The sequence below is a fragment of the Sphingopyxis sp. DBS4 genome (assembly GCF_024628865.1).
Classification (GTDB): domain Bacteria; phylum Pseudomonadota; class Alphaproteobacteria; order Sphingomonadales; family Sphingomonadaceae; genus Sphingopyxis.
The window spans coordinates 2619407-2734749 of record NZ_CP102384.1 but is presented as its reverse complement, the minus strand read 5'-3'; the positions used below and the strand labels follow the sequence as shown (position 1 = coordinate 2734749).

The window sequence follows — 115343 nt, the reverse complement described above, 5'->3', positions numbered from 1 at the left end:
CCGTTCGCGCCGGGCGGCGAGGTCGCGGGACTGGTCGCCGAGGTCGGCGAGGGCGTGACCGGGTTCAAGGCCGGCGACCGGGTGATCGCGGGCTGCGGCAACGGCGGCATGGCCGAGGCGGTCGCGGTCGGTGTCCACAATGTCTATCACCTGCCCGAGGGGCATGATTTCGCCGAGGGTGCCTCGCTGCTCATGACCTATGGCACCAGCATCCACGCGCTCGTCGATCGCGGGCATATCGCCGAGGGCGACACGTTGCTCGTGCTCGGCGCGTCGGGCGGGGTCGGGATCGCCGCGGTCGAGCTCGGCAAGGCGTTCGGCGCGCGCGTCGTGGCCGGGGTGTCGAGCGAGGAAAAGGCCGCGATCGCGCGCGAGGCCGGCGCCGACGAAGTCGTCGTCTATGGCCGCCAGCCGTTCGACAAGGACCAGTCGAAGGCGCTTGCGAACCGGTTCAAGGAAGCGGTTGGCCCGAACGGCGCCAACGTCATCTACGATGCGGTGGGCGGCGACTATGCCGAGCCGGCGCTGCGTTCGATCGCGTGGGAGGGGCGCTATCTGGTGGTCGGCTTCCCCGCGGGCATTCCGCGGCTGCCGCTCAACCTGACGCTGCTCAAGAGCTGTGACGTTGCGGGCGTGTTCTGGGGGGCGTTCGTGATGCGCGAGCCCGAGCGCAACCGCGCCAACATCGCGCGGCTGTTCCAGCTTTGGGAACAGGGCAAGATCAAGCCGCGCGTCACCGGCACCTATGCTCTCGCCAACGGCGGTCAGGCCATCGCCAAGCTCGGCGACCGCAGCGCCGTCGGCAAACTCGTCGTCACACCCTGATGTCGGGGAATGAAGGGACGGCGGCTGTCCAGGATATTCAGGACCTGGAGATCACGAGACTTGAGGCCTGGCTCGCTGACAATATCCCCGGTTTTGTGGGACCCCTGACCTATACGAAATTTGCGATTGGGCAGTCCAATCCGACATACAGGATCGCTGCCCGGAGTGGATGCTACGTCCTTCGCCGAAAGCCTTTTGGGAAATTGCTGCCGTCGGCGCATGCCATCGAACGGGAATATACGCTTTTGGCCGCGTTGCATCCCACGGGCTATCCCGTCGCCAAACCCTTTGCGCTTTGCGAAGATGAGTCGGTTGTGGGCTCGGTCTTCTATGTGATGGAGATGGTCGACGGAGCGACCTTCTGGGATGGGGCGTTGCCCGGCTGCGACATCGAACAGCGCACGGCGATTTATTTCGAGATCGTCGATCGCCTCGCCGAACTTCATGACATCGACTACGAGCGTTCGGGGCTGGCTGGTTTCGGCAAGGCCGGGAATTATCTGGAGCGACAGGTTCAGCTCTGGACAAGGCAGTATCGCCTTTCACAGACTGAGGATTTGCCGGATGTGGAAAAGCTGATCGACTGGCTGCCACGCACGATGCCGAGGCAGCAACGAACCACGATCGTGCATGGCGACTATCGCATCGACAATCTTATGTTTTCGCATGACGGCAGACGTATTGAGGCCGTTCTCGATTGGGAGTTGTCAACGATCGGCGACCCGCTGGCCGATCTGAGCTATTTCCTGATCAACTGGGTCACACCAGTTGACGGTCATGCGGGCCTAGCTGGCATCAGTGGTCCCGGAACGGGCATTCCGACCCTCGAACAGATGGTGGCCCGATACGGACAAATGGTCGGCGCGCAGCGCGATATGGCCGACCTCAACTGGTACTTCGCCTTCTGCCGTTTTCGCCAACTCGGAATTACCCAGGGCATCAGGCGGCGGTTCCTCGATGGGAACGCATCCGGCGCAACGGCCGACGTCACGGGATCACGTGTTCCGCTGATTGCCGAAAGCGCTTGGGCTTTCGCTCAAAAGACGGTCGTTCAAAGCTAGGTGGTTCAGAGACGTCGACTTCACCCGCAACCTCGTCATGCGGGCGGAGAGGGGGCGTGGCGCAAAAAAAACGGGAGGAGTATCGAAATGATTAGGACCGCCATTACCGATATGTTCGGAATCGAAGCCCCGATTGTCATGGGCGGCATGACGGGCGTGGGATACGCCCCGCTGGTGGCGGCCGTGGCGAACGCAGGCGGGCTTGGCTTCATTACCGCGCATCATTCGCGAACGGCCGATGATCTCGCCGACGAAATCGGACGATGCCGGGCGATTACTGACCGGCCGTTCGGCGTAAACCTGACGCTGTTGCCGTCGTTCGATCCAATCCCTTACGACGAATATTGCCGCGCTATCGTGGATTGCGATGTGAGGATTGTCGAGACCGCAGGCCGTAGTCCGGCAGATTACCTCCCCTTCCTCAAGGCCAATGGCGTCAAGGTCATCCACAAATGCACGAGCGTTCGTCACGCGGTCACAGCGGAAAAGCTGGGAGTGGACGTTGTCTCGATTGACGGTTTCGAATGTGCCGGACACCCCGGCGAGGATGACGTTGGCCTGATCGTCCTCCTTCCGGCGACGGTCGACGCTGTGCGCGTGCCGGTGATCGCGTCGGGGGGAATGGCGGATGGCCGCGGCCTGGCGGCTGCCCTCGCGTTGGGGGCTGAAGGGGTGAATATGGGGACCCGCTTCATGGCGACGAAAGAATCGGGAATCCACGAGAACATCAAGCGGCATATCGTGTCCAGCACTGAGAGGGATACGATGTTGATCAACCGGACCTTGCACAACACGTCACGTGTCGCGCGCAATGCGGTCTCGCAGAAGGTCGTCGAGATTCAGCGGAACCGTGACCTGGGCATCGATGCCGTTCGAGACCTTGTCTCCGGCGCCCGCGCCCGCGCGGAGGTCATTGCCGGGGGGAATGTCGATGGCGGCGCTTGGGCGGTTGGGCAGAGCCAGGGACTAATTCAGGATATCCCCGACTGTAACAGCCTCGTCGATACAATCGTGTCGCAAGCCAGCAAAATCATGACCTCCGCCGCCGACCGCATCATACGCACGGCGGCGTAGGGTCAGCATGACTATATGGGAACAGCAATTAAAGGAATGAGAAATGGCATCACTTCCATCCGAAAAGATGAAGGAACTGATTGGCGGTCGGATTGGTACCTCCGAATGGATTCTGATCGATCAGGCCATGATCGACAAGTTCGCCGATGCGACCGGCGATCACCAATTCATCCATGTCGATCCTGAAAGATCGAAATCGACTCCGTTCGGCGGCACCATCGCCCACGGTTTTCTGACCCTTTCGCTCTATCCCGACATGATCGAAAAATCGGATTGTCCGCGCCCCGAAGGTGTGAAGATGGGCGTCAACTATGGTTGTAACAAGCTTCGTTTCTTGACGCCCGTCCGTTCAGGTAAACGCGTGCGCGGCCATTTCAAGCTGCTCGAGCTCGAAGAAAAACGGCCGGGTCAGTGGCAACAGACTCTCGAATTTTCGGTTGAAATCGAGGGAGAGGCAAAACCCGCCCTGATGGCTGAATGGTTGAGCCAATATTTCTTGTAACGTAATCGAGGCATCGGTGACTTGAGTTGTTGCGGGGCCTCACTGGCTGGGCTTTCCCATGCATCATCGTGTCTGGACCATCTTTACGCGCCGTAGGCTCGCACGAAGAAAATGATCGTCGTGAAGCCGGTGAGCAGCAGCGTCCACACGCGCACGGCGCGATGTGAAAGTCGCTTGCCGATCAGCGCACCGAACCAGCCGCCGGCGATCGAGCCCAGCAGCATCGGCACGCACGCCCACCACCACACCATCGCAAAGCCGATGAATATAAACGCCGCGGCGAGGTTGGCGACCGCCAGCATCGTGGTACGGATCGCGAACAGTTCGCGCGGGCGGATATTCGCGAGCAGGCCGTAAAGCGCGGTGGTGATCAGGCCGACACCACCGCCAAAATAGCCCCCGTAAATGCCGAGCAGCACCTGCGCTGCCAGCAGCGTCGGCCGGCCGATGGTAACCCGCGCGTGCAGCCAGTCGGCGGCGCGCTTGCCGAACGCCATCACAGCGAAAGCAAAAAGCAGCAGCCAGGGGATGAGAATGTCGAACGTCTCGGTCGGCGTCAGGACGAGAAGCAGGCTTCCGACCAACCCGAAGACGAAGGTCAGCGCCGCGAGCGGGCGAACCGATATGCCGGCGACCGGCCCGAGTTCATTCCGATACGCCCAGGCGCTCGTTCCGGCACCGGGGAGCAGGGCGACATTCGATGTGGCATTGGCGATATTCGCCGGCAATCCAAGCGCGATCAGCGCGGGCAGCGTGGCGAACGTTCCGCCGCCGGCGAGCGCGTTCATCGCGCCGCCAAGCATCCCGGCGCCCGCGGCGACGAATATCGTCGATAGATCGATCATTGTGCGACTCCGGCCCTCGGGCCGCGACAGGCCGGTTGTTTGGCGCCTTTTGTCGCGATGCCCGTTTCAGTCAAGAGCCGACTGCGCTCATCCGCTGGTTAGGTTAGCGATTACACCGACGCACCCGCGAGCATCGGCATGATTTCGTCGCCATGCTCTCCCAAGGTCGGTGCCGGGCGTGATATGGACAGGCGGGGGCCATCGATGCGGATGACCGGCGCAGTACTCCAGTGGCTGCCGACGTAGCGGCGCTCGATCCGGGTCCAGGCTCCCGTTTGGCTGAGATGCCTTTCAACGGGAAGATTTTCGGCTCTGTTGACCGGCGCGGCCGGAACGCCCGAAGCCTGGAGCGCCTCGGCTGCCTCGGCCGCCGTCATCGATGCCACCGATGCATGGAGCGCGGACTCGATCGCGTCGCCGTGGAGATTGCGATCCGCGATGCTTGTCCACTCCGTGGCCCATTCCGGTTTGCCCAGCCAGCGGGTGAGAGCGGCCCATTGCGTGCTGTCCCGAACGACGGTCGCCACATAGCCGTCGCTCGCGGCGGCGACGCAGCGCGGCGCATGGTGCGTCGAACGACTGCCGAGCCGCTGCGGGGGGCCTTCGGTCTGCGCGCGAATGATGGCGTCGGCGCCGAGCTGGAACAAGCATTCGACCTGTCCGAGGTCGCACCATGTACCGCCAAGCGCTGCCCTTCCGTGAAGGCCGGCAAGCGCGGCGATGGCACCATAGATGCCGGCGACGGGATCTCCGAGCGCGGTATGCTGCAGGACAGGGGGCCAGGTGGCTTCGCCGTTGACATGGGGCATGCCAGAGGCGTGCTCGACGGTAGAACCGTAAGCGCGAAAGAAGCTCCAGGGGCCGGAGGCACCGAAGGCACCCATCGATACCATGACGAGACCCGGACGGAGTCCGAGCAGGTGGTCGGGGTCGAGACCGAGCTTTTTCATTACCCCGGGTGCATAATTTTCGATCACGATGTCCGACCGGCGCACCAGCGTCTCGGCAAGCGTACGTCCGCGTTCGTCAGTAAGATCGAGGCACACACCCCGCTTGTTGCGATTCATGATGAGAAAAGCGGGCATCACTTCATATTTTGGCGGGTCGGACACTCCCGGCGGTTCCCACCCACGCCACCAGTCATAATGGGTCTCGGACTCCACCTTGATGATATCCGCACCGAGATCGGCAAGCAGCCGCGTGCACATCGGTCCCGCCCAGCCCATCGAGAAATCGGCAACGCACACGCCGTCGAGCGACGCGGCGGGCGGGCTTTCCGGGGGCTGTTCGGCGAAAGCCTTCCCATCGTGGTGAATGCGGAACGGCAATAGCGGTGCGATGACGCCTTCGGCATCCGGCAGCGGAGCGAAGCTTTCGCGCTCGCGCCAGTGGGGCGTTGCCAGAAGCTCGCGATGGTTCGGCACCGGAGCGAGCGGGACGCGGCGGCGCTGGCCCTCCATCAACCAGTGATCGGTGGTTTCGCCGGACAGAATTGCGGCGAATGCGGCGTCGAGGGCTTCGGCGTTTTCGACGCGCGCGAGCGACGTCGCGAAGCGGGGATCGGTCGCCCAGTCGGGGTGGCCGACCATATCGGCCAGCGCCGCCCATTGAGCGGGCGTGAGCGCGGTGACCCCGATCCAGCCGTCGCGCGTCGGATAGACGGTGGTCGGATGGTTCGTCGCAAAGCGATTGATCCCGGTGCGGCCGGGCGAAGCGGACCCTGCTTCGGCAAGGGGCGGCGAGGGTTCGGTGAAGCACATGGCGGCTTCGAAAATATTGACGTCGACGCGCCTCGTAGCGCGACCTCGCTTGCGCGACCAGAGCGCGGCGAGCGACCCCACGACGAGCGTGGCGCCGGCGGTGATTTGCGGCGCAAAGCCCTGCGGAAGCATCGGCGGTCCGTCGGCGGCGCCAAAGGATGCGGCGATGCCGATCAGTGCCTGAATCAGGGCATCGTCGCCCTGCCAGTCGCGATAGGGTCCGTCGTGACCGAACCAGGTGATGCCGAGGCGGAGCGCGTCGAAACCCTGTTCGGCGAGGAACGTGTCGACCGCTTCGACAGCCGCCGGCGACTGGCCAACAAGAACCGCGCGATGTGAAGGCGGGGTCTCCGCCAGCCGGCCGAGCCCTTCGTCGAAGGTGTCGATGAACGACTTGTCCTGGTCGAGCCAGAGGTCGACGGCATCGGTATCGCGGGGGAACGAATTGCGGACGCGCCACACACGGGCGCCCAGGACGGACAGGATCCGGCCGCAGTAACGCGCGGCGACGTCGTCCGACATTTCGAGGACCGCAATTCCGTCAAGCGGCCGAGCTTCGGCGCGAGTGTGCAATTCCATCGAGTGGCCTCTCCGTCGATCGACTCCAAACCCGCGTCCGAAGACCAGAGGGGTGGGTCGCGATAAATGATAACTCGTTACCAATGAGAGGCAAGAGCCATATGCGTTGGTGGGTGCGATGCGCCGGTTGGGGCGACGAGAATCGCGCTGGGAGGGTGGGATCGGGAAAAAATAACACAGTATAACAATATCTTGTTTCTTTACGGCGCGCGCTACCGAAAGTCTGTTGACACTGGCTCCGGTTCGACGATAACCATTGGTATCGCGTTACCAAGGCAATTTGCGGACATCCAAGGCCGCTGGGTTCCTTGGGGCGCGAAAAAACATAATCAGTGGCGACCCGCGATCGTGGGCGCTGGGACAGGAAGAGGATAGGGCATGTTGAAGAGGCTCTTGTTGTCGTCCGCGGTGCTGCCGCTGACGCTGTTTCACGTCGCCCATGCTGCGGCCCAGGAAGCTGCTCCGCCTGAACCCGCCGATGAGGGGGCGAGCCATCCGGGCTTCACCGACATCATCGTCACCGCGCGGCGCGTGGAAGAGAATCTGCAGCGCGTCCCGACCTCGGTCACCGCGGTAAGCGGCGACATGTTGCGCACGGAAAGCGTGATCGCGGTCAAGGATCTGCCGAAGCTTGCGCCTTCGCTCAGCGTCGTTTCCTATTTCAACGACATGAACGCCCGCTTCTCGGTGCGCGGCCTGTCGGCCGGCGTCACCACCTATTTTGCCGAGGCTCCATGTTGTGGCGGCATTGCCAGCGCGCCCTTTCTCGATATCGCATCGGTTCAGGTGCTGAACGGCCCGCAGGGCACGTTGTTCGGGCGATCGAGCGCGGCCGGTGCCGTCCTGATCACCCCGCAAAAGCCTGAATTCAACAAGTGGGGCGGGTTGGTCGACATGACCGTGGGCACCTATGGCCGGGTTCAGTTCACGGGCGTGGTGAACATTCCTGTGATCGACGATCGTCTCGCGATCCGCCTGGCCGCAAACGCCAATCGCGTTGATGGCTACACCAAGCAGTTCGGCACGAGCAAGCGCCTCGATGATGTCAACAACCAGCAGTACCGCCTTGGCGTGGCGTTCAAGTCCGGGGCGTTTGAGAACACGCTTTTCGCTTCCTATGAAAACATCGACCAGTCGGCGACCGGTTCGGTGCTGGCAGGGTACAAGCCGACCCATGCCAATCTGACTCCCGCTTTTCTCGCCATACTCGAGGCGGAGACAGCGCGTTTGGAGCAGGGCGGGAAAAAGGCGGCACGCATCACCGCCCCCACCTATGACGGGCAGGCGCAGTTGACCCAGATGAAGCATGCCAGCGTCGTCAACAACACGCTGATCGAGGCGATCGATACCGGTTCGACACGCATCAACATCAAGAACATCTTCTCGTTCGACTCCTTCACCTCGAACAGCGCCGGTTCCTATGACGGCGTCGGGGGTATCCTGCAGGAAGGGGCTTTCGCTTCCGCGAACTACAGCAATTTCGGTTCAAACAACCAGGTGGGGACAAGGCTGACGGCCAAGCTGGGTCCCGCGCTTCACACCTACACCAATGAGCTTCAACTCCAGGCCGAGCTATGGGACGGTCTGTTGAAGGCCAATGTGGGGGGCTTTTACCAGCACCAGCGGGCGCCCGAGAACATGGAAGGCACCACGAACGTATACAAGCTCTACGGCAATCCGAATGGCTATTTGAATGCGGTAGGCTTCGTCAAGCGGTCGGTGGCGAAGGAAAAGGCAGTTTTCGGACAGGCCACCCTTGATCTGTCACATGCCGGTATCGAAGGCCTCAGCATCACCGGTGGTTATCGCTACAGCTGGTCCGATTCCGCGCTGACGACGGTCGCGCCGGTCCGCAATGCGGTCACGGGCAGTTTCGAGCCGGGGACGACCGAGACGAATTCGGCCACGAAGAGCAAGGGCTATAACTATACGCTGTCCATCCAGCAGCAGTTCACGCCCGACATCATGGCCTATGCCTCGGCAACGCGGGCCTATGTTCCGGGCGGCGTGAATGCGATCAGTCCGCCTCCCGGCGCCAATCTTCCGGGCTATAAGCCCGTCTATGATGCTGCGACGGTGAACACGCAGGAAATCGGCCTCAAGACCCAATTCTATCTTGGCGATGTGGCGGTGCGATTGAATACCGCCGCTTACAACACCGATTACAAGAATATCGCCCAGACATTGCTCGGCCTCGTCGATGGCGTATCCTATCGCTACCTCGCCAATATCGCCGCAATCCAGCTGCGCGGTGTCGAAGTGGCAGGCACAGTGGTGTTCGACCCGAGCTTCAGCGTCAACTTCGGCTATTCCTATAATCATGCGAAATACAAGACGTGGACGGGCGTCGACCCGTATAATACGGCACGCCCCGGCGACGCGGTTTGCGTCCCCGAATCGCCCGATGGCGTCTGTTTCCTCGATCTCAGCAACAACCCGTTGCCCTATATGCCGAAACATTCGGGCAATGTGACGTTCCAGTACACCGCGCCGCTCGGTGCGGACGTCGGCGAACTCGGGCTGTCGGCGTCGATCTTCGCGCAGAGCCGCGTATATTATGTCGCGGCGGCGGCGCGTGACCTTCAGCTCTACCCGGGTGGGCTCGATGCCATTTCGCAGGCCTCTTATGGCACGGTCAATCTGCGGGCAGAACTTCGCGACGTGGGCGGATCGGGTTGGAACAGCGCGGTCTTCGTGAACAACCTCACCGACAAGCTCTATGCCACGGGCAAGGTCGCGCAGCTTCACACGCTCGGCTTCGCCGCGGCAAACTATGCCCCGCCGCGCATGTTCGGACTCCAGGTCTGGAAGAAATTCTAGGACGCTAGCACTAGGAAGGCGCAAACATGGCAACGCAACAGATCCGTCCCGGCGTGGACAGTATCTCGCCGGAATTGAGCGCGCGGTTCGACGAACTCGACTTGTGGGACAATGCGCGCGATCTGGTGGAGGATGGCTACACGATCATCCAGGATCCCGCCGCTCACGCGATCACCGACGAGCTGCGCGAGGCGATCCTGCGGCTTTCGCAGACGTCGGATGCCGAAAACAAGGGGCGGCGCGCGGGGCTTTTGCTCGGCCGCGATCCGGTCTTTGCGAAGGCGGTCACGGTTCCGCGACTACTGGCGCTGGCGGAATTCCTTCTCGGGCGCGGGATGCTGCTGAGCCAGCTTCTGGGAACGATCCGGGGGCCGGGCGGCGGAAATCTGGGGCTGCACGCGGACAATAGCTGGTTTCCGGAGCCGTTTCCGTCGTGGGAAATCATGTGCACCGCCTGCTGGGTCACCGACGAGTTTACCGAAGAACATGGTGCGACGATGATCATTCCGGGGACGCACAAGCAAAAGCGCCATCCGCCGCGCGACGTCCGCAAGTCGCTGGAAGGCGCCCAGGCTATTGTGGCGCCGAAAGGATCGATCTGCCTGTGGGACGGGTCGGTGTGGCACGGCAATTATGCGCGCAAAACGCCCGGCGAACGGGTGGTGCTGCATACGACCTTCACGCGGCTGGGGATGCAGCCGATCGACGATTACAGCCATCTTGACGATGCATGGCTGGAACAGAATGCCTCCGAACTTCGCGGCCTCCTCGGCCGCGACCTTTTCTTCCATTCGACCACCGATACGAGCGGGCAGACGGATCAGGAAAAACTGCGCCATACCTACCGCTTGGTTCACGGCCCGCAGGGATATTGACCGGCTACGCCGTCAAGGAGACGAAATGAGCGATATCTGGAGTGGAAGCGCGGTGCCGTCGGCGGAGGCCTGCGTGACGGGACCGCTGCTGGAACGCCACGCGCGGGAAACGCCCGACAAGCCATTCGCGATCTTCGACGACGGCAGCAACTGGACTTATGCCGAAACGCTGACCATCGTCCGGAAATTGGCGGGCGGGCTTCGTGCGCTTGGCGTCGAGCAGGGCGATTACGTCAATGTCTGGCTGCCCAACGGGCGGGAAACGGTTGCGGTCTGGCTGGCGATCAACTGGCTGGGCGCAATCTATGTTCCGATCAACCTGGCGTATCGCGGCAATATCCTCGAACACGTAATCGCGAATGCGAATGCGCGGTTGATGATCGCGCAATCGGATCTTGTCGAACGGTTGCGCCCGATCGACCGAGCCCGCCTGGCCGATATTGTCGTGCTCGGAAATACGCCCGAGCCAATGGACGGCATACGCTTTCACGAATGGGAGAGTCTTGACGGGCCGCAGATCGCGGCGCCGGCACAGGTCATGCCGTGGGACGTACAGATGGTGATCTATACGTCGGGAACGACCGGCCCTTCGAAGGGCGTCCTCGTCACCTATTGTCACAGCTATACATCCGTCAACGCGGCGTTCGGCTATGTCGGGCCCGAGGATCGCTATCTCGTCGCGCTGCCGCTGTTCCATATTTCCGGCACCGGGGGCGTTCTGCTCGCGCTTTATGGAGGGGCGTCCTTTGCGCTGATCACGCAATTTTCGACCTCGAATTTCTGGCGTGTCGTACGCGAGACCGGGACCACCTGCCTTGTCCTTCTCGGCGTAATGGCTGCCTTTCTCGCCAAGGAGCCGCCGCGCGACGACGATCGCGATCATCCGCTGCGATCGGTCATGATGGTACCCTATACCGAGGATGCCGCCATCTTCGAAAGCCGCTTTGGGTGCGAAGTACGGACCTGCTTCAACATGACCGAGATATCGACCCCGCTGGTGGCCGAGCCGGGCGGCAATTTTCCGGTATCAAGCTGCGGCACGGTTCGCGCCGGGGTCGAGGCGCGGCTCGTCGATGCCCATGACATCGATGTGGTCGATGGCGAGATCGGCGAACTTATCCTGCGCTGCGACCGCCCCTGGTCGATGACGACCGGCTATCTCAACAATCCCGAGGCGACCGCAGCGGCCTGGCGCAATGGCTGGTTCCACACCGGTGACGCGTTCCGGCGGGACGAGGCGGGCAATTATTTCTTCGTCGACCGGATCAAGGATGCGATCCGGCGTCGCGGCGAGAATATCTCTTCCTTCGAGGTCGAGAGCGATGTCTGCTCGCACGCGTCGATCCGCGAGGCCGCCGCGATCGGCGTTCCAAGCCCCTTTGGCGAGGAAGACGTGATGGTCGTCGTGGCTCCCGCGCCGGGCGAAAAGGTCGATCCGCGAAAGCTCATCGAGTTTCTGGAGCCGCGCATGGCCGGCTTCATGCTGCCGCGCTATATCCGCACGATGGCCGATCTGCCGAAAACGCCGACGCAAAAGGTGCAGAAACACCTGCTGCGCGCGGAGGGAGTCACGACCGACACCTTCGACCGGCTCGCTTGATCGCCCGGTAATTATGAGGGGCCGCGGCGGCCCCTCTTTTCATCACCAACTGTCGATGAACGGGCGCTTTTTCTTGCCGGTTCGCACGGGGGCGGGAATGCTTTCGAGCCCCGCGACGATATGCGCCCGCGTTTCGGCGGGGTCGATCACTTCGTCGAAGTCGAAACCCATCGCGGTGCTGATCGCCTTGCCGTTTTCATAGGATGCGGCGACGCGCTGTTCGTACCAGCGCTGCCGCTCGTCAAGATCGGCGATCGCTTCCATCTCCTTGCGGTATCCCAGCTTCACTGCGCCCTCCAGTCCCATGCCGCCGAATTCGCCGGTGGGCCACGACAGGGTGAAAAAGGGCGCCTGGCTGTGACCGCCGACCATCGCCATCACGCCAAGGCCATAGCCTTTACGCAGGACGACGGAGAACAGCGGAACCGTCAGGTTCGGGCCGGTCACGAACATCCGGCAGCAATGCCGGATCAGCCCCGTCTTTTCGGCTTCCGGACCGACCATATTGCCCGGCGTGTCGGCAAGAACGACGATAGGAATGTCGAACGCGTCGCACAATTGCATGAATCGCGAGCATTTGTCCGCGGCATCGGCATCGACCGCGCCGCCCAGATATGCCGAGTTATTCGCGATGATGCCGACCGGGCGTCCCTCGATCCGCGCCAGCGCGGTGATCGCCGCGCGGCCGAATTTTTCACGAAGCTCGAGGACCGAACCGATGTCGGACAATGTCTCGATGATTTGGCGGACATCATAGGCCCGCAGACGATTTTCGGGGACCATGCCGCGTAGAAGCCGCTGGTCGGCAACCTCCCACGTGGGCAGGCGCCCCTGGAAATAGGACAGATATTTCTGCGCGATCCGCACGGCATCGGCTTCGTCTTCGGCCAGAATGTCGATGACCCCGCCCGCCGCCTGGACATCGGCCGGGCCGACCTCTTCCGGCGTGTAGATGCCGAGGCCGCCGCCTTCGATCAGCGCTGGGCCGCCGACGCCCATCGTCGTGTCCTTTGTCGCGATCACGACGTCGCAGCATCCCAGCAAAACGGCGGCGCCGGCGAAACAGCGACCGTTGGCGATCGCGATCTGCGGTACAAGCGCGCTCAGGCGACCTTGCAGCGCAAAGGCGCGCGTATTGAATATGCCGCCGCCGGCTGGCCGGTCGGTGTCGCCGGGGCGACCGCCGCCGCTTTCGGCAAACAGGATGACGGGAAGCTGCCAGCGCTCGGCCAATTCCAGCATTCGGTCCGTCTTTTCGTGATTCTTGAGGCCCTGTGTGCCGGCCTGGACCGTATAGTCGTATGACATCACGACGCAGCGCGACGCATCGGCGCCGAATATGTCGCCGTTGACCCGCCCGATCCCGGTGACCATGCCGTCGGCTGGCGTCGTGCGGACGAGGTGATCGACCGGATGGCGCAATCGTTGGCCCGCGATGACCAGCGAGCCATATTCGATGAAGCTGCCTTCATCGACGATGTCGGCGACGTTCTCCCGCGCCGTTCGATATCCGCGGGCCCGCCGCTTCGCGACGGCATCGGGGCGGGCGGCATCAAGCGTCAGCGCGCGGCGTGCCTGCAATTCGGCAAGGTCGGCGCGAATATGGTCGGGGTCGAAGTCCGCGCTGACCTCGATCGCCGACAGGCCGACATCGGCTTCCTCGAAGAACAGGATGGGATTGCCCTCCGATATAACGGCACCGACCGCGTGCGGCGATAGCCGGACATAGCCTGCGGTTGGCGCGGTGATGACATGTTCGAGTTTCATCGCTTCCATGATCGCGATCGGTTGGCCTGCGGCGACCGCCTCGTTCGCTTCCGTCAGCAGGGCGATGAGCGAGCCGGTCATCGGTGCCGCGATCGCGACCGTTCCGGCGGGTGCCTCCATCACGCGATCGGGCGACTGCGCTTCGTCGGCGGCGCTGAGCGACGGATCGGGTCTTAATTCGTCTGCACGTTCGAGAAGCAGACCCAGATTGCGCTCGATGAACAATGTGTCGAACGTCCCGCCCGCGACCTCGGGATGCTGCAATAGCGCCCGCAGAAAGGCGAGATTGGTGTCGATGCCGTCGATGGAAAACTCGCCGAGAGCGCGGTCGGTCAGCCGCGTCGCGCTCGCGAGACCTCCGGTCGGCGCGGTGGCGATCACCTTGGCGAGCAGGCTGTCGAAGCGGGGATTGGGCTGATATCCTTGGCTGCCGCAGTCGTCGACGCGCACGCCGGGCCCCGCCGGCACTTCGTAACGGCGGATGCGGCCTCCGGACGGCCGCGGCATTCCGTCCGCGCCTATCGTTTCCGCGTTCACGCGTGCCTGAATGGCAATGCCGCGCGGGGCTGGAATCCGATCCTGCAGCAGGTCGAGGTCGCGGAGCGACGCTCCATCTGCGAGCATCAACTGGATATTGACCAGGTCGAGCCCGGTAACGGCTTCGGTCACCGTATGCTCGACCTGCAGCCGGGCATTGGCTTCGATGAAGTAAAAGCTGCCGGTATCCAGATCGACGAGAAATTCCACCGTTCCGACGCCGCGATACTTCACGGCCCGGCCGATAGCGATGGCGGCATCGAACAGTCTGTGGCGCAGCGCCATGTCGAGACCGGGTGCGGGGGCCATTTCGACAATCTTTTGCCGCTGACGTTGCAAGCTGCATTCGCGGTCCCACAGATGGACGACGTCACCGGTGCCGTCGCCGACGATCTGGACCTCGACATGGCGCGCGCGGCCGACGAGCTTTTCGCAATAGACGGCGTCCGATCCAAAACCGGCGAGCGCTTCCGAACTGCAGCGCCGATGCGTGTCGGCGACCGCCTCGCGATCGTTGATCGGCCGCATGCCGCGCCCCCCGCCACCGGCCACAGCCTTGATCATCATCGGGCCGTGACGGTCGAAAAAGGCGAGCGCCTGTTCGACGTCGACCGGCCCGTCGCTTCCGGGCAGAACGGGAATCCCGGCCGCCAGTGCGATCGCGCGGGCCCTGGCCTTGTCGCCGAGCGACGCCAGCGTCGCGACCGTGGGGCCGACAAAGGCGAGGCCCGCCTCTTCACAATGCCGAGCAAGGTCAGCGGATTCGCTCAGGAAACCATAGCCGGGATGGACGGCGTCGCAGCCTGCTTCGCGCGCCGCGCCGACGACCGCCTCGACATCGAGATAGGCGGCGGGGCCAGTTCCGGGAAGCGCGACCGCCTCATCGGTCCTGCGGATGTGCAAGGCGTCGCCGTCGTCGGCGGAGTGGATGCCGACGGACAGGATGTCGCGAGCGGCTGCTGCGCGAGCGATACGAACGGCAATCTCGCCACGATTGGCTATGAACAGTTTCTGCATGATCTAGGCCGCCGTTTCGCGCGCGATCGTGTCGTGAAGCTGGCGCAAGACCGCCATCACCGGTTCCGACGCCTTGTGGTTTCCGACGCGGACCGTCATGCGCCCCTCGGCAATCATCGCGCGCCGGTGATCATTGGCCGCGTCCAGCATCTCCTTCGTGGCGCCGTCATAGATCAGCATCGCCCCAGGCAGCGCAGCCGCATGCTCGGCAACCAGCGCAAAATCGGCGTCAGGGTTGGGCGCATCGCTGAACCGAACCGCGCCGTCTTCGATCTGGGCGGCCCAGAAGCTGGTTCCTCCCTCGGGAGGAACGGAGGTAAAGGTTTCGGACAGCGAGAAATGATGGCCTGCCAGGCGGTCACTGCTGTCAGCGACCAGTTGTGCCAGCAGCTCCTTGATCCGTTCTATCCACCGTTGGTCAGCAAAATTCATCGTCATTCTTTCGATTCCAGTTCGTGCAGGATGCGGGCATGCTTGTCGCGGTCGAGGTCGTAGAACCACATGATCGACATCGCGATTGCGGTGAAAACGAGCATCATGGGGCCATAAAGAAGCGCCAGATGGACGGTGGCGTCGCGCGGCACGGCCTCGACCGCGACGCCTTGGGGGAAGCGGATCAGATCGAGCGCCACCCCGGCGAGCGCGCCGCCGAGCCCCAGCGCCGCCTTGCGCGTGAACGCGCTGACCCCGAACAGAAAGCCCTCGCTGCGGCTCTTGAACCGCAGCTCATACGCATCGGCGATGTCCGCGAGCATGGCGCCCGCGATCACCATCGCAGGGCCGCCGGCAAGCGATGCAAAGAATGCTGCAGCGGCGAGCAGGGCGGTCAAGGCTTCTGGGTTGTCGGGAGGGGTGAGGAGGCCTGTCTCTCGCAGACCTATCGGTGCCACGTTGAGCGCGACCGATAACACGACCGATGCCACATAGGCCGTGCGCTTGTCGAACCGGTCGGCCAGTGCGCGAGCAAACAGCGATCCCAGCATGAAGCCGAAGGCCGCGCCGAGGAACACCCACTGGATCCCCCATGTCGGCAGCTTCCAGTAGAAAGTGTTGACGTGCACCGCGAGGGCCGCCTGCACGCCGCCGAGGACATAGGAAATCAGGATCGCGATGAAGTAGATCGCGAAGGTGCGGAGCCGGAAAGCGTTGACGAGATTGCTCAGCATCGGTTCGTGAAACTGGCCGCGGCCTTGCGACCGCATCCGGGAATAATATTGCATTGCACGTTTTTGGGTTGTTGCGGCGGACACCAGAATCGCAATCAGCGCAATCACGCCGCAGGTCAGCGCGAGCGGGGGATAGGCCGCCTCGTTCAACTGCCCCTGCGGATATTCGGGGGTCGCGCGAAAGAATATGCTGAAAGCGACCGCAAGGACAATCAACCGCCCCGTAAACGCAAAGATATTTCTGTAGCCGGACACCGAAATCCGCTCGTCGAAATCGGTCGAAAGTTCGGCGCCGAGCGCCATGTGGGGGATGAAATAGAAGGATTGCATCAGCCGGCAGAAGGCGGTGAAGCCGAGCAACCAGAAAAACGTCCCCCATTGCCCGAGGCCTGCAGGCGGATCGAAGAGCATATAGAGGGCGAAAGCGAGCGGTATCGGCGCCAGATAGAGATAGGGATGCCGGCGGCCGAGCCGCGTAGCGGTCCGGTCGGACAATTGTCCGATCAGCGGGTCTGAAATGCCATCGAACAGCAAGGCGATCAGAAGCGCGAGGCCGACCAGCGAGCCCTGCAGCCCGATGACCTGGACATAATAGAAAAAGAGAAATGTCTCGAGCGTCGCGGTCTTCACGCCCTCGGCCATTTCGCCGAGGCCATATCCCAATTTCGTCCTGATCGAGAGCCGGTCGGCGCTCCTGTTATCGCGAGAATTCCCACCGATATAGGGCGAAGGCGCGGCATCGATGGCCGGGGGCAACCCCGGGACAGCTTCCTTCATCCTGCTCTCCACTTTTCACGCCCATCGATCGCGCGCGAATCTTATGGTAATACGTTACCAACGGCATGCCATCGCGCGATCGGCTAGTCAATGAGGTGGGTTGCAGGAGGTGAAACAGACGATATAGCGGCGGTGTTATGACGGATGTCGAAGACGGGGCGGGCCGGGGCGGCCATATGTTCGACAAGCGAGCTGCGACCTTGCTGGAAGCGGCGCAGGCTATTGTTCGCGAGACGGGAAACTTCGATCTGCCGATGCGGGCGCTGGCGGCGCGCGCGCAGGTCAGTCTGCGCACGCCCTATGAGGTGTTCGGGTCGAAGAACGGCATCATCCGCGCGCTGCTCAAATCGGAACAGGAAGAGTTCAGGGAGATCGTCAGAAATTACCGGTCCATCGACCGGCTCGAGATGTTCTTCGACCGGACGTTGCTCGGCATGGAGTTTTATGCGCGCGAGCAGCCCTTCTATCGGGCGCTGTTCCGGGCAACCCAGGCGTTTTCGGGCGGCGACGAAACCGAGCCCGCGCGCGAGATGCTGCCAATCTATGCCAATATGGTTCGCCGGGCGATCGAAGAGGGCTTCCTGCGCGATGATCTGGACATCACGAATATCGCCGAAATCCTTACTGACCTGTTTGCGGCGAACCTGCGCAACTGGGCGTCCAGCGATTTCGACATCTGGCTCGCCGGACAGAAAATCTGCTTTGGATTTTCGCTCGCGCTTGCCGGCGTCGCTATGCCGCAATGTGTCGAGCGGCTGCACATGAGCGCCCGGACTTACGACAAAGCGATTCAGGATTATCCCGGCGGAGCAGCGATCCCCGTCAGGTAATCCCGCGCTTCTGCCAGAATTCCGACCCGTGGACCTGGTCGTATGTCTTGCGCAGCAACTCGCGGTCGTTCTGTTTGAATGTCGGACTGCGTCCGAGGAAGATTTCCCGGCCCAGCAAGCGGGGGAGTTCGGGGTCCTTGCCGGCGAACCAATCCTCGCCCAGATGGTCGTAATTCTCGATCGGCTGCATGCCGATCCGCGTATACGTCATGTGCAGAACGACACGCTCGCCGGGGATCTGGCGTGGGTAATTGCCGTGCCATACCGATCCGTCCCACAGGCAGATCGCGCCCTTGGATGCGACGATGGGTTGCGCGCCTTCCGGCTCTGCGCGTTCTTCGGGCGATGGATGACGCTTCAGCTTGTGCGAACCTGGAACGACAAGCGTCGCGCCGGATTCCTCGGTGAACTCGTCGGTGACCAGGCAGGCCGTGCACATGATCTCCCATTCCGGGAAGGGTGCGGGAAACCAGCTATTGTCCGCGTGGAGACCGAGAGAGCCTTTTCCTGCGCGCCGGCGCGAGCCGGACAATTGCGAGAAAAGTGCGCCTTTGCCGAGCAGATACTCGACCAGTGTCAAAAGCTTTGGCGTCGATATGGCGTCGGCAAAGATGGGGTCCTCGCCCAATATCGTGAAACGCGTCGGGGCTTTTTCTTCATCTCCTGCCGCCACGGTGCGAATGATTGCCTCACGGACGTCATCGACAATCCGGTCGGTGCGCTCGTCGTGGAATATGGTGTATCCCCACCGGTCCAACTCGGCGACATTCTCCTCGAGCCCTTGTTCGATAATGCGGTCGTGCAGCTTTTGCATGGCATTTGATCTCCTCTGTCGGGAGATAGGTAACACGTTACCAATGCCGCGCAAGATGTTTTCTCTGTTGGCGCATGACGAAAGCGCGCTCCCACGCCGGCAAAATTCCGTGTGTGCGCAATGCCCGCAGTCTCAACACCCACTATTGACCCATCAGCTCATTGCTGTGCCGTCGATAGCGAGGTCCACTTCTCTCCGTTTCTGGACTGCGCGTTTCCCCTTGTGGATAGAAGACCGGATTTAGCGGCTTGCCGATTGCCCGCTGCCAACCTATATCTGCAATATGCCGATATCAGATCGGCATATTGTGGGATGTAAGATGACGGCGGTTGCACGAATTCAGGAGTTGCTTGGCGGCGAGGCGGTGACGGGACCGCTTCACAACGAACGGGATATCGTCCGCCTCGTGCGTCGCGGCGTGCCGACTCAGGCGGTAGAGCATTTTTTGGAAGCAACTGGGCTTCCGTTCAATCTGCTCGATCCCAAGGTCATCAACCTTCGAACCTTCAAACGGCGCAAGCAGGCTGCGCAGCCACTGGAACAGGACGAGTCCGATCGCTTGTTGCGCGTCGTCGGCATCGTTGCCGCGGCCGAGGAAGTATTCGGCAATCCCGACAAGGCACAGCACTGGCTGAACCGCAAGAACCGCGCTCTCGATGACGAGACGCCTCTCGCGATGGCCGATACCGACCGCGGCGCGCGTGCGGTTGAAGCCCTGTTGGGACGGATCGAGCACGGCATCGCTGCGTGATCGTCTATCGGCTCTGCAAGGCCGCCCATATCGCATTGGACGGGGAGGGCGCCCGTCTTTGGGGCGGGCGCTGGAACTCGGCGGGCCGGCCCATGATCTATACGGCAGCAACACCCTCTCTCGCGGTTCTGGAGATACTCGTGCATCTCGACCTGCCCGCCGAGTTGCTCCCCGATGATCTGCGTCTTCTGACTATCGAGGTTCCGGACGATGCGCCATCGTATCAGTTCGATGCCGATCCCGCCGACCATACCGCGTGCCTCACCCAGGGTGATGCCTTTCTCGTCAATGGAGAAGCATTATCTCTTCGGGTGCGAAGTGTCGTTGTGCCGCAGGAATGGAATATCCTGCTCAACGTCCGACACGCCGAGATGAGCCGGGTGACGATTATTGCGAACGAACCGTTCCAGTTGGACCCGCGTTTCATTCACTGAATCCCAGCTAGGCTCGGTTTCGGGGATCCTCCTATCAGCGAGGCACCGTCGCGCTTGGAGCGTGGACTGTGATAACAATTGTGGGCTGAACTCGATCCGGCAATGTGGGACGGCCAAGCCGACAATGTGCAGAGCGGTCGCTTATGTGCTGTCTCACTCCATCCCATTTGATGCTGAGCTGGTCGATAATGGGGCTATAAAGGGCCTCTGCAGCCCAAGAAGAGGTCGGTGATTTTGCTGGTAGATTGGCAATATTAAGAATATTCCTGTTTAAAAACAATTTGTTGATCTGGTATGCCGAATCCTGCTGCCCCTGCCAGGCCGGCGTCGCAAAGGGTCTCATGAGGACCCGGGACGTCCCACTCGTTGCAGCACAAAGTCTTCCGAAGAATGCGCCCGGAGGCGCCCAGGATTTTTGGGTTTCTTCTCCCAATCGCTAAACGCCGGGATTTCGAATCGCCAAGCGTTAGAAAATTTGGAGGCGGTTAGTGCCGGCGACGCTCGAATTAATGCCGCGGGTTCGAATCCTGAGGGCGAATTTCGACGTTCGAATGGCTGTTTTCGCCCGATCTGGTCCATGCAATCTGTCCGACCGCGACTGGAAAACTGCCGTTGTAAGGTCATGAAGCGGCCGCTGGTCGAGCGTGCTCGTTGCGATCGTCCAGATGCTTGCGGATCGTTTCGAACACTTCGTTTTCGGTCGGCTGGAGGATATGTGTTTCGACGAGCCGCCCGATCTCGGCTTCGCTCCTGCCCAGCCACTCGCGCACGATGTCGATGCTCTGCTCGCCCGCAAGCGGCGCCGGGCTCGAAGGGGAGCTGCTTTCGGACAGGAAGCGCGCCGTATGACGTTCGGAAATGACCGGCTCGGCCAGATACGGGTGCGCGTCGATGCGGAAGCTGTCGCGCTCGCGATAATAAGGAAAGCCGGACAAATCGGCGACGCGCAGCATGGGAGCCGCAGCGATTCCCTTCGCCTGAAGCCCCTTTGCCGCCGCCATTGCGTCCTGGTCTGCAACCGCCATGGCAATATCGGCAAGATCGCTTTCATCGCCATCGACCGTGACGACGCACCATGCATCGTCGCCGGCCGCGGGGAGAACGGCGGAGACCGGCTCGCTGCGGCCGCCGGGCGCGAGATAGGCGGCGAATTGTGCCAGCATCACCTCAGCCTGCGACACGCTCGCGCTGCCGCCGCGCCCCGTCCGTTCGCGCCGGATGAGCAGCGCCAGCGCTCCGAGGGCGCTGATGCGGCCGGCGACATGATCGGGATAGACCGTCACCGCGTCGCTGAAACTTTCAGGATCGCCCGGATAGCGCCACATATGGGTGAGGCCGGTGACGGCGCGCACAAGCGGTCCGTAACCGAGCCGCCTGGCCCAGGGGCCCGTCGGACCGAAGGCCGAGCTGTCGGTCATGACGAGACGCGGGTTGATCGCCGCAAGCGTCGCGGCATCGAGGCCGAGCGCGTCGAGCGTGCCCGGCTTGAAATTCGACAGCAGGACATCGGCTTCGCGCACCAGATCGAGAAAGAGCGCGCGACCCTCTGCCTGCCGCAGGTCCAGACCCAGGCTGCGCTTGTTGCGATGACCCGCCGCAAAGCTGACCGACAGACCATAGGGGAGATAGGATTGCCGCGATCCGTCGGGAAAGGCGGCGCTCTCGATCTTCACGACATCGGCGCCGCCGTCGGCGAACATCCGGCCGGCTTCGGCGCCGACGACGATGACGCCGAGGTCGAGAACCTTGAGACCCTCGAACGGACGTGCGATCTCGGCATTGCCCGGTGTCGGCGCTTCGCCCTCTACCCCTTCGCCGAACGGACCCATGCGAATGCCGTCGATCGTCAGCACGCCGTTCGCGACCAGCGCGCGTGTGCCATCGGGAAGGGCGACGTCGGTCATCGCCTGCCGCTCCGCGACCTGCTCGCTCGCGGCGAATTCCGCAAAACTCAACAGGCCCGCGATAGGAACGCCATGCGCCTGACCTTCGGCCTCCAGCTCGGCGCGGGTGCGTAACCGGAAGAAATCGGCAAGCGTGGCCTGCAATTCGGCCGATTGCTGCCGCGTGCTGATCTTCATGAATTCGGGGCCGGCAAACGGCTCCGGCTCTCCCATCCAGCGGAACATGCCCTGCCATTGTCGCGGGGCGAGGATGCAGATGCGGACCTGTCCATCGATGCAGGGAAAGATCGGATATTGGGTTCCCCTAGCGGGGCGGTCGCGCGAGAGAAGATGGACGGGGCGCCCCATCGTCGCGCTGCCGTTGACGCCGTATCCAGGGTCGAGCGCCTGCATCGCGCCGTCGAGCGCCGAAAAATCGATGCGGTCGCCGCGTCCCGAGCGCAACGCCTTGTACCAGGCGGCGAGGACGACATAGGCGCCCTGTGCCGCGGCGCACTGCCACGCGAGTTCGCCGGGCGGCAGCAGCGGCGGGCGGCCGCGAAGGCCCGATCGCGACAGGCTGCCCGATAGCGCGTGCAGCACGGCGTCGCTGGCTTTCCATTCGCTGAAGCTGTTGCCCGTTCCGAAATTGCTGACGTGCATCAGGACGAGCGCCGGATTGCCCGCCATCAGGGCGTCATGGTCGATCGCCGCCGAAGGGGGCGACACGATGATGTGCGCGCGGCGAAGTAGGCTTTCATCCGGGGCGCCGGAGTGGACGATCTTTCCGACATTGGCGGCAACGTCCGCAGCATCTCCCGTCGCGGCGACGAAGCGGTCGACGCGCGCGCCGAGTTCGGCCAGATAGCGCGTGATCGGCGCCAGCGGCCCCTCGACGAGATCGACGACGCGCAGCCCCGACAGCGGGCGATCGGCGCTCATGCCGGGTTGCGTGGAAATTGCGGCAGACCGGCGGGGATCTCGACCCACGGCAGCGCTGACGAGGTCCAGACGTGGATGGCGGGGACGAACCGGCCCGGATCGTCGGCGGTGCCCGCCTTGACGATCGCCACCTTGGGCGATGCCGCCGATAGCGAGCGGATCGGCGATCCGCACGTCGCGCAATATTGTCGCAGCACCGGCTGGCCGCTTTCGGTGTCGCGATCCTCCCACGTCGCGACGTCGCCCGTCATCTGCATCGCCTCGTCGCGGACGACAACATTGACCGAAAAGGCGCTGCCCGACTGGCGGCGACAATTGCTGCAATGGCATACGGCGATGGCGAGCGGATCGCCCGTCAGGCGGTATCGGACGGCGCCGCAATTGCAGCCGCCTTCGATTTCGGACATCGCTCGCTCTCCCATTTCGCTTTTCGTGCTTGCGCTTTTATCTAACGTCGTTAGTTTGTAAAGGCGCAGATGACAATGGAGCCGACAAGGATCGGCCGCACAAGAGGGCAGAGGCAGATGAGCGACGAATTTGCGATGACGATCGACGGCCGCGCGGTCGCCGCCAGGGCAGTGATCGATGTCCGCAACCCCGCGACGGGCGAGGTGTTCGCCTCCGCGCCCGATGCCGATGCCGCCGATCTCGACGCCGCGGTCGCTGCCGCGACGCGCGCCTTTCCCGCCTGGCGCGACACGCCGCTCGCCGAGCGCAAGGCCTGCCTCGTGAAAGCGGCCGAGGCGATCGAGGCGCATGCCGACGAACTCGCGACGCTGTTCGTGAAGGAACAGGGGCGGCCGTTTCCCGGCGCGAAGGCCGAAATCCTAGGTGCGGCGATGTGGATGAAGGCGACGACGATGCTCGACCTTCCCGTCGATGTCACCGAGGATTCGGATACGCGGCGGATCGAGGTCCATCATGTGCCGCTGGGGGTGGTGTGCGGCATCGTGCCGTGGAACTTCCCCGTACTGCTCGCCTCGTGGAAGATCGGCCCCGCGCTGATGGCGGGTAACACGCTGGTGCTGAAACCCTCGCCCTTCACGCCACTCTGTACCTTGCGTATCGGCGAACTCGTCCGCGACATCTTCCCCGCGGGCGTGATCAACATCATCAGCGGCGGCGACGCGCTCGGCCCGCTGATGACCGCGCATCCGGGCTTTGCGAAGATCAGCTTCACCGGCTCGACCGCGACCGGGCGCCGCGTGATGGAATCGGCGGCGAAGGATCTGAAGCGCATCACGCTCGAACTCGGCGGCAACGATGCCGCGATCGTGCTGCCCGACGTCGATGTCGACGCCGTCGCGGCGCAACTGTTCGAGGGCGCTTTCCACAACAGCGCGCAGGTCTGCGTCGCGACCAAGCGGCTCTATATTCATGCCGACATCTATGACCGTCTGCGCGACCGGCTGCACCAGCTTGCGAGAGACTTGCCCGTCGGCGACGGCGCGGAGCAGGGCAACCGCTACGGCCCGATCCAGAACGAGCCGCAATATCGCCGCGTCCTGGCCTTGCTCGACGATGCCCGTGCCAATGGGCTGACCTTGCTCGAAGGCGGTCGGGTTCCCGAGAAAGGCTATTTCGTGCCGCTGACCCTCGTCGACAATCCGCCCGAGGATAGCCGCGTCGTGGTTGAAGAGGCCTTCGGTCCCGTGCTGCCGCTGCTCAAGTTCACCGACATCGACGATGTCATCGCACGCGCGAACGACAGCGACTATGGCCTTGCGGGTGCGGTGTGGTCGGCCGACGTCGAGGCGGCGACGGCGATCGCGCATCGGCTCGACACCGGCACCGTCTGGATCAACCAGAATCTCCAATCGACACCCTTTACCCCGCTCGCAGGCGCGAAGCAGTCGGGTTTCGGGCAGGAAAATGGCGTTCCCGGCCTGCTAGAATTCACCCGGCCCAAGGCGATCTTCATTCCGAAAGCGGCCTGAGCCGATGCAACTCGGCGCGCAAGACGAAGCATTCCGCGAAGAGGTTCGCGCCTTCTTCGCGGCCGAACTCACGCCCGAGCTTCGCCGGGCCGGCAAGCTGATGACCAGCGTCTATGCGGACCATGAGTCGCAAATGGCATGGCAGGCGAAACTCCATGCGAAGGGCTGGGCGGCGCCTGCCTGGCCGACCCGATATGGCGGCTGCGACTGGAGTGTCGTCCAGCACCATATCTTCGCGAGCGAGCGCGTTCGCGCGGGCGCGCCGCCGGTGTCGCCGATGGGGATCAAGATGTGCGGCCCCGCGATCATCGGCTTTGGCACCGAAGAGCAGAAGGCCTTTTTCCTGCCGCGGATGCTGAGCGGCGAGCATGTCTGGTGCCAGGGCTATTCCGAACCCGGCGCCGGATCGGACCTTGCCGCGCTGCAGATGAGGGCGGTGCGCGACGGCGACGATCTCGTCTGCACCGGCACGAAGATCTGGACCACGCACGCCCATGTCGCGAACTGGATTTTCTGCCTCGTCCGCACGGCGAAGGGCGAACGCAAGCAGCAGGGGATCACTTTCCTGCTGATCGACATGACCTCGCCGGGGATCGAGGTGCGCCCGATCGTCATGGCGTCGGGCGAGCATATCCAGAACCAGATTTTCTTCGACGATGTCCGCGTTCCGGTCACCAACGTGCTCGGTGAAATCGACAAGGGCTGGACCGTCGCCAAATATCTGCTCGAATTCGAACGCGGCGGCAGCGCCTATGCGCCCGAGATCGATGTGGCGCTCGATGAACTGGCCGGGCAGGTCGCCGCGCAGCCCGCGGGGCATGCGCGCGCCTTGCTCGAAGTCCGCATGGCCGAGGTGCGTATCCGCTGCGATATTCTTGCGCGGCTCGAAAGCGACATTCTCTCACGGCTGTCGGCGGGCGCGCCGACCGGTGCCGATGCGTCGATGATGAAGATCCTCGGCACCGAATTGCAGCAGCGCGTCACCGAACTCACGCTCGACGCGGCGGGGCCGCTGGCACGGGCCTTTCAGCCCGGCGTCGCGATGCCCGGCGGGCCGATCCCCGGCCACGACCCCGACGATTATTGCAGCGGCGAGGTGTGGCAGGCGATTGCGCCGCTTCACTATCTCAACGAGCGCGCGAGCAGCATCTATGCCGGGACCAACGAGATTCAGCGGGGGATTTTGGCGAAGGCCGAACTGGGTCTCTGATCCGCGTGTCGCAACCCCGGTCTTCCGGCTTCCTTACGCCAGAGATATGCCACGCGAAGCCATGCTGGAATTTCCGACGTCAAAGCGCCTGTTGAAGGGATTTCCTTTGGGAGAAGGCGAAGATGAGGGTTTATTCTAATCGCCCAGCCAGTCGGTTGTGATCTTTCCCCTATGCCCCTCGGGCGCCAGCGCGGCGCGCAGCGCTTCCAGCAGAGGCGGCAGCGCCTGCGTGAAGGCGTAGGGCGGGTTGACGATAAAAAGGCCCGCGCCGTTATAGATGTCGGGCTGATCGCTATCGTACAACCAATGCTCCACCACCAGAAACTTCAGGATACCGAGCTTACGTAGCTGCGCCTTCCACCGCACATGCATTGCGCGGTCTTTCAGCGGATACCAGACCACCGTCACGCCATGCGCCCATTTGCGGCTGGCGGCTGCGAGGGTGGCGGTGATACGGGCGCGTTCATCAATCTGCTCGTACGGCGGGTCGACCACCACCACGCCGCGCGCGGTGCGAGGCGGCAGCATCGCCAGCCAAAACTCGTAGGCGTCGCGCTGATGCACGGCGGCGGAAGTGTCGCGCATCGCGCCGCGCAGGGCATGGGCGTCTTCGGGATGTTTCTCGTTCAGGATCAGAAAATCCTGCGGGCGCAGAAGCTGCGCCAGAAATCGCGGCGATCCGGGGTAGAGGCGCGGCTCTTCCTCTGCATTTACCGCCCGCACGGCGGCGCGATAGTCGTCCAGCAAGGGGTTTGGGTCGGCAAAGGCCCGCAGCACGCCCTGTGTAGCCTCGCCGGTGCGCTTCGCCTCCTCGCTGCCAAGGTCGTACAGCCCGCAACCGGCATGGGTGTCGATCAGGGTCAGCGCGCCCGGTTTTTGCTGCAGGGCCCGCACGAGGGCGATCAGCAGGCCGTGCTTTACGACATCGGCGCTATTGCCAGCATGGAAGCTATGGCGATAATTCATTGTAATTCAGAATCCCGGCGATCTGCCTTCATCGAACGGCCGGGCGCGGAACCTGCGCGCGAGGCGATGGAAGCAACCAATCCGGTGCCCGTATAGAGTCGGGCGGAAATCTTCAAAGCATTCTGCGCAAGGCCTCAAGCCCGCGTTAACGATCGTCACCAGCGGTGGAGTGGCCGCATGGGATATTCGATTGCGACGCTTCGACGTCCGCGTCTGTCAGTAGCGGACCTGCACCCGCCCAAACCCGATATCTTCGCCATTTCGACGCCTCGATCGTGGAATTAATGGGTCCTGACCCTAGATTATCTGAAACACTCCGGTCTTTGAAAACGCGGTATACGCCTCGGCACTTCGACGCATATTCTCCAGCATTGTTGGTAGTTCGTTCGCACTAAACCACTGTCCGTTATAAATTTCGAACGATGGTACGCAGACGCCTTAGCTAAGCGCCATATAGCGCGCGAGATGCGCGTCGCGCGTGCCATACTCGCTCTCGATCACCGTCAGCCGCTTGAACAGTGCCGATACCGGCAATTCCTCGGTCATTCCCATGCCGCCGTGCAACTGCACCGCATTCTGTCCGACGAAGCGGCCGGCGGCGGCGATGGTGACCTTGGCGGCGCTGACCGCCCTCGCGCGTTCCGCCCCGTCGAGGTCGAGCGCATCGGCGGCAAGGGCCGCAGCTGCCGCGGCGCGGCGCGCCTCGATATGCATATCGACCAACCGGTGCTGGACGACCTGAAAACGTGCGATGCTTTGCCCGAACTGTTCGCGCTGGACGCTATAGTCGCGCGTGTCGGCGATGAGGCGCGCCATGATCGCCGCGGCTTCGGCCGCAATGCCGGCCGCGCCGATGTCGCGGATTTGAGCGATGTCGTCGGGGTCGAGCGAGAGCCTGGCGCTGGGCGGCACGGTGACATCGTCGAGCAGCAGGTCGGCGGCGCGGCGTCCGTCGATCGTCGGATAGGCCTTCATCGCCAGCGCCTCGCGCGCGATCACGAAGGCCGCGGCGCCATCGTCCGTCGCGGCGGTGACGATCACCGCATCGGCTTCGGCCGCGCCGATGGCCAGCAGCTTGCCGCCCGACAAGCGCCAGCCCGCGGCGCCCGCTTCGGCGCGCGCGGGCTCGCGGTCGTCGATCCATGCGAAGGCGAGCTTCGCTTCGCCCGATGCGACGCGCGGCAGCCAATGCGCCGCATGGTCGCCGCCCGCACGGTCGAGCAAGGCGCCGGCGAGCAGCACGCATTCGAGATAGGGCAGAGCAATCCCGCGCGGACCGAGGATTTCGAGCACCGCAAAGCCGTCGCGCGGCGACAGGCCAAGTCCGCCATGGGTCTCGGCGAAGGGCAGGCCCAGCACGCCGGCATCGGCAAGCGCCTGCCAACCGTTCTCGCCGGATTTCAGCCGGTCGAATCGCGCATCGAGAGCGTCCCTATAGTCCATCTCAACCTGCTTTCGCTTGCGGCGCATCGCGCAGGATGATGTCGGCGGCGCGCCAGGCCATCGCCATCGTCGGCCCATTGGTATTGCCCGACGGAATCGCGGGCATCACCGAGGTGTCGATCACGCGCAGCCGCTCGACGCCGCGCACCCGGAGCGCCGGATCGACGACCGAATCCTTATCCTTGCCCATCCGGCAGCTGCCGACCGCATGATAGCCGCAGGTGCCGAAGCGATCATAGGCATCGAGGATTTCGGCGTCGGTACCGAACGCAGGCCCCGGCATCGTCTCTTCGGCGATCATGCCCGCGAGAGGCGCCTGTTTCGCATAGGCGCGCATCACGCGCACTGCGCCGATCATCGCGGCGCGATCCTCTTCGGTTGCGCGATAATTGGGCTTGAAGCTCGCCGCGACATCAGGGTCGCGCGTCGCGATATGGATGCTCCCGCGCGAAGTGGGGCGCAGCGGATAGATGACCGCGTTCATGCCCGGATGCTTCTCGAGCTGCGTGCGCTGCGTCGCCATGTCGAAACTGAAGGGCGCGATCAGCATCTGGGCGTCGGGACGGTTCAGTCCTGGCCGCGTCTTGAACCAGCCACCGATTTCATAGGCGGCGGCCGACATCGGCCCGTCGCCGGTGAGGTAATATTGCAGCGTCGCGAGCAGCAGGCGCCAGCCGCCGAAGACGCGGTTCTGCGACAGCGCCTCCTTCGTCAGCTTCCATTGCATGATGATGCCGCGATGCTCGATCAGCCCTTCGCCGACCTGGGGGTTGTGATGGACGAGCGGGATGTCGAGCGCGGCGAGGCGGTCCTGGTCGCCGATGCCCGAACGTTCGAGGATCGCCGGGCTGGCCATCGCGCCGCCGCAGACGATGATCTCGTGCGCCGCGTCGATCGTTTCGCGCACACCGCCATGGACGACCTCGACCCCAACCGCGCGCGAGCCGTCGAAGATCACGCGGTCGACGGTGCGGTCGGTCAGCACGGTCAGATTGGGCCGCTTTTCGGCCGGACGCAGAAAGGCCTGCGCGGCGCTCTGGCGCTTGCCCTTCCAGATCGTGCGCGGGGCATAGCCGATCGCGACCTGGTCGTCGGGCGCGTTGACGTCGGGCTTGTTGGTCCAGCCCATTGCCTCGCCCGCCGCGACCTGCGCATCCGAAATCGGCAGCCGCTGCGTCGGCATCGATATTCTCATCGGCCCCGCATCGCCGCGCGTCTCGGCGGCGCCGAGCTCATGGCTTTCGAAGGCGCGATAGGCCGCGCCGATATGCGTCCAGCTCCAGTCGTCGCTCGATTTCTCCGCGATCGCGTCGAAATCGGCGGGCTGGCCGCGCACATACATCATGCCGTTGACCGACGACGACCCGCCGAGCACGCGCCCGCGCACCCAGGCTTCGGACTGGCCCGCGGTCGACGCTTCGGGCTCGCTCATATGAACCCAGAGGTGCTTCGGATCCTGCATCACCTTTGCAAGTCCCTTTGGCATCGAAATGAAGGGATGGCGATCGCGCGGCCCCGCTTCGATCAGCGCGACTCTGATCGCCGGATTCTCCGACAATCGATAGGCGAGAACGCACCCCGCCGCGCCGGCCCCGCAGATGACATAGTCGAAATCCATCCTCATGATCCCTCGATTCCGGCCGCTTTTGCAGCGCTCTCGCAGTCCTCATAAAAAACTATTGTCATTAGGTAAAGGGTGGAATAGGCTATGCCCGACAATAAGGAGAGGAATCTGCAAATGAGCGATGTTGCAGACATTGCGCGGCCCGCCCGCAAGCTGACGACTTTGGCCAACCTGACGCCCAGCCAGATCGCGGCGATCCGCAAGATCCCGGCCGAGAAGGACGCGGTCGTGGTCCCCTTCGGTGCGACGCGCCCCAATGCGATCTTCACCGGGCGCGAGCGATTCGATCTCGAACAGGAAAAAATCTTCCGCCGCTATCCGGTTCCGGTCACCGTGTCGGCGCTGCTCGAACCCGGCAGCGTCGTCGCGAGCGACAGCTATGGCTTTCCGATGCTCGTTTCGCGCACTCGCGACGGCACGATCAAGGCCTTCGTCAACGCGTGCCAGCACAAGGGGTCGAAGATCATCGAGGATTGCGCGGTCCACAAGCAGGGACGCATGACCTGCCCCTATCACGCCTGGACCTATGGCATCGACGGCAAGCTGATCGGCGTGTCGCGTAGCGAGGCCTTTCAGGATCTCGACAAGAGCAAGCGCGGACTCGTCGAGCTCGAAGCACGCGAATGGGGTGGCATCGTCTATGTCCAGCTCAATCGGGATATCCCGGCCGACTGGTCCAACTTATCCGAACAGGTCGCCGAGGATTTTGTCGCGCTCGGCATAGCGTCGGCGCATGTCTACGGCCGCAAGACCTTCGACCTCAAGGCGAACTGGAAAGTGGTGCTCGAACCCTTTCTCGAAGGCTATCATGTCCAGCGACTGCATGCGGCGTCGATCGGCGACAAGTTTCAGGACGCCCCCAATATCGTCGACATGTTCGGGCCGAATATCCGGCAGGTGTCGGGGCGCATCGGCTATGTCCCCGAAATGCTCGACGAGGATCCGGCGGCGAACGTCCACAAGCTCATCACCCACGCCTATACGGCTTTCCCGAACTGCGTTCTGGTGACGAGCCAATATTATACCAGCGTCATGCTGTTGATGCCGCGCGCTCCCGACCGCACGACGGTCGAATATTTCATGCTGACACCCGAGGCCGCATCGACTCCCAAGGCCGAGGAGGTGTTCGCGCGCTCCTATGAGCTGATCCTCGGAGTCTTCGGCGGCGAGGATTTCCGGGCGGCCGAGATCAGCCAGCAGGGCCTGGGCGCCGGCGTGCCGGAGGAAACCGTCTATTGCGGGCTCGAGACGAACATCGTGCGCTATTATGAAGCGATCGAAGCACTTCTGTGATCGTTGAACCGGCGGCAGACCGGATGGAGAGGGACTAATGGCGCAGACATTGTCGAGCGCGATCGCCTGGTGGGCGCGGATGCGGCCCGAGCAGCCGGCCGTGGTGCTGGGTGGCGACCGGCTGAGCTATGCGGATTACAAGGCGTGGTCGGATCGCGTGGCCGCGATGCTGGAGGCCGATGGGCTGAAGCCCGGCGACCGCGTCGCGATCTGCTCGACGAACAGCCTCGCCTATTGCGCGCTGATCATGGGGATCATCCGTGCGGGCGGGATCGTCAATCCGGTCAATTTCCGCTTCACCCCGCGCGAAATTCGCGAACTTTGCGAGACGACCGAGCCGCGCTTCGCCTTCGCCGCGCCCGACTTTGCGGCCAATGTCGCCGCTGCGGGTCTGACGCCCCGGCCGATGGCCGAGGTCGAGGCCCTGCGTCACGGCGCCCCCGCTTCGCCCGCGCATGATCCGGCGCCCGATGCCCCGGTCGTCATCATCGCGACGAGCGGGTCGACGGCGAAGCCGAAGGGCGTCGTCTTCACCAACCGTTCGATGACTGCCTATGCCGCCTGCTGGTCGCTTGAGGAGCCGTCCTCTTCGGCGGGCGCGCGGATCATCAGTCTTGCGCCGCTCAACACCTCGGCGGGCTTCGTCCAGCTCGTCCACTATACGACGCAGGGCTGCACCATCTTCATGGAACCTGCCTTCGTTCCCGACGCGATCCTGCGATTGATCGAGGACGAGAAGATCAACTGCTTCGGTGCGGTACCGACCTTCTTCGAGGCGATCGCGCGCTGCCCCGGTTTCGCCGACGCCGACCTGTCGTCGATCCGTCTGGCCACCGCCGGCGGCGCGCGCGTCAGCCGGCAACTTCTCGATAGCTGGAAGGCGAAGGGGATCACGATCCGCCAGATCTACGGCCAGACCGAGGTCGGCGGCAACGTCACGATGATGCCCGAGCATCTGGCGATGGACGAGCCCGAGAAATGCGGCTGGGGCGGCATCTTCATGGAGGTGCGCGTGCTGCGCCCCGACGGCAGCCCCTGCGACCCCGGCGAGCCGGGCGAGATCGTCATGCGCTCGCCGGGCATGATGCAGGGCTATTGGCGCAACCCGCAAGAGACGGCGAAGGCAATCCGCGACGGCTGGCTCTGGTCGGGCGACATCGGGATGCTCGACGAGCGTGGCCTGCTGACCTTCGTCGACCGGATGAAGGATCTGATCATCTCGGGCGGGCTCAATATCTCGGCCGCCGAGGTCGAGCGGGTGGTGTGCGAATTTCCCGGCATCGTCGAGGCGCTGGCGATCGCCGCGCCCGATCCCAAGTTCGGGGAGACGCCGTTCGTCGTCTATCATGGCGCGGCCGAGGTCGACGTCGCGGCGCTGATCGATCACTGCAACACCAATCTCTCGAATTACAAGGTGCCGCGCTACGTCGCTTTTTCGGCCGACCCGCTGCCGCGGCTGGCCACCGGAAAATTGTCCAAACCCGCGGTGCGCGAGCTTTATGCCCGCGCCCACGAGACGATGGAGCGCGTGCGATGAGGAGCCCGACATGACTGCCCTGGACCACGCCGCCCCGTCGGTGCCGCCGCACATCCCGGCGCATCTCGTCTTCGATTTCGACATCTATGCCGATCCGCGCATCGGCGAGGATGTGCAGGGAACTTACGCGGCTGCGCTTGCCGATGCGCCCGACATCTTCTGGACGCGGCGCAACGGCGGACACTGGATCGTCAAGAGCTTCGATGCGATCAGCAGGATTGTTCTCGATCCCGAGCATTTCTCGGTGCGCGAGATGCAGATTCCGCGCGTCGAGAATCCGCCCTTCTTCATCCCGCTCAGCCTCGATCCGCCCGAGAATCTGCCCTATCGCAAGGCGATGATGCCGATGTTCGGGCCAACCGCGATCAAGGCGCTCGAACCGCGCATCCGCGAATGGGCGGTCGAACTGGTCGAGGGCGTCGCCGCGAAAGGCGCCTGCGATTTCCAGGCCGATGTGGCGAAGCTGTTCCCCGTCAGCGTCTTCATGGAACTGATGGGCATGGACCTGTCGCGCCTCGGCGATTTCCGCGCGCTGGCCGAAGCCTTTTTCTCGGCCCAGAACGACGAGGCCGAGATGGGGCGGCTCAGCGCCGCGATCCTCGGCGAGATGAAGGCGCTGATCGACGCGAAGAAGGCGGCGCCCGACGACAAGCTGATGTCGCATTTCATCGCCGTCGACGTCGGCGGGCGCACGATGAGCGACGACGAAATTCTGGCGATGAGCTTCGTCCTCTTTCTCGGCGGCATGGACACGGTGACCAACGTCACCGGCTTCGCCTTTCAGCAGCTCGCGCGAATGCCCGACGTGCAGGCGCGGCTGGCCGCCGACCCGTCGCTGATTTCCGCTTTCGTGAACGAAGCCCTGCGCCTCTATGGGGTCGTCAACACGCCCCGGCTCGTGGTGAAGGATCAGCAGATCGGCGAAGCGCAATTCCGCGAGGGCGAGATGGTGCTCAACATCCTTTGTCTCGGCAGCCGCGATCCCGCGAAATATGACGCGCCCGGCCTCTTCGATCTCGACCGCAAGAACAGCGCGCACCTGACCTTCTCGTCGGGGCCGCACCTCTGCGTCGGACACGTCCTCGGCCGCGCGGAGCTGCGCATCCTGACCGAGGAGTGGGTGAAGCGCATCCCTGCCTTCCGCGCGACGCCGGGCGAATGCCATGCTTTTCGCATCGGCACGGTGATGGCGCTCGAAACGCTGCCCCTCGAATGGACGGCGGCGGTTTGAGATGAATATCAACGACGGCGCCGATGCGCCCTACTGGAACGGATTGGCCGATGGGGTGCTGCTGCTCCCGCGCTGCGGCGGCTGCGGCGAATGGTTGTGGCCCGCATTGAGCCGCTGCGGGACGTGCGGCAGCGAAGAGATCCAATGGACCGAGCGGGCGATGGCGGGCACCATCTTTTCCTGGACCCGGACGTGGCACCGCTTCGGCTTCACCGAAAGCCTCGACCTGCCGTTCGTCTCGATCGTCGCGACGGTCGACGATTGCGGCATCCGCTTGCTCGGACGCCTCGACGATCCCGACCAGATCGACCCGCTGATCGGCGAGGCGATTACGGGCCGGATCGGCGCGACGCGCGTCGAAGGCCGCGACATTCCCACGATCATCTGGAGCCGCGGCTGATGCATCCGCTTTATGGAACCACCGCAGTCGCGGGCATCGGAATGCGCCAGTATCGGCGCGGCGCCTCGCCGCTGCCCGAGCAGGGCGTGCTGGCAGAGGCGATCCGCGCCGCCTGCGCCGATGCGGGCTTCGATCCGGCCGAAGTCGACGGCTTCGTCTCCTACGGCGACGACAAGAACGAGCCGGTGCGGCTGATGCCGGCGCTCGGCACGCGCGAGCTCAAATGGTCGAGCGTCGTCTGGGGCGGGGGCGGCGGCGGTGTCGCCGGCGCCTTCGGGCTCGCCGCGGCGGCGATTCTGTCGGGGCAGGCGAGCGCGGTCGTCATCTTCCGCGCCCTGGTCGAGGGATCGAGCGGGCGCCTGTCGGCGGCGGTGATGGCGCACCATCTCAACGATCATATGCTCGCGGCGGGGATCGTCGCGCCGGCGCAGGTCTGCGCGATCCGTGCCAACCGCATGTACGAACATCATGGCGTGCCGCGATCGGTCGCCGAGGAACTGGTCCGCGCCTCCTATTATCACGGATCGCGCAATCCCGAGGCGGTGGCCTATGGGACCGAACTCGATCTGGAAGAGATGCGGAGTTCGCGCTGGATCGCCGAACCGTTCCGCCTGTTCGACTGCAGTCGCGAGAATGACGGCGCCGCCGCGTTCCTGATGGTGTCGGCCGCGCGCGCGCGCGACCTGAAGAAGCCGCCCGTCTATCTGCTCGGCTGCGCAAACGGCGCCGAAAAAGGGTGGGGGGATCTGCTCGAGAATGACGACGAAGCGCTCTATCCGACCGCGGGTTTCCGTCCGATCGCGCGGCGGCTCTATGCCGAGACAGACTTGTCGCCCGCCGACATCGACGTCGTCCAGCTTTATGAGAATTTCAGCGCGCAGGGCGTCGCTTCGCTGATCGACCACGGTTTCTGCACCTATGAGAATGTCGCCGAGGTCGTCCGCTTCGACAATCTGATCGCGCCGACGGGCACGCTGCCGGTGAACACCGGCGGCGGCAATTTCGCGCAAGGCTTCATCCACGGCATCGGCACCGCCTATGAGGCGGTGAAGCAATTGCGCGGCGAGTCCGCCAATCCGGTGCCCGGCGCCCGGACATGCCTGCTCGCAGGCGGCCCCGGCGCGCCGACCGTCAGCTCGGCGATCTTCGGAAACGAGGTGCCGTGAATCCCGTCAGGCCGTCGCGGGTTTGAGCGACTTGCCGACCGTGCCTTGATCGAGGCGTGCGCGCACCCCGGTCAGGAAGATGCGGAGCGATTCGACGAACAGTTCCTCATCGTCGAACGGGCTGTCGGCGATCGCCTTGGCGAGATTGGGATATTTGCCCGGATCGACAAAGGGCATCGGCGCGACGCCGCGGGCGCGCGCCGCCGCCTCAAACAGCGCGGTGCCATAGGTCAGCCGTTCGATCGCTTCGATCACGACAAGCTGGATCGATGTCGGAAAGGGTTCGTCGCGCGCCGCCCGGTCATAGGCGGCCAGCAGCATATGCTTGGGGAAATAGCGCAGGATCAGCGGCGCGGCGTTGGGATGCTTGAGCATCGCACGGCGCGTCGAGACGCAGATGTCGATGATGCGCTCCTCATAGGATTCATCACCGCTGTCCATCAGCGTGATGCGCACGAGCATGATCCGCGCGACTTCCTGAAGCAGTTCCGACTTGTCCTTGAAATGATGATAGAGCGACGGCGGACGGACGCCGAGCTTCTTTGCAACGAGACCGAGGCTCAGGGCTTCCAGCCCATGTTCGTCGATAACCTCGAGCGCGGCTTCGGCGGCATTGCTGCGCGAGATCAGCGGTTTGGATGGTCGTGCCAAAAGGATTTCCCCTGTTTCGGCCGCTCATGGCAGCAGCGGCGCGCAAGTGCCAGCCTAAAAGGAGTCGGTTTATCTCTCACCGCAGCATCAGGCCCCCGTCGATGACAAGGCTCTGCCCGGTGATGTAAGATGCCTCGGGCGAGGCGAGGAACAGCGCTGCGGCGGCAACCTCGGTGGGATTGCCGAAGCGTCGGAGGGGGATCGCGCGCAATGTATTGCCCGCCTTGCGTTCGTCGGCGCGGACGCCCGCGGTCATGCGCGTCTCGATGAAACCGGGGGCGATCATGTTGACGCGCACGCCGTCGCGCGCCCACTGGTCCGCGACCGCACGGGTGAATCCCAACAGGCCCGTCTTGCTCGCCGTATAGGCCGGCGCATGGCCGATCGCGATGAAGCTGGCGCAGGAGCCGACGTTGACGATCGCGCCGCCGCGGTCGCGCAGGACCGGATGGAAGAGATAGCAGAGTTCGGCGGCGGCGTTAAGGTTGACCTCGATCACGCGGCCATAGCCTTCCATCGAATATTCGTCGGGGTGCGCCTGGCCGGCATTGTTGACGAGAATGTCGATCGCACCCGCGGCCTCGACGAGTGCGGCGCGGTCGGCGGGCCGGTCGAGGCAAGCCTGTGCATAGGCGAAGCGCGACAGATCGTCCGGATATTCGCCCGCGCCCGCCCGCGTTCCGGTCACGATCACATCGGCCCCGCTGTCGGCGAAAGCCTCGGCGATGCCCAGGCCGATCCCCTGTGTGCCGCCGGTCACCAGCACGCGCCTGCCGTGAAAATCGAACCGGATCATCCTGTTTCTCCCGATCTTATAAAACTATTGACGTTAGATAACGCGAGGCGCAGGCTTTTGGCAAGCAGGAGAGGACAGGCCATGACCAGCGACTTGCAGCGAACCGTCTTTGTTGCCCGCGATGGCGTCAGGCTGGTTGCCGACCGCGGCGGCAGCGCGGATGCCCCCGCGGTCATTCTGCTCCATGGCGGCGGGCAGACGCGGCATAGCTGGAGCCGCGCGGTCGAGCGGCTGCTCGCCGAAGGGTTTCAGGTCGTCAACTATGACGCGCGGGGGCATGGCGAGAGCGACTGGTCGCCCGAAGGCGCCTATCAACTGACCGACCGCGCCGACGACCTGGCGACGATCGCGTCGGATCTCGATGTGCCCTTCCTGCTCGTCGGCGCGTCGCTGGGCGGGGCGACATCGATCGTCGCGATCGATCGCGGACTCCGTCCGGCCGGTCTGGTGCTTGTCGATATCGTGCCCCAGCCCGATCCGCGCGGCATCGACCGCATCGTCTCCTTCATGCGCGACCATTTGGGCGGTTTCGCCACCATCGACGCCGCCGCCGCGGCGGTCGCGGCCTATAATCCCCGGCGCAAGGCATCGGCGGACAGCAGCGGTCTGATGAAGAATCTCCGCCTGGGGACGGATGGGCGATTCCTCTGGCATTGGGATCCGCGAATCATCGCCGACGCTCCCGAACATCATCATGGCGTTGTTCAGCACGCGGCGCGGTCGCTCGCCGGTCTGCCGCACCTGCCGGTGCTCCTGGTGCGCGGCCTTGCCAGCGACGTCGTCAGCGACGCCGGCATCGCCGCCTTTCGGCGCATCGTGCCGCGGCTCGAACTGCTCGACGTGGCGGGGGCCGGGCATATGATCGCCGGCGACCGCAACGATGCCTTCAACGACGGCGTGATCGCCTTTGCCCGGAAAATGCTGTCGGCAGAAGCCCGATCGACACCATAAAGGCAATTGGATTCATGGTCTTATCGGAAAATCCCTAAAACCTTACGGCGTTAATTTTCTCGATTGACATTAAATCTAATGAGGATAGGTTATTGCGCAAGGCCGCAGGATGACGGCCCGTTTTGGAGAGGACTCGTCATGGACCGCAGTGCTTCGCTTCGCGCTATTCGCCACGCCTGTCTGGCGTCGATCATCGCCGCCGCCGGGACGGCGCTTCCCGCCCATGCCCAAAGCGCCGCGACCGAAGCGGCACCTGCGGACGAGACGGCAAGCGCCCCGACCGAGGGCGAGATCATCGTCACCGCGCGCCGCCGCGACGAACGGCTGATCGACGCGCCGGTCGCGATCACCGCACTCGGCGGTGCGGCGCTCGACAATTATGCGGTCACCGAATTTACCGATATGGCCTCGCTCGTTCCGACGATGGTTGCGGGCAAGGCGGCCTCCGGCTCTTCGGCCAGCATCTTTCTGCGCGGCGTCGGTTCGACCGCGCTCAGCGCCGGCTTTGATCAATCGGTGTCCTTTGTCGTCGACGGTATGCCGATGAGCCGCGGCCGCGAGATCAGCCTCAGCCAATATGACGTCCAGCGGGTCGAGGTGCTCAAGGGGCCGCAGGCGCTGTTCTTCGGCAAGAATGCGACCGCGGGCCTGATTTCGGTCACGACCAACAGCCCGAAGGACTTTTTCGAGGCGGGCTTCAAGGCGGGCTATGGCTTCGAGGCAAAGGAGAAATATGGCGAAGGCTATATCTCCGGCCCGCTCTCCGACACGCTTCGCGCGCGCCTGGCGTTCCGTCTCTCGGACAGCGAGGGCGCCTTCACCAACACCGCTGCGGAAACCTATCTCGACCCGCTCGGCATGGAACGGCACCGCAACAGCAAATATCGTGGCGGCGGCCGCACCTACAGCGGCCGTGCGACGATCGAATGGGACGCGGCGCCCAACCTGAGCTTTCAGCTCAAGACGGGCTATACCGATCAGAAGGACGGCGGGCCGACCGACCTGATCGAGCGTATTTGCGGCAGCGGCCGCACGACGCCCTTCGCCGCGAACGGCATCCCGCCCAGCCCCAACGCCGATTGCGCGATCAACGGCCGCTCGGATAGCTCGACCCTGCCGGTCGCGGTGGCCGAAGCGAATTACCGCTACGCCGGGGACGGGCATATGTATTCGCGTCTCAAGTCGGGCTACGGCATATTGACCGCGACGCTGACCAGCGACGTCTTCGACGTGACGTCGATCACCTCCTATTACCGCTTCAAGCAGACCGACCTCAACAATGTGTCCGGCGAAGCCTATCCGGCGAGCTTCTCGCAGCTCGCCGACTATCGCCAGACCGCCGAGGAGCTGCGTTTCCAGTCGAAATGGGACGGGCCGGTCAACGTGCTGTTCGGGCTGTTCGCGTCGAGCAACAAGTTCATCTTCAACACCGACGCCTATATCTTCCCGGTGCCGATCGATCCGTCCAGCGGCACCTATGTCACCTTCAAGCGCGACAATGGCTTCAGCGGCAGTTCGATGTCGGCGTTCGGCGAGGTGACGGCCAATCTGTCCGAAGCGATCGAACTCGCGGCGGGCGCGCGCTGGAGCTATGAATCGCGCGATTCCTATCAGCGGGCGCTGCCGGCACATGCGGCTTTCGCGACGGCCTTTCCGTCGAACCTTCCGCCGCTCGAAGATCGCTATCGCGAGGGCGACGTGTCGCCGCAGGTCACGCTGCGCTACAAGCCTTCGCGCGACCTGACCTTCTATGCCGCCTATAAGGAAGGCTTCAAATCGGGCGGCTTCAACATTTCGCAGTCGCTGACCCCCGCCGCCAGCGTCGCGGCGGGTCAGTTCGGCGCCGAACGGGCACGGGGCGGCGAAGCAGGGGCAAGGGCCATCCTGCTCGGCGGCGCGCTCTCGCTCAACGCGACCGCCTATCTCTACGATTATCTCGACCTGCAGGTGCAGAATTTCGATCCGGTGACGATCGGCCAGGTCGTCGCCAACGCGGGCACGCTGCGCGTGAAAGGCGTCGAGGGCGATTTCAACTGGCGCTCGGGCGGCTTCTCGCTCCGCGGCGCGCTTGCCTATAACCACGCGCAGTACAGCGACTATATCGGCCAATGCTACGCTGGCCAGACGATTGCAGCGGGGTGCAACCTGCTCCAGTCCAATCCGGCCGATCCGGATTCGGCCTATACAAGCCAGGATTATGACGGCCGGACGCCGCCCAAGGCGCCGCGCTGGGCGGGGCGGCTCGGCGCGGGCTATGAGGTGCCGCTGTCGGCGTCGGGCTGGTCGCTCGAACTCAACGGCGACGTGAGCTACAGCTCCAAATATAATTTCTCGGACACGTTGCGTCCCGACGCGGTGCAAAAGAGCTTCACCAAATTCGACGCGTCGCTGCGGCTCAACGGCCCCGACAAGCGCTGGAGCCTTGCGCTGATCGGCCGCAACCTCGGCAACAAATATGTCGTGACCGGCGGCTCCGACATTCCGTTCGCCGGGGGCACCGGCACGGGCACCACGGGGCCGGGCGTGCTCGCCGACATGTCGGCCTTCGTCGACAATCCGCGCGAAATCTATCTCGAAGCGTCGGTGAAATTCTGATGCGGCGGGGGCGGGCGTCGCCACGCGTCGCCGTGGTGCTGGCGGCGGCGATGGTCCTGTCGCCCGCGCTTCGCGCTGCCCCCGGCGGGAGCGATGTCGGCGACGGCGGTCTTCCGGTTTTCTATGACTGGCGCGGTGCGCTCCCCGCCGATCCGGGCGTCATCGTCGCCGAAGAGCCGCTGCCCGGCGACTATTCGGTGCCCGGCGCGGCGAAAGCGGTCCGCATCCTCTACACGGCGCGTGACGGCATTACCGACAAGGGCGTCGTTGCGGTATCCGCCGCGGTGTTCGTGCCGAAGGGCGAGCCGCCGGCCGGCGGATGGCCGATCATGGCGTGGGCGCACGGCACCACAGGCATCGCCGACATCTGCGCGCCGTCGGCCCGGCCGCGCGGCGCGCGCGACAGCCAATATCTGTCGAGCTGGCTGAGCGGCGGCTTCATCGTGGTGGCCAGCGACTATCAGGGATTGGGGACGCCGGGGATTCATCCCTATTCCAACTATCGCGCTCATTCCTACAGCCTGATCGACAGCGCGCGGGCGCTGCTCGCCACGCCGCGCTATCATGCGGCGAACCGGGTTATCCTCGCCGGGCAGTCGCAGGGCGCGGGGGCGGTCGTCGCCGCTGTGGGTTATGCACCCGCCTATGCGCCCGATCTCGCGATCCGCGGCGTCGTGGCGACGGGGGCGCCCAATCTGTCGAAAGCCGCGATCGAAAGCGGCCTTGCCTCGAGCGCGACCGACGTCATGGTCACCGGCGCCTATGCGATGATCGGCTATGAACTGAGCCGTATCCATCCGGATTTGTCGGCCGACGAGATATTCACGCCGCAGGGCCGCGAACTGGAGGCCCATGTCGGCAGCGCCTGCCTGCCCGAACTGATGCAGGAAGCCGCCGACAAGGGGCTCGATCCGGCACGTACCTTTCGGCCCGGTATGTTGAAGACGCTCTGGGATACCGATGTCGACCTGCGATCCTTTCCGTCGCTGACCTTCGGCATGCCGCTGTTCTTCGGGATCGGATCGGCCGACACCGCCGCGCTGCCGATGACGACGCTGACGCTGGTCAATGACCTGTGCAGCCGCGGCAACACGGTCGAGGCCCGCATCTACAAGGACAAGGACCATTCGGGCGTCGTGAACGCGGCCGCCGCCGACGCCATCGGCTTTGCCAGGGCGGCGGTCGGTGGCACTCCCGTTGCTGCGACCTGTCGGGCTTCATGAAGGTCCAGCGTTTGCCCTGGCTCGCACTGGCCGCTACGGCCGTCGTCGCCGCGGTGCCGGCCGCTGCCGGGCAGGCGGTGATTGGCCGGACGATCGACACGTCGGTGGAGGGGCCCGTGGTGCGGCCCGCGGCGCGACAGGGCGCTCCGAACATTCTCGTCTGGGTGATCGACGATACCGGCTTCGGACAATTGTCGTCCTATGGCGGCCTCGTCGATACCCCCAATATCGACCGCGTGGCGGCGATGGGGCTGCGCTATTCCAACTATCATTCGACCCCGATCTGCTCGGCGAGCCGCGCCTCTCTTCTGACCGGGCGCAATTCGCACGAAGTTCATGTCGGCGGGCATTCGGCGATGGCGATCGGCTTTCCGGGGCAGGACGCGCTCGTCCCGCGCAGCGCCGGAACCATCGCCGAAAATCTCCGCCAGGCGGGCTATGAAACCTTCGCTGTCGGCAAATGGGATCATTTGCCGCCGCGCGACGCGTCGGCCGCCGGCCCTTTCACCTATTGGCCGAGCGGGCAGGGGTTCGATCGCTTCTACGGCTTCCTTTCCTATGATGCGGACAATTTCGCGCCGCTGCTGTGGAGCGACCACAGTCCTGCGCCGCTTCCGGCCGATCCCGCCTATCATCTGAGCAGCGACATGGCCGACCGGGCGATCGCGATGATCGGCGCGCGGCAGGCGGCAGGAGGCGCGCGGGCTCCCTTCTTCCTCTATTGGGCCACCGGCGCCGGGCATTCGCCGCACCATGCGCCCGACGAATGGCTCGCGCGCTATCGCGGCAAATTCGACGAGGGATGGGACGTTGCGCGGGAAAGGATACTCGCGCGGCAGAAAGCGCTGGGGCTGGTGCCGGCGAACGCGGAACTCCCGCCGCGACCCGAGGGCATGAAGCCCTGGGCCGAACTTTCGGCGGACGAACGCCGCCTCTATGCGCGCGCCATGGAGGCCTTTGCCGCGCAGCTCGCCCATGCGGACCATGAATTCGGGCGGATATTGGATGTGCTCGAGGCACAGGGCGAACTCGACAACACGATCATCGTCGTCACTTCCGACAATGGCGCAAGCGGCGAGGGCGCGGTGTCGGGCACCTATAGCGAGCAATTGATGGCGAACGGGCGCTTCGCCACGGTCGACGAGAATCTGGCGCATATCGACGAATGGGGGCGACGCGGCACCTATCCGCTTTATCCCGTCGGCTGGGCCGTCGCCGGCGACACGCCCTTCCGCTATTACAAGCAGACGGCCTTTGAGGGCGGGATCCACGTTCCGCTGATCGTCGCCTGGCGAAGGGGGATCGCGGCGCATGGCGAGGTCCGCCGCCAATATGCCCATATCAGCGATGTGATGCCGACGCTTCTCGAAGCCGCCGGCGTAAGGCCCGCGGCGATCGTCAACGGCGTCCGTCAGCAACCGATCAGCGGCACGTCGCTGACCTATAGCTTCGCCGATGCGGATGCGCCGGACGCCAAAAAAGTCCAATATTATGAAATGTACGGCAATCGCTCCATCTGGGCGGACGGCTGGAAGGCGGTCATGCCGCACCGGCTGCAGACCTGGGATTTCAAGAAGCAGCCTCCGATCACCGATCAGGGATGGCAGCTTTTCGACCAGCGGCGCGATTTCAACGAACTGCATGACCTCGCCGCGCAGAATCCGCGAAAGCTGGCCGAACTCCAGCGCCTGTTCGACCGCGAAGCGAGGAAATATAACGTCTACCCGCTGACCAACACCGGGGCGGCGCAGCGGCTGATGGCCGCGAAGGCGGAGCGCCGGCTGGCCGAGACCGGCGGCCTGTTCCGCTATCAGGGACGGGTGAGCCGGATTCCGGAAGCGCTCGCTCCGCCGATCCACACCCACAGCTTCACGATGACGATGGCCGTCGATCCGGGGCAGCGCGGCAACGGGACGTTGATGGCGATGGGGGGCCGGTTCGGCGGCCTCGGTCTCTATCTGCGCGAGGGCGTCCCCATTCTGGCGCTGCGGACGATGGACGGCAAGCTGTCGCGCCTCGCGGCACCCGGCAGGCTGACCGGAAAATCCGAAATTGGCCTCCGCTTCGACCGGATCGGCCCCGAGGAAGCGCGCGCGACGATCAGTGTCGACGGCAAGGATGTCGCCACGTCACCTTTCCAGGGTGCGCTCTCCGTCTTCCTCTTTTCGGGGAACGAGACGTTCGACATCGGGTCCGATCCGGGCACCACCGTCCTTGACGGCATCGACGCGCCTTTCCCGTTCGACGGCAAGATCGGCGAGACCAGCTTCGTCGTTTCATCGCCGCAGCGCTAATCCGCAGTGACGATTTAACGCTTCCCTCGCGCCTTGTGGGGCTATTCATGCCTCAGCGCGTCGATGGGATTGAGGCTCGCCGCTCGCCTGGCGGGGAAATAGCCGAACACGACGCCGATCACCGCCGAGATTGCGAAGGCTATAATGTTGATCTGGGCGTCGAACATCCAGCTCACCTGCATGACGGGCGACAGGATCGCGATCGCGAGTTGCGCGATGAGGAGGCCCGCGAGGCCGCCGAGGCACGAGAGGACGATCGCCTCGACGAGGAATTGCATCAGCACCTCGCGTGCGACCGCGCCGATCGCGAGGCGGATGCCGATCTCGCGCGTGCGCTCGGTGACCGACACCAGCATGATGTTCATGATGCCGATCCCGCCGACGAGCAGCGAGATCGCCGCGACGGCCGCGACGATGCGCGTCAGCAGGGTCGTGGTTCCGGTCAGCGTGTCCGAAATCTGCTTGGTGTCGAAGATGTTGAAATTATCGTCCTTGCCGCCCGTGATCTTCCGTCGCTCGCGCAAGAGGTCGGTGATCGATGCCTGCACCTGCTCGGTCGAAAAGCTCTGGTCGACGCCGACGAGCATCACCGAGACGTCCTGGTTGCCGGTGAAGCGGCGCTGGACCGCTTTCACCGGCATGATGACGATATCGTCCTGGTCGCCGCCGAAACCGCCCTGGCCGCGCGTCGAGAGCACGCCGATTACGTCGCAACTCACCCCCTTGATGCGGAAGCGCGCGCCGACCGCGCTGCCGCCGCGAAACAGGTTCTGGCGCACGGTGTTGCCGATGATGCACACCGCCTTGCCTGCTTCCTCCTCGGCGGGCGTGAAGGTGCGGCCCTCGACCAGCGGCCACGGCTGCACGGTGAAATAGGCGTCGGTGGTGCCGTTCACCGTCGTCGACCAGTTGGCGCCTTCGTAGATGGCGGTGCCGCTGGTCTGCGCCTGCGGCGCCACTGCGGTGACGCCGGCGATCTGCTGCGCAATCGCGCCCAAGTCGGCCATCTCGAAATCGGGCGGACGCGGACCGCCGCCGCCGCGGCCGAAGCCCTGGCCGGGGCGGATCTGGAGGATGTTGGTGCCGAGCGCCGATATCTGGCTCTGCACCGCGGCGGTCGTCGCATTGCCGAGCGTCACCATCGTCACCACCGCGGCGACGCCGATGACGATGCCGAGCACGGTCAGGAAGGAGCGCAGCATGTGACGGCGGATCGAGCGCAGCGCGAGGAGCAGGGTCGTGCCGATCATGGTTGCGGTTCCATACGGCTGCGCGACGCCGCGTTGACCTCGATGCTCTCGACCAGCCCGTCCTTGAAATGCACCAGCGTGTGGGCGAACTCGGCCATGTCGGGCTCGTGCGTCACCATCAGCACGGTGATGCCGCTGTCGCGATTGAGCTCCGACAAGAGCTCCATGATCTCGATCGAGCGTTCGGAATCGAGATTGCCGGTCGGTTCGTCGGCGAGCAGCACATCGGGGCGGGTGACGATCGCGCGCGCGATGGCGACGCGCTGCTGCTGCCCGCCCGACAGCTCGGCGGGGGTGTGGTCCCACCAGTCCTTGAGCCCCACCTTGTCAAGCGCCGCCAGCGCGGCGTCGCGGCGTTCGGCCTTCGGATCGCCGCGATAAAGAAGCGGCAGCTCGACATTCTCGAGCGCGCTGGTGCGCGCGAGCAGGTTGAAGCCCTGGAACACGAAACCGAAATATCGCCGCCGCAGCAGCGCGCGCTGGTCGCGCGTCAGCGCCTCGACATGGTGGCCCCGGAACAGATAGGAGCCGCGCGTCGGCACGTCGAGGCAGCCCAATATGTTCATCGTCGTCGACTTGCCTGAGCCCGAAGCCCCCATCACCGCGATGAAATCGCCCGCCATGATGTCGAGGTCGACGCCCTTCAACGCCTGAAAGGCGGTCGGCCCCTCGCCATAGGTCTTGGTGATGCCGGACAGGCGGATGATCGGCTCGGCCATCGCTCAGCCGCCCTTCCGGGCTCCGGATTGCCCGCTGCTTGCGGACGCGTCAGCGCTCCCGTCGGAAAGCTGTCCGGTGAGGACCTTCATGCCGGCGCTGAGCTTGCCCGACGCGACCTCGGTCAGCGTCCCATTGGTGTCGCCGGTGGTGATCTGCACGGCTTGCGGCTGACCGTCGGCGCCGAGGACATAGATGGTCTGCTGCGCGCCGCGATCGGTGGTGACGCTCCGTTCCGCGCGATTGCCGCTCCGCCGCGGCCCGCGGGGGACAAGCGCGCTGGTGATCCCGCCCTTCGAGGAATCGGTGCTCTGCCCTTCGGTCGTGGGGCGATAGCGGAGCGCCGCATTGGGGACGAGCAGTACATTCTTCTTGCTCATCGTCACGATGTCGGCGGTCGCGGTCATGCCGGGGCGCAGAATCTGCTTCGCATTGTCGACCGACAGGATGGCCGTATAGGCAACCACCGTTCCGCTGCTGCTGCTCGTCGTCGATGAGGAGGACGACGAAGAGGAGGAGGAACTGCCGCTGCTGTTCGATCCGACATTGACCCGTGTGATCTTCGCCGGAAAGCGCTGGCCGGGGAAGGCGTCGACGGTGAAGGTCGCGTCCTGCCCTTCCTTGACCTGCCCGACGTCGGCCTCGTCGATCGACACCTCCAGCTCCATCTGGCTCAGATCCTCGGCGATGGTGAAGAGGACCGGTGCGTTGAGCGACGCGGCGACGGTCTGGCCAGGCTCGATGTCGCGCGACAGCACGACGCCGGTCACCGGCGAATAGATGCGGGCTTTGGAAAGATTTGTCTGCGCGGTGCCGAGCGCCGCCTGCTGCTGCGCGACCTGCGCGCGCGATGCGGCGAGCGAGGCGACGGCGCGCTTCTGATCGGCGCGCGCCGCATCGAGTTCGGTTTTCGAGGGAACGCGACCGCCCGAGAGGCGCGACACCTCCTCTTGCCGCGCCAGCGTCGCATTCGCCTGTGCGAGCGTCGCCTGCGCCTCACCGACATTCGCCTGCGCCGCCGCGACGCTCGCCTGTGCCTGGACGACCGAATCCTGGAGGCGCGCGGTATCGAGCGAGGCGAGAAGCTGCCCCTTGGTCACGCGGTCGTTCACGTCGACATAGACATGGGTGATCAGCCCCGACTGTTCGGAGCCGACGTCGACCTGGTTGATCGGCTTGATGTTGCCGGTCGCCGATACGGTGACGGTCAGCGCGCCGCGCTCGGCCGCCTGCGTCGAATAGCTGGCCGCTTCCGCAGGGCCGAAGCAGCGATAGAGGACGAACAGGATGAGGACCGTGAACAGCGCGATGGCGGGCCATTTGCCGCGGCGCATCCACGCGCTTTCGGGCTTCACGCCCAGGAATTCGTCGAGATTCTGCGTCGCCGCCTGTGCTTCGGTCATTCGCCGTTTCCATTCTCCATGGTCTGCCATCCGCCGCCGAGCGCATTGTAAAGCTGCACGACCGCAAGCGCTTGCGCCGCCTGCGAACTGGCGAGGCTGTTGCTCGACGAGAGCAACGAGGTTTCGATGTTGGACAGCGTCTGGAAGTCGGTGAGCCCCGACTGATATTGCAGCCGCGCGAGAATCGCGCTGTTGTTCGCGGCTTCGTGCGCGATCGCGAATTGCCGGCCGCGCTCGTCGGCCGATGATACCGCGACGAGCGCATTTTCGACATCTTCGAGCGCGGTGAGCACCGTCTGGCGATAGGCGGCGTAAGCGCCGTCGACCGCGGCCTGCTGCGAACGGACCTGCGACGCGCGCGCGCCGCCGTCGAACAATATCTGCGAAATCCCCGCGAACAGCGATCCGGTGATCGCGTCGAACAGGCCGCCCGTGGTCAAGGCGCTTGTCCCGAGCGAACCGCTGAGGCTGAGCGACGGCAGCAATTGCGCCTTCGCCACGCCGACGCGGGCCGTGGCGGCGGCAAGGCCGCGCTCGGCAGAGCGGACGTCGGGGCGCTGGCGCAGCGTGTCGGCGGGGAAGCCCGCGGCGATGCCCGACGGCGGCGCGGGGATTGGCGCGGCGGTTTCGAGCGATGCGGTCGCGGCGCCGGGGGCCTGAGCGGTCAGTACCGCGATCCGGCCCAGCGCGCCGCGGATGCTTGTCCGGAACTCGGGCAGGCTCGCCTCGGTCTGCGCGAGCTGGGTGCGCGCCTGCTCCTCGTCGAGCGAGGAAGCGAGACCCGCCTGCACGCGCCAGCGCGCGATGTCATAATTGTCGCGCTGGTAGCGGAGCGTATCCTCGGCGATGCCAAGTTGCTGTTGCGCGAGGCGAAGCTGGATATAGTTGGTCGCGAGTTCGGCGATGATCGCGATGCGTACCGAGGCGAGGTCGTAGCCGCTCGCGGCTTCGTCGGCGCGGGCCGCTTCCACGGCGCGGCGTCCGCCGCCGAACAGGTCGACCTGCCAGTCAGCGTCGATTCCCAGCGCATAGCTGCTGCTGTCGGCGCTCTTGCTGTCGATGTTGCGGCCGGCTCTTCCGCTCGCGCTGGCGGTGGGGAGCAGGTCGGCGCCTGCCTGGACCGATGCTTCGCGGGCCTGACGCAGACGCGCCTTTGCCTGCGCGATATCGAGGTTGGAGGAAATCGCGCGGTCCACGAGCTGGTCGAGCACGGGGTCGTTGAAGCGTTGCCACCAGGACGCCAGTTCGGCGGGATCGGTCGCGGCGGTGCGGCCCTCGCTATAGGTCGAGGGCACGCCGAGATCGCTGGGCGTCGATGGGCGATAGTCGGGGCCGACAGCACAGGCCGCGAGCGTTGCCGAAGCGACGAGGATTGCCAGCAAACGCGGTTGGCCGATCATTCGGAGGCTTGCATAGGTTCGATCTGACCCGGTCAACAGTCCCTCCGATCGACATGCCGCACGACGGCATTCCGAATGCCGCGCAAGCGGGTAACGCCGCAATGCAAACTTCGTTTCCGTGACGGATGTTCGCGGCGCAAGACTAGGGGTTTCCTGCGGGCGGTTCGGGTGGACGCCCGGGAGGCAGGCCGAGGACGCCGCCGGGCAGCCGACCTTCGGGCTGGCGCGCTTCGTCCATCGAGATCGCGCCATCTCCGTTACGGTCGGCGGCATCGAATCGCTTTCCTTCATAGGCGAGCAGTTCCTCGACCGAGAGGCCGGCATCATAGTTCAGATTGGCCTTTGCGACGAGACCGGCGCTCAGCGGTTCGATCAGGCCGAGAAGCAGACGCGCTTCCATTTCATTGCCATATTCGGGTTCGATCGTCTCGGGGACGAGACCGCCGTGGCCGATCGCCTGTGCGTCCTCCGACTGCGCAAGCGAACCGAGACCATGTTGCCAGGCGAAGAATTCGTCGCGGCTGATCGCGCGGTCGTTGTTCGTGTCGATCCGCTCGAACCGCTTGGCGATGAGGACATCGCGCCGCGCGCCGGCGATCGCCCGGATTTCCTCGATGGTCACGATGCCGTCGTGATTCGGATCGGCATCGCGAAACATGCCGGTTACGATCTTGTCGAAACTCGACCGATTGACCGGCTTGATTTGCTTCATTCGCGGCGGCCCGCCGCCCGGCGGACCACCGGCGGAGGGCGCCCCGCCCGGCGGCCCGCCCCCGCCGCCCATCTGGGCGCTTGCGGGAGCCGCAACGAGCATGGCAAGCACGAGAAGCAGGCTCTTGTTCATCGACCACTCTGTTTCAAAGAAGATGTGGGCCGGGCGCAGGGACGCACCCGGCCCGGGGAAAGCGCGTCAAAGGGGGCAGCGACGCGTCTTTCCAGCGCTGGGCCGATAGGTATCGGTCCGCGCGTTGTACGAGCGATATTTCTGCTGGCAGGCCCGGACGTGGCGATACCAGTCGCCTTTCTTGGTCCAGTGCTTCGGCGGTGCCGAAGGCCGGTTGCCCCACCTGCTGTCCCAACGGCCATAAGGCTCATTGGCGGACGGCCGGGCCGGCGATGCCTGTTTCGGCGCGGGCGCCGGCTGCGCCTTTTTGTGCGGCTCGCGGGGCTGCGCGGCGGCGAGCGATGGCGTGGCGACGATCATCGCCGCGCCGATGGCACAATGGATCAGAAACTTCACGGCACTACTCCTTCTGACGGCCGACCCGCTTGGAGAGGCGGGCGGAGGGGGGATGCGACCGATATGACCGATCGTGCGCCGTGCCGGGGTCAAGAGTTCGCAAACGGAACGTAAAATTTGTGAAAAGACGGGGTGACAGGCCCTCGCGACTGAACGATGCACGGGGCGATGGAAGAGGATATCCCCGTCCGGAGCATCCTGCTGGTCGATGACGACGTCGATCTCAGTGCGATGCTGCGTGAGTATCTGGAAAGCGAAGGATTCGAGGTCGAGACCGTCTTCAATGGCGCCGAGGGTGTCGCGCATGCCCTGTCCGGCGACTATGATGCGGTGGTGCTCGACGTCATGCTGCCTCGCCTGAGCGGCATCGAGGCGTTGCGGCAGATCCGGCAGGCAAGCGATTTGCCGGTGCTGATGCTTACGGCAAAGGGTGATCAGGTCGACCGCGTGGTCGGGCTCGAACTCGGGGCCGACGATTATGTCGCGAAACCCTATTATCCAAGAGAGTTGGTGGCCCGCCTTCGCGCGATCCTGCGCCGGCAGGCGCCGCTTGCAGCGCCGCGCGGATCGACCCTGCAATCCGGCGAACTGGTTGTTCGCGTCGGCGAACGAAGGGCAAGCTGGCAAGCGATGCCGATCGAACTGACCGCGACCGAGTTCAACATGCTTGCCGCGCTGCTGCGCGCCGGCGACGAGGTGCGGACAAAAGACGAATTGTCGTTGCACGCGCTGGGACGCGCGCGCCAGTCCTACGACCGCAGCGTGGATGTCCATATCAGCAATCTCCGGCACAAGCTGGAAGGCGCCTCGAACGGGCAGGTCGGCATCGAAACGGTGCGCGGTGTCGGCTATCGCCTGCGGAGTTTGCCGTGAAGGCGGGATTGTTCTGGAAGATATTGCTCGCTTTCTGGCTTACGTTCTTTGCGATCACGCAAGGCGTCTGGCTGCTTTTCCAGTTGCGGCGCGACGATCGTCCGCCCGAGCGTTTCATGGTCGAACAGATGGCCCCCACGCTCCTGTCCGCCGCCGGGGGCGAGGTCGAAAGATCGGGCAGGGAAGGATTCGAAAATTTGTCGCGTTCGCTCCCCGATGGCCAGCGCGTGCGCCTGCAACTCGTCGAAAAGAACCGGCGGGCTCTCCCGCCGGTGCCGGAGTTCTCGAAATCCTTGTCGCGCGAGGTCGCCGGACCGGGACGCCAGGACTTTCGTCTCCACTATTGGTATCGTGATGCGCCGCGCCGAACCGATATCTTCAACATGCCGATGGAATTGCTCGCGCTCGGCGTGATCGGCGGATTGTTCTTCGCGGCGGTGCTGGCGCGATATCTGACACGGCCCATCAACCGGCTTCGCAAGGGTTTCGATCGGCTGGCGCAGGGGCGGCTTTCGGAGCGGCTGGCACCGGTCATCGGAAACCGGCGCGACGAGATCGCCGACCTGGCCCGCGATTTCGACAGTATGGCGCAGCGGCTCGAGGAACTCGTTGCGGCGCGAGATCGGCTGCTTCATGATGTCTCGCATGAACTGCGCTCGCCGCTGGCGCGGTTGCAACTTGCCATCGGATTGGCGCGGCAGTCGCCGGAACGCACGGAAGCGTCCCTTGCGCGCATCGATCGCGAGGCGGCGCGTCTCGACACGCTCGTCGGAGAGTTGCTCAGCCTGGCGCGATCCGAGCATCTTGCCGCCGAGGGAGATGAATATTTCGACCTTGCCGGCGTGCTGCACAGCGTGGTGGAGGATGCGCGGTTCGAGGCGGATTCGCACGGCGTTGCGATCGTCCGGCGCGAAGAGACGCCGTCTATCGACAATGCTCCGCCGATACGTGGGGACGCCGAAACGATCCGGCGGGCGATCGACAATGTCATTCGCAACGCGATCCGGTTTTCGGAGGCCGGAAATCCGGTGGAGGTGGACTACAGGCTGGAGGCCGGAGCCCATTGTATCCTGGTGGCCGATCGGGGACCGGGAATAGACGAAGCGAGCATCGACGCGATGTTCGAGCCGTTCGCCAGGGAAAGCGAGGAAAGCCTGGGCTTCGGCTTGGGGCTGGCGATCGCAAAGCGCGGCATCGCCATTCATGGAGGCACGATTGCGGCAAGTAATCGCGAGGGGGGCGGCCTGGTCGTTCGTCTCCGCATCCCGATCACCAAATTGCCTTCCGAATAGGGGGAAGCGCGAACGGAAAGGTCCGCTTTCTTCCCCTCTCAAGACAGGCGCGATTATCCCGCGAGCACGGCGATCGGGCTGGCTACCAGGCTGACAAGGAAGAATCCTTGCAGAAGACGCTTCGGGCGTGGTTCGGGGCGGATCGCGGCGGCAAGCAGGATCAGTGCCGTGAGGATCCAGAAGATTGCGGTGAGCGGCGCGGCGTTGCCGGCGAGCACCCGTGCGAGGAAGGTGAGCGTCAGCGCGAGCGGCACGCCCCACAGCACCGCGTCCCACAGGCTGCGCAGCCTCGGTTCGTGAAGGCCGCGGCGCGCGCGCTTGCCGAGCCAGATCGAGGTGCCGGTCGCGACGACGACCGTGAGCGCGAGGCCGAGCCCGAAATAGGCGAGTTTGACCGGGAGCCCCCCGAAATTCCCGAAGTGGAGATTGTAGGTCGAGGCGGCCATCTGCTGCCCGAGATGGCCGTCGGCGAGCCCGACCGCGCCGAGGAAACGGCCGTCTGCGTCGAAATTATAGCTTTCGCCGTAGATCAGCCGCTGCGGATGCTCGGCGAGGAGCTGGACGTGCTGGCCGCGCGTGCCGGGGTCGTGGAGGATGATGTAGGTGGGGCGCAGCTCGGGATGGGTGGCGGCGATCCACGCAAGCGGCGCGCTGACATCGGCGAGCGGAGCGGGGCGCGGGTCGGGCTTGGCTTCGCCGCCGAAGATCGGCACATAGGCTGCCTCGACGTCGCCCTTGTAGAAGCTCGCGGCAAGGCCGTAGGTGCCGATCGTGCCGAGCCCGATCATCGCGCCGGTGAGCGCGATCGCGAGTGCAAAGGGCAGCGACCAGACGCTTAGCCGATTGTGCCAGTCGGTGAGCCCGACCCCTTCCTTGTCGCGCGCGCGCAGGCGAAAGGCGTCGCGGAAGATGCGCGGGTGGGCGATCACGCCCGACAGCGACAGCGCGACGATCATCACCCCCAACAGGCCGACGATGATCAGGCCGACGAGCCCGGGGATGTTGAGCGAATAGTGGACCGCGAGCAGGAATTCGGACCAGGCGTTCCCTTCGGGCTCCGCTATCGCGCCGGTCGCGTCGACGTGGACTGCCTGGCTGTCGGTCGTGATCGTCGCGCGCGGCAGGTCGGGGACGGGCAGATGGACATAGAGATGCGTCGTCGCGGGCTTGCCCTTTTCGGTTGCCAGGACCGCGGCGACCGCCTTTTGCACCGCGTCCGGCGCCATGCGCGCCATTTCGGGCGCCGCGGGCTGCTCGATCCGCTGCCATTCCTGATAGAAGACGACGATCGTGCCCGTCAGACAAACGAGATAGAGAAGCGCCGAGGCGAGCAGCCCGATCGCGGCGTGCGCTGAAAGGGCTCGCTGCACCATCCCCTTGTCGACCGGTCCGGTCATGCCGCCCCTCCGATCCAGATCAGCCCGAGGCTCGCCGCCGCGGGGAGCAGCAGCCACAGAATCTGCGTGCGCCGCCACGGCATCATCAGCAGTGCGAAGGCGAGGATGCCCCAGAGGAGCGGCAACAGCAACAGCGTGAGCGCGTTGCTGTCGGCCTCCGCCCAGCCGCCGAGCGCCGCGAGCGCGCGTGCGGCGAGCGCCACCAGCAGCGAGACGAGCATCGCGAGCGGCACGGTGACGAGGAAGGTCAGCAGTCGGCGCCCGATCCGCCGCGGCTCGCCCTGCGCGGGGAGCATGTGTGCCTTGCGGTCCGACGCGCGTGTCTTGCCCGGCCGCGAGGTCGCGGCGGCCCCGGCGAGAAGCAGCGCTGCTGTCCCCATGCCGAACAGCGACACCATGGCCGCGCCCCACGCGCCGTTGCCGGCGATACCGAGCGCGGCGCCGAGAAGGAGCAGCGCCCACGCCGCGCCGTTCAGCGCCGCCGAGCGCCGGGGCAGGCCCCAGGCGCGGCGAAGCAGCAGCACGCCGAGGATCGCGGTCGCCGCGCCAGCCCAGACGAGGGGCGAGGCGCCGCTCACCGGAAGCGGTAGCCGACCGTGGCCATCACGTTGCGCGGCGCGCCGATGAAGCAGTCGCCACGCGCGAGGCAGGAGGCGAAATATTTGTTGCCCAGAAGATTCGTGGCGTTGATCGCGAAGCGCCAGCTGTTCCAGTTGATTTCCGCCAGCGCATCGACCGTCGTGCGCGACGGGGTGACGATCGACCAGACGTCGCTGGTCGAGATGCTCTTGCCGCTGTAGACGACGCCGGCGCCCAGGCGCAGCCGGGCTTCATCGGCGAGGCCGAAACTTTTGGTCGACCAGAGCGACGCGGTGTGGCGCGGCATGTAATCGAGGCTGGTGTTGGTTTCCGACCTCAGCTTGGCATAGCCATAGTTGGCCAGCAGTTCGAAATTGCCAGGCAGGGTGTGACTGGCCTCGATCTCGAAACCCTTGGTGTTGAGTTCGCCCGACTGGGTCGTGCCGCCGGCCGCCAGATAAAGGACGCGATTGCGCTCCTTGATCTTGAAGACGGTGGCGGTGACGAGCGTGCCGGGTGCGGGCTGCCATTTCACGCCCGCCTCATATTGCGTTCCGGTCTGTGGCCGGTAGGGATCGCCGAAGCTGCCGTCGCCATTGTCGATGCGACCGGCGACCGGCAGGAAGCTTTCGGTATAGCTGAAGAAGGGGGAGAAGCCCGCGCCGATCTCGCCGATGATCCCGGCGCGGAAGGTGGTGGCATTGTCCTTCTGGCCCGACGAGCCGGTGACCCGGTCGCGGCGCGCGCCGAGCACGACCGAGACGCGGTCATAGAAGCGAATCTGATCCTGGACATAGATGCCAAGCTGTTTCTGGCTTTCCGAGGTGAAGGGGCCGGTCGGATCATAGGTCAGTAGCGCATCATAATCGATGTCGTAGAGGTCGACGAGTTCGTAGCCGCCAGCATAGCGCTTTTGCACCTTGTTCCAGCTGTAATCGAGACCGACCAGCAGCTTGTGCTCGATATTGGCGCCGGTGTTGAAGTTGAATTGGAGATTATTGTCGGTGGAGAAGACGTTCATCCGCGCGTCGCTGGCGTCGGCGATGAGGAGCATGGTGCGCCCATTGGTGCCGTAGACCGAGAAAGGATCCTGCGGGTTCGTATAGCTGTCGGCATAATGGGTGTTATATTCGAGGTCGCTGTCGATATAGCGAGCCTTCAGGCTGAGCGTCACATTGTCCGAGAAGCGATGCGTGATCGATCCGCCGCCTTGCAGCGAACGGCCGGCATAGCGGTCCCAACCGGCCTTGCCGACGGAGGTGTAGCGATCGAGTTGTTCGCCGGCGACGGTGTTGGGCCTGAAGGTGCCGACGATCGGCAGGAATTGCGAGGTCGAGCCGGTATCGTCCTCCTGATAGAGGCCGGTCAGCACGACGTCGGTGTCGGGCGTCGGCTGCCAGCGGATCGAGGGCGCGAACATCACGCGGTCGTCGGGCACATGGTCGACATAAGTGTCGGCGTCGCGCGCGCGGCCGACGAAGCGGACCGCGAGATTGTCGGCGAGCGCGAGGTTGAAGTCGCCGAGCACTTCCTTGCGGTCATAGCTGCCATAGACGAGGTTGATTTCGCCGCGCGTGTCGAAGTCGGGCGTCTTGCTGACGAGATTGACGATGCCGCCGATCGAGCCCTGGCCGAACAGCACCGAGGCGGGGCCGCGCACGATTTCGACGCGCGAGAAATTATAGGGGTCGGAAGTGATGCTGGCATAATAGGAGAAGATGTCGCGCATGCCGTCGCGGAACTGCAACGCGTCGAGGCCGCGCACGTTGAAGCCGTCGACGCGGGTGTCGCGGCCATAGGGATTGGCCAGGACACCCGCGGCATATTTCACCGTGTCGCTGATGTTGATCGCCCCCTGGGCCTCATATTGTTCGGCGGTGATCACCTTGATCGGCTGCGGCAATTCCATCAACGCGGTATCGGTCTTGGTTCCCGCATAGCCGGTGACGACGATCTGGTCCTGCGACTCCTCTGCCGTCGATGCGGCCTCCTCGGCGAGAACCTGCCCGCTTGCAAGTGCGGTGCAGACCAGCAGGGTGAAACGCGCGGCTGTCATGAAAGGCCCCCTTCGAGCTCGATTGCTATTCGCGAGGGCTACTAATGCGAGTCAATCTCATTAGCAACGTCCATCGTGAAATATGCATCGGTTGCGGCCGGGGACCATATACGCTGGGCGCTGGAGGGCGGGAGCTGTGCTGGCGACGCTCTGACTGCGCCGATAGAAAGCGCGGCCGGTCACCCCGACCGGGTGGCGATCGCCTTCGCGGGACAAACGAGTGCAGGAAAAACCCCGCCGAGCCGATGGCGCGACGGGGCTACCCACATCCCTGGGTCGCATGGAGAGATGCGAGGTGGGGCCGGTCTATCGGCGCTTGACTTGGATGTCCTGAAGACGATCTAAAGAATTTGTGAAGGCGTGCGCATCGCGCCGGATCGCGCCAAAAAAGGGGCCACGTCCCCGCCGGCCTCGTCGGGTTTCGGGGCGGGTGTCAGGTCCGGGACGGCCCGGCAGCTTAGGACCCAGGCCCACGATTTACGGGCTCGAGGTTTGAAGCGATTTTGCTCAGGGCGAGGAGGAAAGGCGAAGGAATATGAATATATTTCAAGACTTTTCGACGAAGCCATGGGCAAAATCGGTCAAATCGCGAAGCGACGCCGAAATGGCTTCGATCTCGGGCCTGCGCGGCCTTGCGGGTAGCGATGCTACCCGCTGCACCCGCCCAAACCCGATCTCTTCGCCATTTCGACGCCTCGAACCCGTAAATCGTGGGCCTGGGTCCTCGAAGGAGGCTGACATGCCCTGGATCTATCTTGTCATCGCCGGTCTGTTCGAAGTCGTCTGGGCCGCCGCGATGAAGCAGTCGGAAGGGTTCACGCGGCCCGGACCGACCGCCGTCACCATCGCCGCGATGATCGCGAGCTTTGCCTTGCTGTCGCTGGCGATGAAATCGCTGCCATTGGGCACCGCCTATACCATCTGGACCGGGATCGGCGCGGTGGGGGCGTTTCTGGTCGGCATCGCGGTCCTGGGCGAGACCGCGAGCGCGATGCGGATCGTTGCCGCGCTGCTGATCGTGTCGGGGCTGGTGCTGATGAAGCTGTCGGCGCCCGCCTGAGCCGCAATCGCTTGCCAAGGCCGGGGCGCGCGGGTAAAGGCCGCCCATTCGGACAGTTGCGCCGTTTCCTTCCGCCTTTCGCCGGCATCGCCGGGGAGGGTGGGCGGACACTTGCCCAAAGCCCGCTTGACGCGGCAGGGGCGGCAACCCATCTGGCCGGAACCCACGGACGCTTGAAGGACAGGACGATCGATATGGCGAGGCCCAAGATTGGCGAATTCGTCAACCAGGTGAAAACCGAAGCCACCAAGATCGTGTGGCCGTCGAGCCGCGAGACGGTGCAGACGACGATCATGGTGCTGATCATGACGACCATCCTCGCGCTCTTCTTCTTCGGCGTCGATTCGGTTTTCAAATTCATCGTCAGCTGGCTGACGTCGCTCGCGCGCTAAGCGCGGCACCGCAGGGATAAAAGGGACACGCATCATGGCGCGCTGGTACATCATTCACGCCTATTCGGGCTTCGAGAACAAGGTCCGCGATTCGGTGCTCGCGGAGGCCGAGCGCATGGGGCTGTCGCAGCTCGTCGAATCGGTCGAGGTGCCGGTCGAGACCGTCACCGAGGTGAAGCGCGGCAAGAAGGTGCAGGCCGAACGGAAATTCTTCCCCGGCTATGTCCTCGCCAAGCTGACGATGACCGACGATGTCTATCACCTCGTCAAGAACACGCCGAAGGTCACGGGCTTCCTCGGCTCGATGGGCAAACCGCAGGCGATCAGCGAGGCCGAGGCCGCGCGCATCCTCAACAGCAAGGAAGAGGCCGCGGCGCGCCCCAAGACCGAAATCCGTGTCGATTACGAGATCGGCGATCAGGTCAAGGTGCTCGAAGGCCCGTTCGCGAGCTTCAACGGCGTCGTCGAGGAACTCGATTTCGACAAGGCGCGTGTCAAGGTCAGCGTGTCGATCTTCGGCCGCGCAACCCCGGTCGAACTCGATTTCGAGCAGGTCGAACGGATGAAATAAGCGCCGTCCCGGCGAAGGCCGGGGCCGCTGGCGGCATGGGTGACCGTGAGCGATCCCGGCTTTCGCCGGGATGACGGAAAGGGGCCCCCTAGTGACAACTCTCTCTCCCGAGGCGATTCAGGCGCGTGCCGATCGCGCGCGCGCCATTCACGCCTCGATCGACCGCGAGCGCGTCGTGCGCCGTGTCGTCAAGCTGTTCGACCTCGAAGCAGCCGAAGAGCCCGATGAGTTTACCTTTCCGGCCTTCAGAAAGCCGATGCGTCAGCGCATCTTCGGCGGACAGGTGATTGCGCAGGCGATGGTGGCCGCCGCACGCACCGTCGATCCGGGCAAGGTCGTCCATTCGCTTCACGCCTATTTCCTGCGTGGCGGCGACGAAGCGAAGCCGCTCCATTTCCGCGTTCACCGCGATTTCGACGGGCGGAGCTTCGCGAACCGCCGTGTCGTCGTGCGACAGGACGGCAAGGTGATCTTCAACCTCACCGCCTCGTTCCAGGCGCCGGAACAGGGGCTGACGCATCAGGCGCCGATGCCCGAACTGCTTCCGCCCGAACAATGCCGCGATTTCGGCGACGTGATCGCTGCCGATCCGCTGATCGACGACGCGCGGCTCGAGCAAATGGCGACCAACCACCCGTTCGAGGTGCGCAGCTTCCGCCCGCCCGCGGGCGCCGCGTCGACGATGCATTATGAATGGTTCCGCATCGCGGCCCCCGTCGGCGACGATCCGCTGACCCATCGCGCGCTGCTCGCTTATGCGTCGGACATGGGCCTGCTGTCGTCGGCGATGGTGCCGCACGGACTGACCTGGACCCAGCCGGGGCTGTTCTCGACCAGCCTCGACCATGCGATGTGGTTCCACGACGACATTCGCGTCGACGACTGGTTCGTCTATGTCATGGACAGCGACTGGGGCGGCGGCGGGCGCGGCATCAATCGCGGCCTCATCTATCGCCAGGACGGCACGCTGATCGCATCGGCGGTGCAGGAAGGGCTGATCCGCCTGGTTCCGCAGGGCTAAAAGCCTTGCTTTGCGGCCGGTTTGCGGCTAACGGCGCCGCTTCGCGTCAGATACGGGCGTGATTCCGCGCGGGAGGAGGGGGTGATGCCCTTCCGTTCGACCGCTTATTTTGAGCTCCGGATCGTGGTCCGGGGCGACAGAAAGAAAGGAGGCCATCATGGCCAAGAAGATCAGCGGCTACATCAAGCTGCAGGTGCCCGCCGGCACCGCCAACCCCTCGCCGCCGCTCGGGCCGGCGCTGGGTCAGCGCGGCGTCAACATCATGGAATTCTGCAAGGCATTCAACGCCGCGACCGATTCCATGGAAAAGGGCACGCCGACCCCGACCATCATCACCGTCTTCGCCGACAAGAGCTTTTCCTTCGTCACCAAGACGCCCCCGGCGACCTATCTGATCAAGAAGGCCGCGAACCTGAAATCGGGTTCGAAGGAGCCCGGCAAGATCAGCGGCGGCAAGATCGCACGCTCGAAGCTCGCCGAAATCGCCGAGATCAAGATGAAGGATCTCAACGCCAACGACATCGAACAGGCGACGAAGATCATCGAAGGCAGCGCCCGCTCGATGGGCCTCGAAGTGACGGAGGGCTGAACATGGCCAAGCTGACCAAGAAGCAGAAGGCCCTCGAGGGCAAGGTCGACGCGCTGAAGCTGCACGGCGTCGACGAAGCGATCAAGACGGTGCGCGAGCTGGCCTCGGCCAAGTTCGACGAAACGCTGGAAATCGCGATGAACCTGGGCGTCGATCCGCGTCACGCCGACCAGATGGTCCGCGGCGTCGTCACGCTGCCCGCCGGCACCGGCAAGGACGTCAAGGTCGCGGTCTTCGCGCGCGGCGACAATGCCGACAAGGCGCTCGCCGCCGGCGCCGACAAAGTCGGTGCCGAAGATCTGATGGAAGACATGCTCGCGGGTAACCTCGACTATGGCCGCGTCATCGCGACGCCGGATATGATGGGCATCGTCGGCCGCCTCGGCAAGACGCTGGGTCCGAAGGGCCTGATGCCGAACCCGAAGCTGGGCACCGTCACCCCGAACGTCGCCGAAGCCGTGAAGGCCGCCAAGGGCGGTCAGATCGAATTCCGCGTCGAAAAGGTCGGCATCATCCACGCCGGCATCGGCAAGCTGTCGTTCGGCGAGGAAAAGCTCCGCCAGAACTTCGACGCTTTCGTCGACGCGATCGTCAAGGCCAAGCCGGCCGGCGCAAAGGGCAAATATGTCCGCAAGATCGCACTGTCGTCGTCGATGGGCCCGGGCGTGAAGATCGACACGGCGGACGTCGCCGGCGCCTGATCGGCACCGACATCGATTTGGGAAAGGGCCGGGGAAACTCCGGCCCTTTTCATATGGGCTGCCCGCGGAGGGGCCTTCCCGCTGCGCCGGTATGGAATGGGGAGACAGCACAGCGAATAGGTTTGCGGACGCTGGGCAGACGCTGCGCCCCGCGCTAAGCCCTCGCCGATGGTCGACCTCCTTCTCGACGCCGGCGCGCTGCTCGGCGAATCGCCGCGTTGGCATGCCGCCGAGGCGCGACTCTATTGGGTCGATATCGACGCGCACCGCATCCACCGCACTGACCCGGCGACGGGCGGGACCGAAACGATGCAGCTCGATGGTCCGGTCGGCTGTGTCGCGCCCCGCGCGGGCGGCGGGCTGATCGCGGGCCTCAAGGACGGCTGCGCGCTGATCGGCCATTGGGGCGAGCCGCCGCGCCCTTTCGGCCCGCAGATGCTGGCGGACATCCCCGAGCAGCGCTGCAACGACGCCTGCGTCGACGCAGCGGGGCGTTTCTGGGTCGGCAGCGTGACGAGCGACAAGACGAATCCCGCCTCGACCCTCTATCGCCTCGACCCCGACGGGTCGCTGACAGTGATGCTGGGCGGGCTGCTGACCAGCAACGGCGCGGCATTCAGCCCCGACGGGCGGACTTTCTACCACGCCGACACGCCGACCCACGCGCTCACCGCCTATGCGGCCGATCCCGCAACCGGCGCGCTCGGCGAAGGGCGGCTGTTCCACCAGTTCGAGATGGGCACCGGGCGTCCCGACGGCGGCACGGTCGACGCCGAGGGTTGCTACTGGTCGGCGCTGTGGGACGGCTGGCGCGTCGTGCGCCTGTCGCCCGCGGGGGAACTTCTCCAGACCGTCGAATTGCCGGTCCAGCGCCCCTCGATGATCGCGCTCGGCGGGGCGGACATGAAAACCGCCTTCGTGACGAGCTCGGGCAAGGCTCTGACCGACGAGGAACGCAAGGAACAACCGCACGCGGGCGGCCTCTTCACCTTCCGCGTCGATGTACCGGGGCTGGTTCAACCGGGGTTCGGCGGCTGAATCAACGTCCCCCGTCACCCCCGCCTGCGCGGGGGTGACAGATGGGAGAAACCGTTCCCCAACCCTTGCCCCCTCATCCTCCCTCGCGCTAAGGCTCTCCCATATGGTTTCGCTCGAAACCAGTCTTCCGGGGAGATATGATGATGCCGCGCCGCGCGCCGCCTTTTGTCCGTTCCATGTCGGTCCTGCTTGCATCGACCGCCCTGCTTGTGGGTTATAGTCCAATGACCATCGCCGCCGAGACCGCTCCCCAGCCCGCCGCCGCCACCGACGCCAATCCGCTGCTCCAGCCCTGGACCGGCCCCTATGAAGGGGTGCCGCCGTGGGACAAGCTCGACCCCGAACTCTTCCCCGACGCCTTCGCCAAGGGCATGGCCGAGGTGAAGGCCGAGGTGCAGGCGGTGATCGACGATCCCGCCGAGCCGACGTTCGAGAATACCCATGTCCCGATGCAGCTCGCGGGCGAGACAATGGACCGCGTTTTCGCCCTGTGGGGCGTCCAGACGTCGAACAAGTCGAACGACCGCGTCGAGGACATCGACGCCGAATGGAGCCCGAAACTCACCAAATTCTACACCGAGCTGTTCCTCGATCCGAAGCTCTTCGCGCGCTACAAGGCGGTCTACGACAAAAGGCTGACCAGCGGCCTCAACGCCCAGCAAATCCGCATCGTCGAGCGCAGCTATGACGAGATGGTGCGCGACGGCGCGAACCTGTCGCCCGCGAACAAGGCGAAGCTCGTCGATCTGAACGCAAAGCTCGAAGGGCTGTTCTCGACCTTTTCGTCGAAGCTGCTCGGCGACGAAAAGCTCTATACCTATGTCACCGACAAGGCCGAACTCGACGGCCTCGCGCCGGGCTTCGTCGCTTCGCTCGCCGACGCCGCCGAGGCGCAGGGCAAGCCCGGCCAGTGGGCGATCAAGAACACCCGCTCCTCGGCGCAGCCGGTGCTCCAGAACGCGACCAACCGCGCCCTGCGCGAAAAGGTGTGGCGCGCCTTCGTCAATCGCGGCGACAATGGCGACGCCAACGACACCAATGCGACGATCGCCGATATTCTGAAACTGCGCCAGGAGCGCGCGGTGCTGCTCGGCTTCGCGACCCATGCGAACTACCGCATGGCTGACACCATGGCGAAGACGCCCGAAAACGCGATGGCCCTGATGATGAAGGTCTGGCCCGCCGCGGTCGCGCGCGTCCACGAGGAAGTCGCCGACATGCAGGCGATCGCCGACGCCGAAGCCAAGGCCGGCAAGGGTCCGAAGCTGACGATCGAGCCGTGGGACTATCGCTATTATGCCGAAAAGGTCCGCAAGGCGAAATACGACCTCGATGAAAGCGAGGTGAAGCCTTATCTTCAACTCGACAAGCTGCGCGACGCGATGTTCTGGGAGGCGGGGCAGCTCTACGACCTCGGCTTCCGCGAAAACACCGGGACGATCCCGGTCTTCGACCCCAAGGTGAAGACGTTCGAGGTCTATAACCTCAAGACGAATGCCAATGTCGGCGTCCTCTATCTCGACAATTTCGCGCGCGACGGCAAACGTTCGGGCGCGTGGATGACGACCTATCGCAGCGAGCAGGGTCTCGGCGGCGAGCGCAACGTGCTCGCATCGAACAACAATAATTTCACCGAGGGCGCGAAGGGCGAACCGACGCTCGTCAGCCTCGACGATGCGACGACTTTGTTCCACGAATTCGGGCACGGCATCCATTATTTCCTGCAGCACGTCTATTATCCCGCGCTCGCCGGGGTACCGCGCGACTTCGTCGAATATCCGAGCCAGGTGAACGAGAATTGGCTGATGACGCCCGAGGTGCTGTCGAAATTCGCGACGCACTATCAGACGGGCGAGCCGATGCCGCAGGCGCTGGTCGACAAGATTCTCGCCTCGAACAAGTTCAACCAGGGGTTCGAGACGGTCGAATATCTGGCGAGCGCGATCCTTGACATGAAGCTCCACGACCGCGAGGTGCCGGTGACCGACATCGACAAGTTCGAACGCGATACACTGGCCGAAATCGGCATGCCGAAGGAAATCGTCATGCGGCACCGCCTGCCGCAGTTCGGGCACCTGTTTTCGAGCGACGCCTATTCGGCGGGCTATTATTCCTATCTCTGGTCGGAGACGATGGACGCCGACACCTGGGCGGCGTTCCAGGAAGCCGGCGGCCCGTGGGACCGCACCGTCGCCGACAAGTTCCGTACCATATTGTTGATGACCGGCAACGAGACCGACCGCGCCGAAGCCTATCGCGCCTTCCGCGGCCGCGATCCCGACGTGAAGGCCTTGCTGGCGAAGCGCGGGTTTCCGACCGAATAGACCAGAGAGGGCAGTCATGCGAAGAGCCGTTTTGCTGGCGCTGACTGCCCTGATCGCAATTGTGGCGGGTATCGCCTGGACGGCTCGTCACAAAGCCCCACTTGATCAGACACAAGGGAGGGATGCCGCCACCTATCTGCCGCTCGGCAATATCGCATTCGATCGATTCGAGGGTGAAGGAGAATTCACCGAGGACTGGATTGCAAAGCCGTTGCAGGCCGCCGGTGAACCCATCCTGTCCCGTGAGGGTGATCGTCACGGTCAAGCCTATGTCCTTCGCGTCAGCTTCCTCCCCTCGTTCGATGGTGCGACGATCATTCGGATTTCATCCCGCGACGGGCGCAGCGGCGAAGCTTTCATCTCGACGCTCGACCATAGAGCGGACATGCCGCCCGCGCTCGCCGAACAAACGAGGATCGCTCTGCCTCCGGCCAGCCTGGCTCGAATTCAAGCGCTCGCAGAAAAGGCGCAGTTGGCGTCCGCACCCTTCGACAATGACAGGCCGGTATGCGACGGCATGACGGTCTTCTTCGAAATCGCCGACGCGCACGGCTACCATGTCATAGCGCGCAACAGTGCCGGCTTTTCGGCCGGCCAACTCGTCTTGATGCACACGTTGCTGAACCTCCATGTATCGCCGAAAGCGAAGGCCATCGAATATCTTGAGGGTGAGAAGCCCGTCGAGGGCGACGCACGACGATAGCAAGATCGCCCCCCGCGGTCGCGATCCCGACGTGAAAGCCTTGCTGGCGAAGCGGGGGTTCCGGTCGAATAGACCAGGAGTTAACGGTTAACCGGGGAGCAAAGGGGGCCGCCGCGCCCCCTTTGTTTTGTCTGGCGGATGTCCGTTGACGGTCGAAAGGCGACACTCCGCATCTCAATCACTTCGTCATTCCCGCGAAAGCGGGAACCCAGAGTGGGGTCGGCCGACGCGTGCTCTGGGTTCCCGCTTTCGCGGGAATGACGAATGGGGGGAACATCCGCTTTCACTCCTAAGCTGTCATCACGACACTCGCCTCCACAATCCCGATTGACCGTCCTCGAAAACGATATAAATATGATATCATCTTTATATCGAGTGATTCGGAGGGAAACATGGTCGAGAGTGGGACACCGGCGCTGAACCGCAGTCGCGAGACGCGCGCCAATACGCAAAGCGGCTATCTGATGCTGTTGATCTGGCTCGCGCTGCTCGGCGTTGCGCTGTGGGCGGGGATCAGCAACGGGGCGGCGGAAGTTCAGCTCGTCTGGAAATGGGTGGTCGTGATTCTCGCCGCAATCGCGGGTACGCTCATCCTTTGCGGCTTCTATCTCATCAACCCGAACGAAGCCGCCGCGATCCAGTTGTTCGGCGCCTATAAGGGCACCGACCGCGAGACCGGGCTGCGCTGGATCCTCCCCTGGCTGTCGCGCAAGAAGATCGCGGTGCGTGCGAACAACGTCATTTCGGACAAGATCAAGGTCAATGACCTGCGCGGCAATCCGGTCGAGATGGCGGCGCAGGTCGTGTGGCGCGTCACCGACACCGCGCAGGCGCTGTTCGACGTCGACGACTACAAGGAATTCGTCATGGCGCAGATCGAGGCCGCGGTGCGCGCGATCGGCTCGCGCTACCCCTATGACGATATCGAGCATCAGGAGATCACGCTGCGCGGCAATCACGACGAGGTCGGGGTCGAACTCAGGAAGGCGCTGATCGAACGGCTCGAGGTTGCGGGCATCACCGTCGACGAATGCGGCCTCACCCATTTGGCCTATGCGCAGGAAATCGCCGGCGCGATGCTGCGCCGCCAGCAGGCCGAGGCGGTGATCGCGGCGCGCAAGAAGCTGGTCGAGGGCGCGGTGACGATGGTCGAGATGGCGCTGACCCAGCTCAGCGAAAAAAATGTCGTCGAGCTCGACGACGAGCGCAAGGCGGCGATGGTCTCGAACCTGATGGTCGTCCTGTGCGGCGAGCGCGACACCCAGCCCGTGGTCAACGCCGGCTCGCTCTATTGAGGATCGAGCGATGCCCGCGCCCGCCAAGAAAGCCTTTGCCCTCCGCCTCGATCCGGCGCTCTTCGCCGCGATCGAGCGGCTGGCGGCCGCCGAACTGCGCAGCGCCAACGCCGAGATCGAAATCCTGCTGCGTGAAGCGCTTGGCCGCCGCGGCGTGAGCTTCAAGCCAAGCGAACAGCCGAAGCGCGGACGCCCGCGCGCGGAAAGCGGAGACGACACATGAAAACAGCCAGGCTTTTTGTCGCGATCGCGGCGGCCGGCGCTTTGGCCGGCGTCTCCGTGGCGGCCGTCCCGCAAAGTGCCGGGATAGAGGCGCCCGGTCCGGCCGGTCCGCTCGCGGGCACGCTGCTGACCGCCGAAGCGCCCGACGCGCCGGTGATGCTGATCATCCCCGGATCGGGGCCGACCGACCGTGACGGCAACAATCCGCTGGGCGTCGCGGCATCGACCTATCGGCTGCTGGCCGAAGCACTGGCGACCAAAGGCGTTACGACCGCGCGCATCGACAAGCGCGGCATGTTCGGCAGCAAGGCCGCGATCGCTGACCCCAACAAGGTAACGATCGGCGATTATGCCGCCGACGTCGCGAGTTGGGTCAAGATGCTCAAGGAGCGCTCCGGCCGGCCCTGCATCTGGGTCGCGGGCCATAGCGAGGGCGGGCTCGTCGCGCTCGCCGCCGCGAACGATCCCGACGTCTGCGGCCTCGTCCTGCTTTCGACGGCCGGGCGAAAGCTGAATGTCGTGATGCACGAACAGATTGCGGCGAACCCCGCCAATGCGCCGATCGCCGCCGACGCCGATGCCGCGATCGACGCGCTCGCCAAGGGCGAGCATGTCGACGTGTCCGCCATGCACCCGGCGCTGGCGCAAGGACTGTTCAATCCCGCGGTCCAGGATTATCTGATCGACGTCTTCCGCTACGATCCCGCCCTGCTGATCGCGAAGATCGGCAAGCCGGTCCTGATCGTCTCGGGCCTCGAGGATAAACAGGTGTCGCGGCGGGATGCCGAAGCGCTCGCTGCCGCCCAGCCGAAAGCGCGGCTCGTGCTGGTCGAAGGGATGAGCCACACGCTGAAACAGGTCGTGGGCGATGGTCCGGCGGCCAATATCGCCACCTACACCAACCCGGCGCTGCCCATCGATCCGGCGGTGGTCGAGGCGATTGCCGCTTTCGTCCGGCCCCGGAGCTGACGGGCCGAAACCCCGAAAGGAAAGCCATGCTGCACCTGCTGTTCGATGGACGTCCCTGGTTTCGCCCCAAGAAGCGCGGCTATGGCAGCGGCCTGCCGATCGCGTGGCAGGGTTGGGCGCTGCTGGCGGCGCATGTCGCGCTGATCGCCGGAGTTTCGGCGCTGCTGCACGACAAGCCGGCGATGATGACGATCTTCGTTATTCTGGCGGCCCTTGCACCGATGCCGCTTTACCGCGCCAAGACCGGGGGCGGCTGACTGCGGGCGAACGCCGCTATTCCCGCAACCCTCGCAGCGCCGCGCCTGCCGCGAACGGCCCGATCCCCGTCAGTAGCAGGCTCGCCGCCGCGAGCAGCTTGAGCGCCCCGCGCCCCGACGGGTCGAGCATTCCGGCGCCGAAGATCAGCAGCGGCACCGCGAGCGGCAGCACCAGCAGCCCGCCGATCGCGCTCCCGCCCTTCAAATTCGCGGTCAGCGCCGCGCTCAGCACCGCGAGCGAGGCGAGGGCGGGGATCGCGACCAGCAGCCCGGTCGCGAGCGTTTCGACCCGCGCCGCATCCTGCGCGAGCAGCGCGGCGGCGGGGAGCAGCGCGATCAGTAGCGGCAGACCGAAACCGATGGCGTGCGCGGCGATCTTGATCGCGGCGATCGCCTCGTCGGCGAAGCCGCGCACGGCAAGCTGATCGAGCACCCCCGCCTCGCGGTCGGGGCGGATCAGGCGGTCGATCGGCAGCAGTGCCGCGAGCAGCGCCGCGACCCAGATCATCCCGCCGCCGGTCCGCGCGAGCAGGGGCGCATCGGGACCGACCGCAAAGGGAAAGGCGGTCGCGACGAGCAGGAAGAAGACCACCGGCAGCCACAGCGCCCCGCTGCCCCACGCGCGCCTGAGGTCGCGCCAGAAGAGGGCGAGGAGCGCGGTCATACCAGCGCCCCCATATCCAGTTCGGCAAGGTCGGGAACGCCCAGCGCAAAATGCGACGCCAGCAGCACCGCGCCGCCGTTCGCGCGATGCCTTGCGATCGCACCGACCAGCCGCGCCTGCGCCGCGTCGTCCATGCCGTTCGCGGGCTCGTCGAGCAGCCAGATCGGCGCGCCGCTCGCGATCACGCGCGCCATCGCGGCGCGCTTGCGCTGCCCGGTCGAGAGCATCGCCACCGGCACGTCGGACAGCGGCGCCAGCGCCATCTCGGCCACCGCCCGGTCCACCGCATGGCCGTCGACGGTATCGACCCGCGCCCAGAAATCGAGCGCGCGGCGCAGGGGAAGTTCGGTATCGAGCGCCGTCGCCTCGTCGATCAGCGCGATGCGCTCGCGGTGCGTCACCGTGCCTGCGGCGGGGCGGAGCAGCCCGGCGGCGAGGCGGATCAGGCTCGACTTGCCGGCGCCATTGGGGCCGCGCAGCCACAGCGCGTCGCCGCGGGCCAGCGTCAGCGACAGCCCCTCGAACAGCAGCCGGTCGCCGCGGATGCACGCGATGCCGTCGAGCCGCAACAAGGCGTTCACGCCATGTCCTCGAGCGCGTGCATATCCTCGTCCGAAAAACCGAAATGATGGCCGATCTCGTGGATCAGCACATGGCGCACCAGTCCGTCGAGCCGCTCGCCCTCCTCGATCCATTCGACGAGGATGGGGATGCGATAAAGCGTCACGCGGTCGGGCATCCCGCCGCTCTGGTCGATGCTGCGCTCGGTCAGCGGGCGGCCTTCATAGAGGCCGGTCAGGTCGTAGGGATGCTCGATGCCGAGCGAGGCAAGGGTTTCGTCGTCGGCGAACTCCTCGACCGCGATTACCACCCCCTCGATATGCGGCCGGAACACCGCGGGCAGCGTTTCGAGCGCTGCCTCGGCCATTGCGAAGATCGCGTCGGCGTCGGGGGCCGCCGCGGTCCAGGCGCCGGGTAGATTGGTGGACAGGGCGTGGTTGTCACTCATCGCGCCCTTCCTTATGGCGAGCGCTCGGCCTTTACCAGCGGGAGAAGAGAGATGGTCCGGAAACTCGATGACGCGCAACGCAACGCGCTCCTCGCCCGCTTTCCCGAATGGACGCACGAGCCGTCACGCGACGCGATCACGCGCCAGTTCAAATTCGACGATTTCGCACAGGCCTTCGGCTTCATGGCGAGCGTCGCGATCATCGCAGAGAAGATGGACCATCACCCCGAATGGTCGAATGTCTACAACCGCGTCGACATATTGCTGACGACGCACGACGCGGACGGATTGTCCGAACGCGACGCCAAGCTGGCGGAAGCGATCGAGGGGCTGCTTTGACGGGTTCACGCGGAGACGCGGAGGCGCGGAGAAGAAAGAGAGAAGAGAAAATTCGCGCAGAGAGCGCAGAGAAAGGGAATATATCGGCGGCGTAGCCGCCCCTTGAAGGCGGAAGGGAAGCGCATGATCGCAGGCCGCAACGATCATCTCTGCGATCTCTGCGCGAAATATTTCTCTTTCTTCTCCGCGCCTCCGCGTCTCCGCGTGAACTTATATATCCGCCCCACCCGGCACAGCGCCTTGTTGTTATCTTGCGCTGACGCGCCACTCCCTTACAAGCAGCATCAGGAAAAGGGGGAGCCACCGCATGTCCGACAGCCTGCTGCGCCGCAAGGCGATCGTTCCCGACCAGCCGCACGGAGCGGGCCTCGCGCGGACGTTGAGCTGGCCGCACCTCGTCGCGCTCGGCGTCGGAGCGATCGTCGGCACCGGCATCCTGACGCTGATCGGCGTCGGCGCCGACAAGGCAGGGCCGGCAGTGATCCTGTCCTTTGCCATCGCGGGGCTGATCTGCGCCTGCGCGGCGCTCGCTTATGCCGAAATGGCGACGATGATCCCGGCGTCGGGCAGCGCCTATACATACAGCTATGTGGTGATCGGCGAACTGATCGCCTGGGTCGTCGGGTGGAGCCTGATCCTCGAATATTCGCTGGTGGTGAGCGCGGTCGCGGTCGGCTGGTCGGGCTATGCCGCGCCGTTGCTCCACGCCTGGGCCGACGTGCCGATGGCGCTGATGCAGGGACCGGAGCTTGGCGGCATCGTCAATTTGCCGGCGATCGCGATCATCGCCGTCGTCGCGGGGATGCTGCTGTTCGGCACCCGCGAAAGCGCGACGGTGAACGCGATCCTGGTGCTGGTGAAGATCGCCGCGCTGGTCGTGTTCGTCGCGGTGGCGCTTCCCGCCTTCGATGCCGCCAATCTGGAGCCCTTCAGCCCCTATGGCTTTGCCAAGCATATGGGCGCCGACGGCGTCGAGCGCGGGGTGATGGCGGCGGCGGCGATCATCTTCTTCGCTTTCTATGGCTTCGATGCGATCGCGACCGCGGCCGAAGAAACGAAGAATCCCGACCGCGACCTCAAGATCGGGATCGTCGGGTCGATGGTCGCTTGCGTCATCATCTATGTCGCGGTCGCGGTCGCGGCGGTCGGCGCCATCGCCTACAGCCGCTTTGCGAACAGTCCCGAGCCGCTGGCGCTGATCCTGCGTGAACTGGGACAGGCGCGCGCTGCGCAGTATCTCGGCATTTCGGCGGTCGTCGCGCTGCCGACCGTCATCCTCGCCTTCTTCTTCGGGCAGAGCCGCATCTTCTTCACCATGGCGCGCGACGGGCTGCTCCCGGCGAGCCTTGCCAAAGTGTCGGCGCGCGGAACCCCGGTGCGCATCACCATCTTCACCGCGATCGTCGTCGCGATCCTCGCGGGCTTCATTCCGCTCGACGAACTCGCGGCGCTCGCCAATGCCGGGACGCTCGCCGCTTTCACGGCGGTGTCGGTGTGCATGCTGATCATGCGCCGTCGCGCTCCGCAAGCGCCGCGCACCTTTCGCGCGCCGATGCCGTGGGTGGTCGGCATCATCGCAGTGCTCGGCTGCTTCTATCTCTTTCTGAGCCTGCCGGTGAAGACGCAGCTCTGGTTCGGCGTCTGGAACATCGCGGGGCTCGCCGTCTATTTCCTCTACGCCCGGCGCAACGCCATCGTGGCCTGATCGATGGGCGTATTCCGGATGCAAAAGCGGTTGCATTGAACGCCTTGCCCATGCAGGCAGGGTGAAGGGCAGTCGATGACGGGGGAATGGGGCGATGACCCGATGGAGGCGGTTTGCGCTGGCGACGACGATGCTGGTCGCACCGGCGAACATGGCGATGGCGGGCGAGCAGCCGCTGTACGAGCCCGCACCCGCATGGGTCACCCCGGCGAAGCTGGCCGACCCGCAAAATGTAACCGGCGGGCTCGCGGTGCTCGATTTTCAGCAGCGGATCGACGGCGCGACGGTGTGGAATTACGCCGACACCGCGATCAAGCTCAGCACCCCGGAGGAGCTGTCGCAATATAGCAATATCACCGTGGCTTGGGCGCCCGACAAGGGCGACCTGATCATTCACCAGCTCGTGATCCTGCGCGACGGGGCGGAGATCGACGCGCTCGCCGGCGGGCAGAAATTTACCGTGCTGCGCCGCGAGCAATCGCTCGAACAGCGCGAGTTGACCGGCATCCTGTCGGCGACGCTGCCGGTTGAGGGGCTGCGCGCCGGCGACATTCTGCGGCTGCGCATGTCGACGACGGTCAAGGACGGTGCGCTCGGAGGGCGGGCGCAGGCGATGCTGCCGCTGATTGCCGAGCCGGCGCGGGTCGCACAGGCGGGTTACAAGCTGTCGTGGCGCGCCGATGAAGCGGCGCGGTGGAAAATTCTTGCGGGCGGCGCCGAACCCAAGGCGCGGCGCAGCGGCGATTTCATGGAACTGCCGGTCGCGCTGCCGCTGCCCAAGCCGGCCGAAGTGCCCGACGACGCGCCGGTCCGTTATCAGCGCCTGCCGATCATCGAGGCGTCGACCTTCACGAGCTGGGCCGATGTGTCGAAGGTGATGGCGCCGCTCTATGCGACCGAGGGGACGATTGCGGACGGCAGCCCGCTCGCGGACGAGGTCGCCGCGATCATGGCGGCGACCGACGATCCGCTGAAGCGCGCGGCGATGGCGCTGCAACTGGTGCAGGACAAGGTCCGCTATCTCGCGGTCGGGATGGACGGCGGCAACTATGTGCCGCAGCCGCCGGCCAAGACGTGGAACGTGCGCTATGGCGACTGCAAGGCAAAGACGCTGCTGCTGCTGGCGATGTTGCGCGCGATGAAGATCGAGGCCGAACCGGTAATGGCGCACGCGTCGCTCGGCGACATGGTGCCGTCGCGCGTGCCGAGTGCGCTCGCCTTCAACCATGTTCTGGTGCGCGCGACGATCGGCGGCGACAGCCTGTGGCTCGACGGAACGATGCTCGGCACCCGGCTTGCCGACATTCGCGATACTCCCGCGCTCGGCTATGTGCTGCCCGTTCGCGCCGGGGGCGCGGATCCGGTGAAGATCGAGTTGCACGCCCCGGCGCGGCCCGCCGTCGACCTTCAGATCGCCGCCGACGAAAGCAGCAGCATCGACCTGCCGTCGGTGATCGATCTCGATATGGTCGTGCGCGGCCAGCTCGCCAATCTGCTGACGCTGGCGGGGTCGCAGCTCGGGCCGAAGGAAGCGCGCCAGCTCTACGAGCAATTCCTCCAGCATTATGTCGGCGAGGCGCAATATGACACCTTGGCCGCCACTCCCGACACCGCCGACGGCAGCGTGACGATCAAGGCGCGCGGCGTGTTCGCGTCGGGATGGGAACGTCGCGATCTGCGCACCGAGCGCTGGATTTCGCGCGTGCCCGACCTGATTTCGTTCGAGCCCGACCGCGCCCGCACCGCGTGGGCCGATATTCCGGTCGTGACCGCCGCTCCCGACCGGGCGCGCTACCGGTTCCGGATCAAGCTTCCCGATGGCGGGCGCGGCTATACGCTCGACGGGGTGGCGCCGCTGGACGATCGCTTTGCCGGTTATGACGTCGACCGATCGGTGACGCTCGCGGGCGGCACGGTCACCGTCGACGAAACGCTGACCTCGTCTGGAATCGAGATTCCGGCGGCGGAGGTTGCCGCCCAGCGTGACAAGGTGGCGACGATCCTCGCGCGCACTCCGCGCCTTGTCGCGCCCGACACGGCGACACGGCGCTGGAACCTCGCGCAGGCGGCGTCGCGCTCGCAGATCGACGCGATCGAAGCCATATACAAAAAGAACGCCGCCGAGGCCGACGAGGAAAATATCACCGCGCTGACCAGCAGTGCTTCGTTTCAGCGGGGAATCGGCGATTACAAGGGCGCGGTTCAGACGCTGACGCGGCAGATCGCGCTGCTGCCCTCGGTCGACACCTATCTGGCGCGCGCTTCGGCGCGGCGCGAACTGGGCGACAGCGCCGGCGCGCTCGTTGATGCCGAGGCGGCGCGCAAGCTCGACCCCTCGTCGATCGACGCCATAGCGACCGTTGCGAATCTGACCGCCGAGCGCGGCGACGTTGCCGCGGCGACGAAGATGCTCGACGACCGGATCGCGCTCGGCGGCAAGACGCGCGACGATTATCGCGCGGTCAAGGCGGCGCTGGTCGGCGAATATGGCGACGCACAGGCCGCGATCGACGAACTCGACGCGCTGATCGCGACCAAGCCCGGCAATCCGGCGATGCTCAACCAGCGCTGCTGGATCAAGGCGACGCGCAACGTCGCGCTCGATACCGCGCTCAAGGACTGCACTTCGGCGATGGAGCTCAGCGACAGCAGCGCCGCGATCCTCGATAGCCGCGCACTCGTGTGGATGCGTATGGGGCGCGACGAAGACGCGTTGCGCGACCTTGACGCCGCGCTGTTGCAGGTGCCGGCTATGGGGTCGAGCCGCTTTCTGCGCGCGCTCGTCTACAAACGGACGGGGCGCGGGGCCGACGCCGCCACCGATCTCGCCATCGCGCGCCAGATGTCGCCGTCGACCGAGCGCGACTATGCCCGCTTCGGGCTGAAGCCTTAGCTCACCCCCGCTGCCAGTCGAACGCCAGCGGCGCTTCGCGAAACGCGAAGCGGTCGAGGTGGCGCGCGACCACCTCCTGCATCGCCTCCAGATGCGCGTCGCTGCTGGCGTCGATGCGGACCGACAGCGCGTCGGGTCCGGCATCGAACGTCACCAGCGCATCGGCCGCCCAGTCGGCGCCGCGCGCATCCCTGGGGAAGGTCACGGTGCCGTGCTCGGGGGTGAAGACGACCGCGAGATTGTGCTGCCAATGCTTGCAGAGCTGCTGCAGATATTTGCTCGCGTGAGGGGTCGGCACGTCGGCGGCTGCGCTATGCATCACAGCCGCTCGATCTTTTGCGCGGCCTCGTCGATCAGCGCGACGATGTCGTGCAGCGTCGCTTCCTCGAGGTCGCGGTCGCCGAGCCGGTTCATCAGCACCGTGCGCAGATTGCCCATCGCGCGGCGGACCGAGGCGCTGTCGGTGCGCTGGCGCTCTTCGCCGACTTCGGTCAGGCGGGTGATCAGCGCCGCGACGGCATCGGCGTTGGTGTCGAGCTCGGCCCGGCCGGCGTCGGTGGCGGCGAACAATTTCTTCGCGCCGTCGCTGTCGGCCGTCTCGATCAGCCCCATGTCGCCCAGCAGGGTGAGGGTGGGATAGATGACCCCCGGGCTCGGCGCATAGGCACCGCCGGTCAGCTCCTCGATCTGGCGGATCAGGTCGTATCCGTGACGCGGTTCGTCGGCGATCAGTTTCAGCAGCACGAGCCGTAGCTCGCCGCTATCGAACATCCGCCGGCGCCGCCCGCGGCCATCGTCGTCATGCCCGTGGCGTCCGCCGAAGCCGCGGCCGAAACCGCCGCCATGGCCGAAGCCGCGTCCGCCCCGGTGCATGGCGCGGCGCATCGTCTCGCGCATCATCGCGCGGTGCATGGCATGGCGCTTGTCGCAGCCGTGCCGGTTCATTTCGTGTCGCATTCTAAACTCCTTCGTGCGATTCGATGTGTCTAAGATATATCTTGAAACAGACTTTGCAAGAGGCTTTCCGCACATTGCGCGACACTTTCGCCCACATCCGCCGCTATCCTTGACTTCCACCCCATAGCCGCTATGAGCGCCCCCGTGTTGTCGCGGGTCCGCTTGCGGCAATTCCGTCCGAGACAGTTGGTGAAGGGAATTTGCCCTTCTTAATGTCCAACCGAGACGGGGACAGTCTTTTATCGGTCGCCCGCCTGCTATGCAGGTGACGCGGCTTGACCGACCCCATCGGACATCGTTGCGTAAAGAACAGGCGGGATTCGTCCCGCATGGCCTTTGCGTGTATTAGCGGCCCGGTCGCACGTTTCCGCGTGCGTTCGGGCATGAGTGGAGAAACAGGCATGGATCGTGCTGAAAAGGCCGAAGCCGTATCCTCGCTGAACGCTACGCTGTCGAATGCCGCCTCGGTTGTGATTGTTCGCAACCTCGGCCTCACCGTCGCCCAGTCGACGGTGCTTCGCCAGCAGATGCGTGACGCGGGCGCGAGCTTCAAGGTCGCGAAGAACCGCCTGGCCAAGATCGCGCTCGATGGCACCTCCTACACCGGTATCGGCGATCTGCTGGCCGGCCCCACGGCAATCGCCGCTTCGACCGATCCGGTCGCGGCCGCGAAGATCGTGGTGGAATTTGCCAAGACCAACGACAAGCTTGAAATCGTTGGTGGCGGCATGGGGGATGTGATCCTCGACGTGGAAGGCGTGAAGGCGCTTGCATCGCTGCCGTCGCTCGACGAACTGCGTGGCAAGCTTGTCGGTCTGCTCCAGGCTCCGGCCACCAAGGTTGCCCAGATCGCGGCAGCCCCGGCTGGTCAGCTGGCGCGGGTCTTTGGTGCCTATGGCGCCAAGGAAGCGGCATAAACTTTTACCTACCGTAACAATTCACCGGGCTTTCCCGGTTCTGATGGAGAATGAAAATGGCTGATCTCGCAAAGATCGTTGAAGACCTGTCGGCGCTGACCGTTCTGGAAGCTGCCGAGCTTTCGAAGCTGCTCGAAGAAAAATGGGGCGTTTCGGCCGCCGCTGCCGTTGCGGTTGCCGCTCCGGCCGCTGGTGGCGCCGGCGCCGCTGCTGCTGAAGAGCAGACCGAATTCGACGTTATCCTGACGGGTGACGGCGGCAACAAGATCAACGTCATCAAGGAAGTCCGTGCGATCACCGGCCTGGGCCTGGGCGAAGCCAAGGCGCTCGTCGAAGGTGCGCCGAAGGCCGTCAAGGAAGGCGTGAGCAAGGCCGAAGCCGAAGAGCTGAAGGCCAAGCTGACCGCCGCCGGCGCGACCGTCGAACTGAAGTAATTCGGTTTGCGGGCGGGGGCCGGATCGCCGGCTCCATTCCGACGAAAAGAAAAAGGGCGGCGCCGCGAGGCACCGCCCTTTTTTCTTGGCCGCGAAAGATGCGGTCAGTTGCGCGTCCAGCCGGGCTTCAGATCCTTGCGGGCGCGGCCGGGTTCGAGGCGGTGGACCTCCTGCTCGGCAGGGGCGGCCGAGGTTTCGCGCTGCGCGATTTCCCAAGCGCTCACCGGCTTGCGGCGCATGTCCTTCTGGGCCGCGAGCGTCGCTTCATATTCGGCGCGTTCCTGCCGGTCGAGAAAGCGGGCGCGGGCGAGGCGCTTCTGTAGCGTGGCGAAGGGATTGTCGGGCGTCGGGCCCGCCATCGCCATCGCTTCGTGGCGGCCCATGCTGCCACTCGGCGCCGCCGCGAAGGTTGGGGAGGTCTGCGGTGCGATCACCGGCTTGGACTCCGGTTCGGTTGCGACCGTGGCCGCGCCCGGAACCCATTCGGCATCGGCGGGGGCTTCGTCGAACTCCCAGACCTCGTTCGACGCGCGACGACGACGAGCGAAGGCGAGACCGGCGCCGCCGATCAGAAGTAGCGCGGCGGCACCGCCCGCGATTTCCCAAGGAAGATTGCTGTCGCTGGCGGCGGCGCGTTCGACCGGCGCGGGAGCGGGAGCAGCTTCTGCAACAGGTTCGATCGGTGCCGCGATCGGTGCAGCCTCATCGATCGCCAGCGCGGGGGCAGGCGTGACGGGTGCGACGGCTTCGCGCGGCGCGGCGGGAGTGGGGGCCGCAGGACGGGGCTTTTCGGCGGCACGCTTCGACTGCGCGGGAGCCGATGTCTTCGGCGCGGCAGCCTTGGGCGCGGGTTCGGCCGGTGCGATGTCGAGGGGGACGCGAATGACCGGCTGCGGGGCGACCGTTTCGGCAGTCGGCGGCGCAGTGATCGTCGGCGCCGGGACCGTTGTCGGCGCGACCGGCGGAGTCATCGTCACCGTCGGCATTTCCTGCGCGAAGGCAGCGGGGGTGGAGAGAGCCACGAACGCGGCAATCGCGCTCAAGGCGGGGCGGGAGAGGGCGATAGTCTTCTTCATAGTGACGGACAAACGAATGGCGCGCGAAAAGCGCTGCCGAAAACCGTCGGTTTCCGGGGCAAGTCGTGCGCGACCGGGGACGGAACGAGGAATCCGTTCCATCCGTCGCGTTCGAAAACCGTCTTCGCGGTCAGCCAGCGAGAGCGGGGCGGGGGCCCGCCAGCGCAATCGAGGCGGCCGCCGATATCGCCGCGCCGACGAGCGCCATGTCGCGATCGAGCCGCGCGTCGAGCGCCGGGACGGGAAGCGCCGCGAGGTCCGCGATCAGCGGCATCGAGAGCGCGAGGCGCAGCGTTCCCGCGGGGCGCCCGTCGGACATCTGGTGCGTCCGAACCGGCTGGCCCAGGCGAATCTCGCGCCCCAGCCACTGGCGCGATTGCCGCGCGATGAGCCCGTGCATGGCCCGCGCCGCGTCGAAGTCGCAGCCCGGCCAGCGCGCCGACAGGTCGAGCGTGCGCAGCGTTTCGGTCGCGAGGCAGCTCGTTCCCGCGCCGGGGACTTCGGCGAGTTCGAGCCGCTTGACCAGCCGCAGAACATGATGGCTGAAGCGTGCAATCACATGCGCAACCCGTTCGCCCGGAAGCGCGGCAAAGCGCTCCATCTCGATCATCGCGGCTTGCAAGCGTAGCAGCAGCCCGAAATTGCCGGATGCGATCAGCCCATCCGCGCCGGGCCAGTCCGCCGGCCATTCGGCGCGCGCCGCGAGGCGGCGATAGCCGCCGGGCAGCGGGCGGACCCGGTCGCGGACCGCGCCCGGAACCAGCGCGATGCCGCTGAACGGCGGACCGCCGACGAATTTCGACCCGGTCATCAGCACGACGCAGCCGAGCGCGAGGTAGCGGCGCACGGCACCTGGCGCCATGCGAAGCTGACAGGCATCGACGACGAAGAGTGCGGCGTCGCTGTGCGTCGCGGCCAGTCGCTCGACGTCGGCGATGGCGGGCAGCGTCAGTCCGGATTTCGATCCGTGGACGACATGGACGACCGCGCGGCGGCCCTGCGCGGCGGCGCGCTCGATGTGCAGGGCAAGTTCGGCGGCGACCGCTGCCGATGCGCGCGGACGCCCCGCCGCGTCGCGCACCGCGACATCGACGAGTTCGGTGTCCGCGAAGGCGGGATCGATCGGGGTTCGCGCCACGACGCCCGCGCCGATCGCGGTTTCGTCGGCGAAGAAGCGGCCCGCGGCGCTGTGCACGCAGCCGCTGCCGACCTCGTCGCGGCCGAGCAGCACGGCGGTAACTGGCCGGCCGTCGTATGCGGCGGCCAGGCCGACATATTCGAGGTCGGTTCCCGATGCAGCAAAGACGATCGCGGTATCGGTCAGGCCGAAATGATCCGCCAGCCGCGAGCGCAGCATCGCCAGCGCCTCGGCATAGGCGTCCGCCGTCATCGGCCGGTCGAGCCGGTCGCGCCAGTGATCGAGCAGCGCGTTGAAACCATGCTCCGATAGACTGCTGATCGTCGACGAGCCATAAGCGAGCGCGTCGGTCGGCAGCACCGTGGCATGATAGAGGTTGCGGCCGTCCGCGCCGGGCCGGATGCGCCGATCGCCGCCGCTCGCAAGCGTGTCGGCGAGCCGGGCGGCGAGGGCAGGGTCGACGGGGGGCGGGCGACGATCGTCGAAGGCGTCGGCGGCGAACAACATGGCGGGTGCGTCCTGGGAAGGGGGAGATGCAGGACGCCTAGCGCGCGAAGATGACAGGGATTTTGCGCTTTGGTTTCAGCGCCGTCACTGAAGAGTCATCGCGGTGCAACCTCGACGTGGTGAAACCCCGACATGCAAATGACCCATCTTGAACCGACGCGCCTGCCCGATCGTCTTCGCGATACGCAGCGGCTTCTCTTCATCGCCAAGCACGCCCGCTGGACCGGCGGCCTGCACCCCGACGACGGCAATCACGCCCTCTATCACCGCGAGACGCGCGAGATATTGGAGGGGCTCGGCATTCCGCTCGTCGTCGCCGACGATTATGCCGCGCTGTTCGCGCGGCCCGAGGCCGATTTCGTCTTTCCGCTGCTCAACCGCGGTGGTTTCTATAATTCGGAGATGCTGCTGCCCTTGCTCTGCAACCGGCTCGGTTTGCCTTACGTCGGCGCGTCGCCGATCGTGCGCGGGCTGTCGGACGACAAGCATCTGACCAAGCTCGAAGCCGCCGCGCGCGGCGTCCCGACCGCGCCCTGGGCGCTGTTCCGGCGCGGTGCGCCGGTCGATGCGGCGCGCTGTCCGCCGGCGCGGCGGTGGGTGGTCAAGCCGAACAACAGCTCGGCATCATGGGGCATTCGCGACGCGCACGACCGCGCCGAACTCGCGCAGGCGATCGCCGAGGTCCACGCGCTCGACCATGACGCGATGGTCGAACCCTTCCTCGACGGCAGCGACGTTGAGGTGCCGGTGATCACCTGCCGCGGCGCGCCCGCGCTGCTGCCGATGATGATTTTCGAGCAGGCCGATCCGACGCATCTGCGCACCTATCAGGAAAAGCGCGACCTCGTCGATCGCAGCGCCAAATACAGCCTCAAGCTGTTCGAAGCGGACGCGCTGGCGGACAAGATCATCGATTATACGGCGCGGATGGCGGAGGTGTTCCGGCCGTTCGATTATGGCCGCTTCGAGTTTCGGATCGATTTCGAAACCGGCGAAATCCGGCTGCTCGAGGTCAATCTCAACTGCAACCTGTGGTCCGAGAAGGTCTTCGGCCGCGCCGCGGTCGCCGCGGGCTTCACCCAGGCCGACCTCATCGAGACGATCGTCGCTGAGAGCATGATCCGCCAGCTCGGCGCGGGCCGCGAGCGCGACGCGGCATGACCGGCTCGATCCTCATCCTCGCGGGCCGCCGTCCCGGTGCGGTCGATGCGCTGGCCGAGGCGCATGGCGTCGGTGACAAATGCCTGGTCCCCGTTGCCGGACGGCCGATGATCGCGCATGTCCTCGAAAGCGCGGCCCGGACCCCGGCGCAGCGGATCTTCGTTTCGACGCATCATCGAACGTTGCTCGATGATCTCGCCGATCCGGTGATCGACCGGCTCGGCGAACGGCTCGTCTTGGTGCCCGCTGCCGACAATCTGGCGGACTCGGTGCTCGCGGTGGCCGACCAGGCCCCGTTTCCACTGTTCATCACCACCGCCGACAATTGCCTGCTCACCCCCGAAACGATCGCCGAGATTGGCAGCGAAGCCGCCCGGCTCGGCGCCGGCGTGGGAGTTGCGCTCGCGCGGCGCGAGGATGTGCTGGCGGTCCATCCCGAGGGGCAGCGGCGCTTCTATGAATTTTCCGACGTCGCGGTGTCGAACTGCAACGCCTATTGGATCGGCGATCGCAGCGCGCTGAAAGCCGCCGAGGCGTTTCGTGGCGGCGGACAGTTCGTCAAGAAGCCGTTCCGCATCATGCGGGCCTTCGGCCTCGTCAACCTGCTCCGCTTCCGCTTCGGGCTGGGGCCGATTCACCATGTCTTCCAGCGCATCTCGCGCCATCTGAAAGTCGACATCGCCCCGCTGCTGGTCAGCAACGGGGCGACGGCGATCGATGTCGACAACGAACGGTCGCTGCGCGTGACCGAGGCGCTGATGCGGCGCCTAGATGCGATCAATCCGCGACCCAGTTGCCGTGGAATCCCGGCGGAACGCGATGCGGCAGGTGAACGACGGCTTGCGGTGATCCGCTGAAGTCGTCGGCGTTCAGGATGACGAGATCGGTGGTCTCGTCGTTCATGTCGACGACGAGGCCGATCAGCCAGCCGTCATCCTCGGTGCCCGTTTCGCTTCGCGGCACGAAGACGAATTCGCCGGGGTGGCGGCCGGGGCCGAAGTCATGGATCGCGGTCGTGCCCTCGGCGAGATCGTGGCGGAACAGCCGCGTATCGGCGAGCGCCCATTCGGATGCGGCGCCGTCGGGGATCGCGACGCTGGTGATATAGCGATAGGGCCGCGTCGTCAGCCGCTCGTCGTAGCGCGGGAATTCCTGCGCATGATCGTGGATGACCGTCCGCACCGTCGTGCCGGCGGCGGGATCGATCGTCCAGCGCTCCATGCGCGATGTCTCGCTGTCGGGACCGCGCTTCGAGCTCGCGAACATCGTCTCGTGCGCGACGACGTCGACGATCACCTTGCCGTCCGCGGTCTCGTACGCGTTGGCCGGGTGGAAGACATAGCAGGGCTCGACCGGCACCCAGACGATCTCGTCGCCCCGACCTGTCCTGGGGAGGAGACCGACGCGTGCCGGATGCGCTTCGTTCCAGGCATAGGGGAAGCGATAGCCCGCGAGCAGCATCTTCATCGACAAGGTGACCGGCAGGTCGAAGACGAGCACATAATGTTCGGTGATCGCGCAGTCGTGGATCGATGGACCGTCGCTGACCGCGACGGCTTCCTCGCGGACGACATGCGCGTCCTTGTCGACGACGACATGCCAGACGCTGTTCGGGGCGTCGCCCTTGTAGGTGATCGCGTGGAGTTCGCCGGTGAACGGGTCTTCGTGCGGGTGCGCGGTGTAGCTGCCGGTCAGCGTGCCGTCGAACGGGTTGTGCGCGATCGTGCCCAGCTCATAGTCGAGCTCGACCGGCTTGCCGCCCGCCTCGACGATCGCGAAGGTGCGGCCGGCGATGCCGACGACATTGGTGTTGGGGGCGTCGAAGCCGCCCTCCTCGCGCGGGCCCGCCGGAATCGCCTCGCCCAGCGCCGCGCAGGCTTCGGTGCCACGCACCCAGCGGTTGCGGTACCAGTCGGCCTTGCCGCCTTCGATGCGGATGCCGTGGACCATGCCGGCGCCGGAGAACCAGTGATAGCTTGCGGGATCGGGCGCGATTGCGGGATTGGGACCGTTGCGGAGATAGCGGCCCGTGAGCGCGGCCGGGATATCGCCGTCGACGCGGAGCGCTTCGAGCGTGACTTCCTCCCCCATCGGTTTGTGGATGCCGGTGAGGAAGGGGTGCGCGTCGGTCGGGCGGGGGAGGCGCTTGCGGTTGAAGTCGGCGACCTTGCCGATGCCTTTCTTGACCGCACCGCGGATCAGGGTTTCGACGTTGCTCGCCATGATGATGCTCCTTAAGCGGATGTTTGCGAAAGTGCCGCGCAGCGTCAGGCTTGCACGGCCGACTCGAAATGTTTACGGTGACAACATGGCCGATGAAGATAACAGTGTCAACATGGAAATCGCCAGCACAAGGAGCGGTGGTTCCTATCACCATGGCGACCTGCGCGCCGCAGTGATCGCGGCGGGGCTCAAGCGGCTTGCGGACGGCGATGGAACCGACCTCGGTTTGCGCGCGCTCGCGCGCGACGTCGGGGTCAGCGCGACCGCGCTCTACCGCCATTTCCCCGACAAGGAGGCGCTGCTCGACGCGCTCGCCGACGAGGGGTTGCGGCGGCTCGGCGCGCTCCAGTCGCAGGCCTGGCTCAAGGCGGGCGGCGGCCGCGCCGGCTTCCTCGCGACCGGCATCGCCTATGTCCGCTTCGCGCACGACGAACCCGCCGTGTTCCGGCTGAGCTTCACGCGCCAGATGTCCGAACGCTGCGAGCCGGGCGCCGACGGGGGCGAGGTCGGCTATAATCTGCTCCGCGCCGGGGTCGCGCAGACGATGCCCTATCTCGACAATCCCGAAGTCGCCGCGCTCCACGCCTGGTCGCTCGTCCACGGCCTCGCGATGCTGGTGCTCGACCGGCGCATCGAATGGGACGAAGCGCTCGTCGAGCAGGTGGTGGGTATGACCTTCGGCGGCGTCGACTGAGGCCCCGGTGCTGCGAAATCGGCTGATCCTGCGACGAAATGCGGGGTGGCCGCGAGCGATATTAGCGGTTTATTTTCCCGTTTTCGGTTAGGCCGGGGTCATGAAGCGGTCGCTTTCCCCCGGAGTCGAAACGGTGTTCTGGCCGTTGCTGACGATGGCGGGCTATGGCCTGCTCGCCAGCCTGTCGCTTCACGCGACCAGAGGGGCCGACAACATCGCCGCGATCTGGCCGCCGAGCGGCTATTTCCTCGCGCTGTTGCTGCTGATGCCCGCGCGGGCGCGCCCGGCGTCCTTCGTCGCCATGGCCGCCGCCAGCGTCGCGGCGAATATGCTGAGCGGGACAAGCGCCGTCATCTCCGCCGCGTTCACGATCGCGAATGCGGCCGAGGCGGGGGCGGCGCTGTGGCTGATCCGCCGCCGCGTTCCAGGCGAACTGTCCTTCATGGAGCCGCGCGCAGTCGCCAATTTCTGTGTTGCCGTGCTGGCGGCGGGTGCGCTCAGCGCTTCGGTCGCCGCCGCGCTCGCCGGAACGCTTGCGGCCCCCGGTCTCACGGGCCGCGGCGTCGACTTCTTCTTTTCGTGGCTGACCACCGTGACGCTCGGCATGCTGATCGTCGCGCCGCCGATCGTGATGCTTGCGCGGCTGGTCGACACGCGCGCGCTTGCCAACGTCCCGCGTGCCACGATCGTCGAAGCGGTCGCGCTGCTGACTTTTGCGGCAGCGCTCACCGCCTTGTCCTTTTCGCAGTCGCATTTCCCCGCCACCTTTCTGCCGACCGTCGCGGTGATCGCCGCTTCCTATCGGCTCGGCCCCTTCGGTGCCGCCGCGGGCATGTTGATCGTCGCGATCGTCGCGTCGTGGATGACGGGGCAGGGGATCGGGCCGGTCGCCGCGATCGAGGGCAGCCAGCGAAGCCGGGTGCTGTTCCTGCAATTCTATTTCATCACCCTGCTGTTCACCGCACTGCCGCTCGCGGCGCTGCTGGTGGTGCAGCGCCGGCTCGCGAAACGGCTCGAGCAGAGCAACCGCTGGCTGCTCCAGGCCGAAGCCGCGGCGCTCGTCGGTCATTGGCGCGTCGACCTCGTCCGCTGGACGATTCAATGGTCCGACCAGGCCTATCGCGTCCACGGGCTCGAGCCCGGCGAGCCGGTCGATGTCGAGTATAGCGTCGAGCAATATCTGCCCGAGGATCGCGCCGCCGTGCGCGCGATATTGGAGCGCGCGGTGCGCACCGGCGAGCCGTTCGAATATCAGGGCCGGATCGTCCGCGCCGACGGGGCGATCCGCCATGTCAAATCGCACGGCTCGATCGAACGGGGCCGCGGCGGCCGCGCGGTCGGCATCTTCGGCACCGTGCAGGACGTGACCGAGACGGTCGAGAATGCCCGCATTCTGGAGGCGGCCCGCAGCGCCGCCGAGCGCGTCGCCAACACCGACATGCTGACCGGCCTGCCGAACCGCCGCCACACGCTGGCCTTTCTGGAAACCGCGCTGACCGGCGCGCGCGAGCAGGGGGTGCCGCTGGCGTTGGCGATCTTCGACATCGATCATTTCAAGCGGATCAACGACGATCACGGCCACGCCGCCGGCGACGAAGTGATCCGCCGCGTCGCACGCCGCGCCAAGGCGTCGCTGCGCGAGGAGGATCTGGTCGGCCGTTTCGGCGGCGAGGAGTTCGTCTGCATCCTGCAGCGGTCGAGCGCGCAGGCGGCCGAAATGGTCGCCGAGCGGTTGCGTATCGCAATCGAGGCCGACGGCGGCGCGGACGGTGGCCTGCCGCCCGCGACGGTCAGCATCGGGCTTGCCGTCTATGACGGCGAGGGCGACGCCGAAGCACTGCTTCAGCGCGCCGACCAGGCGCTGTATATCGCCAAGCGCGAGGGACGGAACCGGCTGCGCATGGCGGCGTGAAGGGGGGCGAAGAGTCCGGTTGCGGCCGCTCCTCTCCCCTCCCGCAGGCGGGAGGGGTCGGGGGTGGGCAGCGACGGTGCAAGGGCCCACCCCGCTGCGACTAACGAACAAAGTTCGTAAGTCTCGCTGCCCCTCCCGCTTGCGGGAGGGGAAAGTAGCGCCATCCCTCACCGTCCGCTTCCCACCCCAAAACAGACAAACAAAGCAGGCTTTGGCGCGGCCCGTTTTGCTGATAAACCCGCATCTTACGGAACGGGAGGGCGCCATGGAACGCAACGAGGACTATATCGCGCGGCGGATGCTGCTGGCGGGTGCGGCGGGACTGGCGGTGGCCGGGCTGATCCCCGCGGCGCTGGCGAAAGCCGCGAAGCCCGGCGTCAAGGGCTTGATCGCCAATGCGTCGGACAATGCGCTCGACCGGCTGGCGCAGCCGGGCGCTTTCTATGCCGATACCGCGGTGCGCATCCTGCTTCCCGGTGCGAGCGGCAAGCTCGCGTCGAAATTGCTCGGCGCGGGCGATAAGCTGGGGCTGACGGCCGGGCTCACCAAAAGCCTGAACGATGCGGGCGGCAAGGCGGCGGGCGAGGCGAAGCCGATCTTTCGCGCCGCGATCGACAATCTGGGCTGGAACGACGTGCCATCGCTGGTGTCGAAGCGCGATGGCGCGACGCGCTATCTGCAATCGAGCGCCGGCGGGTTGCTCGGCGACAAGGTACGCCCGCTGATCGCGGGGGCGCTGGACGAGGTCGGCGCCTATCGCCAGCTCGACCAGCTATCGGGCAGCAGCCAGCTCCTTTCGATCGCGGGGATCAGCCACGACGGCCTGACCCATTCGGTCACCGATCAGGCGCTCAAGGGCATTTTCCTCTATATGGGCAATGAGGAAGCCGCGCTGCGCAGGGATCCGGGCAAGCTGCTCAAGGGGATATTCTAAGGCGGTCCCGGAACGTTCCGCATTTGCGGGAGTGGCGGCATTGGGGTGGTTGGCTGTCGCCGCCGCTCCTCCCCGGCACGGGGAGGGGGACCATGCGAAGCATGGTGGAGGGGCACCCTCGGTTTACGCTTCGATCCAGAAAAGGCGCGCCATGACCCACCTGCCCCTCCACCACCTTCGGTGGTCCCCCTCCCCGTGCCGGGGAGGATCTTAAGTCCGCAATCGGTCGCAAGCGGACATTCTCTCTGCGCCTAGATCGCAGGCGTCGCGGATCGGGCATCCGCGCCGCCGCCGACCAGATCGACCGCCTTGCGATCCGCCGCGTGGCGCGCCGCGATCGCCGAGACGCCGGTCATCGCCAGCGCAAGATAGCCGACGGCCAGCGCGTCGACGATCAGCAGCGGCCAGTCGAGGAAGGCGGGCGCGAAGATTGCGCCGAAGCTCAGCGCATAATGGAGGACCATCAACGGCACGATGCCCGCGAGCATCAGCAGGATCGTGTACCAGAAGCTGCCCGCCATGATGCGGATCGACCGGACCGGCCCGATCGCCGCATTGCCCGCCGCCCACGCCGCATTCCACGCGGTCAGATAGACGCCGAGGATCACTCCGGCGAGCGCGAGGCCGTAGCCGGTCCAGCGCGCGGGCTCGCCTGCAAGGCCAAGGAGGCCGGTCAGCGGCGGGCCGAACAGCGCCCACCATTGCTCGGTTGCCTGGATCGCGAAGAGGATCAGCCACAGCCCGATCGCGGGCCATTCGATCCGCCGTGCCCGCGCCGCGTCGCCGCTGAACAGGATATAGCGCATGAACCAATAGCCGGGCAGCAGCAGCGCCAGCGTCTTGGCGAAACCGAACTGCATCCGCAGCATACCGGCTTCGGCGGCCTTGGCGCCCGCAATACCGTCGTACATGCCGGCCTGCCACTCGACGACATGCTGCGCCAGTTCGGCCAGCACGGGGACGAGAAACAGCAGCGGGCAAAGCCGCGCGAACGCCCAGGCGTGGCGATAGATGGCCTGGATGTCAGTCTTCATCGGCGGGCTCCTTCGGGTCGAACAGGATCAGGTCGCCGGGCTGGCAATCCAGCGCGCGGCAAATGGCGTCGAGCGTGGAGAAGCGGATCGCCTTCGCCTTGCCCGTCTTGAGGATCGACAGATTGGCGACGGTGATTCCGATCCGCTCGCTGAGCTCGGTCAGCGTCATGCGCCGCTGCCAGAGGAGGTCGTCGAGCTGGACGCGGATCGCCATCAGATCGTCCGCTCGATCTCGTCCTGCATCGCGGCGCCGCGCTCGAAGACGCGGGCGAGCACGAAGAGGAGCAGGACGGCGAGCCAGCCGGTGACTCCGAAGCTCCAGCCGAAATATTCGCCGGTCGCGGCGCTCGCGCGGATGCTGACCAGCCCGAAGGCGAGGTCGAGCAGCTGGATGCCGAGCAGCGCCCAGGCAATATGGCGCAGCCGCGCGGCGTTGGCGGCGATGAAGGGCGTTCCCGCGCGCGCCGCGTCGATGATCGCGATCAGTCGGGTCAGGATGACGTGCGCGAGCAGGATGACGGGGGCGGTGATGAAGGTGACCCAGCGCAGCCACGCGATCGCGGCTTCGGGATGGGCGACATGATAGGGCTGGGCCCGCGCGAGGAAGAGGTCGGGCGCGGCGAAGCCGACCCATCCCAGCGCGGCGACGATCAAGAGGCCGGTGACCCAGTTGAGGATATTCAATCCGGCCAGCAGCCGGCGGCTCCAGAGCAGCATGGGCATCCCGTTCGACGTTGATGGCTGACATATCGATAAACGATATGAACTATATTGCAAGTCGATATATCGGGATCAGGAGACAGGACAAAGGCTATGGGGTTTGCGGGCGGCGTTATCGCGCAAAGAAAAAGGCGCGAGAGCGTTGCCCTCGCGCCTTTTGCTGCCGATCGCGAAGATCAGTTGGCGGGTTTCGCCGCGTCGGATGTCGTGTCGGCATCGGCCGCCGCATCATCCGTCGCCGCTGCGTCGGGCGCCTTGGCTTCGGCAACCGCCGCCGCGAACTGCTCGGCGGAGAAGCTGGTCGACAGGCCGTGCGCCGCGACGAAGAAGGCCTTGCGCGGCAGGCGGACGTCGCCCTGCGCGGTGGTGACGACGACGCCCTCGGCGTCGGCGGTCTTCACCTTGCCGACGACCGAACCGCCGTTCACGCCCTTGATATCAGCGCCCGGCTGAAGCGCGGCGGTGAGCTGCGCATCGGCGGCGGCGGCCTGCTGGTCGAGCGCGGCAGTGAGCTGCGCGAGGGTCAGCGTGATCGCGGTGCCCTTGTCGGTCTGCATGAAAGCGCTTGCGGGGAGCGCGGCGGGCTTGTCGCCGACGGTGACGACGACGGTCGCGCCGTCCGAGCTGGCGATCGGGCCGATGGTCTGGCCTTCGCTGTCGTAGACGGTGGTGCCGACGGTCAGCGTCGGGCCGGCGGGCGCGGCGGCGGGTGCCTGCGCGAAGGCGGGCGCACCGGCGGCCATCGCGGTGCCAAGGGCAAGGGAGGTAAGAAAGGCTGCATATTTACGCATCGTTGTAATCTCTCCTGACATTTTGAACGGTCGAGACGCTTGAACGCGCGAAGGCGGCATGGGCCATGCCAAAATGGCCGAACCGTGGCCGAGGCGGGATGAGCCGTTCTGTTCCGGGGTGACGAGCGGATTGCTGTCTTCGGTGATGCGCTTCCATTGACACTGCACCCCCCAAATCCTATATCGCCTTCACACCCGATCGTCCGGGAAGCGGTCTGACGTTGCGCAACGGGCCACAGGAATAGGGCGGTAGGGATTTCGAGATGCGTTGGAAAGCTGCGGTAAACCGGCAACGGTTGGTCGCGGCCTTTTTGCGTCTCTGCTGCGCTCGCGACTAATTTTACGAAGGCGAGACAATCACTTATGGCGACCAAGGCGAAGTCGGTGGGCAAGGCCCTCGAAGCAACCGCAAGCAAGCGAATCCGGAAGCTGTTCGGCAATATCCACGAAGCGGTGGAAATGCCCAACCTCATCGAGGTGCAGCGCGAATCCTATGAGCAGTTCCTGCGTTCGGATCCGTCGGTCGGTTATGTGTCGGGCCTCGAAAAGACGCTGCGCAGCGTTTTCCCGATTCGCGATTTCGCCGGCACCGCCGAACTCGACTTTGTCCATTACGAGCTCGAAGAACCCAAGTACGACGTCGAGGAATGCCGTCAGCGCGGCATCACCTATGCGGCGCCGATGAAGGTCACGCTGCGCCTGATCGTCTTCGAGGTCGACAGCGAGACCGACACCCGTAGCGTGCTCGATATCAAGGAGCAGGACGTCTATATGGGCGACATGCCGCTCATGACCGAGAACGGCACCTTCTTCGTCAACGGCACCGAGCGCGTCATCGTGTCGCAGATGCACCGTTCGCCGGGTGTTCTGTTCGACCATGACCGCGGCAAGACCCACTCGTCGGGCAAGTTCCTGTTCGCCGCCCGCGTGATCCCCTATCGCGGTTCGTGGCTCGACTTCGAATTCGACGCCAAGGACATCGTCAACGTCCGTATCGACCGCAAGCGCAAGCTGCCGGTCACCAGCCTGCTCTATGCGCTGGGCATGACGGGCGAGGAAATCCTCAACACCTTCTATGACCGCCTCGTCTTCGAGCGCGCCGAGAATGGCTGGAAGGTTCCCTTCGTCGTCGAGAATTGGCGCGGATCGAAGCCCGCGTTCGACGTCGTCGACGCCAAGACCGGCGAAGTCGTCTTCGCCGCCGGTCACAAGATCAGCCCGCGCCTCGCCAACAAGGCGGCGAAGGACGGTCTCGACACGCTGCTGATCCCGACCGAGGAAATCTTCGGCCGCTACAGCGCCTATGACCTGATCAACGAAGCGACCGGCGAAATCTATATCGAGGCCGGCGACGAAGTGAGCGCCGAGAATCTCGAAAAGCTCGACGCGGCGGGGATCGACAAGCTCGAACTGCTCGACATCGACCACAACAACACCGGCCCCTGGATCCGCAACACGCTGAAGGCCGACAAGGCCGAGGATCGCGATCAGGCGCTCAGCGACATCTACCGCGTCATGCGCCCCGGCGAACCGCCGACGCGCGAGACCGCGGAGGCGCTGTTCGGCGGTCTGTTCTTCGACCCCGAGCGTTACGATCTGTCGGCCGTCGGCCGCGTCAAGCTCAACATGCGCCTCAGCCTCGATGCCGAGGACACGGTCACCACGCTGCGCAGCGAGGACATCCTCGCCGTGGTCAAGGAGCTGGTGAACCTGAAGGACGGCAAGGGCGAGATCGACGACATCGACAATCTCGGCAACCGCCGCGTGCGTTCGGTCGGCGAGCTGCTCGAAAACCAGTATCGCGTCGGCCTGCTCCGCATGGAGCGCGCCGTGAAGGAGCGCATGTCGTCGGTCGACGTGTCGACGGTGATGCCGAACGACCTGATCAACGCGAAGCCCGCGGTCGCCGCGGTGCGCGAATTCTTCGGCTCGTCGCAGCTTTCGCAGTTCATGGACCAGACCAACCCGCTGTCCGAAGTCACCCACAAGCGCCGCGTCTCGGCGCTCGGGCCGGGCGGCCTGACCCGCGAGCGCGCGGGCTTCGAGGTCCGCGACGTTCACCCGACCCATTATGGCCGCATCTGCCCGATCGAAACGCCCGAAGGCCCGAACATCGGTCTGATCAACAGCCTCGCGACCTTTGCGCGGGTCAATAAGTACGGCTTCATCGAGACGCCGTACCGCAAGATCATCGACGGCAAGGTGACCAACGAGGTCGTCTATCTGTCGGCGATGGAGGAATCGAAGCACACGGTCGCGCAGGCGAACGCCGACCTCAACCCCGACGGCAGCTTCATCGACGAGCTGATTTCGGCGCGCGAGGCGGGCGAATTCCTGATGGCGCCGCGCGAGCAGATCACGCTGATGGACGTGTCGCCGAAGCAGCTCGTTTCGGTCGCGGCCTCGCTGATCCCGTTCCTCGAAAACGATGACGCCAACCGCGCGCTGATGGGATCGAACATGCAGCGTCAGGCTGTGCCGCTGCTCCGCGCCGAGGCGCCGGTCGTCGGCACCGGCATGGAAGGCACCGTCGCCCGGGATTCGGGCGCGGCGATCGCGGCGCGCCGCGGCGGCGTGATCGACCAGGTCGACGCGACGCGTATCGTCATCCGCGCGACCGACATGGTCGAACCCGGCAAGTCGGGCGTCGACATCTATCGCCTGCAGAAGTTCCAGCGCTCGAACCAGTCGACCTGCATCAACCAGCGTCCGCTGGTGAAGGTCGGCGACGTCGTCCGCACCGGCGACATCATCGCCGACGGTCCGTCGACCGAGCTTGGCGAACTGGCGCTCGGCAAGAATGTGCTCGTCGCGTTCATGCCGTGGAACGGCTACAATTATGAGGACTCGATCCTCATCAGCGAGCGCATCGTGAAGGACGACGTCTTCACCTCGATCCATATCGAGGAATTCGAAGTCACCGCCCGCGACACGCGCCTCGGGCCGGAGGACATCACCCGCGACATCCCGAACGTCGGCGAGGAAGCGCTGCGCAACCTCGACGAGGCGGGCATCGTCTATATCGGCGCCGAAGTCGGCCCGGGCGATATCCTGGCGGGCAAGATCACGCCGAAGGGCGAAAGCCCGATGACGCCGGAAGAAAAGCTTCTGCGCGCCATCTTCGGCGAAAAGGCGAGCGACGTGCGCGACACCTCGCTCCGCCTGCCGCCGGGCGTGTCGGGAACGGTCGTCGAGGTCCGCGTCTTCAACCGCCACGGTATCGACAAGGACGAGCGCGCGATCGCGATCGAACGCGAGGAAATCGAGCGCCTGAAGCAGGACGCCGACGACGAACGCGCGATCCTCAACCGCGCGACCTTCTCCAGCCTCAAGGACCTGCTGATCGGTCAGACGACCAGCGCGGTGCCGAAGGGCCTGAAGAAGGGCGACGAGGTCACCGAGCAGATGCTGGTCGACCTCGACCGCGCCGACTGGTGGAAGCTCGCGGTGGTCGAGGACAATGCGCAGACCGCATTGGAAGCGATCAAGGCGCAGTATGACGACGCGATCAAGCGGATCAACGCGAAGTATGAAGACCGCGTCGAGAAGCTGCAGCGTGGCGACGAACTGGCACCGGGCGTGCTCAAGATGGTCAAGGTCTTCGTTGCCATCAAGCGCAAGCTGCAGCCGGGCGACAAGATGGCCGGCCGTCACGGCAACAAGGGCGTCATCAGCCGCATCCTGCCGAACGAGGACATGCCGTTCCTCGAAGACGGGACGCCGGTCGACATCGTGCTCAACCCGCTGGGCGTGCCGTCGCGCATGAACGTCGGGCAGATCTTGGAGACCCACCTCGGCTGGGCTTCGCGCGGCCTCGGGCGGCAGGTGACGCAGGCGCTGGAGGATTGGCGCGACGCCAACCCCGACGCGACCGGCGGCCAGATGCCCGAAGCGGTCAAGGAGTCGCTGGAGCAGGTCTATGGCGCCGAATATCGGGCCGACATCGAGGCACGCGATGCCGACAGCATCGTCGAACTGGCGTCGAACCTGAAGGTTGGCGTGCCGTTCGCGACGCCGGTGTTCGACGGCGCCAAGGAAGCCGATGTGTCGAACATGCTGACGCTGGCGGGTCTCGACTCGTCGGGCCAGTCGGACCTGTACGACGGCCGCACCGGCGACAAGTTCGACCGCAAGGTGACCGTGGGCTACATCTACATGCTGAAGCTCCACCACCTGGTCGACGACAAGATCCACGCGCGTTCGATCGGGCCGTATAGCCTCGTCACCCAGCAGCCGCTGGGCGGTAAGGCGCAGTTCGGCGGCCAGCGCTTCGGGGAAATGGAGGTGTGGGCTCTGCAAGCTTATGGCGCGGCCTACACGCTGCAGGAAATGCTGACGGTGAAGTCCGATGACGTGATCGGCCGCACCAAGGTCTACGAAGCGATCGTCAAGGGTGACGACACCTTCGAGGCCGGCATTCCCGAAAGCTTCAACGTGCTCGTCAAGGAAATGCGCTCGCTGGGCCTCAACGTCGAGCTTTCGTCCTATTCGGACGAAGACCCCGACGAAGGTCCGGACGCCCTTCCCGAAGCCGCCGAATAAGATTTTTCCTCACCCCTCTCGCCCGGCGCGAGAGGGGAAGATGGAGCAGATATATGAACCAGCTTACCAACTTCATGAACCCGGTCGCGAAGCCCGAAACCTTCGACATGATCAAGATCGGTATCGCGAGCCCCGAGCGCATCCGCTCGTGGTCGTTCGGCGAGATCAAGAAGCCCGAAACGATCAACTACCGCACGTTCAAGCCCGAGCGCGACGGCCTGTTCTGCGCGCGCATCTTCGGCCCGATCAAGGATTATGAATGCCTGTGCGGCAAGTATAAGCGCATGAAATACAAGGGCATCGTCTGCGAGAAATGCGGTGTCGAAGTCACGGTCACGAAAGTCCGCCGCGAGCGCATGGGCCATATCGAGCTCGCCGCGCCGGTCGCGCATATCTGGTTCCTGAAGTCGCTGCCGTCGCGCATCGGCCTGCTGCTCGACATGCAGTTGAAGCAGCTCGAACGCGTCCTCTATTTCGAAGCCTATATCGTTCTTGAGCCCGGCCTGACCCCGCTCGAGAAGTTCCAGCTTCTGACCGAGGACGAACTGCTCGACGCGCAGGACGAATATGGCGAGGACGCCTTCTCGGCCGGTATCGGCGCCGAGGCGATCCGCGTGCTGCTCGAGAATCTCGATCTCGAACAGGAACGCGTCGACCTGATGGAAGATCTGGCGACGACCAAGTCGGAGCTGAAGCCCAAGAAGATCATCAAGCGCCTGAAGGTCGTCGAGAGCTTCATCGAATCGGGCAACCGTCCCGAGTGGATGATCCTGGAAGTCGTTCCGGTCATTCCGCCCGAACTGCGCCCGCTGGTGCCGCTCGACGGCGGCCGCTTCGCGACGTCGGATCTGAACGATCTCTATCGCCGCGTGATCAACCGTAACAACCGCCTGAAGCGGCTGATGGAACTGCGCGCGCCGGACATCATCGTCCGCAACGAAAAGCGCATGTTGCAGGAAGCCGTCGACGCATTGTTCGACAACGGCCGCCGCGGCCGCACGATCACCGGCGCCAACAAGCGTCCGCTGAAGTCGCTGTCCGACATGCTCAAGGGCAAGCAGGGCCGTTTCCGTCAGAACCTGCTCGGCAAGCGCGTCGACTATTCGGGCCGTTCGGTCATCGTGACCGGGCCGGAACTCAAGCTGCACCAGTGCGGCCTGCCGAAGAAGATGGCGCTCGAACTGTTCAAGCCGTTCATCTACGCGCGCCTCGACGCCAAGGGTCTGTCGATGACCCTGAAGCAGGCGAAGAAGTGGGTCGAAAAGGAACGCAAGGAAGTCTGGGACATCCTCGACGAAGTCATTCGCGAGCACCCGGTCCTCTTGAACCGCGCCCCGACGCTTCACCGCCTCGGCATCCAGGCGTTCGAGCCGGTGCTGATCGAAGGCAAGGCGATCCAGCTTCACCCGCTGGTCTGCGCCGCGTTCAACGCCGACTTCGACGGCGACCAGATGGCGGTCCACGTGCCGCTCTCGCTGGAAGCGCAGCTCGAAGCGCGCGTGCTGATGATGTCGACCAACAACATCCTCAGCCCCGCGAACGGCAAGCCGATCATCGTGCCGTCGCAGGACATGGTGCTCGGTCTCTATTATCTGTCGCTCGAGCGCGAAGGCGAACCGGGCGAGGGCATGCTGCTCGCCGACATGGCCGAAGTGCATCAGGCGCTTTATACGGGTGCCGTCACGCTGCACTCGAAGGTCATCAGCCGCGTTCCGCAGACCGACGAGCAGGGCAACGAATATCTGAAGCGGTTCGAGACCACGCCCGGCCGCATGCTGATCGGCGAATGCTTGCCGAAGTCGCACACCGTGCCCTTCGACGTCGTCAACCGCCTTCTCACCAAGAAGGAAATCGGCGACGTGATCGACCAGGTCTATCGTCACACCGGCCAGAAAGAGACCGTGCTGTTCGCCGACGCCATCATGGCGCTGGGCTTCCGCAACGCGTTCAAGGCGGGCATCTCGTTCGGCAAGGATGACATGATCATCCCGGCCTCGAAGGAAGGGATGGTCGACGAAACCCGCGCGCTGGTGAAGGATTTCGAGCAGCAGTATCAGGACGGCCTGATCACGCAGCAGGAAAAGTACAACAAGGCGATCGACGCCTGGTCGCAGTGCGGCGACAAGGTCGCGAACGCGATGATGGACGAAATCCGCGCGACGCCGAAGCTCGAAAACGGCCGCATGGCCCCGATCAACTCCATCTACATGATGGCGCATTCGGGTGCGCGTGGTTCGCAGGCGCAGATGAAGCAGCTTGCCGGGATGCGCGGCCTGATGGCGAAGCCGTCGGGCGAGATCATCGAAACGCCGATCATCTCGAACTTCAAGGAAGGCCTGACCGTCCTTGAATATTTCAACTCGACCCACGGCGCCCGCAAGGGCCTGGCCGACACGGCGCTCAAGACGGCGAACTCGGGCTATCTGACCCGCCGTCTTGTCGACGTGTCGCAGGATTGCGTCGTGATCGAGGATGACTGCGGCACCGAACGCGGCATGGAAATGCGCGCGATCGTGCAGGGCGGTTCGACGATCGCCTCGCTCGGCGAGCGTATCCTCGGCCGTACCACGCTCGAGGATGTGACCGACAAGGACGGCAACATCATCGCGCCGGTGGGCACGCTGCTCGACGAAGCGACGACGGCGCGGATCGAGGAGGCCGAGGTTCAGTCGGTCAAGATCCGTTCGCCGCTGGTCTGCGAAGCGACGCTGGGCGTCTGCGGCAAATGCTATGGCCGCGACCTTGCGCGCGGGACGCCGGTGAACATCGGCGAAGCGGTCGGCGTCATCGCGGCGCAGTCGATCGGCGAACCCGGCACGCAGCTGACGATGCGGACCTTCCACATCGGCGGCGCGGCGCAGGTCAACGAGCAGTCGAACGCCGAAGCGATTTCGGACGGCACGATCGAATATCGCGACATGGCGACGATCGTCGACCAGCGCGGCCGCCGTCTGGCGCTGTCGCGTTCGGGTGAAATCGCGGTCATCGACAGCGAAGGCCGCGAGCGCGCTTCGCACAAGCTGCCCTATGGTGCGCAGATCATGCACAAGGACGGCGAGAAGGTGAAGAAGGGCGACCGGATCGCCGAATGGGATCCGTTCACCATGCCGCTGATCACCGAAAAACCCGGTGTCGTGAAGTATCAGGATCTGGTCGATACCAAGACGCTGATCGAGCAGGTCGACGAAGCGACGGGCATCGCCCAGCGCGTCGTGATCGAATATCGCTCGGCGGGCCGGTCCAAGAAGGAAGACCTGCAGCCGCGCCTGACCTTGCTCGACGATGCGTCGGGCGAAGCCGCGCGCTACCTGCTCGCGGTCGGCACGATGCTGTCGGTCGAGGACGGCCAGGAAGTGCAGGCGGGGGACGTGCTGGCGCGTGTCACCCGCGAAGCGTCGAAGACGCGCGACATCACCGGCGGTCTGCCGCGTGTTGCCGAGCTGTTCGAGGCGCGCATTCCGAAGGACAACAGCGTCATCGCGAAGATCAGCGGCCGCATTGAATTCGTCAAGGATTACAAGGCGAAGCGCAAGATCGCGATCGTTCCGGAAGAAGGCGATCCGATCGAGTATCTGATCCCCAAGTCGAAGGTTCTGGAAGTGCAGGAAGGCGACCAGGTCAAGCGCGGCGACGCGCTGATCAGCGGTTCGCCGAACCCGCACGACATTCTCGACGTCATGGGCGTCGAGGCGCTGGCCGAATATCTGGTTGCGGAAATCCAGGAAGTCTATCGACTCCAGGGCGTGAAGATCAACGACAAGCACATCGAGGTGATCGTTCGCCAGATGCTGCAGAAGGTCGAGATCACGTCGGGCGGCGACACCACGTTGCTGCCGGGCGAACAGCTCGATTATCTGGAGATGATGGAATATAATGCGAAGCTGCCGAAGAACGGCAAGCCCGCCGAAGGGCGCCCGGTGCTGCTGGGCATCACCAAGGCGAGCCTCCAGACGCGCAGCTTCGTCTCGGCCGCGTCCTTCCAGGAAACGACCCGCGTCCTCACCGAAGCGTCGGTGCAGGGCAAGGTCGACTCGCTGCAGGGCCTCAAGGAGAATGTCATCGTCGGCCGCCTCATCCCGGCGGGTACCGGCGCTGCCATGAACCGCGTCCGCGTTACCGCCTCGTCGAAGGACGCGGCGCTGCGTGCGGCGATGCGCAACGCGACCGAAGCGCATCTGATCGCGCCGCAGACCGCCGCCGAGGAACATGAAGCCGAACTGGCACAGGGTCCCGAAGCCGCGATCGGCGACGATCCGCTGGGCAAGGTGCAGGGCGAGGACTTCACCACCGACGACGTGATGGTCGAAGAGCGTCCGGAAGGCGAAGGCGAGGCATAAGCCCCTCGGCCCGACGGCCCGACAAAAAAGGCCCCGCCGGAGCGATCCGGCGGGGCTTTTTCTTTGGGCGGCGCGTGGGGGTTGGAAACGGATATCTTCCCTCTTCGTCATTCCCGCGAACCCGAGGACACCTTTGTTATAACTCGGTCAGCATCAGGTTGCGGGTTGTCGTTAACAAAGTCCAGAATGCCCATCAGCGACCCGTGCAGCGTAGCATGAACCTCGCCGCGCTTCTCGCCGGGGTGGAGGACGATCTTGCCGACAAGCGAGCGGATGTCGCTTGAGGCGTCGAGACGTGTTTCGGGATCGCCAAGCGTCTCGGTGAGCCGCGCGACCTTGCGCTTGTAGATTTCGGCGATGCCCGGATGGACGTCGGGAACATCCTGCGGCGCTTCCGCCAGCCGCGCGTTGATCTCTTGCCGCTCGCGTTCAAGTTCGGCCATGCGCGCTTTCATAGACGGCTGATACAGCCCATCCTCGATCGCAACCATGATACCCGCAACCGCCTTATTGACCCTAGCGAGCGCGCGCCGGTCGGCATCGGCCTGAATGCGCCGCTCGCGGTTCTCGCGGTTGATATGGTTCGCATAGGCGGCAACCGCCGCCTCGATCTTGTCGGCCGACACCAGCCGGTCGGCGATGCCCGCGAGTGCCCGGCGCTCAAGCTCGGCGCGCCGGATCGTCCGGTTATTGGAACAGGAGCGGCTGCGATGATGGCCGACGCAGCCATAGCGGTCGCCGACGACGACGGCATAGGTTCCGCCACAGGTGCCGCATTCGAGCAGTCCCGACAGAAGATAGGCCGGGCGGCGCAGCCCTTGCGCACTTCTCGACTGCGCGGCTTGCTTGACCGATGCGTAGCGCTCAGCGAGCATCTGCTGCTGGCGCTTGACCGCTTCCCACAGCGTGTCGCTGACAATACGAAGCTCGGGAACCGCATTCCTGATCCATTCGGATTCCGGATTGAGGCGGGTGACCTCCTTGCCGGTGCTCGGGTCTTTCACGCTGTGCTTGTGGTTCCATGCGCGGACGCCGGCATAAAGCTCGTTGTTCAATATGCCGGTACCCCTGCGCACATCGCCGCGGATGCTCGTGTCGCGCCACGGCTTACCGGCGGGACCGGCGATGCCGTCCGCGTTGAGGTCGCAAGCGATGGCGCGCGGACTCTTGCCAGCCGCGAACTCGGCGAAGATGCGCTCGACGATGAGGGCTTGCACCGGATCGATTTCGCGCTCGCCGCGCACCAGCTCGCCTTCGCTGCTGAGACGCCGGATCATGCGATAGCCGTAACCCACGGCTCCGGCAGAGAAGCCTTTCTCGACGCGCCCACGCAGGCCGCGATGCGTCTTCTTGGCAAGGTCTTTGAGGAACAGCGCGTTCATCGTCCCCTTGAGCCCGACATGCAGCTCCGAAATCTCGCCCTCCGCCAGAGTGATGAGCGGGACACGCGCGAACTGCAAATGCTTGTAGAAGGTCGCGACATCGGCCTGGTCGCGCGACACACGATCGAGCGCTTCGGTGAGCACAATATCGAACTGGCCAGCCTGCGCATCGGCGAGCAGTTTCTGAACGCCGGGGCGCAGGATCATGCTCGCGCCCGAGATCGCGGCATCCTCGTAGCTGCCGACAATCTCCCATCCCTCGCGTTCCGCGCGCTCGCGGCAGATGCGCTGCTGGTCGGCGATCGACGCGGCATTCTGCTGGTCGGAGGAATAGCGGGCGTAAAGCGCGGCGCGGATCATCTTGTCTTCCTTTTTGCAGGGCGGGTACAAGCCCGCACAGACGGATAAGACAGTGTTGCGCGTGCGGACGTTAGCGTCAACGCTTTGGCGGCGGTGGATTTTTTGAGACTGGCGCGTTGTCATTCGCCGCCTTGCGGCCGCGGATATGCTCGCGGGCGATGTGCCGCCCGATCGCTTCGGCGATGCGCGTCAACGCTGCATCGATGGCGATAGGGTCGCAGATAGCGTCATTGTCGTTTACCGCCACAAAGCGACCCGGACGCGGCGCATCACCCTCTTGCACGACCGGCCCGCTCCGCATCGCGATTGTCATTGTCGGCGCGATAGGCGAGCGGGTTGGCGATCCAACGGTTGACCGCGGACTCATACCATCCGGCACCATGAACGCTGATCCGCACCTGCGGTGGGAAGGTTCCTTCGGCGATCTTGCGATAAAGGGTGGAACGGGAAAGCCCGGTGCGGGCGAGGACGGTCTGGAGGCGGATGATCCGGTCGGGTGCGTGCAAGGGGGCTACTCCATCGGCTGACGATTGCTGGGCTCCCCTGAGCTTCAGAATTGGCAGTTTGGCTTTGCTTTGCAAGGGCATAGGCATGGACGTGCCGCGGGTACTGGCGGGCGTTGGCGTCTCCTGGCGTCCACTGGCGTTTCCTGGCGTCAATTGGCGATGCGCAAATATTTTTCCCATAACGTCCCGGCGGTAAGCTTGGCGGTCCGTCTACGGCACTCGATCGGGTGGTCGGCGCAAAAGTTCGAATCGAATCAAGCGCCATCCGGTAGTGCGATCATGCCGCTTTGTTCCAGCTTCCCGATGTTGATATAGGGCAAAGATGATCGAAAAAGCGCTGGACCAAATCGAAGCGGTCGACCTTCACGCCCTTGTTGCGCAGCAACGTCCCGAAGGCCGACGTCTCGATTACAAGTTGGCACTTCCCGGTGGAGGCGCTGAATCGACAAAAGAGTTTCTCGCCGACGTCACTTCATTTTCCAACACCGATGGAGGCGATCTCGTCATCGGCATTCAGGACGAAGATGGCACCGCCGCTGCCGTCGTGGGCATTCCATCTGACGGCCTGGACAACGAAATAACGCGGATAGAGAACATGGTCCGCGATGGTGTGGAGCCTCGGCTCCCCGGTTTCCACATTCATACCGTTCCGCTGGAAAACGGAACGGTTGCGCTCATTTTGCGCATGTCAGCAAGCCTGGTAGCACCCCATCGCGTGAAAGCCAGTAGCCGCTTTCATGCCAGAAACAGTCGCGGCAAATATCCATTGGACGTTGGGGAATTGCGCATGGCCTTCGCCGCCACAGACGAAATGCCAAGAAAAATGCGCGACTTGCACAGCAAGGCCATCTTGGCGGTTGGCGGCAAGGACATGCCGACGAGGGTCGGCGGTGGCCCCAAGGTCGTTCTCACTGTCGCGCCTCTTTCGGTGCTGCGTGACGCACGCGATTTGAACATTGACCAACAAAACGCGGTGCTTCCAGCCCGTAGCACGCAGGCAATCAATTTCGTGGTTGGACTGGAGGGGCTGATCGTTCACTCGACCGGGCCGGAACCGAATGCTGTTCGCACTTGGTCTGTAAACCACAGGCGCGGCTTTGTGGACTTCGCCTGGCAGATTACTGGGACCACGATTGATAATGTTGAATATATTCCGCGCGCCCTTGTTGAAACTCAGTTGAGGGGCGCTGCACGAAGCGCCTACGCCCGCCTCCTTCAGCACGGAATCGAAGGGCCGTGGACCGCAATGGCAACCCTTCTTGAGATTGAAGGCTTCCGCGTCGGATACAGCCTACCCGATGGCTTTAATGCAATGACTGATCCATCATGGATGCAAGAGGCTTATCTGGGCGAGGTAATTTGCGACGCGATCGATGATGCTGCGGTGCAGCCGTTGATCGACGCATTCTGGCGCGTGTTCGGAGCAGCACAGCCACCTGTCGGCCCACAATGAAGCCACTGCCATAATAGGCTGAAACTTTGTGCACGCCAAAGGCGTCCCGCCTGCGGCGGCCGCGCTCTATTCCGCTTCGCTCCACCGAGCCGCCGCTGCGCGTCGTCTCGTCGGCTGACGCCGTGACGATCGCATGACTCGGGGCCGGCTCTTGCCGACCTGATTGTCATCGCGCGTCCCGCGCGCTGGCGTGGCCTCCGGCCGTGCGATGGGAGCGTCGCTCTCCTCTGAGACCCGCCCGGCAGCGCGCAACCCCTGCGGGGTTCTCCATTGCATTTCGACCCTTCGGGTGCGCCCTGCCTTCATGGCGGGTCTCTCCGGTCGCTCTCGCCGCTCCCCCCGCTCAGCCGGGGCTGCGGTGTTTAAAGAGCAAAGGAGACAGATCATGGAACTTCGTCATATCGAACTTTCGCAGCTTTCGGTGTCGTCTGCCAACATGCGCGGGGTGACCAAGAAGCCCGACCTCACCAACATCCTGCCGTCGGTGCGCGCGCGCGGCATTCTCGTGCCGTTGATCGTCAGGCCCAATGGGGTGGAAGGCGCTTACGAGATCGTTGCAGGCAAGCGGCGCTATCATGCGGCGCTGACCGTCGCCGAGGAACAGGACGGCATCGACCCACTGCCCTGCGCGGTGATGGAAGCCGGGGACGACGCGGCGGCACTCGAAGCCTCGCTGATCGAGAATATCGCTCGTCTCGATTCCGACGAAATCAATCGCTGCGAATCCTTCACCCGGCTCGTCCGCGAAGGACGAAAGGTCGAGGAGATCGGCCTGACCTTCGGGCTGACCGAATTGCAGGTGAAGCGAACGCTCGCCATCGGCAATCTGCTCCCCCGCATCCGCACCATGTATCGGGCCGACAAGATCGATGCTGTCACCATGCGGCATCTGACCCTCGCCACCAAGACGCAGCAGCGCGAATGGCTGGCGCTGGTCGATTGTCCCGAAAAGCACGCGCCCACGGGATCGATCTTGAAAGCTTGGCTGTTCGGCGGCAGCGCGATTGCGGCCAAGGTCGCGATGTTCGACGTTGCCGATTATACCGGCGAGATCGTCTCGGACCTGTTCGGCGAGGACAGCTATTTCGCCGACGCGGATCGCTTCTGGACCGCGCAGATGGCCGAGGTCGAAAAGCAGGCCAGCTTCTATCGCGATACCGGCTGGACCGATGTCGTCGTCATGGAGCGCGGGGCTTACTTCAATGGCTGGGAGCATGAACGCTGCCCGAAGAAGAAGGGTGGCAAGGTTTTCGTGTCCGTCAGCCATCGCGGTGAGGTCACCTTCCACGAGGGCTACCCATGACAAGGCCGACAATCGCACCCGGCTGAAGGTAACGAATTCTCCGAATCCTCCACCCTAAGGCAGCGGGCACCCGAAATCGGATGGCTTTTCGCGGATTAGGTTCTCGTCTGTGAGAGAAGATGACTAATATCAAAACAGGATCGAAATCACGGGGATTTTTGCCCTCTCTTTTGTTGTGCACCCTTGCTCCCACAGCCACGCCAGTTATCGCCCAGCAACCGCCGCCGATGGATATCGAAAGAAAGATCATCAGTAACAATTATGTGGACCTAATGTCGGGTACGACATCGATCCCCATAACTTTATGGTCGGGTGGGCAAGGCGATCGGATTCTCGAAAGTGTGATGGATATCGGGGACGGTTATCCCAATAACAGCCTCTGGGCGGGAATACGCGCCGAAGGCAATCAGACGATCGCGTATCTCGGCCTCTCCAGCGAAATCCTCGTAGTTAACTCTACCTATGCGGCCTACAAGGGAAGTAAGGTAGTTATCAATCCCGACGGATCCGTCACCTATACGTTTCGTGACGGAACAGAGATGCACATCCCAAATGCCAGCGGCTTTACGGGGCCGGCCGACATTGTGCGCTTCCCCAGCGGTCGCGTGCTGCGATTTTCTGCCGGCACCATCACACAAAACGATGGTCTGATGGCGACCGGCGGATATCTGGTCAATCTTGCCTATAAATATTGCCCCGCTGCATCGCCCTGCTCGGGCCTGTCGGGCTGGCCTTCCGGTTCTGTCGTCCAGCAGGATGCCGGATCTGTCCGCACAAGAACTGCGACTGACAGTCGCGGAGCGGTGCATGTGATCAAGGCCGATCTCTATAATCAGGTGCTCTCTTACCAACCCCCCGGCACCGGGGCGGCCGGCCTGATTACCTATGACAAATGCAACCGGACGGCGCCTTACGATTGCTACCGCACCTTTTCGAACGGGATCGGCGGCACAACTACCGTGCCACTATACGCGAAGACAATCTCCTCAACCAGAAATGGGCAGACTTGGTCTTATAACTTTCAATGGAATCTGGGGACATACTACAATATCTATCAGGAAACGTCACCAACCGGGATTGTCCGCAAGGCTTATTTCTACATGGACCCTCAAAAATCTTGGCCAATATATTTAAAAGATGACAATTTTACCTACAATTATGCCCAGAATGAATCGCGAAAAATTATCTCTCTAGTGCTTGAAGAAGGAAATCTCCAGCAGATTTCCTATGATGCACGGGCAAATGTCATCAGCATTACCGAAAAGGCAAAACCTGGCAGTGGCGCCGCCGACCAAGTGACAACATTCGGATACGATGCAACTTGCGTGAATTATAAGACATGCAACAAGCCCAATTGGGTGATCGACCCACGAGGCGCGCGCACCGATTACACCTATCATGCGTCGAGCGGGCATTTGCTCAGCGAAACGGGGCCGGCAGTCAATGGCGTTCGGCCGGTTCACCGCTATGCATATGTGCAGCGCCGGGCCTGGTACCTAAATTCTACCGGGCAATATGTCCAAGATCCTGACCCTATTTGGCTCCTGGACACGGCGAAGTTTTGCACGAGCGGAGCAACGATAGGCGACACATGCGAAGTCGCAGGAGCTGAGGTCGTCAAGCGCTACGAATATGGTCCCGACAGCGGCCCAAACAATCTTTGGTTGAGAGGTATTGCCGAAGAAGCCAACGGCGAGATTCTGCGCACCTGCTTCGTCAACGACAAGCTCGGCCGCAAAATAAGCGAAACCACAGCCAAGGGCACAGCATCTCTTCAGGCTTGCCCGTGACCGCGGGCAGATTTTTCGTCATCAGTCCGGGAAAGTTATGAAGAAAATCAGCGCTACACCGGTAACCCTCTTTGCCTCTTTGCTGACGGCAATCACTTCACACGCCTATGCGCAAGGGCCGAGCGAATATACAACGGCGTATCGATACGATATCTTGGGAAGTCTGACGGGGGAAATATACGCCGACCCCGATGGCGCGGGTCCACTCAACTACCGCGCCAACCGCCTCACTTACAATGCGGCGGGACAGCTGATCAAGGTAGAGGAAGGCGAGCTCTCGACCTTTCAAACGGACAATGTAGTACCGGCAGCATGGACAGGCTTTTCTGTTGCCCGCTGGACCGAGATCACATGGAACGACCGTGGGTTGAAGGCGACTGAAAGCCTATGGAGTGCGGGTACCCGTTATAGTCTCAACCAATATAGCTACGACGCGCTTGATAGACTCGAGTGTATAGCGCAACGTATGAACCCGGCGGTCTACGATAGCCTTCCAGCAAGCGCCTGCACCTTGGGCACCCAAGGCAGCTTTGGACCTGACCGCATCATTAAAAACACCTACGATGCGACCGGTCGGCTTCTTAAGATCCAGAAGGCCTATGGCACGGCACTGCAGCAAGATTACGCGACTTACACCTATAGCCCGAATGGTAAGCAAACGAGTCTGACCGACGCGCGGGGCTATAAGGCGTCGATGACCTACGATGGGTTCGACCGGCAGGTAAAATGGAATTTTCCGTCGCTGACGACAACCGGAACGGTCTCGACGACCGATTACGAGCAATATGGCTATGACGCCAACGACAATCGCACCTCGCTGCGTAAGCGCGACGGCAGTACCATTACCTATCAGTATGACGCGCTGAATCGCAACACGGTCAAGATTGTGCCCGAGCGGACCGGGCTGGCGGTGACGCACACGCGCGACGTCTATTATGGCTATGACCTGCAGGGCCTCCAGACCTATGCCCGGTTCGACAGCGCGGCGGCGACTTCGGAAGGACTGACCACGGCCTACGATGGGTTCGGGCGGATGACCTCCTCGGCGCTCAAGATGGATGGGGTCACGCGAACGCTATCCTATGCTTCCGACAAGAACGGCAATCGCACCGAGCTGACATGGCCCGATGCTGCGAAGACCAGCTATGGCTACGACGGGCTCGACCGGATGAAGACGCTGTATGAGGGCGCGATCGGTTCGACGGTCAACATGGTGACTTACGGCTATAACAATCGCGGCCTGCGGGCGACGCAGGATGGGCGATATGGCCAGGCCACGGTGTTCGGTTATGATCCGGTCGGTCGATTGAACGCTCTGTCGCACAATGTTACCGGCACGGCGAACGATGTGGCCTTTACCTATGGGTATACGCCGGCGTCGCAGCTGACGCAGCAGGTGCGCAACAATGATGCCTATGCGTGGACCGGGCACTTCAATGTCGATCGCAACTACACGGCGAACGGTCTCAACCAGTATACGGCGGCAGGCGCGGCCTCGTTCACCTATGACGCGAATGGCAATCTGACATCGGACGGATCGACGACGTTCGTCTATGACGTCGAGAACCGGCTGGTAAGCGCGAGCGGGGCGAAGACTGCGACGCTGCGCTATGATCCGCTGGGGCGGCTCTATGAGACGGTGGGCGGCGGTAGCACGACGCGCCTTTTGCACGATGGCGACGAGCTGGTCGCTGAGTATAATGGCAGCGGCACACTGCTGCGGCGCTATGCGCATGGCAGCAGCGTCGACGATCCGGTGGTGTGGTACGAGGGCAGCGGCACCGCGAGCCCGCGCTGGCTGCATAGCGACCATCAGGGAAGCGTTATCGCGGTCACCGACGCGACGGGCGCCGCGATCGCGATCAACAGCTACGACGAATATGGCATCCCCAAGGTCGGCAACGTCGGGCGGTTCCAGTATACCGGGCAGGCGTGGCTGCCCGAGATCGGCATGTACTATTACAAGGCCCGCATCTACTCGCCGACGCTCGGGCGGTTCCTCCAGACCGATCCCATCGGATATGACGATCAGGTCAACCTCTACACTTATGTGGGGAACGATCCGGTTAATAATATCGACTCTGACGGAAAGCAGGCTCTAGACCAGTCGGCACAATATGTGGCGGCCTATCGAGATTATTCCGAGGCCGCGCAACGGGGTGAGAATCCAACACCAGTACCAGAGCAGATAGCGAATGCTCAGGAGAAATATCATACTCCTCTGATCGCGTCTTTTTTCGTTCCGGTGGAAAAAGCTGCAACCATGATCGGAAAAGTTGCGGCTCGAGCATTGGGACTGGAGGGAGCGGCGACCAAAGCACTTAGCTTTGCCTCCGGCTCGCTGCGCAGTTCGCACTTCGCCAAGCATTCCGGGGAATTTGGCTTCAAGACGGCTGCGGCTTATGAAAAAGCGGCAAGCAATTTTCTCGGCGGAAAAGCGGGTCGCGGAGTGCTCGAAGGAACAAGGAAGAGCGGCGACATTGTACGATACAATCCCAAAACGAACGAGTTTGGAGTTTTGTCGAAGGATGGCAACATCAGAACTTATTTCAAACCGGATACTGCTCAGCATGGTTTGAAAACTAATCTGGACTATTTCGAGAGAGAGATCGCTAGATGAACGAACAGAACATCTGCCCAGTTTGCGGCTTTCCCGAACTTGAAGAGCCAGCATATGTCGATGGCGAAGCAACCTTTGTCATCTGTCCTTCTTGTGGAACGGAATTTGGCTACGATGACGTAACAAAATCATTTGAACAGTTACGCGAACAATGGATCAAAGCTGGGTGCCCGTGGTGGGGAGGTGGCTTAGAAAAACCACGCAATTGGAATCCGAGATTTGATCGAGCGGATAGGGCAGATTGACTTGTCGTTTAGTCCTTAGGGAGAACCCATATCATTGCGCCGTTGCCGCCGTATTGGCCCAATCTCCTTTCCGCCCTCTACTTTCGTATCATGATCTCCGAGACGCTTCGCCCCGTCACATCACGGCCGAGTTGCAACACCAAATCCACGGTTGTTCGAACGTAAGCGAGAATATCCTCGCGCTGGAGCGTCGAGCCGCCTTCCAGAACCAGTAGCGCCAACTGCTCGAACGCCCGCTCGACACTATCGGCATGAATCGTCGTCATTGATCCCGGATGGCCGGTATTGATCGCGCGAAGGAAGGCGAACGCCTCCGGCCCGCGCAATTCGCCCAGGATGATCCGATCGGGCCGCATGCGGAGCGATGCGGACACGAGATCGTTGGCCGTGACTGCAGCCTCGCCCAGCGCACTACGCGCCGCGATCAATCCGACGGCATTGTCGTGCACGAGCCGTATCTCGGGCGTATCCTCAATCAGGATCAACCGCTCTGCTTTCGGGATTTCGCGGATCAAGGCATTGAGGAAGGTGGTCTTGCCCGACGAGGTGCCGCCGGAGATCAGGATATTGAGCCGCCCGCGCACCGCTTCGCGCAGCGCCGCCGCGATCTCGCCGGCATCCGCCAGCTTCCGTACTCGTTCAGTCGCCGCCGACTGCGCATCTCCCGTGGTCCGGACATTGCGGAAAGCATCGGCAGCCACATAATCATCGAGCGTCAAATCGGCGGACACATGCTTGCGGATCGCAATCGCGATTTCGCCGCGGGTCGCCGGCGGCAGAGCGATCTGGATGCGCGACCCGTCGGGCAGACTTGCCGAGAGCAAGGGATGCTCGCGGCTGATCCCCTGATGATTGAGCGCCGCCACCTGCCGCGCCAGCCGTGGCAATAGCGCGGCGTCGAGTTCAGAAGCCTCGTGGCGCTCGATCCCGCCGCCGAGCGTCTCGATCCATATCTCGCCGGGCCGATTGATATAGATATCGGTGACATCGTCACGGTCGAGCGCAAAGGCGAGCGGGGCAAGATAGCTTCGTAGATAAACCCGATCGGCGAGCTGCGTTGCGGTCATCGCCGCGCCTCGACCGCGGTGAAGTCGAGGTCGCGCGCAACGAACACGCTGATGCTCGTACCCTGCCGAACACTGAGCGTCGGCGGAATCTCGGTCGCTGGCGTTGCAGTGCCGGCGGCCGGGAAGGAGCCGGGCAACGCGACCACCACCGAGTCCCCAGCCGATCGCGCCGCGAGGTTGCCGCCGATCAGCATCGCCGTCTGGAGGATCGATCCAGCGAAGCGTTCGAAGAAATGGCTGTCGACTTTAGCGCGCACCCCGCCGACACCGACGGGATCGGTAGTGGGCGACCCGATCGCGATCGTCACGCCATCAGGACGGATCAGCCGTGTCCAGGTTACAAAGGCTCGCTTCTGCCCGGGACTGGTCTCGGAACGATAATCCCCGATCAGCCGGCTGCCGCGCGGGATCAGCACGCGCGTGCCGTCAAATCCATAGACATCGCGTTGGACGAGAGCGCGTGCAAACCCCGAACCCGTCGAATTAAACCCCGTCTCGAGCACCGCAGGAATGAGCGTGCCCTGCGGCACAGTGGTCGCGCGGTCGGACATCGCGCCCGCCCTGCTACGCCCGGCAACGTCGGCACTTCCCGAGGGCAATGGGCTGCCACCAGCACCAGAAGCGCCCTCTGACGCAGCCGCTTGTGGTTGCGATGAATCGACGACAAGAATCGCGCCGCTGGCCGAGCGAGGCGGCGCGACCGGCGGAGGCGGCGCATAGGAGAGTGGCGGCGGGGTCATCGGCGCAGGCTCCTGTGGCGGCACCACGGCCGATCGGCCTTGGGGAGCCGGCTGGATCGGCACCGGGCCCGGCGCTTGCGTGAGCGGGATCGCCATCGCCGCGGGCTGCGCGGGCGGAATATAAAGTGGTGGCGGCGTTTCGGATGCGGCCACCAGATCGGCGCGCGCGGGCCGCACCGCCGGCGCGCTCAATGCCCGCCGTCTCGCATCGAGGATCGAGAAAAGCAGGATGCCCGCCAAGACCGCGCCGATCAGGATCGCCGTGCCGGACAGCCCCGAGGAAGGCCGGGCAACGCGCGGCATCGTGCCGCGCTCAGCCGGTTCTACCGGACCGTCCGGTGGTGCATCGGGCGCCGTCATGGCGTTTTGTCCTTCGGAATGTATCGCTTCGCGCGCGCGGCCTTCTGGTCGATCCGGAACAGGAGCTGTTGGTGGACGCTGTCGATGACATAGAGTCCGCCGCGCATATTGCCGTTCGCGAGCCGCTCGCGGCCATATTCGTCGATGACGAAGGCCGCCGGGAGCGGTGTATCGGCAGCCCAATCGATATAGGTCTTCGCGCCATCGTCGTGGATCGCGACCGGCCACAGCGCCTTGACTCCGCTCAGCCTATAGCTGCCAACCGGCTCGCCCATCGCGTCGAGAGCCCCCGCCGCCCCGTTTGCCGTATCGGCGGGGTAGTTGAACCGGACCTCATAGGGCGGCGATCCATAGGCCACCGGAACCAGATCGAATGCATAGAAGCGTGCGCTGGTGATGACGGTCATGTTTGTGCTGACGCCATCCTGCGTCGGGCGAACGAAGAGCATGTTACCGCTCTGGCTCGCGACCACCTGCCAGGCACCGCTGTCGCCGAGCGCGACATTCTGGATTCGCTCGTCGGGAGCGAGTGCAATCAAAACCTGATAGCCCGGCGCGCCCCCGATCTCGACGACCTGGTCGCGCCGATAGTCGACCGTCTGCATGCGCTGATCGCCACCACTCGGCTGCGGGCGCACCTGCGCCTGCGCCGTGGTCGCGAACAGCGCCGCCAACAGGATCCAGAGCGGCCGGCTCCTCATGGATGCGCCTGCACCGGCTGCGTCGCTCCGGCCGCCACGCGTGGATCGGTCACCGTCGCCGCGGCTGCCGGTGGTCTGCCTTGGAAAAACTGGTCCAATTCTAGAGAGAGAGCCGATTGTGGCGAAAGAATTGGAGAAAGTTATGGGACGTCAAAGTTTTACGCCGGAACAGATTATCGCGAAGCTGCGTGAGGCGGATGTGCTTGTGGGGCGGGGATCGACGGCGGTCGAGGCTTGCCGCCAGATCGGTATATCCGAGCAGACGCTGTATCGGTGGCGCAAGGAATATGGCGGCCTGAAGGTTGATCAGGCGCGGCGGATGAAGGATTTGGAGCGGGAGAATGCGCGGTTGAAGCGGCTTGTTGCTGACCTCGCGCTGGACAAGGCGATCCTGCAAGAGGCGTCGAAGCTGACTTTTTGAGCCCCTCCCGTCGCCGCGAGGCGATTGAGCAGGTTCGTCGTGCGTTGCCGGTATCGGAGCGACGGACCTGCCGCGTGCTCGGCCAGCACCGCTCGACACAGCGACATCCTCCGAGAGATGATGCCGACGAGCGACGCCTGACGGCCGACATCATCGCGCTGGCGAAGGATTATGGCCGTTACGGCTATCGCCGTATCCATGCGCTGCTCGGGCATGCCGGCTGGCAGGTCAGCCTGTCGGTGGTCGAGCGCATCTGGCGGCGGGAGGGTTTAAAGGTGCCGAAGAGACAACCGAAGCGCCGCCGGCTCTGGCTTGGCGACGGGTCGTGCATCCGGTTGCGCCCGCTGCACCGCGGGCATGTGTGGTCCTACGACTTTGTCGAGGATCAGACGCACAACGGCCGGAAGTTCCGGATGCTCAACATCATCGACGAGCATAGCCGGGAATGCCTGGCGATGGTGCCGCTGCGGCGGTTCCGGTCGAACGACGTCATCGAGGTCCTCGCCGATCTGTTCATCGAACATGGCCCACCCGAGCATATTAGGTCCGACAACGGCCCCGAGTTCGTTGCCCATGCGGTGCGTGAATGGCTCGGGCGGCTCGGCGTCACTACCCTCTATATCGAGCCCGGCAGCCCATGGGAGAATGGCTATATCGAGAGCTTCAATGCCCGTCTTCGCGACGAACTGCTCAATGGTGAAATCTTCTACAGCCTGGAGGAGGTCCGGTGCGTCACCGGCTGGTGGCGCGATCATTACAATCGCCTCCGGCCGCACAGCAGCCTCGGATACCAACCACCGACTCCGGAAACGATCAAGATGCCAGCCTGGCCGCTCGGCTCCGCTGCGCTCCGCCTCCCGCCCAGGCTGGCATCGGAGGCGATCTTCAACTAACTATGCAACCGGACCAGTCATCGCGGGCAGTCCATTCAGCATATAGCCGTCGCTGCTGACGATCGCCTGCACGCGCACCATATAGGGATAATAGCATGTGTGTCCGCAGACCTCGGCGTCCTCTACTCCCTTATAGGCATATTCGAGCTTGCGTCCGTCGGGCCGGCTTACAGTCATAAGATACCCGCGAATATTCATCGCACCCGACATCCGCTGATCGTCGGCATTGACGCGCTGGAAATAATAGATTGCGCCATCGGGGTCTGTATAGGTGTACGCTTCAAGAGCAGATGTCGATTTGACCAACGTCGAACCATCGCCATCGGCGGGTACATAAACCCCACCGCTCGACAGGAATTTGATGGTCTTGCCATGCAGGAAGACATAGCGATCACCGGATGTTCCTCCTGCCACATAGGCACGGAACTTGCTAAAATCCGTGATGCCAGACCAACTGGCCGCTGAAGACAAATCGCCGACGCCAACCGGTTCCGTTGCGACGCTGATTTCGCCAAACTGCACGTCGACGCCGCGGCCGTCCACGATTTCGCGATTGGGCGTGATGTCGCCTTTGAAGAGCCAACCTTGAGCATTCGCTGTGCCTGATCCAGCCAGGACCATGACAAGGAAAAACCATCCAAACAGCAGCCGGGAGGAAAATCGCCTACCATCTAATCTCGTTCGCCCCGACATCCACTCGCCCCCCGTCAAATTAGCCCCTGAACGAGATCAAGTCTCAGGGCGGCGGATTGGGCGAGTTGGTCACTTTCAGCCGGGTGCGGTTGTCGGCCTTGTCATGGGTATATTCGGCGGTGACATTGTTGTTCACCGTGCCGGTGCGCACGACCTTCACCAACCGGCCCTTGGCGTCATAGGTGTAGGTGATGGTTTCTGTCGCAAGTGCAGGCGGTGCCAAGCCGGCAATGAAGACTGCAAACGCTACGGGGCTGGCTATATTCCTGAATGCCCCCATGCAATCGTCTCCCCAACGACTCGCCAGAATGAAAGCAGTGCTTCCGAGGTATTAGAGCATGTGTACCGGTGCTATTCCCACCGTCAATTCGGAACATCGCCGCACCCCTCTGAAAACAAATGAATTATGACCAGATTGGATCGATTTTTCGGGATACGCCAAATCGGCTCCCTCGCCCTTACACTTATTCCGCTCAACTCCTCCACCGATCCGAATATTGTCGGCTTCTTCGATATCCGGAAGGGGGTGTAGGCAGCAGCGGACTGCTCAAGGTTCAAATAACAACCTTCAGCGAGTTATAACATCGGTGTTCCCGCGAAAGCGGGAACCCAGTGTGGGATCAGCCGACGCACGCTCTGGGTTCCCGCTTTCGCGGGAATGACGAAATAGTGGCGCGATAAAAGATAGTAGCTCGACAAAATAAAAGGCCCACCGGCATGGCCGGCGGGCCCTTGGTTCTTTGGGGAATATGCGGGCCGGCGCGATGGGCCTTTGCGGCCGCCGGCCCTTCGCTGTCCTAGGGCGCGAGGATCGCGACGGCGAGGTACAGCAGCAGCGGCAGGCCGAAGCCCAGCAATGTCAGGGCGACGAAAGCGACGCGCGTCCACAAGACGTCGATGCCGAACTGGTCGGCCATCCCGGCGCACACGCCGAAGATCATCCCGCTGCGACGATTCTTGCGAAAACCCTGGTTCATGTCTTTCCTTTCGATCCCGGCCGGACGGCCGGCGTTCTTGGTGGCCTTTCGGGGCTGGTCAGGCGACCAGCCCACTGAAATGCGCAGCGTTCGGGCCGACAGCGGCGAGGAACAGCATCGAGCAATAGAGCGAAGCAACCGCCGCGATGGCGTAGCTCTTGAGCGAGTCGACGTTGAAATGGGCCATGATCTTGTCCTTCCTATATGGGTCCGCCGGGCCATCCGGTGGATGCCCGATGTAATGCAGGAGGCGTGCCAATTTCATTCATTGGCGGTTAACCGGGGTTTTTTGGGTTCGGATATTTTATTTCAACGAGATTTTTGCGGTGATATGGTGAAAATTGCCGATTATGGGAAATTTACAATATCGGTACCCGGACTCTTGGACAAGCTCAGGACAGGCTTGATCCGGGGTCCCGCTTGTCCCCGTCGCTGAGCGGGACCCCGGATGAAGTCCGGGGGGTATAGTGATCGTGGGAATAAATTATTCGGATGACCACAGATCAGGATTTCGGCTGGAAGCGAGAGATTGCCGCCATCCGTGGGAAGGCGCATGTGCGTTCCAGCTTTCGCTCGTCAGTTGGTAAAGTCATCCAAGGCTAACGAAACAGCATCAAAACATGGAACGAAATTCTTTAGAAGCCTAGATATAGCCTTACTTATCTCTTCGACGTCCTGAACATCATTGATAGATATGCTATTGTCCTTCAAGAATTTTGAGTATTTTTTCCCTTCATTGGACGCGGTTTTTTGAAACCGAATTTGCGGTATTCCCTTTTCTGCCGCGACGGCTTGAATTGCTTCGATCAGCTTTTTTCGCAATTCAAAATTCTGAAGAGGACCAATCTCGGCGACCAAGCGCACGGAGCCTTCCGTTCCTTTATCGCTCTGAAATAGCTGCATCCAGCAGATCAGCGGATAACCCGACCACCAATTTTCGCATCCGGTCCAAGAATGCCCATTTTTGCTAAGTGCTTCATACCAATTCAATGGCAGGAAACTAAACTGCTCCCCGCCGCTCCAAAAGCTAACGAGGCTGATTTTTCCGGCTTTGACTACGGCCCCATCGCCCCAGTCATCTCCGAAAACTTCATCGCGGGCGAGTAGGAAGTTTGTCGATGATCCATAATCCCATATAAAATCAAGAACTTTGCGGTGTTGGCGGTATAGCGAACGGGCTAACTGTTCCATCTGGTCCCGTTCTTCACTCATGCCCGCCGCCTCTCTGATAATTTCGATATAGTGTTCGATAAAAATTCGAACTTGTTGTGCGAGGGACTGCCCCTCTGCATCTATTACGCGAGGCAGCAGGTCGCAGATTGCATCATACCCGATTGACGCATAGCTGGCATCTTCGGGGTCTTCATCGTGCAGGGTCAGGAATATCCCCTTGATGTCCAGCCGCCCTTCTTCCGGTTCGAATGCAGTCCTGACCTTTTCAACGTATCTCGCAAGCTGTCCGCTATGCTGGGACGAATGGAATTTATTCTCGACTATGAAGGCCCAGTTGTTCCGGCGGGAAAGTAGGAAGAGGTCAATGTGCTGCCATTCGCGACGCACCTCCATGTCGCGAAGATCAGCTTGGACGATATCGATTGCAGTCGGACAGCCTTTTGCACTCTCGCCCTTCATAGCTTCAGCTAGGAATGCCCTCAAAAAGCGGTCACCTAGGCCATGCGTTTCCGATGGATCGAGCAGCCAGCCGAGAATATTCGAATGGCGGACCTCCATACTTTCCATCCGCATGACACGAATAGGGTTGAAGCGATTGAGATATATTTCTAGGCGATCGATGTCGGTGTTATTAACAAATAGGTTTTCCAGATCGGCATGGCTGGGGTGTTGGACTATTTCAGTCATGAGAGAATCTTCGGCCCGCTGTTTATCATGGTGATGGGTTCGGACAGCTTATCCGGCCAATCAGTATCATTGCGAATTGCCTGCGCTGCAAGTGTCGCCCGGAGATAATTTCAATCGTCGGGGAGCAAACCAACGTCGTTAGCATTTAGGGCGCTGGCAAATTTGGTGAGCCGATCCCGGTATTGATTTTGGTCCATAGAAGCCAATTCGATTATCTGGCCGGTGGCTGGAACTTTAAGAATCAGGGAATTGCCCTCAGCTTCGAGAGATAGCGGCGCATCCGCTGCCCCGAATTCATTGTGATGCGCAAGCAAGCTGAATTGCTCGCCCCGGCGAACGCCAGTGATTGCTTTTGTCGTCTGCTTCAATTTCCCGGCGTTGTAATCTAGCAGGGATGCGGTGACGCTGCCGTTGATATTCCCGCCGCTCGCTTCGACAATCTGCAACTGGATAAGGGCGT

Annotated in this window: 100 protein-coding genes (2 of these 100 running past the window's edge); 54 read left to right on the top strand and 46 right to left on the bottom strand. The window is 64.1% G+C overall.

Annotated elements, in window-relative coordinates:
- From NP825_RS13000 to NP825_RS12985, 4 genes are all read left to right on the top strand, one after another.
- Window positions 1-825 carry the 3' portion of an NADPH:quinone oxidoreductase family protein gene (locus tag NP825_RS13000; protein ID WP_257544091.1) on the top strand. Its footprint begins 171 nt before the window's first position, so 825 of the gene's 996 nt are visible here — the last part of the coding sequence; the start codon falls outside the window, past its left edge; its stop codon occupies window positions 823-825.
- Window positions 825-1886 carry a phosphotransferase family protein gene (locus tag NP825_RS12995; RefSeq protein WP_184095170.1) on the top strand — a complete coding sequence of 354 codons (1062 nt, stop codon included), beginning with the start codon at window positions 825-827 and terminating at the stop codon, window positions 1884-1886. The genes NP825_RS13000 and NP825_RS12995 overlap by 1 nt, the downstream gene beginning before the upstream one ends.
- 87 nt (window positions 1887-1973) lie before the next feature.
- Window positions 1974-2960, top strand: a complete 987-nt coding sequence (locus NP825_RS12990) for a nitronate monooxygenase family protein (protein WP_306996832.1) — start codon at window positions 1974-1976, stop codon at window positions 2958-2960.
- A gap of 67 nt (window positions 2961-3027) precedes the next feature.
- A complete protein-coding gene (locus NP825_RS12985; RefSeq protein ID WP_257544083.1) occupies window positions 3028-3462 on the top strand; it encodes a MaoC family dehydratase in 435 nt (144 codons plus the stop codon).
- Window positions 3463-3545: 83 nt separating this feature from the next.
- Here NP825_RS12985 and NP825_RS12980 read toward each other — a convergent pair whose 3' ends face one another.
- Both NP825_RS12980 and NP825_RS12975 read right to left on the bottom strand, forming a co-directional pair.
- Entirely contained in the window at window positions 3546-4307 is a 762-nt protein-coding gene (locus tag NP825_RS12980; RefSeq protein WP_257544081.1) for a sulfite exporter TauE/SafE family protein, read from the bottom strand.
- Between the two features lie 110 nt (window positions 4308-4417).
- Complete coding sequence (locus tag NP825_RS12975) at window positions 4418-6646, bottom strand: CoA transferase (protein ID WP_257544079.1); 2229 nt, start codon at window positions 6644-6646, stop codon at window positions 4418-4420.
- Between the two features lie 378 nt (window positions 6647-7024).
- Between NP825_RS12975 and NP825_RS12970 the strand changes: the two genes are divergently transcribed.
- The 3 genes from NP825_RS12970 to NP825_RS12960 are packed head-to-tail and all read left to right on the top strand — an operon-like array spanning window position 7025 to window position 11941.
- Entirely contained in the window at window positions 7025-9466 is a 2442-nt protein-coding gene (locus NP825_RS12970; protein ID WP_257544077.1) for a TonB-dependent receptor, read from the top strand.
- Between the two features lie 26 nt (window positions 9467-9492).
- A complete protein-coding gene (locus NP825_RS12965) occupies window positions 9493-10341 on the top strand; it encodes a phytanoyl-CoA dioxygenase family protein (protein WP_257544075.1) in 849 nt (282 codons plus the stop codon).
- A gap of 25 nt (window positions 10342-10366) precedes the next feature.
- Complete coding sequence (locus NP825_RS12960) at window positions 10367-11941, top strand: AMP-binding protein (RefSeq protein WP_257544073.1); 1575 nt, start codon at window positions 10367-10369, stop codon at window positions 11939-11941.
- 42 nt (window positions 11942-11983) lie between these two features.
- Here the strand turns inward: NP825_RS12960 and NP825_RS12955 are convergent, their stop codons facing one another.
- The 3 genes from NP825_RS12955 to NP825_RS12945 are packed head-to-tail and all read right to left on the bottom strand — an operon-like array spanning window position 11984 to window position 17205.
- The gene (locus NP825_RS12955) at window positions 11984-15262 is read right to left on the bottom strand and encodes a carboxyl transferase domain-containing protein (protein ID WP_257544071.1); all 3279 of its coding nucleotides are present in this window, start codon (window positions 15260-15262) and stop codon (window positions 11984-11986) included.
- 3 nt (window positions 15263-15265) lie between these two features.
- The gene (locus NP825_RS12950; RefSeq protein WP_257544069.1) at window positions 15266-15700 is read right to left on the bottom strand and encodes a hypothetical protein; all 435 of its coding nucleotides are present in this window, start codon (window positions 15698-15700) and stop codon (window positions 15266-15268) included.
- A complete protein-coding gene (locus NP825_RS12945; protein WP_257544067.1) occupies window positions 15697-17205 on the bottom strand; it encodes an MFS transporter in 1509 nt (502 codons plus the stop codon). The genes NP825_RS12950 and NP825_RS12945 overlap by 4 nt, the downstream gene beginning before the upstream one ends.
- Window positions 17206-17342: 137 nt before the next feature.
- On the opposite strand from NP825_RS12945, the gene NP825_RS12940 reads away from it, so the two are divergent.
- Window positions 17343-18035, top strand: a complete 693-nt coding sequence (locus NP825_RS12940; protein WP_257544065.1) for a TetR/AcrR family transcriptional regulator — start codon at window positions 17343-17345, stop codon at window positions 18033-18035.
- Here NP825_RS12940 and NP825_RS12935 read toward each other — a convergent pair.
- A complete protein-coding gene (locus NP825_RS12935) occupies window positions 18028-18849 on the bottom strand; it encodes a phytanoyl-CoA dioxygenase family protein (RefSeq protein ID WP_241940809.1) in 822 nt (273 codons plus the stop codon). The two genes, NP825_RS12940 and NP825_RS12935, sit on opposite strands and share 8 nt — an antisense overlap.
- 319 nt (window positions 18850-19168) lie before the next feature.
- Between NP825_RS12935 and NP825_RS12930 the strand changes: the two genes are divergently transcribed.
- Entirely contained in the window at window positions 19169-19600 is a 432-nt protein-coding gene (locus NP825_RS12930; RefSeq protein WP_257544059.1) for an antitoxin Xre/MbcA/ParS toxin-binding domain-containing protein, read from the top strand.
- Window positions 19597-20034, top strand: coding sequence for an RES family NAD+ phosphorylase (locus NP825_RS12925; RefSeq protein ID WP_257544057.1), 438 nt, complete (start codon window positions 19597-19599; stop codon window positions 20032-20034). The genes NP825_RS12930 and NP825_RS12925 overlap by 4 nt, the downstream gene beginning before the upstream one ends.
- Before the next feature lie 620 nt (window positions 20035-20654).
- On the opposite strand, the gene NP825_RS12920 is transcribed toward NP825_RS12925, so the two are convergent.
- A complete protein-coding gene (locus NP825_RS12920; protein ID WP_257544055.1) occupies window positions 20655-22859 on the bottom strand; it encodes a CoA transferase in 2205 nt (734 codons plus the stop codon).
- On the bottom strand, window positions 22856-23266 hold the full coding sequence (locus NP825_RS12915) for a GFA family protein (protein ID WP_257544053.1): 411 nt from the start codon (window positions 23264-23266) through the stop codon (window positions 22856-22858). Before NP825_RS12915 ends, NP825_RS12920 begins: the two co-directional genes overlap by 4 nt.
- Before the next feature lie 117 nt (window positions 23267-23383).
- Between NP825_RS12915 and NP825_RS12910 the strand changes: the two genes are divergently transcribed.
- Window positions 23384-24796 (top strand): aldehyde dehydrogenase family protein, encoded by a 1413-nt coding sequence (locus NP825_RS12910; RefSeq protein ID WP_257544051.1) that lies wholly within the window; start codon window positions 23384-23386, stop codon window positions 24794-24796.
- A 4-nt stretch (window positions 24797-24800) separates the two neighbouring features.
- A complete protein-coding gene (locus NP825_RS12905; protein ID WP_257544049.1) occupies window positions 24801-26006 on the top strand; it encodes an acyl-CoA dehydrogenase family protein in 1206 nt (401 codons plus the stop codon).
- A 135-nt stretch (window positions 26007-26141) separates the two neighbouring features.
- Here the strand turns inward: NP825_RS12905 and NP825_RS12900 are convergent, their stop codons facing one another.
- The 3 genes from NP825_RS12900 to NP825_RS12890 all read right to left on the bottom strand — a co-directional run bounded on the left by NP825_RS12900 (window position 26142) and on the right by NP825_RS12890 (window position 30033).
- On the bottom strand, window positions 26142-26972 hold the full coding sequence (locus tag NP825_RS12900; protein WP_257544047.1) for a 23S rRNA (adenine(2030)-N(6))-methyltransferase RlmJ: 831 nt from the start codon (window positions 26970-26972) through the stop codon (window positions 26142-26144).
- 438 nt (window positions 26973-27410) lie between these two features.
- A complete protein-coding gene (locus tag NP825_RS12895) occupies window positions 27411-28415 on the bottom strand; it encodes an acyl-CoA dehydrogenase family protein (protein WP_257544044.1) in 1005 nt (334 codons plus the stop codon).
- Between the two features lies 1 nt (window position 28416).
- On the bottom strand, window positions 28417-30033 hold the full coding sequence (locus NP825_RS12890) for a GMC family oxidoreductase (protein WP_257544042.1): 1617 nt from the start codon (window positions 30031-30033) through the stop codon (window positions 28417-28419).
- Between the two features lie 120 nt (window positions 30034-30153).
- Between NP825_RS12890 and NP825_RS12885 the strand changes: the two genes are divergently transcribed.
- From NP825_RS12885 to NP825_RS12865, 5 genes are read left to right on the top strand one after another with little or no spacing between them, the layout of a single operon-like run.
- On the top strand, window positions 30154-31332 hold the full coding sequence (locus NP825_RS12885; protein WP_257544040.1) for an aromatic ring-hydroxylating dioxygenase subunit alpha: 1179 nt from the start codon (window positions 30154-30156) through the stop codon (window positions 31330-31332).
- A 37-nt stretch (window positions 31333-31369) separates the two neighbouring features.
- The gene (locus tag NP825_RS12880; RefSeq protein ID WP_257544037.1) at window positions 31370-32869 is read left to right on the top strand and encodes a class I adenylate-forming enzyme family protein; all 1500 of its coding nucleotides are present in this window, start codon (window positions 31370-31372) and stop codon (window positions 32867-32869) included.
- A gap of 10 nt (window positions 32870-32879) precedes the next feature.
- Complete coding sequence (locus tag NP825_RS12875) at window positions 32880-34100, top strand: cytochrome P450 (protein ID WP_257544035.1); 1221 nt, start codon at window positions 32880-32882, stop codon at window positions 34098-34100.
- A 1-nt stretch (window position 34101) separates the two neighbouring features.
- Window positions 34102-34500 (top strand): Zn-ribbon domain-containing OB-fold protein, encoded by a 399-nt coding sequence (locus NP825_RS12870; RefSeq protein WP_257544033.1) that lies wholly within the window; start codon window positions 34102-34104, stop codon window positions 34498-34500.
- Window positions 34500-35666: a transporter gene (locus tag NP825_RS12865; protein ID WP_257544031.1), complete on the top strand. Its 1167-nt coding sequence runs from the start codon at window positions 34500-34502 to the stop codon at window positions 35664-35666. The genes NP825_RS12870 and NP825_RS12865 overlap by 1 nt, the downstream gene beginning before the upstream one ends.
- A gap of 6 nt (window positions 35667-35672) precedes the next feature.
- Here NP825_RS12865 and NP825_RS12860 read toward each other — a convergent pair whose 3' ends face one another.
- Entirely contained in the window at window positions 35673-36317 is a 645-nt protein-coding gene (locus NP825_RS12860) for a TetR/AcrR family transcriptional regulator (protein ID WP_257544029.1), read from the bottom strand.
- A 76-nt stretch (window positions 36318-36393) separates the two neighbouring features.
- Window positions 36394-37113, bottom strand: a complete 720-nt coding sequence (locus NP825_RS12855; RefSeq protein ID WP_257544027.1) for an SDR family NAD(P)-dependent oxidoreductase — start codon at window positions 37111-37113, stop codon at window positions 36394-36396.
- 81 nt (window positions 37114-37194) lie between these two features.
- On the opposite strand from NP825_RS12855, the gene NP825_RS12850 reads away from it, so the two are divergent.
- From NP825_RS12850 to NP825_RS12835, 4 genes are all read left to right on the top strand, one after another.
- The gene (locus NP825_RS12850) at window positions 37195-38064 is read left to right on the top strand and encodes an alpha/beta fold hydrolase (RefSeq protein WP_257544025.1); all 870 of its coding nucleotides are present in this window, start codon (window positions 37195-37197) and stop codon (window positions 38062-38064) included.
- A gap of 138 nt (window positions 38065-38202) precedes the next feature.
- A complete protein-coding gene (locus NP825_RS12845) occupies window positions 38203-40659 on the top strand; it encodes a TonB-dependent receptor (protein WP_257544023.1) in 2457 nt (818 codons plus the stop codon).
- Window positions 40659-41882, top strand: coding sequence for a lipase family protein (locus NP825_RS12840; RefSeq protein ID WP_257544021.1), 1224 nt, complete (start codon window positions 40659-40661; stop codon window positions 41880-41882). Before NP825_RS12845 ends, NP825_RS12840 begins: the two co-directional genes overlap by 1 nt.
- Window positions 41879-44176 carry an arylsulfatase gene (locus tag NP825_RS12835; RefSeq protein WP_257544019.1) on the top strand — a complete coding sequence of 766 codons (2298 nt, stop codon included), beginning with the start codon at window positions 41879-41881 and terminating at the stop codon, window positions 44174-44176. Before NP825_RS12840 ends, NP825_RS12835 begins: the two co-directional genes overlap by 4 nt.
- A 41-nt stretch (window positions 44177-44217) precedes the next feature.
- Here NP825_RS12835 and NP825_RS12830 read toward each other — a convergent pair whose 3' ends face one another.
- The 6 genes from NP825_RS12830 to NP825_RS12805 all read right to left on the bottom strand — a co-directional run bounded on the left by NP825_RS12830 (window position 44218) and on the right by NP825_RS12805 (window position 50186).
- Window positions 44218-45426 carry an ABC transporter permease gene (locus NP825_RS12830; RefSeq protein ID WP_257544017.1) on the bottom strand — a complete coding sequence of 403 codons (1209 nt, stop codon included), beginning with the start codon at window positions 45424-45426 and terminating at the stop codon, window positions 44218-44220.
- On the bottom strand, window positions 45423-46145 hold the full coding sequence (locus tag NP825_RS12825; protein ID WP_257544015.1) for an ABC transporter ATP-binding protein: 723 nt from the start codon (window positions 46143-46145) through the stop codon (window positions 45423-45425). The genes NP825_RS12830 and NP825_RS12825 overlap by 4 nt, the downstream gene beginning before the upstream one ends.
- Window positions 46146-46148: 3 nt before the next feature.
- Complete coding sequence (locus NP825_RS12820) at window positions 46149-47546, bottom strand: efflux RND transporter periplasmic adaptor subunit (RefSeq protein ID WP_257544013.1); 1398 nt, start codon at window positions 47544-47546, stop codon at window positions 46149-46151.
- Window positions 47543-48946 carry an efflux transporter outer membrane subunit gene (locus tag NP825_RS12815; RefSeq protein ID WP_257544011.1) on the bottom strand — a complete coding sequence of 468 codons (1404 nt, stop codon included), beginning with the start codon at window positions 48944-48946 and terminating at the stop codon, window positions 47543-47545. The genes NP825_RS12820 and NP825_RS12815 overlap by 4 nt, the downstream gene beginning before the upstream one ends.
- Before the next feature lie 142 nt (window positions 48947-49088).
- Entirely contained in the window at window positions 49089-49790 is a 702-nt protein-coding gene (locus NP825_RS12810) for a calcium-binding protein (RefSeq protein WP_257544009.1), read from the bottom strand.
- Window positions 49791-49856: 66 nt separating this feature from the next.
- Entirely contained in the window at window positions 49857-50186 is a 330-nt protein-coding gene (locus tag NP825_RS12805; RefSeq protein ID WP_257544007.1) for a BA14K family protein, read from the bottom strand.
- Between the two features lie 156 nt (window positions 50187-50342).
- On the opposite strand from NP825_RS12805, the gene NP825_RS12800 reads away from it, so the two are divergent.
- Window positions 50343-51059 carry a response regulator transcription factor gene (locus tag NP825_RS12800; protein WP_257544005.1) on the top strand — a complete coding sequence of 239 codons (717 nt, stop codon included), beginning with the start codon at window positions 50343-50345 and terminating at the stop codon, window positions 51057-51059.
- Entirely contained in the window at window positions 51056-52351 is a 1296-nt protein-coding gene (locus NP825_RS12795) for an ATP-binding protein (RefSeq protein ID WP_257544002.1), read from the top strand. The genes NP825_RS12800 and NP825_RS12795 overlap by 4 nt, the downstream gene beginning before the upstream one ends.
- A gap of 53 nt (window positions 52352-52404) precedes the next feature.
- Here NP825_RS12795 and NP825_RS12790 read toward each other — a convergent pair whose 3' ends face one another.
- The 3 genes from NP825_RS12790 to NP825_RS12780 are packed head-to-tail and all read right to left on the bottom strand — an operon-like array spanning window position 52405 to window position 56383.
- Window positions 52405-53748, bottom strand: a complete 1344-nt coding sequence (locus NP825_RS12790; RefSeq protein WP_257544000.1) for a PepSY domain-containing protein — start codon at window positions 53746-53748, stop codon at window positions 52405-52407.
- The gene (locus NP825_RS12785) at window positions 53745-54326 is read right to left on the bottom strand and encodes a hypothetical protein (protein WP_257543998.1); all 582 of its coding nucleotides are present in this window, start codon (window positions 54324-54326) and stop codon (window positions 53745-53747) included. The genes NP825_RS12790 and NP825_RS12785 overlap by 4 nt, the downstream gene beginning before the upstream one ends.
- Complete coding sequence (locus NP825_RS12780) at window positions 54323-56383, bottom strand: TonB-dependent siderophore receptor (protein ID WP_257543996.1); 2061 nt, start codon at window positions 56381-56383, stop codon at window positions 54323-54325. Before NP825_RS12780 ends, NP825_RS12785 begins: the two co-directional genes overlap by 4 nt.
- Window positions 56384-57122: 739 nt before the next feature.
- On the opposite strand from NP825_RS12780, the gene sugE reads away from it, so the two are divergent.
- The 13 genes from sugE (at window position 57123) to NP825_RS12715 (ending at window position 67525) form a co-directional block, all read left to right on the top strand.
- Window positions 57123-57443, top strand: a complete 321-nt coding sequence (gene sugE / locus NP825_RS12775) for a quaternary ammonium compound efflux SMR transporter SugE (protein ID WP_257543994.1) — start codon at window positions 57123-57125, stop codon at window positions 57441-57443.
- Window positions 57444-57637: 194 nt separating this feature from the next.
- Window positions 57638-57835 carry a preprotein translocase subunit SecE gene (gene secE, locus NP825_RS12770; protein ID WP_257543992.1) on the top strand — a complete coding sequence of 66 codons (198 nt, stop codon included), beginning with the start codon at window positions 57638-57640 and terminating at the stop codon, window positions 57833-57835.
- Window positions 57836-57869: 34 nt separating this feature from the next.
- On the top strand, window positions 57870-58406 hold the full coding sequence (gene nusG, locus NP825_RS12765) for a transcription termination/antitermination protein NusG (RefSeq protein WP_242777348.1): 537 nt from the start codon (window positions 57870-57872) through the stop codon (window positions 58404-58406).
- A 91-nt stretch (window positions 58407-58497) separates the two neighbouring features.
- Window positions 58498-59427 (top strand): acyl-CoA thioesterase II, encoded by a 930-nt coding sequence (locus NP825_RS12760; protein ID WP_257543987.1) that lies wholly within the window; start codon window positions 58498-58500, stop codon window positions 59425-59427.
- Window positions 59428-59584: 157 nt separating this feature from the next.
- Entirely contained in the window at window positions 59585-60016 is a 432-nt protein-coding gene (rplK, locus tag NP825_RS12755; RefSeq protein WP_058808269.1) for a 50S ribosomal protein L11, read from the top strand.
- A gap of 2 nt (window positions 60017-60018) precedes the next feature.
- Window positions 60019-60717 carry a 50S ribosomal protein L1 gene (gene rplA, locus NP825_RS12750; protein WP_257543981.1) on the top strand — a complete coding sequence of 233 codons (699 nt, stop codon included), beginning with the start codon at window positions 60019-60021 and terminating at the stop codon, window positions 60715-60717.
- A 168-nt stretch (window positions 60718-60885) separates the two neighbouring features.
- Window positions 60886-61755 carry an SMP-30/gluconolactonase/LRE family protein gene (locus NP825_RS12745; protein ID WP_257543979.1) on the top strand — a complete coding sequence of 290 codons (870 nt, stop codon included), beginning with the start codon at window positions 60886-60888 and terminating at the stop codon, window positions 61753-61755.
- 224 nt (window positions 61756-61979) lie between these two features.
- Window positions 61980-64079: a M3 family metallopeptidase gene (locus NP825_RS12740; protein ID WP_257543977.1), complete on the top strand. Its 2100-nt coding sequence runs from the start codon at window positions 61980-61982 to the stop codon at window positions 64077-64079.
- 31 nt (window positions 64080-64110) lie between these two features.
- A complete protein-coding gene (locus tag NP825_RS12735; RefSeq protein ID WP_257543975.1) occupies window positions 64111-64782 on the top strand; it encodes a hypothetical protein in 672 nt (223 codons plus the stop codon).
- Window positions 64783-65174: 392 nt separating this feature from the next.
- Window positions 65175-66077 (top strand): SPFH domain-containing protein, encoded by a 903-nt coding sequence (locus NP825_RS12730; protein ID WP_257543973.1) that lies wholly within the window; start codon window positions 65175-65177, stop codon window positions 66075-66077.
- A gap of 10 nt (window positions 66078-66087) precedes the next feature.
- Window positions 66088-66300, top strand: coding sequence for a toxin-antitoxin system HicB family antitoxin (locus NP825_RS12725; protein ID WP_257543971.1), 213 nt, complete (start codon window positions 66088-66090; stop codon window positions 66298-66300).
- Window positions 66297-67268, top strand: coding sequence for an alpha/beta hydrolase (locus tag NP825_RS12720; RefSeq protein ID WP_257543969.1), 972 nt, complete (start codon window positions 66297-66299; stop codon window positions 67266-67268). The genes NP825_RS12725 and NP825_RS12720 overlap by 4 nt, the downstream gene beginning before the upstream one ends.
- A gap of 26 nt (window positions 67269-67294) precedes the next feature.
- Complete coding sequence (locus tag NP825_RS12715; RefSeq protein ID WP_257543966.1) at window positions 67295-67525, top strand: hypothetical protein; 231 nt, start codon at window positions 67295-67297, stop codon at window positions 67523-67525.
- A 16-nt stretch (window positions 67526-67541) separates the two neighbouring features.
- Here the strand turns inward: NP825_RS12715 and NP825_RS12710 are convergent, their stop codons facing one another.
- From NP825_RS12710 to NP825_RS12700, 3 genes are read right to left on the bottom strand one after another with little or no spacing between them, the layout of a single operon-like run.
- Window positions 67542-68189 (bottom strand): heme exporter protein CcmB, encoded by a 648-nt coding sequence (locus tag NP825_RS12710; RefSeq protein WP_257543964.1) that lies wholly within the window; start codon window positions 68187-68189, stop codon window positions 67542-67544.
- Window positions 68186-68770 (bottom strand): heme ABC exporter ATP-binding protein CcmA, encoded by a 585-nt coding sequence (ccmA, locus tag NP825_RS12705; RefSeq protein ID WP_257543962.1) that lies wholly within the window; start codon window positions 68768-68770, stop codon window positions 68186-68188. The genes NP825_RS12710 and ccmA overlap by 4 nt, the downstream gene beginning before the upstream one ends.
- Window positions 68767-69198: a metallopeptidase family protein gene (locus NP825_RS12700; protein WP_257543960.1), complete on the bottom strand. Its 432-nt coding sequence runs from the start codon at window positions 69196-69198 to the stop codon at window positions 68767-68769. Before NP825_RS12700 ends, ccmA begins: the two co-directional genes overlap by 4 nt.
- On the opposite strand from NP825_RS12700, the gene NP825_RS12695 reads away from it, so the two are divergent.
- The 3 genes from NP825_RS12695 to NP825_RS12685 all read left to right on the top strand — a co-directional run bounded on the left by NP825_RS12695 (window position 69184) and on the right by NP825_RS12685 (window position 74135).
- Entirely contained in the window at window positions 69184-69537 is a 354-nt protein-coding gene (locus NP825_RS12695; protein ID WP_374046491.1) for a 4a-hydroxytetrahydrobiopterin dehydratase, read from the top strand. The genes NP825_RS12700 and NP825_RS12695 overlap by 15 nt on opposite strands.
- A 307-nt stretch (window positions 69538-69844) precedes the next feature.
- The gene (locus tag NP825_RS12690; protein WP_257543958.1) at window positions 69845-71242 is read left to right on the top strand and encodes an amino acid permease; all 1398 of its coding nucleotides are present in this window, start codon (window positions 69845-69847) and stop codon (window positions 71240-71242) included.
- A 94-nt stretch (window positions 71243-71336) separates the two neighbouring features.
- A complete protein-coding gene (locus tag NP825_RS12685; protein WP_257543956.1) occupies window positions 71337-74135 on the top strand; it encodes a DUF3857 domain-containing protein in 2799 nt (932 codons plus the stop codon).
- Between the two features lies 1 nt (window position 74136).
- Here the strand turns inward: NP825_RS12685 and NP825_RS12680 are convergent, their stop codons facing one another.
- Both NP825_RS12680 and NP825_RS12675 read right to left on the bottom strand, forming a co-directional pair.
- Window positions 74137-74454 carry a DUF2218 domain-containing protein gene (locus tag NP825_RS12680; RefSeq protein WP_257543954.1) on the bottom strand — a complete coding sequence of 106 codons (318 nt, stop codon included), beginning with the start codon at window positions 74452-74454 and terminating at the stop codon, window positions 74137-74139.
- Entirely contained in the window at window positions 74454-75020 is a 567-nt protein-coding gene (locus NP825_RS12675; protein ID WP_374046566.1) for a PadR family transcriptional regulator, read from the bottom strand. Before NP825_RS12675 ends, NP825_RS12680 begins: the two co-directional genes overlap by 1 nt.
- 473 nt (window positions 75021-75493) lie before the next feature.
- Between NP825_RS12675 and rplJ the strand changes: the two genes are divergently transcribed.
- Together rplJ and rplL are read left to right on the top strand one after the other, a co-directional pair.
- Window positions 75494-76009, top strand: a complete 516-nt coding sequence (gene rplJ, locus NP825_RS12670; RefSeq protein WP_257543952.1) for a 50S ribosomal protein L10 — start codon at window positions 75494-75496, stop codon at window positions 76007-76009.
- Between the two features lie 56 nt (window positions 76010-76065).
- Window positions 76066-76443 carry a 50S ribosomal protein L7/L12 gene (rplL, locus tag NP825_RS12665; RefSeq protein WP_257543950.1) on the top strand — a complete coding sequence of 126 codons (378 nt, stop codon included), beginning with the start codon at window positions 76066-76068 and terminating at the stop codon, window positions 76441-76443.
- A gap of 104 nt (window positions 76444-76547) precedes the next feature.
- On the opposite strand, the gene NP825_RS23565 is transcribed toward rplL, so the two are convergent.
- Both NP825_RS23565 and NP825_RS12655 read right to left on the bottom strand, forming a co-directional pair.
- Window positions 76548-77519, bottom strand: a complete 972-nt coding sequence (locus NP825_RS23565; RefSeq protein WP_306996785.1) for a hypothetical protein — start codon at window positions 77517-77519, stop codon at window positions 76548-76550.
- 130 nt (window positions 77520-77649) lie between these two features.
- Window positions 77650-79164 (bottom strand): hypothetical protein, encoded by a 1515-nt coding sequence (locus tag NP825_RS12655; protein ID WP_257543948.1) that lies wholly within the window; start codon window positions 79162-79164, stop codon window positions 77650-77652.
- Window positions 79165-79302: 138 nt separating this feature from the next.
- On the opposite strand from NP825_RS12655, the gene NP825_RS12650 reads away from it, so the two are divergent.
- A complete protein-coding gene (locus tag NP825_RS12650) occupies window positions 79303-80325 on the top strand; it encodes a phosphoribosylglycinamide synthetase (protein WP_257543946.1) in 1023 nt (340 codons plus the stop codon).
- Window positions 80322-81182, top strand: a complete 861-nt coding sequence (locus NP825_RS12645) for a nucleotidyltransferase family protein (protein ID WP_257543944.1) — start codon at window positions 80322-80324, stop codon at window positions 81180-81182. Before NP825_RS12650 ends, NP825_RS12645 begins: the two co-directional genes overlap by 4 nt.
- On the opposite strand, the gene NP825_RS12640 is transcribed toward NP825_RS12645, so the two are convergent.
- A complete protein-coding gene (locus NP825_RS12640; RefSeq protein WP_257543942.1) occupies window positions 81103-82548 on the bottom strand; it encodes a carotenoid oxygenase family protein in 1446 nt (481 codons plus the stop codon). The two genes, NP825_RS12645 and NP825_RS12640, sit on opposite strands and share 80 nt — an antisense overlap.
- Before the next feature lie 85 nt (window positions 82549-82633).
- Between NP825_RS12640 and NP825_RS12635 the strand changes: the two genes are divergently transcribed.
- The 3 genes from NP825_RS12635 to NP825_RS12625 all read left to right on the top strand — a co-directional run bounded on the left by NP825_RS12635 (window position 82634) and on the right by NP825_RS12625 (window position 86088).
- Complete coding sequence (locus tag NP825_RS12635) at window positions 82634-83242, top strand: TetR/AcrR family transcriptional regulator (protein ID WP_257543940.1); 609 nt, start codon at window positions 82634-82636, stop codon at window positions 83240-83242.
- Window positions 83243-83342: 100 nt separating this feature from the next.
- On the top strand, window positions 83343-85154 hold the full coding sequence (locus tag NP825_RS12630; RefSeq protein ID WP_257543937.1) for a sensor domain-containing diguanylate cyclase: 1812 nt from the start codon (window positions 83343-83345) through the stop codon (window positions 85152-85154).
- A 265-nt stretch (window positions 85155-85419) separates the two neighbouring features.
- Window positions 85420-86088: a DUF4197 domain-containing protein gene (locus tag NP825_RS12625; RefSeq protein ID WP_257543935.1), complete on the top strand. Its 669-nt coding sequence runs from the start codon at window positions 85420-85422 to the stop codon at window positions 86086-86088.
- A gap of 251 nt (window positions 86089-86339) precedes the next feature.
- Here NP825_RS12625 and NP825_RS12620 read toward each other — a convergent pair whose 3' ends face one another.
- The 4 genes from NP825_RS12620 to NP825_RS12605 all read right to left on the bottom strand — a co-directional run bounded on the left by NP825_RS12620 (window position 86340) and on the right by NP825_RS12605 (window position 88633).
- A complete protein-coding gene (locus NP825_RS12620; protein ID WP_257543933.1) occupies window positions 86340-87122 on the bottom strand; it encodes a hypothetical protein in 783 nt (260 codons plus the stop codon).
- Window positions 87112-87336 carry a helix-turn-helix transcriptional regulator gene (locus NP825_RS12615; RefSeq protein ID WP_257543931.1) on the bottom strand — a complete coding sequence of 75 codons (225 nt, stop codon included), beginning with the start codon at window positions 87334-87336 and terminating at the stop codon, window positions 87112-87114. Before NP825_RS12615 ends, NP825_RS12620 begins: the two co-directional genes overlap by 11 nt.
- The gene (locus NP825_RS12610) at window positions 87336-87839 is read right to left on the bottom strand and encodes a DUF2975 domain-containing protein (RefSeq protein WP_257543929.1); all 504 of its coding nucleotides are present in this window, start codon (window positions 87837-87839) and stop codon (window positions 87336-87338) included. Before NP825_RS12610 ends, NP825_RS12615 begins: the two co-directional genes overlap by 1 nt.
- Window positions 87840-88018: 179 nt before the next feature.
- Window positions 88019-88633 (bottom strand): hypothetical protein, encoded by a 615-nt coding sequence (locus NP825_RS12605; RefSeq protein ID WP_257543927.1) that lies wholly within the window; start codon window positions 88631-88633, stop codon window positions 88019-88021.
- A gap of 363 nt (window positions 88634-88996) precedes the next feature.
- Here NP825_RS12605 and rpoB point away from each other — a divergent pair, with 363 nt between their 5' ends.
- Together rpoB and rpoC are read left to right on the top strand one after the other, a co-directional pair.
- A complete protein-coding gene (rpoB, locus tag NP825_RS12600) occupies window positions 88997-93175 on the top strand; it encodes a DNA-directed RNA polymerase subunit beta (protein ID WP_257543925.1) in 4179 nt (1392 codons plus the stop codon).
- 53 nt (window positions 93176-93228) lie between these two features.
- The gene (gene rpoC, locus NP825_RS12595; RefSeq protein ID WP_257543923.1) at window positions 93229-97512 is read left to right on the top strand and encodes a DNA-directed RNA polymerase subunit beta'; all 4284 of its coding nucleotides are present in this window, start codon (window positions 93229-93231) and stop codon (window positions 97510-97512) included.
- 107 nt (window positions 97513-97619) lie between these two features.
- Here the strand turns inward: rpoC and NP825_RS12590 are convergent, their stop codons facing one another.
- The 3 genes from NP825_RS12590 to NP825_RS12580 form a co-directional block, all read right to left on the bottom strand.
- Window positions 97620-99254: a recombinase family protein gene (locus tag NP825_RS12590; RefSeq protein ID WP_257543921.1), complete on the bottom strand. Its 1635-nt coding sequence runs from the start codon at window positions 99252-99254 to the stop codon at window positions 97620-97622.
- A 76-nt stretch (window positions 99255-99330) separates the two neighbouring features.
- Complete coding sequence (locus NP825_RS12585) at window positions 99331-99501, bottom strand: hypothetical protein (RefSeq protein WP_257543918.1); 171 nt, start codon at window positions 99499-99501, stop codon at window positions 99331-99333.
- Between the two features lie 22 nt (window positions 99502-99523).
- Window positions 99524-99760 (bottom strand): AlpA family transcriptional regulator, encoded by a 237-nt coding sequence (locus tag NP825_RS12580; protein WP_257543916.1) that lies wholly within the window; start codon window positions 99758-99760, stop codon window positions 99524-99526.
- Between the two features lie 322 nt (window positions 99761-100082).
- On the opposite strand from NP825_RS12580, the gene NP825_RS12575 reads away from it, so the two are divergent.
- From NP825_RS12575 to NP825_RS12555, 5 genes are all read left to right on the top strand, one after another.
- Window positions 100083-101213 (top strand): helix-turn-helix domain-containing protein, encoded by a 1131-nt coding sequence (locus NP825_RS12575; protein ID WP_257543914.1) that lies wholly within the window; start codon window positions 100083-100085, stop codon window positions 101211-101213.
- 385 nt (window positions 101214-101598) lie between these two features.
- Window positions 101599-102516 (top strand): ParB/RepB/Spo0J family partition protein, encoded by a 918-nt coding sequence (locus NP825_RS12570; RefSeq protein ID WP_257543912.1) that lies wholly within the window; start codon window positions 101599-101601, stop codon window positions 102514-102516.
- A 119-nt stretch (window positions 102517-102635) separates the two neighbouring features.
- The gene (locus NP825_RS12565) at window positions 102636-104306 is read left to right on the top strand and encodes a hypothetical protein (protein ID WP_257543910.1); all 1671 of its coding nucleotides are present in this window, start codon (window positions 102636-102638) and stop codon (window positions 104304-104306) included.
- A 37-nt stretch (window positions 104307-104343) separates the two neighbouring features.
- Window positions 104344-106926, top strand: coding sequence for an RHS repeat-associated core domain-containing protein (locus NP825_RS12560; RefSeq protein ID WP_257543907.1), 2583 nt, complete (start codon window positions 104344-104346; stop codon window positions 106924-106926).
- Window positions 106923-107171, top strand: a complete 249-nt coding sequence (locus tag NP825_RS12555; protein ID WP_257543905.1) for a hypothetical protein — start codon at window positions 106923-106925, stop codon at window positions 107169-107171. Before NP825_RS12560 ends, NP825_RS12555 begins: the two co-directional genes overlap by 4 nt.
- A gap of 77 nt (window positions 107172-107248) precedes the next feature.
- Here NP825_RS12555 and virB11 read toward each other — a convergent pair whose 3' ends face one another.
- The 3 genes from virB11 to NP825_RS12540 are packed head-to-tail and all read right to left on the bottom strand — an operon-like array spanning window position 107249 to window position 110039.
- Window positions 107249-108238, bottom strand: coding sequence for a P-type DNA transfer ATPase VirB11 (gene virB11, locus NP825_RS12550; RefSeq protein ID WP_257543903.1), 990 nt, complete (start codon window positions 108236-108238; stop codon window positions 107249-107251).
- Window positions 108235-109338 carry a TrbI/VirB10 family protein gene (locus NP825_RS12545; protein ID WP_257543901.1) on the bottom strand — a complete coding sequence of 368 codons (1104 nt, stop codon included), beginning with the start codon at window positions 109336-109338 and terminating at the stop codon, window positions 108235-108237. Before NP825_RS12545 ends, virB11 begins: the two co-directional genes overlap by 4 nt.
- Window positions 109335-110039, bottom strand: a complete 705-nt coding sequence (locus NP825_RS12540; protein WP_257543899.1) for a TrbG/VirB9 family P-type conjugative transfer protein — start codon at window positions 110037-110039, stop codon at window positions 109335-109337. The genes NP825_RS12545 and NP825_RS12540 overlap by 4 nt, the downstream gene beginning before the upstream one ends.
- Before the next feature lie 142 nt (window positions 110040-110181).
- Between NP825_RS12540 and NP825_RS12535 the strand changes: the two genes are divergently transcribed.
- Window positions 110182-111353, top strand: a protein-coding gene (locus NP825_RS12535; protein ID WP_257543897.1) for an IS3 family transposase whose coding sequence is annotated in 2 segments (ribosomal slippage) — window positions 110182-110449 and window positions 110449-111353 — 1173 coding nt in all. Because the reading frame shifts where the segments join, the coding sequence is not laid out codon by codon here.
- On the opposite strand, the gene NP825_RS12530 is transcribed toward NP825_RS12535, so the two are convergent.
- From NP825_RS12530 to NP825_RS12505, 6 genes are all read right to left on the bottom strand, one after another.
- Window positions 111354-111974, bottom strand: coding sequence for a hypothetical protein (locus NP825_RS12530; RefSeq protein WP_257543895.1), 621 nt, complete (start codon window positions 111972-111974; stop codon window positions 111354-111356). It lies immediately after the preceding gene.
- A gap of 115 nt (window positions 111975-112089) precedes the next feature.
- Window positions 112090-112269 (bottom strand): hypothetical protein, encoded by a 180-nt coding sequence (locus NP825_RS12525; protein ID WP_257543892.1) that lies wholly within the window; start codon window positions 112267-112269, stop codon window positions 112090-112092.
- A 574-nt stretch (window positions 112270-112843) separates the two neighbouring features.
- The gene (locus NP825_RS12520; RefSeq protein WP_257543890.1) at window positions 112844-113023 is read right to left on the bottom strand and encodes a PspC domain-containing protein; all 180 of its coding nucleotides are present in this window, start codon (window positions 113021-113023) and stop codon (window positions 112844-112846) included.
- Window positions 113024-113081: 58 nt separating this feature from the next.
- On the bottom strand, window positions 113082-113210 hold the full coding sequence (locus tag NP825_RS12515; protein WP_257543888.1) for a hypothetical protein: 129 nt from the start codon (window positions 113208-113210) through the stop codon (window positions 113082-113084).
- Between the two features lie 389 nt (window positions 113211-113599).
- The gene (locus tag NP825_RS12510; protein WP_257543886.1) at window positions 113600-114883 is read right to left on the bottom strand and encodes a PD-(D/E)XK nuclease family protein; all 1284 of its coding nucleotides are present in this window, start codon (window positions 114881-114883) and stop codon (window positions 113600-113602) included.
- 110 nt (window positions 114884-114993) lie between these two features.
- A protein-coding gene (locus NP825_RS12505; RefSeq protein WP_257543884.1) for a hypothetical protein crosses the window boundary here: on the bottom strand, window positions 114994-115343 show its 3' portion. It continues 100 nt past the right edge of the window; the window shows 350 of its 450 coding nt (coding positions 101-450); the start codon falls outside the window, past its right edge — the gene reads right to left on this strand; the stop codon is at window positions 114994-114996.

Coding starts and splice junctions, on each gene's coding strand:
- NP825_RS12995 (WP_184095170.1), top strand. CDS start 825: ATGTCGGGGAATGAAGGGACGGCGGCTGTCCAGGATATTCAGGACCTG.
- NP825_RS12990 (WP_306996832.1), top strand. CDS start 1,974: ATGATTAGGACCGCCATTACCGATATGTTCGGAATCGAAGCCCCGATT.
- NP825_RS12985 (WP_257544083.1), top strand. CDS start 3,028: ATGAAGGAACTGATTGGCGGTCGGATTGGTACCTCCGAATGGATTCTG.
- NP825_RS12980 (WP_257544081.1), bottom strand. CDS start 4,307: ATGATCGATCTATCGACGATATTCGTCGCCGCGGGCGCCGGGATGCTT.
- NP825_RS12975 (WP_257544079.1), bottom strand. CDS start 6,646: ATGGAATTGCACACTCGCGCCGAAGCTCGGCCGCTTGACGGAATTGCG.
- NP825_RS12970 (WP_257544077.1), top strand. CDS start 7,025: ATGTTGAAGAGGCTCTTGTTGTCGTCCGCGGTGCTGCCGCTGACGCTG.
- NP825_RS12965 (WP_257544075.1), top strand. CDS start 9,493: ATGGCAACGCAACAGATCCGTCCCGGCGTGGACAGTATCTCGCCGGAA.
- NP825_RS12960 (WP_257544073.1), top strand. CDS start 10,367: ATGAGCGATATCTGGAGTGGAAGCGCGGTGCCGTCGGCGGAGGCCTGC.
- NP825_RS12955 (WP_257544071.1), bottom strand. CDS start 15,262: ATGCAGAAACTGTTCATAGCCAATCGTGGCGAGATTGCCGTTCGTATC.
- NP825_RS12950 (WP_257544069.1), bottom strand. CDS start 15,700: ATGACGATGAATTTTGCTGACCAACGGTGGATAGAACGGATCAAGGAG.
- NP825_RS12945 (WP_257544067.1), bottom strand. CDS start 17,205: ATGAAGGAAGCTGTCCCGGGGTTGCCCCCGGCCATCGATGCCGCGCCT.
- NP825_RS12940 (WP_257544065.1), top strand. CDS start 17,343: ATGACGGATGTCGAAGACGGGGCGGGCCGGGGCGGCCATATGTTCGAC.
- NP825_RS12935 (WP_241940809.1), bottom strand. CDS start 18,849: ATGCAAAAGCTGCACGACCGCATTATCGAACAAGGGCTCGAGGAGAAT.
- NP825_RS12930 (WP_257544059.1), top strand. CDS start 19,169: ATGACGGCGGTTGCACGAATTCAGGAGTTGCTTGGCGGCGAGGCGGTG.
- NP825_RS12920 (WP_257544055.1), bottom strand. CDS start 22,859: ATGAGCGCCGATCGCCCGCTGTCGGGGCTGCGCGTCGTCGATCTCGTC.
- NP825_RS12915 (WP_257544053.1), bottom strand. CDS start 23,266: ATGTCCGAAATCGAAGGCGGCTGCAATTGCGGCGCCGTCCGATACCGC.
- NP825_RS12910 (WP_257544051.1), top strand. CDS start 23,384: ATGAGCGACGAATTTGCGATGACGATCGACGGCCGCGCGGTCGCCGCC.
- NP825_RS12905 (WP_257544049.1), top strand. CDS start 24,801: ATGCAACTCGGCGCGCAAGACGAAGCATTCCGCGAAGAGGTTCGCGCC.
- NP825_RS12900 (WP_257544047.1), bottom strand. CDS start 26,972: ATGAATTATCGCCATAGCTTCCATGCTGGCAATAGCGCCGATGTCGTA.
- NP825_RS12895 (WP_257544044.1), bottom strand. CDS start 28,415: ATGGACTATAGGGACGCTCTCGATGCGCGATTCGACCGGCTGAAATCC.
- NP825_RS12890 (WP_257544042.1), bottom strand. CDS start 30,033: ATGGATTTCGACTATGTCATCTGCGGGGCCGGCGCGGCGGGGTGCGTT.
- NP825_RS12885 (WP_257544040.1), top strand. CDS start 30,154: ATGAGCGATGTTGCAGACATTGCGCGGCCCGCCCGCAAGCTGACGACT.
- NP825_RS12880 (WP_257544037.1), top strand. CDS start 31,370: ATGGCGCAGACATTGTCGAGCGCGATCGCCTGGTGGGCGCGGATGCGG.
- NP825_RS12875 (WP_257544035.1), top strand. CDS start 32,880: ATGACTGCCCTGGACCACGCCGCCCCGTCGGTGCCGCCGCACATCCCG.
- NP825_RS12870 (WP_257544033.1), top strand. CDS start 34,102: ATGAATATCAACGACGGCGCCGATGCGCCCTACTGGAACGGATTGGCC.
- NP825_RS12865 (WP_257544031.1), top strand. CDS start 34,500: ATGCATCCGCTTTATGGAACCACCGCAGTCGCGGGCATCGGAATGCGC.
- NP825_RS12855 (WP_257544027.1), bottom strand. CDS start 37,113: ATGATCCGGTTCGATTTTCACGGCAGGCGCGTGCTGGTGACCGGCGGC.
- NP825_RS12850 (WP_257544025.1), top strand. CDS start 37,195: ATGACCAGCGACTTGCAGCGAACCGTCTTTGTTGCCCGCGATGGCGTC.
- NP825_RS12845 (WP_257544023.1), top strand. CDS start 38,203: ATGGACCGCAGTGCTTCGCTTCGCGCTATTCGCCACGCCTGTCTGGCG.
- NP825_RS12840 (WP_257544021.1), top strand. CDS start 40,659: ATGCGGCGGGGGCGGGCGTCGCCACGCGTCGCCGTGGTGCTGGCGGCG.
- NP825_RS12835 (WP_257544019.1), top strand. CDS start 41,879: ATGAAGGTCCAGCGTTTGCCCTGGCTCGCACTGGCCGCTACGGCCGTC.
- NP825_RS12830 (WP_257544017.1), bottom strand. CDS start 45,426: ATGATCGGCACGACCCTGCTCCTCGCGCTGCGCTCGATCCGCCGTCAC.
- NP825_RS12825 (WP_257544015.1), bottom strand. CDS start 46,145: ATGGCCGAGCCGATCATCCGCCTGTCCGGCATCACCAAGACCTATGGC.
- NP825_RS12820 (WP_257544013.1), bottom strand. CDS start 47,546: ATGACCGAAGCACAGGCGGCGACGCAGAATCTCGACGAATTCCTGGGC.
- NP825_RS12815 (WP_257544011.1), bottom strand. CDS start 48,946: ATGATCGGCCAACCGCGTTTGCTGGCAATCCTCGTCGCTTCGGCAACG.
- NP825_RS12810 (WP_257544009.1), bottom strand. CDS start 49,790: ATGAACAAGAGCCTGCTTCTCGTGCTTGCCATGCTCGTTGCGGCTCCC.
- NP825_RS12800 (WP_257544005.1), top strand. CDS start 50,343: ATGCACGGGGCGATGGAAGAGGATATCCCCGTCCGGAGCATCCTGCTG.
- NP825_RS12790 (WP_257544000.1), bottom strand. CDS start 53,748: ATGACCGGACCGGTCGACAAGGGGATGGTGCAGCGAGCCCTTTCAGCG.
- NP825_RS12780 (WP_257543996.1), bottom strand. CDS start 56,383: ATGACAGCCGCGCGTTTCACCCTGCTGGTCTGCACCGCACTTGCAAGC.
- sugE (WP_257543994.1), top strand. CDS start 57,123: ATGCCCTGGATCTATCTTGTCATCGCCGGTCTGTTCGAAGTCGTCTGG.
- secE (WP_257543992.1), top strand. CDS start 57,638: ATGGCGAGGCCCAAGATTGGCGAATTCGTCAACCAGGTGAAAACCGAA.
- nusG (WP_242777348.1), top strand. CDS start 57,870: ATGGCGCGCTGGTACATCATTCACGCCTATTCGGGCTTCGAGAACAAG.
- rplK (WP_058808269.1), top strand. CDS start 59,585: ATGGCCAAGAAGATCAGCGGCTACATCAAGCTGCAGGTGCCCGCCGGC.
- rplA (WP_257543981.1), top strand. CDS start 60,019: ATGGCCAAGCTGACCAAGAAGCAGAAGGCCCTCGAGGGCAAGGTCGAC.
- NP825_RS12745 (WP_257543979.1), top strand. CDS start 60,886: ATGGTCGACCTCCTTCTCGACGCCGGCGCGCTGCTCGGCGAATCGCCG.
- NP825_RS12740 (WP_257543977.1), top strand. CDS start 61,980: ATGACCATCGCCGCCGAGACCGCTCCCCAGCCCGCCGCCGCCACCGAC.
- NP825_RS12730 (WP_257543973.1), top strand. CDS start 65,175: ATGGTCGAGAGTGGGACACCGGCGCTGAACCGCAGTCGCGAGACGCGC.
- NP825_RS12725 (WP_257543971.1), top strand. CDS start 66,088: ATGCCCGCGCCCGCCAAGAAAGCCTTTGCCCTCCGCCTCGATCCGGCG.
- NP825_RS12720 (WP_257543969.1), top strand. CDS start 66,297: ATGAAAACAGCCAGGCTTTTTGTCGCGATCGCGGCGGCCGGCGCTTTG.
- NP825_RS12715 (WP_257543966.1), top strand. CDS start 67,295: ATGCTGCACCTGCTGTTCGATGGACGTCCCTGGTTTCGCCCCAAGAAG.
- NP825_RS12710 (WP_257543964.1), bottom strand. CDS start 68,189: ATGACCGCGCTCCTCGCCCTCTTCTGGCGCGACCTCAGGCGCGCGTGG.
- NP825_RS12700 (WP_257543960.1), bottom strand. CDS start 69,198: ATGAGTGACAACCACGCCCTGTCCACCAATCTACCCGGCGCCTGGACC.
- NP825_RS12690 (WP_257543958.1), top strand. CDS start 69,845: ATGTCCGACAGCCTGCTGCGCCGCAAGGCGATCGTTCCCGACCAGCCG.
- NP825_RS12685 (WP_257543956.1), top strand. CDS start 71,337: ATGACCCGATGGAGGCGGTTTGCGCTGGCGACGACGATGCTGGTCGCA.
- NP825_RS12680 (WP_257543954.1), bottom strand. CDS start 74,454: ATGCATAGCGCAGCCGCCGACGTGCCGACCCCTCACGCGAGCAAATAT.
- NP825_RS12675 (WP_374046566.1), bottom strand. CDS start 75,020: ATGCGCCGCGCCATGCACCGGGGCGGACGCGGCTTCGGCCATGGCGGC.
- rplJ (WP_257543952.1), top strand. CDS start 75,494: ATGGATCGTGCTGAAAAGGCCGAAGCCGTATCCTCGCTGAACGCTACG.
- rplL (WP_257543950.1), top strand. CDS start 76,066: ATGGCTGATCTCGCAAAGATCGTTGAAGACCTGTCGGCGCTGACCGTT.
- NP825_RS23565 (WP_306996785.1), bottom strand. CDS start 77,519: ATGAAGAAGACTATCGCCCTCTCCCGCCCCGCCTTGAGCGCGATTGCC.
- NP825_RS12655 (WP_257543948.1), bottom strand. CDS start 79,164: ATGTTGTTCGCCGCCGACGCCTTCGACGATCGTCGCCCGCCCCCCGTC.
- NP825_RS12650 (WP_257543946.1), top strand. CDS start 79,303: ATGACCCATCTTGAACCGACGCGCCTGCCCGATCGTCTTCGCGATACG.
- NP825_RS12645 (WP_257543944.1), top strand. CDS start 80,322: ATGACCGGCTCGATCCTCATCCTCGCGGGCCGCCGTCCCGGTGCGGTC.
- NP825_RS12640 (WP_257543942.1), bottom strand. CDS start 82,548: ATGGCGAGCAACGTCGAAACCCTGATCCGCGGTGCGGTCAAGAAAGGC.
- NP825_RS12635 (WP_257543940.1), top strand. CDS start 82,634: ATGGCCGATGAAGATAACAGTGTCAACATGGAAATCGCCAGCACAAGG.
- NP825_RS12630 (WP_257543937.1), top strand. CDS start 83,343: ATGAAGCGGTCGCTTTCCCCCGGAGTCGAAACGGTGTTCTGGCCGTTG.
- NP825_RS12625 (WP_257543935.1), top strand. CDS start 85,420: ATGGAACGCAACGAGGACTATATCGCGCGGCGGATGCTGCTGGCGGGT.
- NP825_RS12620 (WP_257543933.1), bottom strand. CDS start 87,122: ATGAAGACTGACATCCAGGCCATCTATCGCCACGCCTGGGCGTTCGCG.
- NP825_RS12615 (WP_257543931.1), bottom strand. CDS start 87,336: ATGGCGATCCGCGTCCAGCTCGACGACCTCCTCTGGCAGCGGCGCATG.
- NP825_RS12610 (WP_257543929.1), bottom strand. CDS start 87,839: ATGCTGCTCTGGAGCCGCCGGCTGCTGGCCGGATTGAATATCCTCAAC.
- NP825_RS12605 (WP_257543927.1), bottom strand. CDS start 88,633: ATGCGTAAATATGCAGCCTTTCTTACCTCCCTTGCCCTTGGCACCGCG.
- rpoB (WP_257543925.1), top strand. CDS start 88,997: ATGGCGACCAAGGCGAAGTCGGTGGGCAAGGCCCTCGAAGCAACCGCA.
- rpoC (WP_257543923.1), top strand. CDS start 93,229: ATGAACCAGCTTACCAACTTCATGAACCCGGTCGCGAAGCCCGAAACC.
- NP825_RS12590 (WP_257543921.1), bottom strand. CDS start 99,254: ATGATCCGCGCCGCGCTTTACGCCCGCTATTCCTCCGACCAGCAGAAT.
- NP825_RS12575 (WP_257543914.1), top strand. CDS start 100,083: ATGATCGAAAAAGCGCTGGACCAAATCGAAGCGGTCGACCTTCACGCC.
- NP825_RS12570 (WP_257543912.1), top strand. CDS start 101,599: ATGGAACTTCGTCATATCGAACTTTCGCAGCTTTCGGTGTCGTCTGCC.
- NP825_RS12565 (WP_257543910.1), top strand. CDS start 102,636: ATGACTAATATCAAAACAGGATCGAAATCACGGGGATTTTTGCCCTCT.
- NP825_RS12560 (WP_257543907.1), top strand. CDS start 104,344: ATGAAGAAAATCAGCGCTACACCGGTAACCCTCTTTGCCTCTTTGCTG.
- NP825_RS12555 (WP_257543905.1), top strand. CDS start 106,923: ATGAACGAACAGAACATCTGCCCAGTTTGCGGCTTTCCCGAACTTGAA.
- virB11 (WP_257543903.1), bottom strand. CDS start 108,238: ATGACCGCAACGCAGCTCGCCGATCGGGTTTATCTACGAAGCTATCTT.
- NP825_RS12545 (WP_257543901.1), bottom strand. CDS start 109,338: ATGACGGCGCCCGATGCACCACCGGACGGTCCGGTAGAACCGGCTGAG.
- NP825_RS12540 (WP_257543899.1), bottom strand. CDS start 110,039: ATGAGGAGCCGGCCGCTCTGGATCCTGTTGGCGGCGCTGTTCGCGACC.
- NP825_RS12530 (WP_257543895.1), bottom strand. CDS start 111,974: ATGGTCCTGGCTGGATCAGGCACAGCGAATGCTCAAGGTTGGCTCTTC.
- NP825_RS12520 (WP_257543890.1), bottom strand. CDS start 113,023: ATGAACCAGGGTTTTCGCAAGAATCGTCGCAGCGGGATGATCTTCGGC.
- NP825_RS12515 (WP_257543888.1), bottom strand. CDS start 113,210: ATGGCCCATTTCAACGTCGACTCGCTCAAGAGCTACGCCATCGCGGCG.
- NP825_RS12510 (WP_257543886.1), bottom strand. CDS start 114,883: ATGACTGAAATAGTCCAACACCCCAGCCATGCCGATCTGGAAAACCTA.